Annotated in this window: 97 protein-coding genes and 1 tRNA gene (2 of these 98 running past the window's edge); 82 read left to right on the top strand and 16 right to left on the bottom strand. The window is 52.9% G+C overall.

The window, feature by feature from the left end:
• The 4 genes from obgE to VMF88_07560 all read right to left on the bottom strand — a co-directional run.
• A protein-coding gene (gene obgE, locus VMF88_07575) for a GTPase ObgE (protein HTY10916.1) crosses the window boundary here: on the bottom strand, window positions 1–879 show its 5' portion. Its footprint begins 111 nt before the window's first position; only the first 879 of its 990 coding nucleotides appear in the window; the start codon lies at window positions 877–879; its stop codon lies beyond the left edge, outside the window.
• A 9-nt stretch (window positions 880–888) separates the two neighbouring features.
• Window positions 889–2,043, bottom strand: coding sequence for a hypothetical protein (locus VMF88_07570; GenBank protein ID HTY10915.1), 1,155 nt, complete (start codon window positions 2,041–2,043; stop codon window positions 889–891).
• Between the two features lie 16 nt (window positions 2,044–2,059).
• Complete coding sequence (locus tag VMF88_07565) at window positions 2,060–5,692, bottom strand: tetratricopeptide repeat protein (GenBank protein ID HTY10914.1); 3,633 nt, start codon at window positions 5,690–5,692, stop codon at window positions 2,060–2,062.
• A 204-nt stretch (window positions 5,693–5,896) separates the two neighbouring features.
• Window positions 5,897–6,364: a hypothetical protein gene (locus VMF88_07560; protein HTY10913.1), complete on the bottom strand. Its 468-nt coding sequence runs from the start codon at window positions 6,362–6,364 to the stop codon at window positions 5,897–5,899.
• A 332-nt stretch (window positions 6,365–6,696) separates the two neighbouring features.
• On the opposite strand from VMF88_07560, the gene VMF88_07555 reads away from it, so the two are divergent.
• The 27 genes from VMF88_07555 to VMF88_07425 all read left to right on the top strand — a co-directional run bounded on the left by VMF88_07555 (window position 6,697) and on the right by VMF88_07425 (window position 36,074).
• Complete coding sequence (locus VMF88_07555; protein HTY10912.1) at window positions 6,697–6,984, top strand: HU family DNA-binding protein; 288 nt, start codon at window positions 6,697–6,699, stop codon at window positions 6,982–6,984.
• Between the two features lie 122 nt (window positions 6,985–7,106).
• Window positions 7,107–8,099, top strand: coding sequence for an acyl-ACP desaturase (locus tag VMF88_07550; GenBank protein HTY10911.1), 993 nt, complete (start codon window positions 7,107–7,109; stop codon window positions 8,097–8,099).
• Window positions 8,100–8,198: 99 nt separating this feature from the next.
• Window positions 8,199–8,570, top strand: coding sequence for an FKBP-type peptidyl-prolyl cis-trans isomerase (locus VMF88_07545; GenBank protein ID HTY10910.1), 372 nt, complete (start codon window positions 8,199–8,201; stop codon window positions 8,568–8,570).
• A gap of 25 nt (window positions 8,571–8,595) precedes the next feature.
• Entirely contained in the window at window positions 8,596–8,856 is a 261-nt protein-coding gene (locus VMF88_07540) for a 4Fe-4S binding protein (GenBank protein HTY10909.1), read from the top strand.
• Window positions 8,853–10,022 (top strand): NAD(P)/FAD-dependent oxidoreductase, encoded by a 1,170-nt coding sequence (locus VMF88_07535; GenBank protein HTY10908.1) that lies wholly within the window; start codon window positions 8,853–8,855, stop codon window positions 10,020–10,022. Before VMF88_07540 ends, VMF88_07535 begins: the two co-directional genes overlap by 4 nt.
• Window positions 10,023–10,123: 101 nt before the next feature.
• The gene (gene ddpX, locus VMF88_07530) at window positions 10,124–10,735 is read left to right on the top strand and encodes a D-alanyl-D-alanine dipeptidase (GenBank protein ID HTY10907.1); all 612 of its coding nucleotides are present in this window, start codon (window positions 10,124–10,126) and stop codon (window positions 10,733–10,735) included.
• A 108-nt stretch (window positions 10,736–10,843) separates the two neighbouring features.
• Window positions 10,844–11,881, top strand: a complete 1,038-nt coding sequence (locus VMF88_07525) for a glycosyltransferase family 9 protein (protein HTY10906.1) — start codon at window positions 10,844–10,846, stop codon at window positions 11,879–11,881.
• Window positions 11,868–12,686 carry a DUF3108 domain-containing protein gene (locus VMF88_07520; protein ID HTY10905.1) on the top strand — a complete coding sequence of 273 codons (819 nt, stop codon included), beginning with the start codon at window positions 11,868–11,870 and terminating at the stop codon, window positions 12,684–12,686. The genes VMF88_07525 and VMF88_07520 overlap by 14 nt, the downstream gene beginning before the upstream one ends.
• Window positions 12,687–13,664, top strand: coding sequence for a hypothetical protein (locus VMF88_07515; GenBank protein HTY10904.1), 978 nt, complete (start codon window positions 12,687–12,689; stop codon window positions 13,662–13,664).
• Window positions 13,642–14,610, top strand: a complete 969-nt coding sequence (locus VMF88_07510) for a CPBP family intramembrane glutamic endopeptidase (GenBank protein HTY10903.1) — start codon at window positions 13,642–13,644, stop codon at window positions 14,608–14,610. The genes VMF88_07515 and VMF88_07510 overlap by 23 nt, the downstream gene beginning before the upstream one ends.
• Window positions 14,607–15,059: a B-box zinc finger protein gene (locus tag VMF88_07505; GenBank protein HTY10902.1), complete on the top strand. Its 453-nt coding sequence runs from the start codon at window positions 14,607–14,609 to the stop codon at window positions 15,057–15,059. Before VMF88_07510 ends, VMF88_07505 begins: the two co-directional genes overlap by 4 nt.
• A gap of 10 nt (window positions 15,060–15,069) precedes the next feature.
• Window positions 15,070–16,023, top strand: a complete 954-nt coding sequence (locus VMF88_07500) for a phosphatidate cytidylyltransferase (protein ID HTY10901.1) — start codon at window positions 15,070–15,072, stop codon at window positions 16,021–16,023.
• Window positions 16,020–17,345 carry a 30S ribosomal protein S12 methylthiotransferase RimO gene (rimO, locus tag VMF88_07495; GenBank protein ID HTY10900.1) on the top strand — a complete coding sequence of 442 codons (1,326 nt, stop codon included), beginning with the start codon at window positions 16,020–16,022 and terminating at the stop codon, window positions 17,343–17,345. Before VMF88_07500 ends, rimO begins: the two co-directional genes overlap by 4 nt.
• A 49-nt stretch (window positions 17,346–17,394) precedes the next feature.
• On the top strand, window positions 17,395–18,693 hold the full coding sequence (locus VMF88_07490; GenBank protein ID HTY10899.1) for a GWxTD domain-containing protein: 1,299 nt from the start codon (window positions 17,395–17,397) through the stop codon (window positions 18,691–18,693).
• Window positions 18,694–18,732: 39 nt separating this feature from the next.
• Window positions 18,733–20,511 (top strand): POTRA domain-containing protein, encoded by a 1,779-nt coding sequence (locus VMF88_07485; protein HTY10898.1) that lies wholly within the window; start codon window positions 18,733–18,735, stop codon window positions 20,509–20,511.
• Between the two features lie 11 nt (window positions 20,512–20,522).
• Window positions 20,523–21,350 (top strand): geranylgeranylglycerol-phosphate geranylgeranyltransferase, encoded by an 828-nt coding sequence (locus VMF88_07480; GenBank protein HTY10897.1) that lies wholly within the window; start codon window positions 20,523–20,525, stop codon window positions 21,348–21,350.
• Window positions 21,351–21,381: 31 nt separating this feature from the next.
• Window positions 21,382–22,050, top strand: coding sequence for a ribonuclease HII (locus VMF88_07475; protein ID HTY10896.1), 669 nt, complete (start codon window positions 21,382–21,384; stop codon window positions 22,048–22,050).
• Entirely contained in the window at window positions 22,047–22,742 is a 696-nt protein-coding gene (locus VMF88_07470; protein HTY10895.1) for a hypothetical protein, read from the top strand. Before VMF88_07475 ends, VMF88_07470 begins: the two co-directional genes overlap by 4 nt.
• A 13-nt stretch (window positions 22,743–22,755) precedes the next feature.
• Window positions 22,756–23,112, top strand: coding sequence for a YraN family protein (locus VMF88_07465; protein ID HTY10894.1), 357 nt, complete (start codon window positions 22,756–22,758; stop codon window positions 23,110–23,112).
• 50 nt (window positions 23,113–23,162) lie between these two features.
• On the top strand, window positions 23,163–25,016 hold the full coding sequence (locus VMF88_07460; GenBank protein HTY10893.1) for a carbon starvation protein A: 1,854 nt from the start codon (window positions 23,163–23,165) through the stop codon (window positions 25,014–25,016).
• 155 nt (window positions 25,017–25,171) lie between these two features.
• The gene (carB, locus tag VMF88_07455) at window positions 25,172–28,471 is read left to right on the top strand and encodes a carbamoyl-phosphate synthase large subunit (protein HTY10892.1); all 3,300 of its coding nucleotides are present in this window, start codon (window positions 25,172–25,174) and stop codon (window positions 28,469–28,471) included.
• 234 nt (window positions 28,472–28,705) lie between these two features.
• Window positions 28,706–31,699 (top strand): tetratricopeptide repeat protein, encoded by a 2,994-nt coding sequence (locus tag VMF88_07450; GenBank protein HTY10891.1) that lies wholly within the window; start codon window positions 28,706–28,708, stop codon window positions 31,697–31,699.
• Window positions 31,699–33,384, top strand: a complete 1,686-nt coding sequence (locus tag VMF88_07445) for a hypothetical protein (GenBank protein HTY10890.1) — start codon at window positions 31,699–31,701, stop codon at window positions 33,382–33,384. Before VMF88_07450 ends, VMF88_07445 begins: the two co-directional genes overlap by 1 nt.
• Before the next feature lie 46 nt (window positions 33,385–33,430).
• Window positions 33,431–34,105: an SPOR domain-containing protein gene (locus tag VMF88_07440; protein HTY10889.1), complete on the top strand. Its 675-nt coding sequence runs from the start codon at window positions 33,431–33,433 to the stop codon at window positions 34,103–34,105.
• Window positions 34,106–34,130: 25 nt separating this feature from the next.
• Complete coding sequence (locus tag VMF88_07435; protein HTY10888.1) at window positions 34,131–34,841, top strand: MotA/TolQ/ExbB proton channel family protein; 711 nt, start codon at window positions 34,131–34,133, stop codon at window positions 34,839–34,841.
• Between the two features lie 14 nt (window positions 34,842–34,855).
• The gene (locus VMF88_07430; protein HTY10887.1) at window positions 34,856–35,269 is read left to right on the top strand and encodes a biopolymer transporter ExbD; all 414 of its coding nucleotides are present in this window, start codon (window positions 34,856–34,858) and stop codon (window positions 35,267–35,269) included.
• 10 nt (window positions 35,270–35,279) lie between these two features.
• Window positions 35,280–36,074 carry a TonB family protein gene (locus VMF88_07425; GenBank protein HTY10886.1) on the top strand — a complete coding sequence of 265 codons (795 nt, stop codon included), beginning with the start codon at window positions 35,280–35,282 and terminating at the stop codon, window positions 36,072–36,074.
• Here the strand turns inward: VMF88_07425 and VMF88_07420 are convergent.
• The 3 genes from VMF88_07420 to VMF88_07410 form a co-directional block, all read right to left on the bottom strand.
• Window positions 36,061–36,357, bottom strand: a complete 297-nt coding sequence (locus tag VMF88_07420; protein ID HTY10885.1) for a hypothetical protein — start codon at window positions 36,355–36,357, stop codon at window positions 36,061–36,063. The genes VMF88_07425 and VMF88_07420 overlap by 14 nt on opposite strands.
• A gap of 32 nt (window positions 36,358–36,389) precedes the next feature.
• Entirely contained in the window at window positions 36,390–37,808 is a 1,419-nt protein-coding gene (locus tag VMF88_07415) for an undecaprenyl-phosphate glucose phosphotransferase (GenBank protein HTY10884.1), read from the bottom strand.
• Window positions 37,809–37,931: 123 nt separating this feature from the next.
• Window positions 37,932–38,921 carry an NAD-dependent epimerase/dehydratase family protein gene (locus tag VMF88_07410; GenBank protein HTY10883.1) on the bottom strand — a complete coding sequence of 330 codons (990 nt, stop codon included), beginning with the start codon at window positions 38,919–38,921 and terminating at the stop codon, window positions 37,932–37,934.
• A 141-nt stretch (window positions 38,922–39,062) separates the two neighbouring features.
• Here VMF88_07410 and VMF88_07405 point away from each other — a divergent pair, with 141 nt between their 5' ends.
• The 20 genes from VMF88_07405 (at window position 39,063) to VMF88_07310 (ending at window position 58,897) form a co-directional block, all read left to right on the top strand.
• Window positions 39,063–40,262 carry a pyridoxal phosphate-dependent aminotransferase family protein gene (locus VMF88_07405; GenBank protein HTY10882.1) on the top strand — a complete coding sequence of 400 codons (1,200 nt, stop codon included), beginning with the start codon at window positions 39,063–39,065 and terminating at the stop codon, window positions 40,260–40,262.
• 86 nt (window positions 40,263–40,348) lie between these two features.
• Entirely contained in the window at window positions 40,349–41,467 is a 1,119-nt protein-coding gene (locus VMF88_07400) for a hypothetical protein (protein HTY10881.1), read from the top strand.
• A 74-nt stretch (window positions 41,468–41,541) separates the two neighbouring features.
• Window positions 41,542–42,462, top strand: coding sequence for a branched-chain amino acid transaminase (locus tag VMF88_07395; GenBank protein HTY10880.1), 921 nt, complete (start codon window positions 41,542–41,544; stop codon window positions 42,460–42,462).
• 121 nt (window positions 42,463–42,583) lie between these two features.
• Window positions 42,584–43,141 (top strand): cyclic nucleotide-binding domain-containing protein, encoded by a 558-nt coding sequence (locus tag VMF88_07390; protein HTY10879.1) that lies wholly within the window; start codon window positions 42,584–42,586, stop codon window positions 43,139–43,141.
• Between the two features lie 16 nt (window positions 43,142–43,157).
• Window positions 43,158–43,712, top strand: a complete 555-nt coding sequence (locus VMF88_07385; protein HTY10878.1) for a universal stress protein — start codon at window positions 43,158–43,160, stop codon at window positions 43,710–43,712.
• Window positions 43,713–43,751: 39 nt separating this feature from the next.
• On the top strand, window positions 43,752–44,888 hold the full coding sequence (locus VMF88_07380; protein ID HTY10877.1) for a dipeptide epimerase: 1,137 nt from the start codon (window positions 43,752–43,754) through the stop codon (window positions 44,886–44,888).
• A gap of 297 nt (window positions 44,889–45,185) precedes the next feature.
• Window positions 45,186–45,259: transfer RNA gene (locus tag VMF88_07375), tRNA-Arg, on the top strand.
• A 35-nt stretch (window positions 45,260–45,294) separates the two neighbouring features.
• Window positions 45,295–45,987: a tetratricopeptide repeat protein gene (locus VMF88_07370; GenBank protein ID HTY10876.1), complete on the top strand. Its 693-nt coding sequence runs from the start codon at window positions 45,295–45,297 to the stop codon at window positions 45,985–45,987.
• 92 nt (window positions 45,988–46,079) lie between these two features.
• Window positions 46,080–46,532, top strand: coding sequence for an NADH-quinone oxidoreductase subunit A (locus VMF88_07365; GenBank protein HTY10875.1), 453 nt, complete (start codon window positions 46,080–46,082; stop codon window positions 46,530–46,532).
• 9 nt (window positions 46,533–46,541) lie between these two features.
• Window positions 46,542–47,036 carry an NADH-quinone oxidoreductase subunit NuoB gene (gene nuoB / locus VMF88_07360; GenBank protein HTY10874.1) on the top strand — a complete coding sequence of 165 codons (495 nt, stop codon included), beginning with the start codon at window positions 46,542–46,544 and terminating at the stop codon, window positions 47,034–47,036.
• Between the two features lie 24 nt (window positions 47,037–47,060).
• Window positions 47,061–47,546, top strand: coding sequence for an NADH-quinone oxidoreductase subunit C (locus tag VMF88_07355; protein ID HTY10873.1), 486 nt, complete (start codon window positions 47,061–47,063; stop codon window positions 47,544–47,546).
• An 11-nt stretch (window positions 47,547–47,557) separates the two neighbouring features.
• Window positions 47,558–48,718, top strand: a complete 1,161-nt coding sequence (locus VMF88_07350) for an NADH-quinone oxidoreductase subunit D (protein HTY10872.1) — start codon at window positions 47,558–47,560, stop codon at window positions 48,716–48,718.
• Window positions 48,719–48,798: 80 nt separating this feature from the next.
• On the top strand, window positions 48,799–49,845 hold the full coding sequence (locus VMF88_07345; GenBank protein ID HTY10871.1) for a complex I subunit 1 family protein: 1,047 nt from the start codon (window positions 48,799–48,801) through the stop codon (window positions 49,843–49,845).
• A gap of 15 nt (window positions 49,846–49,860) precedes the next feature.
• Window positions 49,861–50,481 carry an NADH-quinone oxidoreductase subunit I gene (locus VMF88_07340; protein ID HTY10870.1) on the top strand — a complete coding sequence of 207 codons (621 nt, stop codon included), beginning with the start codon at window positions 49,861–49,863 and terminating at the stop codon, window positions 50,479–50,481.
• A 2-nt stretch (window positions 50,482–50,483) separates the two neighbouring features.
• Complete coding sequence (locus VMF88_07335; protein ID HTY10869.1) at window positions 50,484–51,017, top strand: NADH-quinone oxidoreductase subunit J; 534 nt, start codon at window positions 50,484–50,486, stop codon at window positions 51,015–51,017.
• 62 nt (window positions 51,018–51,079) lie between these two features.
• Entirely contained in the window at window positions 51,080–51,394 is a 315-nt protein-coding gene (gene nuoK / locus VMF88_07330; protein HTY10868.1) for an NADH-quinone oxidoreductase subunit NuoK, read from the top strand.
• A 28-nt stretch (window positions 51,395–51,422) separates the two neighbouring features.
• Window positions 51,423–53,495 carry an NADH-quinone oxidoreductase subunit L gene (gene nuoL / locus VMF88_07325; GenBank protein HTY10867.1) on the top strand — a complete coding sequence of 691 codons (2,073 nt, stop codon included), beginning with the start codon at window positions 51,423–51,425 and terminating at the stop codon, window positions 53,493–53,495.
• Window positions 53,496–53,534: 39 nt separating this feature from the next.
• The gene (locus VMF88_07320) at window positions 53,535–55,139 is read left to right on the top strand and encodes an NADH-quinone oxidoreductase subunit M (GenBank protein HTY10866.1); all 1,605 of its coding nucleotides are present in this window, start codon (window positions 53,535–53,537) and stop codon (window positions 55,137–55,139) included.
• Between the two features lie 18 nt (window positions 55,140–55,157).
• A complete protein-coding gene (locus VMF88_07315; protein HTY10865.1) occupies window positions 55,158–56,660 on the top strand; it encodes an NADH-quinone oxidoreductase subunit N in 1,503 nt (500 codons plus the stop codon).
• 326 nt (window positions 56,661–56,986) lie between these two features.
• Window positions 56,987–58,897: a two-component regulator propeller domain-containing protein gene (locus VMF88_07310; protein HTY10864.1), complete on the top strand. Its 1,911-nt coding sequence runs from the start codon at window positions 56,987–56,989 to the stop codon at window positions 58,895–58,897.
• A 57-nt stretch (window positions 58,898–58,954) separates the two neighbouring features.
• Here VMF88_07310 and VMF88_07305 read toward each other — a convergent pair whose 3' ends face one another.
• From VMF88_07305 to VMF88_07295, 3 genes are all read right to left on the bottom strand, one after another.
• The gene (locus VMF88_07305; GenBank protein ID HTY10863.1) at window positions 58,955–59,731 is read right to left on the bottom strand and encodes a type III pantothenate kinase; all 777 of its coding nucleotides are present in this window, start codon (window positions 59,729–59,731) and stop codon (window positions 58,955–58,957) included.
• Window positions 59,732–59,793: 62 nt separating this feature from the next.
• Entirely contained in the window at window positions 59,794–60,570 is a 777-nt protein-coding gene (locus VMF88_07300) for a biotin--[acetyl-CoA-carboxylase] ligase (protein ID HTY10862.1), read from the bottom strand.
• On the bottom strand, window positions 60,567–62,201 hold the full coding sequence (locus VMF88_07295; GenBank protein ID HTY10861.1) for a M28 family peptidase: 1,635 nt from the start codon (window positions 62,199–62,201) through the stop codon (window positions 60,567–60,569). Before VMF88_07295 ends, VMF88_07300 begins: the two co-directional genes overlap by 4 nt.
• Before the next feature lie 309 nt (window positions 62,202–62,510).
• Between VMF88_07295 and dnaK the strand changes: the two genes are divergently transcribed.
• The 26 genes from dnaK (at window position 62,511) to VMF88_07165 (ending at window position 98,928) form a co-directional block, all read left to right on the top strand.
• Complete coding sequence (gene dnaK / locus VMF88_07290) at window positions 62,511–64,448, top strand: molecular chaperone DnaK (GenBank protein ID HTY10860.1); 1,938 nt, start codon at window positions 62,511–62,513, stop codon at window positions 64,446–64,448.
• 137 nt (window positions 64,449–64,585) lie between these two features.
• Window positions 64,586–67,237 carry an ATP-dependent chaperone ClpB gene (gene clpB, locus VMF88_07285; GenBank protein ID HTY10859.1) on the top strand — a complete coding sequence of 884 codons (2,652 nt, stop codon included), beginning with the start codon at window positions 64,586–64,588 and terminating at the stop codon, window positions 67,235–67,237.
• 158 nt (window positions 67,238–67,395) lie between these two features.
• A complete protein-coding gene (locus VMF88_07280; protein HTY10858.1) occupies window positions 67,396–68,865 on the top strand; it encodes a glycosyltransferase family 2 protein in 1,470 nt (489 codons plus the stop codon).
• A gap of 68 nt (window positions 68,866–68,933) precedes the next feature.
• The gene (locus VMF88_07275; protein ID HTY10857.1) at window positions 68,934–69,917 is read left to right on the top strand and encodes a DUF4922 domain-containing protein; all 984 of its coding nucleotides are present in this window, start codon (window positions 68,934–68,936) and stop codon (window positions 69,915–69,917) included.
• A gap of 143 nt (window positions 69,918–70,060) precedes the next feature.
• Window positions 70,061–71,239 carry a SpoIID/LytB domain-containing protein gene (locus tag VMF88_07270; protein HTY10856.1) on the top strand — a complete coding sequence of 393 codons (1,179 nt, stop codon included), beginning with the start codon at window positions 70,061–70,063 and terminating at the stop codon, window positions 71,237–71,239.
• Between the two features lie 8 nt (window positions 71,240–71,247).
• Window positions 71,248–72,600 (top strand): MFS transporter, encoded by a 1,353-nt coding sequence (locus tag VMF88_07265; protein ID HTY10855.1) that lies wholly within the window; start codon window positions 71,248–71,250, stop codon window positions 72,598–72,600.
• 99 nt (window positions 72,601–72,699) lie between these two features.
• A complete protein-coding gene (locus VMF88_07260) occupies window positions 72,700–73,647 on the top strand; it encodes a BadF/BadG/BcrA/BcrD ATPase family protein (GenBank protein ID HTY10854.1) in 948 nt (315 codons plus the stop codon).
• A 50-nt stretch (window positions 73,648–73,697) separates the two neighbouring features.
• Window positions 73,698–75,254: an L-glutamate gamma-semialdehyde dehydrogenase gene (pruA, locus tag VMF88_07255; protein HTY10853.1), complete on the top strand. Its 1,557-nt coding sequence runs from the start codon at window positions 73,698–73,700 to the stop codon at window positions 75,252–75,254.
• A gap of 42 nt (window positions 75,255–75,296) precedes the next feature.
• Window positions 75,297–76,460 carry an ADP-forming succinate--CoA ligase subunit beta gene (sucC, locus tag VMF88_07250; GenBank protein ID HTY10852.1) on the top strand — a complete coding sequence of 388 codons (1,164 nt, stop codon included), beginning with the start codon at window positions 75,297–75,299 and terminating at the stop codon, window positions 76,458–76,460.
• Between the two features lie 23 nt (window positions 76,461–76,483).
• The gene (gatB, locus tag VMF88_07245) at window positions 76,484–77,935 is read left to right on the top strand and encodes an Asp-tRNA(Asn)/Glu-tRNA(Gln) amidotransferase subunit GatB (protein ID HTY10851.1); all 1,452 of its coding nucleotides are present in this window, start codon (window positions 76,484–76,486) and stop codon (window positions 77,933–77,935) included.
• A 57-nt stretch (window positions 77,936–77,992) separates the two neighbouring features.
• Entirely contained in the window at window positions 77,993–78,748 is a 756-nt protein-coding gene (gene tpiA, locus VMF88_07240) for a triose-phosphate isomerase (protein HTY10850.1), read from the top strand.
• Window positions 78,749–78,947: 199 nt separating this feature from the next.
• Window positions 78,948–81,551, top strand: coding sequence for a glycoside hydrolase family 2 TIM barrel-domain containing protein (locus tag VMF88_07235; protein ID HTY10849.1), 2,604 nt, complete (start codon window positions 78,948–78,950; stop codon window positions 81,549–81,551).
• A gap of 16 nt (window positions 81,552–81,567) precedes the next feature.
• Window positions 81,568–85,119, top strand: coding sequence for a chromosome segregation protein SMC (smc, locus tag VMF88_07230; GenBank protein HTY10848.1), 3,552 nt, complete (start codon window positions 81,568–81,570; stop codon window positions 85,117–85,119).
• Window positions 85,119–85,844 (top strand): MtnX-like HAD-IB family phosphatase, encoded by a 726-nt coding sequence (locus VMF88_07225; GenBank protein HTY10847.1) that lies wholly within the window; start codon window positions 85,119–85,121, stop codon window positions 85,842–85,844. Before smc ends, VMF88_07225 begins: the two co-directional genes overlap by 1 nt.
• Window positions 85,845–85,847: 3 nt before the next feature.
• Entirely contained in the window at window positions 85,848–86,432 is a 585-nt protein-coding gene (locus VMF88_07220) for an isoprenylcysteine carboxylmethyltransferase family protein (GenBank protein HTY10846.1), read from the top strand.
• A 2-nt stretch (window positions 86,433–86,434) separates the two neighbouring features.
• Entirely contained in the window at window positions 86,435–87,565 is a 1,131-nt protein-coding gene (gene lpxB, locus VMF88_07215; GenBank protein HTY10845.1) for a lipid-A-disaccharide synthase, read from the top strand.
• A gap of 19 nt (window positions 87,566–87,584) precedes the next feature.
• Window positions 87,585–88,241 (top strand): lysophospholipid acyltransferase family protein, encoded by a 657-nt coding sequence (locus tag VMF88_07210; GenBank protein ID HTY10844.1) that lies wholly within the window; start codon window positions 87,585–87,587, stop codon window positions 88,239–88,241.
• Between the two features lie 21 nt (window positions 88,242–88,262).
• The gene (gene lpxK, locus VMF88_07205; GenBank protein HTY10843.1) at window positions 88,263–89,306 is read left to right on the top strand and encodes a tetraacyldisaccharide 4'-kinase; all 1,044 of its coding nucleotides are present in this window, start codon (window positions 88,263–88,265) and stop codon (window positions 89,304–89,306) included.
• A gap of 321 nt (window positions 89,307–89,627) precedes the next feature.
• Window positions 89,628–90,008 carry a gamma-glutamyl-gamma-aminobutyrate hydrolase family protein gene (locus VMF88_07200; GenBank protein ID HTY10842.1) on the top strand — a complete coding sequence of 127 codons (381 nt, stop codon included), beginning with the start codon at window positions 89,628–89,630 and terminating at the stop codon, window positions 90,006–90,008.
• Between the two features lie 68 nt (window positions 90,009–90,076).
• Entirely contained in the window at window positions 90,077–92,821 is a 2,745-nt protein-coding gene (gene ppdK / locus VMF88_07195; GenBank protein HTY10841.1) for a pyruvate, phosphate dikinase, read from the top strand.
• Between the two features lie 182 nt (window positions 92,822–93,003).
• Window positions 93,004–94,041 (top strand): tRNA preQ1(34) S-adenosylmethionine ribosyltransferase-isomerase QueA, encoded by a 1,038-nt coding sequence (gene queA / locus VMF88_07190; GenBank protein ID HTY10840.1) that lies wholly within the window; start codon window positions 93,004–93,006, stop codon window positions 94,039–94,041.
• A 26-nt stretch (window positions 94,042–94,067) separates the two neighbouring features.
• On the top strand, window positions 94,068–95,927 hold the full coding sequence (locus VMF88_07185) for an APC family permease (protein ID HTY10839.1): 1,860 nt from the start codon (window positions 94,068–94,070) through the stop codon (window positions 95,925–95,927).
• A gap of 6 nt (window positions 95,928–95,933) precedes the next feature.
• Window positions 95,934–96,623, top strand: a complete 690-nt coding sequence (gene ispD, locus VMF88_07180) for a 2-C-methyl-D-erythritol 4-phosphate cytidylyltransferase (protein HTY10838.1) — start codon at window positions 95,934–95,936, stop codon at window positions 96,621–96,623.
• Between the two features lie 13 nt (window positions 96,624–96,636).
• Window positions 96,637–97,137, top strand: coding sequence for a peptide deformylase (locus VMF88_07175; protein HTY10837.1), 501 nt, complete (start codon window positions 96,637–96,639; stop codon window positions 97,135–97,137).
• 69 nt (window positions 97,138–97,206) lie between these two features.
• A complete protein-coding gene (gene plsY / locus VMF88_07170; GenBank protein ID HTY10836.1) occupies window positions 97,207–97,884 on the top strand; it encodes a glycerol-3-phosphate 1-O-acyltransferase PlsY in 678 nt (225 codons plus the stop codon).
• A gap of 42 nt (window positions 97,885–97,926) precedes the next feature.
• Window positions 97,927–98,928 (top strand): NAD(P)H-dependent glycerol-3-phosphate dehydrogenase, encoded by a 1,002-nt coding sequence (locus VMF88_07165; protein HTY10835.1) that lies wholly within the window; start codon window positions 97,927–97,929, stop codon window positions 98,926–98,928.
• A 56-nt stretch (window positions 98,929–98,984) separates the two neighbouring features.
• Here the strand turns inward: VMF88_07165 and VMF88_07160 are convergent, their stop codons facing one another.
• Window positions 98,985–99,707, bottom strand: coding sequence for an energy transducer TonB (locus VMF88_07160; GenBank protein HTY10834.1), 723 nt, complete (start codon window positions 99,705–99,707; stop codon window positions 98,985–98,987).
• 108 nt (window positions 99,708–99,815) lie between these two features.
• Here VMF88_07160 and VMF88_07155 point away from each other — a divergent pair, with 108 nt between their 5' ends.
• The 9 genes from VMF88_07155 (at window position 99,816) to dnaG (ending at window position 110,315) form a co-directional block, all read left to right on the top strand.
• On the top strand, window positions 99,816–100,382 hold the full coding sequence (locus VMF88_07155; protein HTY10833.1) for a sigma-70 family RNA polymerase sigma factor: 567 nt from the start codon (window positions 99,816–99,818) through the stop codon (window positions 100,380–100,382).
• Window positions 100,375–101,310, top strand: a complete 936-nt coding sequence (locus VMF88_07150; GenBank protein ID HTY10832.1) for a hypothetical protein — start codon at window positions 100,375–100,377, stop codon at window positions 101,308–101,310. Before VMF88_07155 ends, VMF88_07150 begins: the two co-directional genes overlap by 8 nt.
• A gap of 69 nt (window positions 101,311–101,379) precedes the next feature.
• On the top strand, window positions 101,380–103,539 hold the full coding sequence (gene recG, locus VMF88_07145) for an ATP-dependent DNA helicase RecG (GenBank protein HTY10831.1): 2,160 nt from the start codon (window positions 101,380–101,382) through the stop codon (window positions 103,537–103,539).
• Window positions 103,540–103,813: 274 nt separating this feature from the next.
• Window positions 103,814–104,890, top strand: coding sequence for a D-alanine--D-alanine ligase (locus VMF88_07140; GenBank protein ID HTY10830.1), 1,077 nt, complete (start codon window positions 103,814–103,816; stop codon window positions 104,888–104,890).
• Window positions 104,891–104,955: 65 nt separating this feature from the next.
• Window positions 104,956–106,038 (top strand): ATP-grasp domain-containing protein, encoded by a 1,083-nt coding sequence (locus VMF88_07135; protein ID HTY10829.1) that lies wholly within the window; start codon window positions 104,956–104,958, stop codon window positions 106,036–106,038.
• A 30-nt stretch (window positions 106,039–106,068) separates the two neighbouring features.
• The gene (locus VMF88_07130) at window positions 106,069–106,542 is read left to right on the top strand and encodes a GNAT family N-acetyltransferase (protein HTY10828.1); all 474 of its coding nucleotides are present in this window, start codon (window positions 106,069–106,071) and stop codon (window positions 106,540–106,542) included.
• A 19-nt stretch (window positions 106,543–106,561) separates the two neighbouring features.
• Complete coding sequence (locus tag VMF88_07125; protein ID HTY10827.1) at window positions 106,562–107,719, top strand: KamA family radical SAM protein; 1,158 nt, start codon at window positions 106,562–106,564, stop codon at window positions 107,717–107,719.
• 76 nt (window positions 107,720–107,795) lie between these two features.
• Entirely contained in the window at window positions 107,796–108,392 is a 597-nt protein-coding gene (locus VMF88_07120; protein ID HTY10826.1) for a hypothetical protein, read from the top strand.
• A gap of 45 nt (window positions 108,393–108,437) precedes the next feature.
• The gene (gene dnaG, locus VMF88_07115; protein ID HTY10825.1) at window positions 108,438–110,315 is read left to right on the top strand and encodes a DNA primase; all 1,878 of its coding nucleotides are present in this window, start codon (window positions 108,438–108,440) and stop codon (window positions 110,313–110,315) included.
• Between the two features lie 78 nt (window positions 110,316–110,393).
• Here dnaG and icd read toward each other — a convergent pair whose 3' ends face one another.
• The 5 genes from icd to VMF88_07090 all read right to left on the bottom strand — a co-directional run.
• The gene (gene icd, locus VMF88_07110) at window positions 110,394–111,647 is read right to left on the bottom strand and encodes an NADP-dependent isocitrate dehydrogenase (GenBank protein ID HTY10824.1); all 1,254 of its coding nucleotides are present in this window, start codon (window positions 111,645–111,647) and stop codon (window positions 110,394–110,396) included.
• A gap of 21 nt (window positions 111,648–111,668) precedes the next feature.
• On the bottom strand, window positions 111,669–112,082 hold the full coding sequence (locus tag VMF88_07105) for an HIT domain-containing protein (GenBank protein HTY10823.1): 414 nt from the start codon (window positions 112,080–112,082) through the stop codon (window positions 111,669–111,671).
• Window positions 112,083–112,252: 170 nt separating this feature from the next.
• Window positions 112,253–112,792: an archaemetzincin family Zn-dependent metalloprotease gene (locus tag VMF88_07100; GenBank protein ID HTY10822.1), complete on the bottom strand. Its 540-nt coding sequence runs from the start codon at window positions 112,790–112,792 to the stop codon at window positions 112,253–112,255.
• Between the two features lie 3 nt (window positions 112,793–112,795).
• Window positions 112,796–114,151 carry a sigma-54 dependent transcriptional regulator gene (locus VMF88_07095; GenBank protein ID HTY10821.1) on the bottom strand — a complete coding sequence of 452 codons (1,356 nt, stop codon included), beginning with the start codon at window positions 114,149–114,151 and terminating at the stop codon, window positions 112,796–112,798.
• Window positions 114,132–115,343: the 3' portion of a HAMP domain-containing sensor histidine kinase gene (locus tag VMF88_07090; protein HTY10820.1), read on the bottom strand. It continues 438 nt past the right edge of the window; the window shows 1,212 of its 1,650 coding nt (coding positions 439–1,650); its start codon lies beyond the right edge, outside the window; the stop codon is at window positions 114,132–114,134. The genes VMF88_07095 and VMF88_07090 overlap by 20 nt, the downstream gene beginning before the upstream one ends.

The following is a 115,343-nucleotide window of genomic DNA, read 5'->3' as shown; positions in this document are numbered from 1 at the left end:
TTTCAGCGATTTCCGAAGGGTAGCATCGGCAATGTCGAGTTTTGTGAAAGCGACAAGCGTCGGTCTCTTTGGGAGGTCTTTATTGAACGATCTCAGCTCATTGGCCAGTACGCTGAAATCCTTCTTTGGGTCCGGGCTGATGCATTCAACCAGATAGATGAGAACTTTTGTCCGCTCGATGTGCCGGAGAAATTGTGTGCCCAGGCCTTTACCTTCGTGCGCCCCTTTGATGAGTCCCGGAATATCAGCAACGACGAAACTCTTTCCTTCCTGATAATAGACCATCCCGAGGTTCGGGACAAGCGTTGTAAACGGGTAATCGGCGATCTTCGGCTTGGCGGCAGAAATTTTGGAGATCAGCGTCGACTTTCCCGCATTTGGAAAACCGACAAGACCCACATCGGCAAGGAGCTTCAGTTCAAGGTCGAGGTTCAATTCTTTTCCGTCTTCCCCCGGGGTGCAGATGCGCGGCGCCTGATTGGTGGATGTTGCAAATTCCGAATTTCCCTTCCCGCCGCGTCCCCCCCGCGCAACGACGATCTCGGAGCCGTGGTCGACCATGTCGCCGATGATCTCGCCGGTCATTCCGTTCTTTACGATCGTCCCGCACGGGACCTTAATAAGCACGGAGGGGGCGGAGCGTCCCTCCATGTTCGACCCTTCGCCGGCGTTCCCATTTTGCGCGATGTACCGCCGCTTATACCTGAAGTCAAGCAGAGTGGTCAGCTGCTTTTCAGCACGGATGATGACATCTCCCCCCTTGCCGCCGTTGCCTCCGTCCGGTCCCCCCTTCGGCACGTACTTTTCCCGCCGCCAGTGGATGACGCCGTTTCCGCCGCTGCCGGAGCGCACAAAAATTTTTGCCGAATCGATAAACATGAATTTCCGTTATTTATTCTTTTCTTGCTCGATAAATCTGCTCTGCACCTTATTGGTAAAGAGGATGGCTTCCTTCGTGAACGCTTCGACGTCGTTCATGAGGAAGAAATGATCGATGGAGAGCGCCGCCTCCTCCCATGTCGTCGCGGCAAGGACTTCCTTGACCGCTGCCTGGAATTGTTCTTCGTTCTGCCGGAAGACATGCTTGATGATCGTCCTCTCCTCTTCGAGCGAGAATAGAGGGGGTGTCGGTCTTGGCGGCTCGATCGGCTTCTGCGGCGGGTCCCCCGCATCCTGAAACGAGAGCGGGAGCGAAGGAAGATCGAATGAAATTTCATCATGCGCCGGCAACGGCTCCGCATTTTCGTCGATGACGTGCGCGTGCTCGTCCCCCGTCTTAACTTTTTCAAGAAGGTTGACAAGCTGGCCGTAGCTCATCTCCTTGACATTGTTCACTTCCCGTTCGCGTGACAGCCGTTCATGCATTGCCCCCATCTTCTTATCCTCAAAAAAATACATCAACGCCCGCGTCGGGACCGTTCTTGCGGTTGCGCTCATGGTGTGGGAGCGCGCATACCCGATAAAATCGTAGAGCGGCTGGGTCATCCTTGCGAGTTCCGCGCTGGAGTGATTTTTCAGCACCTCGGCATCGATTCTCGCCACGAGGTTTCTTCCTTCCTCAAGCGTCATCTCTCCGACCGTGCGCTGCTGAATGTAGCGGCGGAGGATATCGGGGAAGTACGCATAGTCCCGGCAATACCGGAGTTTGATCAGGATCTGTCCTGTCGAAGCCCGCACAGCGTCTTCGAATAAAAAACTGTTGAGCGTCCATTGGGGGCGACAGAGATAGTTCAGCGTGAAATGGACGCATTTGTCGAGCGTCGATTCAAAATCCGTTTTTGAGAAAACAAAATTGTGAACGAGCAGGGTGTTGATCTGCTCTTTCAGCATCGTAATTTCGGGGAGGTCATAGTTGAACTTCGACGAACCCGGCTGGGGCTTCTCGTCGCTATAGAGCATCCACTCAACTTCTGCGCGAAAGAACACTTTCACGTTCGACGGGATATTCGATTCGAAGATCTCCCGTAACCCGATGGCTTTCGAGTCGCCGATGGTCGCCTGGCGGACCGTGGCGATGAGTTGTTCGGTTTCTTTCTCGAACATGGCTGCTCCGCGTACGTTATTCGTTTTCTTTTTTGACCGCGGCTTTCACGCGATTGATCTCTTTCTGAGCTGCGGTCTTGAACGCAGGGTCGATCCCCGGCTTATCGATGATCTGCTGGTACATGTTGAGCGCCTGGTCGAATTTCCCCATTTTTTCATACGACTGGGCGGACATGTAGTAAGAATTCGGAGTCCAATCGATCTTTGTTTTTTTGGTGATGAGATAGGGGACCTTCAGGAACTCAAGGATCGCCTGTTGGTATTCGCCCTTCTCAAAATACGATTCGCCGAGGTAATACCGGATCTCGGATTCAAAATCCTTGTTCGTTGTCTCCAGGAGAGCCTGAAGCTGCACGATCGCCTGGTCATAATATCCCAGCTTTTGATAGAGCACGCCGAGGTCGACCTTTTTGTCGAGGATGGATTCATCGTTCGGATATTTTTCTATGAACGTCCGCGTCAATTCCAATGCGCCGTCGTACAGGGCAAGCTCCTTGTATGTCTCGATGAGATTGCTCATTGCAAAGGGAAGAACATCCGGCGAGAGTTCGGGCTTGTCGACGATGAGGCGGTAGTATTTTGCCGCTTCATCATAATTTTCCTTGAAGAAATAGAGATTGCCGAGCGCAAGATAAACTTTCGGAAGAATGGGGGAACGCGGGAACGTCCTCATGACGCGGTCGTATTGCTTCAGAGCGCTGTCAGGGAGTTCCTTCGTCTCAAGGATCTTCCCGATCCAGAAGCATGCCTGCGGAAGGATCTCCGCAGAATCGTACTTTGCGGGAAATGTTCTTAGTATTGTCAGCGCCCGGTCCGGCTCTTCCTGTCGGTACAGCGCCATTGCTTTTTCGAAATCGAATAGGGCAAGGGAGTTTCTGTCAGAACCGTATGTTCTTAGGAATTCTGCGATCTTCTGGTCGATCTCTTTCCGGTTGTCCGACCGATACAGAGAAATAATGACGTTCAGTTTGGCCGACCTGAGCATCGAAGAATCAGCGCCGGGCAGCCCTTCGAGCGATTCATATTCCTCGATGGCTTTTTTGTAGTTACTGTTGTCAAAATAGAGCGAGGCCAGTTCCGCGGTATTTGCTGCCGTGCGTTTGGCAGCAATGGATTTTTCAAAGAACTGGATCGACGCGTCGGTATTGCCGCTATGCTTCTCAAAGGCAGCCAGCCGGCCAAATGCTTCCGAAGCGTCCGGAGAACGAGCATCCCGGCTGACCAGGTCGAGATATTCCTTCCGCGCGTTCAGGGTATCGTGCGCGGCATCGTACGTTTTTCCGAGCTGGAAGATGATTTCCAAAAGCCCTTTTGAGCTTGTGTGAAGGGGAGACGTCAGCCGGTCCAATTGCTGGTGGTACAATGCTATTGCTTTGTCAAACTGATTCGTCTTCTGATAGCTTTCGGCGAGCGGTTCAATGCAATCGACCGAGCGAGCTGAATAAAAGAACTTTGTTCGGAGCTGCTCGAACGATGTGGAAGCGAGCAGCGGTTTTTCCTCGCGGGTCAGGAGAAGTCCGTCTTCATAGAGAACATCCGCGCTGAACAGTCCTTTCGGAAAAGCGCGGAGGTAATTGCTGAAGACGATCGAAGCCGAATCGCTCTTGCCCAAGTGCGCAAGCTGGATTCCGAGCTGGGCGGTCGCTTCGTTTGCCTCCGGAGCGAGGGGAAATTCGTTGGCGATCCTCGCGTACGTGCCGATCGATTCTTTTAAGAGCCCCTTTTCTCTTTGTGCCGTGGCGATCGTCAACAGCATGTGCGGAGTGAACTCCGACGCGGGACGGTCCTTGAGGAATTGTTCGGCGAGCGCCAATTGTACATCGAGGTTCGCCTTCTTCATCTGGAGGGAAAAACGGTTGAACGCGGCGATGCTGCTGAAGCGTCCGGACGGATAATTGTCAAGAAAAGAGGTCAGAGCATTGAGGCATGCCTGACCGGTCGAAGAATCGGCCTCGGTCTGGCGGAACATTGCCACGGTTCGTTTGTACCCTGCCTCTTCCCGCGTCAGAGAATCCTTCGCGACCGATTCGGCCTTTTCGTACTGGATTGCCGCCTGAGGAAAATCCTGGAGGATGTTAAGATAGATATCTCCCAATCTCATCGCGAGGCCCGATTTTTCCTTATCCAGGATCAAATCCCCGATAAGAAGCGCAAGCTGTTTGACCGTTTGCTCTTTGTCCGGAGACTCATGGTCGCGAATGAAATTCTTTCTTTCGATCGCCCGACCGGTCAACGGGCTTGCCGGGTACATCGCGATGAGATTGTCGTACGCCTTCAGCGCTTCCTGCGTTTCCTGGAGAGCTTCGTACGATAATCCGATGCCGAATGCCGCATCGTCGCATTTTTCGTCATGCGGATATTGAACAAGGAAAGAAGAATAGATGGCGACCGCTTGCTGCGGTTCTTTGAGCCGGAGCCGCGTCAATTCGGCGATGCGGAAAAGAATCTCCGGGGCCTCTTCGTCGTTCGGGAAACGATCGAGGCATTCTTTATAGTATTGCACTGCCGTGTCATCATTGTTCAGCGATACGGCCAGCGTTGCCGCGCGAAGAAGCGCGTAGCGTTTTTCCGGACCGCCGGCAGTTTTGTCCGCCGCCGCGGAGAAATCCAAAAATGATTTTCGATACTCTTTCAGCTCGTCATAAGCTTTTCCGGCTCCGAGGTACGCGGCGACAATCAGTGTTGAATCTGCCGGATGGACCAGCGCGCGCTCGAATGCGTCCGCGGCCTTTTTGAAATCCCGGGATGAAGCATATCCGTTCCCGAGGCCGAGCAATGATTGCTGAAGAATGTCCGGCGGAAGCTTGAGGGAATCGGCGCATAATTTTTGGAAGTAATCGATAGCGTCCGATTGACGTCCCGCTGAGAAATAAAAGCGGGCGAGCTCGAGCCGGGCGCGCGCCAGAGTTTTGACGCCGATATCGGACTTTTTTTCATCGACGATGGAATGATACAGCCGCTCCGCATCTTCCGGGTTTCCGCTGGCCTCGTCGACCGCTGCCAACTGCAGCGAGGCCTCTGCGATCGTCCCTTTGTCGGCGCCGCTTTCCGTCACTTGCTGCAATTCCTGGCGGGCAGCGACAAGATTGTTCTCTTTGACGAAGATTTTTCCCAAATGAAGATGGGCGGGAGTCACAAATTCATCGGTCGGGTAATCGCTGATGAGCGATCGGAGACATCGCTTGGCGTTATCGGCATCGCCGGCCTTTTCAAAATACTCGCTTGCCGTCAACAACGCCTTCGTCGCCAATTTGCTCTTCGGCTGAAAGATCTTGATCCGCTCAAATGCCGACGCGGCGTCCGTGAACTTTTTTGCATCGCTGTACATTTCGCCGACATTCCACCATGCCTCCGGAGCCCTCGGATGGTCCGGATACGTCAAGGCGAAATTCTGGAATGCGGAGCGCGCGTCGTCGTTTTTCTTCAGCGCCCGTTCAGCAAGGGCGATGTAGAACTTCGATTCGATACTTTGCGGGCTGGAGGGGTAGGTGGAAATGAACTGCTTGAATTGCTCTAATGAAAGGTCATACAGTTTATCGTTGAACAAATTGAGGGCAAGCTTAAAATCTGCGTTTTCCTTAGTGTTTTGAGCAGGGCAATATGCACTAACAAAGAGAAGGAGAACTATGCTTGCACGTCGTAATACCATCGGCATTTAGAAATTTGTTGACGAACACCGTAATAACTGCGGTAAGATACTGCTAATTTCGGTTGCAATCAATTTGAAAGAGGGAATATACTCGGGGATCCGATAACACCGATATCTTTGGGGTTGCACGCTGAAATAAAAAGCCTCTTTGCAGACTGCCAAAGAGGCTTTGATACTTTCAGTTGATGATTTCAGCACGAACGCTTAATCCATTTTCATGTCGCCTTGTTTCGTTTCAGCCGGCTTTGTGGTCTTTTTGGCACCATTAGATTTCACCTCTTTCAGCGAGGTTACTTTGAAAATATCTCCGTCGTGTGTTCCGGTGACGGATACCATGATCTCCTTCTCCTTCTCCGTCTTCTTCAACAAAGCAAGGGCGAGTTTATCTCCATTGTCGTCAAATTTGTACCACATCCCGCCTGACATCAATCCAAAGCCGCTCTCCTGGCAGCTTTCTTCGAGTGCGCAGCTTTTTGTATGCTTTGCAGCTTTTGCCATTGCTTCATCGGGAGCTTTTTTCGCCATTCCAACGGCGCACATTTTGTCGACAAGGTACCCTTTCATTGTGTGCGACGTTGACATGTCCATTTTATCCTGCTTGTCCTGCGCCAGCACTGAAGCGCTTGCAAGGAAAAATAAAGAAGCGAACAATCCGACATACAATTTTCTCATTGGAATCATTCCTTATGTTGGTGAGATTATGAGATGAGGAGTTCCGGCGTTATCAATGAAAATACAACACGCCGGTATTTCCGAAAAGTTCCTGATTGCATTTGTTTCTTAGGTTTTTGTAAAATTTCTTTATAAATGGCCAAAACAAGCAAAAAACGGCACTTTACGGTCGACATAAAAAACATTCATTTTTCCTAAATAATGCTTGGTTTTTAAATTCCCATTTCCCTATATTTCGGCTAAGTTTTTGGGCTATGAGTCTTAATCTCTTAGCGACTCTATTTACTATTTCACATAATCAATCATCAATTAACTAATTCAAGGAGCGTCCAATGGCAAAGGCCATGACAAAATCCCAGATTGCCGACCACTTTGCGAAGAAATTTGGTCTGAAGAAAAAACAGGCTACAGCTTTCTTTGAAGAGTTGGCGACACTTGCATATGCCGAGGCAAAAAACCAATTTACGATCCCCGGCGTGGGTAAGCTTGTTCTGGTTGACCGTAAAGCACGGCAAGGACGAAACCCTGCGACCGGTGAGATCATTCAAATTCCGGCGAAGAAAGTCGTTAAATTCCGTGTTGCGAAAGCAGCAAAAGACGCGATCCTTAACCAGAATTAATCGTTCTGTAATTTGGTTATAATCCATGCGATCCCGGCGGCTCTGACGGCTTAGCAGTGAGCGGGGACGCATGGATTTTTTTTCCCTCCCCATTCCAACGTGCCATACATCAAGGGTTCCCTATGATAAATTCTTCATCTTCCGAGGAAAAGAACAAAACGCATTTGCTTGACTCAAAATTTGAAGTTCTCTCGGATATGGAAGCGGTGGTTGAAGATCTCATGAAAAAACATGAGGAAAAAAGGGAACTTTGGTTTCCCTCCGATTTTCTTCCTGCTGATGAAACGACGAATGAGGATCTGTACCTGAAGCAGGTTCGTGAGCGTGCGAAAGGGATTCCATTGAGCGCGCGGGTTGCGCTTGCTCTTAATCTTATTACCGAGGAAGGCCTCCCTCATTTTCATCGGTTGATCGCCGTCCATCTCGGCAACGATTCATTCTGGAAGAACTGGAATTTTTTGTGGACCGCCGAAGAGGACCGCCATGGGAATGTCATCAGAGATTATTGCCGTGATTCGCGCATCATGAATTTTACCGCGGTGGAGAAGGCTCAGTTCCAGTATGTTCGTTCGGGCTTCGATCCTGATTGGGACAAAGATCCGTATCGTGTGTTTGTCTATACCTCCGCGCAGGAGCGGGCCACGCAGATATCGCACGACGGAACGGGGAGGGTGTGCGGAACGTATGAGCCGACCCTTCAGAAGATACTTCATTCAATTGCCATGGATGAAGCGCGCCACTACACGTTCTATAGGTCTGTGTTTGGGGAAGTGCTCAAGCGCGACCCCGACGAAGCGCTGGCATCGGCGGCGGTTATTCTGCCGAGCATTGACATGCCCGGACACAGTCTTCGTAATTTTAATGAATATGCCGACGTCGTGCGCCGATCCGGCATCTACGGTCCGCGGGATTATATTTCGGTCGTGGAAGCGTTGATCAAAGTGTGGGGCTTGGAGGCGCTTTGCCAGCTTAAAGAGAAAGGGAAAAAAGCGCAGGAGAAAATATTGGCCATTCCCGATCGTTTAAGAAAAGTGGCTGAATATATTGAAAGCCGGAGCTCTTCGAAGACCTTCCAGCTTGAATTTGTCTTCAATAAGGTCTTTCAAATGGGATAGCGCTTCGGCAGTTGAAGGTGAAGAATCTTTTCTCTATTTTTGTTGAAGTCAGTATCGGAAGAGATTCAGATGAAAATCATGACACTTGTTTTGTCCGGAATGTTGTTCATCACCGGATGCGCAAAGAAAAATACAGGAGTGACTGACACGGGAATGAAATACGAGATCATCAAAGAAGGGACGGGCCCGTCCCCCAAAAAAGGCGATTCGGTCACTGTTCATTACACCGGCTGGCTGGAAGACGGCACCAAATTCGACAGCTCGGTCGACCGCAAACTACCCTTCACGTTCAAGCTCGGTGTGGGACAAGTGATTCAGGGATGGGATGACGGAGTTGCCACAATGAGGGTCGGCGGCAAATCGAAATTTTTCATTCCACCGGAGCTTGGATACGGTAGCCGGGGAGCAGGGGGAGTCATTCCCCCTAACGCAACGCTCATTTTTGAGGTCGAGCTTCTGTCGATAAAATAATGTTTCCTTCGGAAATTTCCTTCCCATGGCAAAACCTTTTCTCATGATCTATATCCGCCCGGGCAAGTGCGATTACTGCGGCTGCTGTGTCGGCGTGTGCCCGGAAGACGCGATCGAGCTGCAGGAATCGAAGATCGCGGTCATCGAGGAGCGCTGCACCAATTGCCGCAAGTGCGTGTGGGCATGCCCGTGGGAAGTGATCGAATTTCACCGCGAAGGCATCCAGGATCTTCCGAGGGAAATTTCCGCGCTCGATAACCTTCAATTTGCGCATTCGCTGAAATGAAGCAGGATTATGATGTCATCGTCGTCGGTGCGGGTCCGGCCGGATCGACCGCTGCGCGGTACGCGGCGGCTGGAGGGGCGTCGGTGTTGATGCTTGAGAAGGACCGCGATGTCGGGTATCCTGTCCGGTGCGGCGAGGCAGTGAGTCATGAAGGAGTCATCCAATTCATCGAACCCAACCCGAAATGGATCGCCTCGACAGTGACGAAATTCCGGCTCGTGGCGCCGAACGGCAAAAGCGTTGTCCCGCGCCTTGACGGAACCGGCTACGTTCTCGAGCGCCGCATTTTCGATTATGAAGTAGCAAAGCTTGCGGCGAACGAAGGGGCCGAGGTCGTCACAAAAGCCTATGTGTATGATCTGCTGAAGAATGATGATGGCGGCGTTGTCGGAGTTCGCGCTCTGATCAAAGATGTCAAGGTCGATATCAGATGCAAAGTGGTCGTCGCTGCCGACGGCGTTGAATCGCGTGTCGGCAAGTGGGCGGGCATCGACACGACCTGCCATATCCGGGATATGGAGAGCTGCGCTCAGATGACGATTTCCGGCATCGACGTCGAGCCCGATGTACTCGATTTTTATTTCGGCGACGAAGTTTCTCCCGGCGGATATTTGTGGGTCTTTCCAAAAGGGAAGGATACGGCAAATGTCGGGCTCGGGTTGAGCGTCGAAGAAGCGAAGAAGAAGCCGGCGATAAAATTCCTGCATGAGTTCATGGAGAAGAAATTCCCGAGGGCGGCCATTCTTACCCATATCGCCGGAGGGGTGCCCTGTGCAAAAACGTGCGACAAGATCGTTGCCAATAACGTCATCCTTATCGGGGATGCCGCTCATCAGGTAAATCCCGTTTCGGGGGGAGGCATTATCAGCGGAATGATCGGAGGGATGATCGGCGGCGAAGTTGCAGCCGAGGCCGTTGCCAGCGGCGATCTGGCGCACCTCATCGAGTATGAAAAACGGTGGCAAAAGCGCCTCGGCTGGCGGCATGAGGTCTTCTATACTATTAAGGAGGCGATAGCCGGTTTTTCCGACGATACGCTGAATTCTATTTGCGACAGCGCCTTGCAGCTTTCGGAGGGAAACCGGACTCTGGGCGGCATCTTCCGCACCGCGTTGTGGAACAAGCCGTCGATGCTGCTCGAGGTCGCGAAGGTCTTTGTTTCGTGATGACGCTGATGACGCAAATTGATCGCAGATTGCAGATTTGCGCAGATGGGGGGAAAAGGCTTTGGATTTTCGGCTCTCCAAAAATTCATAGCACTACCCCGGTGAGAGTTCTGCTTTTTGCTGCTTACTGTTCACTGCTTCTCGTCTCCCTCGCCCTTTCTCAAAAAAAACAGAACCAGGAACTGGTCGACATTCATTCCGTCAATCCGGCGATTGTCCTCGATTTGCGGTATGCGACCGAAAATAACTTTACCCATCACAAGCTTTATGCCGTCGCAAAATGCCTGCTCCGGCGAGAGCCGGCCGAGAGCCTCAGCGCCGTCCAAAAAGAATTGCAAACGCGCGGACTGGGTTTGAAGATCTTCGACGGATATCGTCCTCTCTCTGTTCAAAAAAAATTGTGGGAGGCGGTGCCCGATGCCCGGTACGTCGCAAACCCGGCCAAAGGCTCCCGTCACAACAGAGGGGCGGCTGTTGATTTGACCCTCGTCGATTCTCTCGGCAACGAGCTTGCAATGCCGACGCCGTTCGATAGTTTCACCGAGAAAGCTCACTGCAATTACAAAAAACTTCCCCGAAAGATCCTAAAGAACCGGGCGCTACTTCAACAGGTCATGGAACGGCACGGCTTCTGGAGAATGGAAACGGAATGGTGGCATTTCGATTTTCACGACTGGGGAAGATTCAAGATTTTGGATCTGCCGCTCGAATAGCCCCCACGCACGCCGATTGGTTGCCTTGCGCCTTACCCGTGTTTGCCGTATATTGAACCTGAAATTTATCGCGGGAGGTGTTTTCCTGTTTGCATCGGCGGCTTTGTAGTGACCAACGACGTTAAAAATATCCTCCTTGTCCGCATCGATAGAATCGGGGATGTTATCCTCTCGCTGCCGATGCTGCCGCTCCTCAAACGCCGCTACCCCAACGCCGCTATCTCTGTTCTCATTCGGCCGTATACACGCGAACTTGTCGAAAGGCATTCATGTGTCGACGAGGTGTTGATGTATGAGCACGAGGACAATCTGCGTTCATTGTGGTCGGTGCTTCGTGAAATCCGCAAGCGGCGCTTTGATGTCGCCATTATTCCGTATCCCCGCTTTCGTCCCGCGCTGATTCTGTTCTTGGCCGGGGTTCACGTTCGCGTTGGATCCGGATACCGATGGTATTCGTTTCTGTTCAATCAAAGAGTGTTTGAGCACCGGAAAGATGCGAAGCGCCATGAAGTGGAGTACAATCTCAATCTGCTCCGTCCGCTGGGAATTGACGGGCGATCCGAACCGGAGTTCGATTTTTCAGCGTCTTCGTCGGCGCAGGCGGCCATCAATGCCCTTATGACGGAGAAATCGATCGCTCCGAAGGAGGATTTCATCATCCTCCATCCGGGGAGCGGCGGTTCGGCGCGCGATTGGAGCGCCGCAAACTTCAGCAGGCTCGGGAGCGAAGTGCAGGAACGGCTGGGTACCAAGGTCATTGTGACGGGGGGGAAGGGGGAAGAAGGATTAGTACAAAAGGTCGTTGCCGGAATGTCGGGAACGCCAGTCGCAGTTGTCGGCGCGCTTTCCCTTCCTGAACTAGGCGAGTTGATCCGGCGGGCAAAAGTTTTCGTCTCAAACTCTACGGGACCGATGCATATTGCCGCGGCTGTCGGAACGCCCGTCGTCGCATTTTTTCCTCCGATCATTCAATGCAGTCCTGTTCGGTGGGGTCCGTATACCCGAAAAAAAAAAGTCTTTGTCGCGGACAACAAAAACTGCCGGTTATGCATGGGCTCGCCCTGCCGCTCCGACGTCTGCATGGATCAAATTCATGCCGATGAAGTGTGCGCGGCCATCAAAGAGTTTTTGAATGAACAGAAGTGACATGACGTTGACAAAAGTGCGGTTTACTGCAGCGCTTGGAATAGTGCTGTTCTGCAGCGCCGGCACCCTTTCAGCGTTCCAGAATGCAATGCCGACCGACAGCGCCTCGCAGCATGCTTTCACTGTCGGCGAGAAATTAGTCTTCGACGTCGGTTATGGATTCATCACGGCGGGGGAAGCGATCATTTCGATTCCGAAGTACGACACGGTGGCCGCTCATCAGTGCTACAAAGTGATGTTTGAGGTCAACTCGACGCCGACGTTTTCGTTTTTCTTCGAAGTGCGGGACCGGTATGAAACGTATCTCGACGCAAACGAGATCTATCCATGGCGGTTTGAACAGCACGTCAAAGAAGGGCATTATCGAAGGGACTTTACGGCGGAGTTTGACCAGGTCAACCACGTCGCGACCGCCTCAGGAAAGCAGTATCCGATCCCCCCCCGAGTCAACGATATTATGTCGGCATTTTTTTACGTCCGGACGCTCGATTTTTCAGCGATGAAGACCGGGGAGAGAATTCATCTTCATAATTTTTACAAAGATTCCACCTACGACCTCGACGTGCAGTTCATGGGGAGGGAGACGATCAAGGTGGAGGCGGGTACCTTCAAATGCATCATCGTCGAGCCGCTCGCGAAAGAAGGGGGATTGTTCAAGAGCGATGGCAGAGTGCTGATCTGGCTTTCGGACGATGAGAGAAAAATTCCTGTGAAGATCACAACGAAGGTTCTCATCGGTTCGATAGGGTCGGAGCTGCGCGAGTACTCAGGGATCAACGGCGAATTGAAAGCGAGGATTAAATAGATGTCAAAATACACTCAGGCTGACCTCTCGAAGATCAAGACCATTTCAATCGCGTCACGCAAGAGCAAAGTCGCTCCGAAGGATTTTGCCGTTCCTTTCGATCCTGTACGGCAGTCCTTCGCCGAGTTCACGCGTTCTCTCCCGAATATTTTGGCCGCCGCTCATCTTAAAACATTGGTCGCCGATATTGTCCGGGCAAGAAAAGCCAAGAAGCCCGTCATCGTCATGATGGGGGCACATGTCGTTAAAGTCGGATTGTCGCCGATCATCATCGATCTGGTACGAAGAAAGATCGTGACCGCAGTGGCAATGAACAGCGCTTCCTCAATTCACGACGTTGAAACGGCGTTGTGGGGGCAAACCTCCGAAGATGTTGCTGAAAATATTCTCGACGGGAAATTCGGTATGTCGAGGGAGACGGGCGAATTTATCAACAATTCGCTTTCTATCGGCTATTCAATGACGACGATGGGATACGGCGAAACTCTCGGGCGCGCGCTTGTTGAGGCGAAAGCAAAAAATAGAAATATGAGCATCCTGGCGACATGCTACGAACTCGGCGTTCCCGTTACTGTTCACGCGGCGATCGGAACGGATATCGTCCACCAGCAGCCGACCATGGACGGTGCGGCGACCGGCGAACTGAGCTTCCGCGATTTTAAGGTCTTCTCGAATGTCGTCAAAGACCTCGTCAGCGGCGGCGTTGTCCTGAATATCGGTTCTGCGGTCATCATGCCCGAGGTTTTTTTGAAAGCGCTGACCGTCGCGCGCAATCTCGGCAGCAAAGCCCAGGGGTTCACTACGGCGAATTTTGACATGCTCCGACATTACCGCCCGATGATGAACGTGGTTCTTCGCCCTACGCAAAAGACCGGCACTGGCTTCGATTTTGCCGGCCACCATGAAATTATGATCCCCTTGCTCGCAGCATTGATCAAACAGCATTTCAAGTCGGATGGACGAAAACGCCGAAAATAATTCCGGTCTTCAAGGAGCCGAACTCCCCGCCGCGTTGCCGCCCTCCGCTGCCGGCGGGACGAGAATGAACCCGCTGGGATTCGTCGCAGTGGCGCTGGCGGTGATCTTTATCCTCTACCAGGTTGTCGGCGGAGGAATCACTCTGCTGATCTTCGGCCAATCGATCACCGCTGAGAATGTGCAGGGAATGCGGCTCGCAACGATGCTTTCCCAGTTGATTTTTTTGCTGATTCCCACAATCGTTCTGATGAGAATTCAGCATGGCGCGGGGCGCGCATCGTTGGCGAGAAGAGTGCCGAAAGCAACGGAATTTGTCCTGGCAGCCGTCGGGGTCTTTTCGCTTCAGCAGGTCATGGAAGGGTATCTGTATTTCCAGGATAAAATCCCCTTGCCCGAATCGATGCGTCCTTTTCTGGAAATGATACGAAAGTTGATCGAAGAGACATACACCATGCTCGTGAAGGCGCATTCCCCATCCGAATTGGCGTTCGTCATCCTTGTTGTTGCCTTGACTCCGGCCATCTGCGAAGAGCTCCTTTTCAGAGGACTCATCCAGAAGAATATGGCGCTTGCAACCAACAAGAAATGGGGGTTTATTTTTACCGGAATTATTTTTGGATTGTACCATGTGAACCCGTTTCTTATTGTTCCGCTCGTGAGTCTCGGAGTCTTGTTCGGATTTTTTATGGCGAGGTCGGAGACGATCATCGTTCCGATGGCGGCACATTTTGTGAATAATCTTGTCTCGGTCCTGGGAGTATACTATGATTCCGATCTCAAGGATTCACCGGCGTTGTCGATGTTCAATTCGTTGGCAGATTATTCGTCATCATTTGTTTTGACAACGATTGCGGGTTTTGGGATCGTTTTTCTTGTATCCATGTACTTCTATTGGCAGGTGACCTCCGGGCTGGAGAGTCCGGCCGGGAGGGAGGTACCTCTGTGAAATGCCCGCGCTGCTTAAACTCGAATGCTGAAGCGTCTTTGTTTTGCCGAGGGTGCGGTTATCTTCTTCTTCCCAACGAAGAAGTCGAATGTGAAAACCACTCCGGCACGGTCGCCGTCGGCGTTTGCGTCATGTGCGGCAAACCGGTCTGCGGCGATTGTTCGGTCACGCGGGAAGGGAAGATGTATTGCGATGATGTCGCTCACTCTCAAATGGCCGCGGACTTCACAAAACTTGCGACCTTAGCCAACGAATTCGAGGCGGATATCATCGTAAAGAATCTTTCGTTGAACGGTGTGACGGCGCGCCAATTCGCGGCAAAACATTACGCGCAATTTTTCTCTTTTGCCAATGCTTCTCCCGTCTCTGTGTTCGTCAACGGGAAATCTACGGAGGAGGCCAAACGGCTGCTCAAAGACATGGACCTTGAAGAGTTCCTTACCTACTGAAACGAACATCATGGCGATCAACTATCCCAACCTTCTTTCCCGTGTGCTTGTCGCTGTTGTCGCCGTTCCGGCGGTTCTGCTCATTTCATACCATGGCGGAATTCTTTTTTTCCTTTTCGTCAGCCTGATTTCTTGCTTCGCTCTGAATGAATTCTACGCGATGGCCGCGCTCAAAGGAGCGTCGGTGCAAAGAGCGCTGGGAATCGTCGCGGTGATCATGCTGAACGCCTCGTTTTTCCTGAAGCAGCTTATTTCAGCGCTGTTCGGGGGGCAAAGCCTGCTGTTGAGTATCGACACTGTGCAGATATTTTTCATCGTTCTTGCCCTTTTTTTTATTTGCGTACTTACCGTAGAGCTCTTCCGAAACAAGGGATCGGTGTTAACCAACGCCGGCGCCACGATCCTTGGCGTGGTTTATATCGGAGCTTTCCTTTCCACCTTGATCGGCATTCGCGAGCTGTTCGGGAGTGAATTTCCGCTTAGGCTGGTTCGTGAATCTCTGAATGGCATCAATGGTCTGGCTGACGACTCTGCCCGGGGTATTGCGTACGACTGGGGAGGGGTGATGGTCATCGCAATTCTTGCTTCGATCTGGATCTGCGACACGGCGGCATATTTTGGAGGACTGGCGACGGGAAAACATAAACTGTTTGTCCGGGTGAGTCCGAACAAAACATGGGAAGGGAGCGCGTGGGGATTTTTCGGCGCTGTGGGGACAATGATTGTCGCGCAGCGGTTTTACCTCCCGTATCTACATCTCCATCAGGCGCTCATTATTGGAGGCGTTGTTGGGGTGTTTGGCCAGATCGGAGATCTTGTAGAGTCGCTGTTTAAGCGCGATGCCGGAGTCAAAGATTCATCCAACATGATACCCGGTCATGGCGGCGTCTTTGACAGATTCGACAGTTTGATATTTGTCTCACCGATTTTGTATCTTTATCTACGCTATTTTGCCTTGTCATGAAAGAGGCGGGACGAAAGATCGAAGCAGAGAAGACGACCAAAAAAGTTGCGATCATCACCCTGGGCTGTGCCAAGAATCAGGTCGATTCGGAGGCGCTGTGGAGCCAGTTGAAGGGGAACGACCTCGAAGTGACATCCTCCGTTTCCGACGCCTCAATCGCCGTGATCAACACGTGCGGGTTCATCGACGAGGCGAAAAGACAATCCGTCGATACCATCCTGGAGACCATCAAGCTGAAGAATGAGGGGAAGCTTGAAAAGGTGATCGTCATGGGATGTTTGTCGGAACGATACCACGACGATCTTGCCAAAGAGATCCCGGAGGTCGACCGTTTTTTCGGGTCGAACGATGTTCCGCTGATCGTGAATGAGCTCGGCGGAAACTATAAATACGAGCTGCTCGGCGAACGGCAGCTTTCGACGCCGAACTACTCGGCCTACCTCAAAATTTCTGAAGGTTGCGACAACCCCTGTTCGTTCTGCGCCATACCGATCATGCGCGGCGTTCACCGCTCCAAGCCGGTTGAGCAGGTCATGGATGAGGTTATGAAGCTGGTGGACAAAGGGGTGAAGGAGCTCATTGTCATCGGTCAGGATACCACGTATTATGGATCGGACCTCTACGGTCAGCGGAAACTTGGGGCGTTGCTCACCTCTCTTGCGGGCGTGAACGGCCTTGAGTGGATTCGATTGATGTATGCCTACCCGGCAAAATTTCCTCACGACATTCTTCGCGTGTTTCAGGAGAACCCGAGAATTTGCCGCTACCTCGATATGCCGATTCAGCACGCGTCCGACAATGTTCTGAGGTCGATGCGGCGCGGAATCACGCGTCGCGCGACAGAATCGCTGATCGAGGAAATCCGGACGGCGATCCCCGATATCGCACTCCGTACGACGTTGATCACGGGTTATCCCAACGAGACCGACCGCGATGTTGAAGAGCTCATCGAGTTCATCAAGGCCGTTCGTTTCGACAGGCTGGGCGTGTTCACGTATTCTCAGGAAGACGGCACCGCGGCCTACGGTCTCGGCGACCCGATCTCTCACGACGAAAAAGAGGCCCGGCGCGCGGCGGTCATGGATGTCCAGCGGGTAATCTCGCGCGAGCGGAATGAGGGGCGCATCGGAAAAACCGTCCGCGCCGTCGTCGAACGGCATGAGGATGAAACCTTCATCGGCCGGACGATGTGGGATGCCCCCGAAATAGACAATGAAATCTTCATTACGCCGGCGAAGGCGAGACACCTTTTACCGGGCGAATTTGTTGATGTACTGGTGACCGACGCTGCGGAGTTTGACCTCTACGGCGAGACGGTATGACCGGAGCGCAGCGCCAGAGCAAAATTTCATCTTTCGGACCGGTACTCCTATGAGAACATTCATTCTCGGTACGTTGCTTCTTTGTGCCTACGTGTCCCCCCTCGGCGCGCAAGTTGACAACCGCTCGGACCGGGCTCCGATCGGCATCCCCGCTTTCTACCTCGATGCCTTGAGCTTTCGGTCGAACGATTCCGCCTCCTCACGGATCGACATTTACACCGAAATTCCGTTCGAAGTCCTGAAGTTTGTGGCGGCCGATTCAGGTTTCGTCGCCCGCTATGAAATTACGGTCGATATTCTCAACGACGACGGGAACGAAGTTGTTGAAAAGACATGGAACAAGGAGATCCGGCTCCGTTCTTTCGACGAGACGCAGTCGAAAAGGGAGTTCAGCACCGTGACCGGATCGATGGCGCTGGCTCCGGGCAAGTACGAGCTGCGCGCAGAACTGCGGGAGCAGGAATCCGGGAAGGCGTACGCCCAAACCAGAAAGATCAACGTTCAAAATTACTTTGAAAGTCCGTTCTCCATCAGCGATATCATGCTGGTCAACCAAGTGACGAATAAAGGGGGCCGCTCGACCATTGTCCCGAATGTTTCAGGGAATATGTACGACCTTCCCCATGGTTTTTCCGTTTTTTTCGAACTCTATAATTCGGTGGGGGCGGATTCAGTATCCCTGACGTATCAGGTGCTCGACAGAAAAGAAAACCGACTGTATGCCCGCACCGAACGCAGACGGCTGGACGGGAAAAGAACCGAGGTGATCGCAGCAGTAGACACCGCACACTTTTCTGCGGGGACGTATATTCTGGAAATTGACGCCCAACCGGTGCCCAGGTCGGCCGACGCAGGAACGTTCACCTCCGAAAAAAGGCGCGGCTTCACGATGAGGTGGGTGAGCGTTCCGACGACGCTTGCTGAGATAGACCTTGCCATCAGGCAGGCCAAATACATCGCGACGAGCAAGGAATACGAAGCAATGGCCGACGCGCCCACGCTGGAAGAGAAGGAGAAGCTGTTCACGGAGTTTTGGAAAAAAAGGAACCCAAGTCCCGGCTTCTCGCGCAACCAGGCCATGGAAGAATATTACAATCGCGTGCAGTACTCGAACGATCATTTTTCCCATTTCATCGACGGATGGCGGACGGACATGGGGATGGTCTTCATTACTCTTGGCGCTCCCGGAAGCGTTGACCGGCATCCTTTTGAGATTGACTCCAAACCATACGAAATTTGGACCTACTACGACTATAACCGGCAGGTCATTTTCGTCGATGAATCAGGGTTTGGTGATTATCGCCTCCAGACGCCGATCTGGGACCTGGTACAGCGCATGTACAAATAACGAGACCGCGCCTTTTGTGAAACCGCAGCATCGCCGATCATGTTTTGCCGACAACTGTATGGTCTTACGCTCGTGACGGTGGTATTCCACTCCGTTCTTTTCCCACAGACCAAAATTACCTCGATCGAGTTTTTCGGAAACCGCTATTTCTCACAGCAGGAGCTGATTCAGTTTCTTCCAGCCGGCCGCGGATCGGAGTATTCAAAGGACCGGGTCGCCGCTTCCGTCCGCGCGGTGCAGGAGCATTACCGGAACGAGGGGTTCTTTTTTGCGCGCGTAGATTCCGTTTTGCCGATCTATTCTTCGGACAGCGCGTCTGTGGCTCTTGATTTTTTCCTCGATGAGGGGAAGCAGTCGCTTGTTGCGCATATCGGAATTTCGGGAGCAACGGTCTTTTCACCGGATGACATGCGGCGCCGTTTCGAAACGGTTCCGGGGGGATTGCTCCATCAGGCGACGCTTGAAAAAGACATCGACGACGTTCTCACACAATACGAAAACAACGGCTATCCGCTGGCGAGGATCCATGTCGACTCTCTTCAACTTGATACGCTTGATGCGTCACGCTTGTCCTTTGTCCTTGCTGTGACCGAAGGGCCGCGCGTGTATCTCGACGAAATCAAAGTTGAGGGAAATACGACGACCCGCCGCAGCGTCATCGCGCGCGAAGCGTACCTCCGGCCGAACGAAGTTTACGATCAGGAAAAAGTGGACGATATCCGGCGCCGGCTCATGCGGCTCGGCATTTTTTCCTCCGTCAGCGAGCCTCAATTGTATCTTTTCCGCGACCCGGGATATTCGGATACCGTTTCGGGAGGAATTTCCCTGATGGTTCAAGAGGGGAACACGAACAATTTTGACGGCATCGTCGGTTATGTTCCCCCCGCCGCGACAGGAACGAGCGGATATTTCACCGGCAACGTGTATATCTCGATGAGAAATTTATTCGGCACGGGACGGAAAGCTCTCGTCCGCTGGCAGCGGGAAAATCAAACGACTCAGGAACTTGAGGCAAGTTATGATGAGCCGTGGGTTGGCGGCTACCCGGTCAATATCGGAGCGGGAATTTTCCAGCGGAAGCAGGATTCATCCTACATCAAAACCACATACAATGTTCGGGCCGATGTCGTTCTTACGACGGACCTTTCTGTCGCAGCGACACTCAGTCAGGAATCTGTTATTCCTTCGGCATCCTTGACGTATTTTACGGTATTTGAAAGCAGTCTCCTCTCGTTCGGGGGTGAATTGCATTTTGACACGCGCAACGACGCCCGTAATCCGACGTCGGGAATCAACTATGCAACCGCGTACAGCCGCGGCACAAAAAAAATCACTGGCCCCGAACAATACCTTGCTCTTGCGCCGGACCAAAGTTATCTTGTCGAGCAGTTCTCAATGGATATGGAATGTTTCCTGCCGCTGTTCCGGAGCCAAGTGTTGATGGCAGGCTTTCATGGCAAGAAGATCACCTCAAGCCAGCTCGAGCAAAGCGACCTGTTTCAGATCGGAGGAACCAATTCCGTCCGGGGCTATTTGGAGAACCAGTTTTTCGGCTCGCAGATCCTTTGGTCAAACGTCGAATACCGATTTTTGACCGGCCGGTTGTCGAACGTCTTTGGCTTTTTCGATGCGGGATATTTTTCGAGGCCTGCCGACCAACTGCGCTCATTGCCGTCGCAGGAGAAATTTTTGTACGGATACGGTGTCGGAACACGTCTCGATACGGCCGTCGGCGTGATGCAGGTCAGTCTTGCGCTTGGTGAAGGGGATACGTTCAGCACGGCAAAGATACACTTCGGAATTTCGAACGATTTTTAACGGGATATTTCTTGAACAACCGGTATATCCATCTTCTTCGGCCGTCGAATTTTTTCATCACTGTCGCTTCGGTGCTGATTTCGTGTCTGCTTGCGGGGGGGAAGGCAGGGCAGACCGTCGCGATGGTGTGTGCAGCACTGGCCGCCGGATGCATCGGCGGCGGCGGCATGGTCGTGAACGATATCTTCGACGTGGAAATCGACCGCATCAACAAGCCGGCCAGGCCGCTGCCAAGCGGAGCCGTCACTCCGCGTGCCGCTTCATTCTTTTATGCGCTCCTCACATCCGTCGGTCTGTTGCTGAATCTTTTTTTACCTTCGGTCGCACAACTGATAGCGGTTGGCGCGGCCGTTCTCATTTTCTTTTACAGTTACCGATTGAAGAGGACGCCTCTTTTGGGAAACCTCACCGTTGGATTGCTGACAGGACTTGCCTTTATTTATGGCGGCGCCGCTGTCGGAAATATTGAAAGGGCAACATTACCCGCCGTGTTCGCATTTCTCATCAATGTTGGCCGCGAGCTTGTCAAGGATATGGAAGACGTGGAAGGAGATGCAATGGACCAGGCCGGAACGTTACCGGTAAAGTACGGGATGAAATCCGGCTTGATCGCCGCATCGGTATTTCTCGGAGCCGTGATCGCGTCAACGATCATTCCTTTTGTCAATCATCAATACGGGGTGCTTTATTTTGTTGTCGTTGTCGCCGGAGTCGACTGCGTGGTCGCGTTCACGATGGTTTCGATGTGGAGGGATACGACACCGAAGAACCTTAATAGGCTCAGCGCTCTGCTGAAATATGACATGCTGATCGGTCTGCTTGCCATCTATCTTGGATAACATGGGCCGTGATTGTAAGGGAGAATACCGAATGGAAGAAACCGTACATCGCGCCAGGCGACGAGAGCAGGAGAAGAAAGATCTTCTCTTTTTTGAACGGCAATATTGGGAGAGAAATATTCTTTCCGTCGCAGGAGTCGATGAAGCGGGGAGGGGACCGCTGGCGGGACCCGTCGTTGCGGCCGCGGTTGTCTTCAAGCCCAACGTGTGCATTCCGTTCGTCGACGACTCGAAAAAACTCTCCGAACAAAGACGCGAGGAACTGTACCATGCGATTTGCCGCGAAGCCGTCGCCGTCGGGGTCGGAACCGTGAGCCACGAGGTGATCGACCGGATCAACATTCTGCAGGCCTCGATGCTTGCAATGCACAAAGCCATTGACCAGCTGAGCGTTCAACCCGCGCAGCTTCTCGTGGATGGAAACTTTTTCCGGCATGAACGGATCCCGGTCGAGAATGTCGTCAAGGGAGACGCGCTCTCGCACTGCATCGCCGCGGCGTCGATCATTGCAAAGGTCACGCGTGACTCGTTGATGAGGGAATACGATGTCGAGTATCCGCACTACGGTTTCGCAAAGCATAAGGGATACGGGACCAGAGAGCATGTCGCAGCAATTCACCGGTACGGTCTTTCCGCGATTCATCGAAAAACGTTTCATGTCCCAAACCTTGACTTCGGCGAGGCCATCGTCATCGCATGAATAATTCATTGAGCTCTCAATCACCATCCGATCGGCGGATATCCGTCCTTCTGGGTCTGCAGCTTCATCCCGCGGAGCCGATACATCAAAACTCAGCCGGAAGCATCGCCGATCTCTCGGCGGCCCGGATTTCGGTGCATGGAGGCACTCTTGTCCAATCCTCGGGCGAACTCCTGCTTGCCGAATTTGAGGACGCCGCCGAGGCGGTCAATTGCGCCATCGACTTGCAGGAACGTTTCGCTCGCCGGGATAATTCCACCCCCGGTGAGCCGACTCTCAAAACAAGCATTGGAATTCATTTCGGTGAATCGTATCTTTCTGATGGAGTTTGTCACGGGCAAGGAGTAGAGGTGCTGAAGGAGCTCTTGGCGTCCATCCCTGCCTCCAGCATTTACATGACGAGGGATGTCTTTGTCAGGGTAAGGCTTCTCCTGCCGCTGAAGTTTGAAAGTATCGGGAAGAGAACGTCCTCGGCTTCAAACGACGAGAAAGAGGTGTTCTCCGTCGGATGGCAATCGGTTACGGAGAATCTGAAAGCTTCACTCAAGCGGCTGGATCAGGATGATCTTCAACGGGCAACGCGGCTTTCGTCGAAACTAGGGATCGATACTTCAAAAAAAGGGTCCCCGATCGTTTTGATTTTGTTTGCTTTGTTCCTCTTTGTCCTGCTGAAAGTCTTGAAATTCTTGTGAAGGAAATCGGGGGATGAAAAAAAATGCGCGGGCTATCGGGGATGCCGGCGAACGTGACGCAGTGTATTACTTGCAACGTCGGGGACTTGCCATCCTTGACCGGAATTTTACTTACCACCACGGTGAAATCGACGTCGTCGCAAAGGACGGCGACGAGCTTGTTTTTGTTGAGGTTAAAACACGCCGCAGCGCCCAGTTCGGCTTGCCGGAAGAATCGGTCACGTACGCAAAACAAGAACTGATCCGCCGGACTGCTGAAGGCTATGTCTTGGAGAGACATTTGGACAACGTCCCGTGCAGGTTCGATGTTGTCGCCATTAGAATAGAAAAGGGTATAAAGAAATTCATCCATTATAAGAACGCATTTTAGCCTTTGGGTTGTCCCCGGGTTCTTTACCATTCAATAATTCTGCCGACGTTATGAATGCTTTTCCGTTTTTGCTTGGCGCGTTGTGTGTCATGGCGATCATGTACCGGTACTACAGCGCGTTCATTGCTGCGAAGGTCATCGCGCTGAACGACAGCCGTGTGACTCCTGCGCACACCTTTACGGACGGAAGCAACTATCTCCCCACGAATAAATGGGTCCTCTTCGGACATCATTTCGCGGCAATTTCCGGCGCCGGCCCTCTGATCGGCCCGGTGCTCGCCGCACAATTCGGGTTCCTTCCCGGATTTTTGTGGCTGCTGATCGGAGTCGTCCTCGGGGGAGCCGTGCACGACTTTCTGATTCTCGGTCTCTCGATCCGCCGGAACGGGAAGTCGCTCGCAGAGATTGCCAGGCATGAAGTGAGCCCGTTGTCGGGAGCGATCGCATCCATTGCAATTCTTTTCATCGTCATCATTGCGCTGGCCGGGCTTGGGCTGGCAGTCGCGAACGCGCTTCACGACAGCTCGTGGGGAACGTTCACGATTGCGATGACGATCCCGCTGGCGTTGTTTGTCGGCCTCTATATGTACAGGATTCGCAAAGGAAGGATCGCGGAAGCGAGCGTCATCGGCGTCATCGGAGTGCTCATTTCTGTTTTTGTGGGAAGCTACATTCCCGGCTCCTGGCTTGAGCCGTACTTTACCTTTTCGCGGGCCGGCATCATCAATTTGATGGCGATCTACGGTTTCTTTGCTTCGATCCTTCCGGTGTGGCTGCTGCTTGCTCCGCGTGATTATCTAAGCTCGTACATGAAAATTGGAACGATCGCCGCGCTCGTCATCGGGGTGTTTATCGTCATGCCGGAACTGAAAATGCCGATGGTGACCGGTTTCATTCACGGCGGCGGGCCGATCATTCCGGGAAAGATCTTTCCGTTCGTGTTCGTGACGATCGCATGCGGAGCGATCTCCGGATTCCACGCGCTCGTCTCATCCGGGACGACGCCGAAGATGCTCGATAAAGAGACCGACGCGCCGATGATCGGGTACGGCGCCATGCTCATGGAAGGATTGGTCGGGATCATCGCCCTAGTGGCCGCGAGTTCGCTCTATCCCGGAGACTATTTCGCCATCAACGTCCCGGTTCAAAAATTCTCAACGCTGGGGATGTCGACCGTCAATCTCTCGGAACTCTCCCGTGAGGTCGGGGAAACAATTGCGGGGCGTCCGGGGGGCGCTGTATCGCTGGCCGTCGGTTTTGCGCAGATCTTCACGGCGCTCCCCGGGATGAAAAGTTTGATGTCATATTGGTACCATTTTGCGATCATGTTCGAGGCGCTGTTCATTCTCACCACGATCGACGCCGGAACACGCATCGGAAGATTCCTCGTCCAGGAATTCGTCGGAAAATTCTACAAGCCTTTTGAAAAAGCCGATTGGCTTCCCGGCACGCTGATCTCGACTGCGTTCATCGTCTGTTCTTGGGCGTATTTTATTCACACGGGGAACATCAGCAGCATCTGGCCGATGTTCGGCGTCGCAAACCAATTGCTGGCGAGCGTTGCCCTCTGCGTTGCCGCCACGGCGATCATTAATTCGGGAAAGCAGAGATATGTGTGGGTGGCGATGGTTCCGCTGGTGTTCGTTTCCGTTACGACATTCTCAGCCGGTTTCCTGAATATCACCGATAATTTTTTGCCGATGACAAGCAACCCGGCAACAATGTTCCAGGGATATCTTAATTCCGCGCTCACCGTCGTTATCATGGCCTGCGCGGCAATTATCCTCTTCGATTCCGGGAGGCGGTGGTACCGAATTCTTGTGAAGAAAGAATTCTTCACCCAGGGGCACGTGGTCTATGCTTCGAACGGAAAGAACGATCCCCCGGAATTCGGCTGTTGCTAGGTCATTCCGTCAACCGGACGGCGCTCTCATTCAAAAAACGCCTTCGACCAAATTGTAATCCTCAAAATTTTTTTGTATAATGATGAAGGAATCAAATGAACCTGACGCGCGCAATGCGGTCAGGTTTTTGTGTACCTAAAACAACTCTTCCGTCAATGCCAAAACGTACAGACATCAAATCGATTCTCATCATCGGCAGCGGTCCGATCGTCATCGGCCAGGCATGCGAGTTCGATTATTCGGGAACACAGGCGTGCAAGGTTCTTCGCGAAGAAGGATACCGCGTTATTCTGATCAACAGCAATCCGGCCACGATCATGACGGATCCGGACCTTGCGGATGCGACCTACGTCGAGCCGATCACCCCGGACTTTGTTGAAATGATCATCGAGAAAGAAAAGCCGGATGCGATCCTTCCGACGATGGGAGGGCAAACCGCTCTCAACACAGCGGTCGCCCTCGCCGAACGGGGGACCCTCGAGAAATACGGCGTCGAGCTGATCGGAGCGAAGCTCGATGCGATCAGGAAGGCGGAGGACCGCCAGCTGTTTCAGAAGACGATGCGCGCCGCCGGACTTCATATGCCCCGCGGCGGTTTTGTTTACAGCTATGAGGAAGCTCTGAAAATTGTCGATGGTATCGGTTTTCCCATCATTATCCGGCCCTCGTTCACTCTTGGCGGAACCGGCGGCGGTATCGCCTACAACATTGAAGAATTCCGCAGCATCGTTGAGCACGGCATCACGAACAGTCCGATCCACGAAGTCCTTATCGAAGAATCGGTCATCGGCTGGAAGGAATATGAACTCGAGGTAATGCGCGACACAAAGGACAATGTCGTCATCATCTGTTCGATCGAGAATCTGGACCCGATGGGGGTGCACACCGGCGATTCGATCACCGTTGCCCCTGCGCAGACGCTGACCGATAAAGAATATCAATTTATGCGCGACGCGGCGATCACGGTGATGCGTGCCATCGGCGTCGACACCGGGGGATCGAACGTTCAGTTCGCGATCAATCCGGCTGACGGCCGCATGTACATCATCGAGATGAACCCGCGCGTCTCGCGAAGCTCGGCGCTCGCTTCAAAGGCGACAGGGTTCCCGATCGCAAAAATAGCCGCCAAGCTTGCGGTCGGCTACACGCTCGACGAAATTCCAAACGACATCACGAAACTCACTCCCGCATCGTTTGAACCGACGATCGACTACACCGTCGTGAAGATCCCCCGGTGGGATTTTGAGAAGTTCAAAGGCGTCGACGAAACGCTCGGCGTGCAGATGAAATCGGTCGGCGAGGCGATGGCGTTCGGGCGTACGTTCAAAGAGGCGCTGCAGAAAGCCCTCCGCTCGCTCGAAACAGGAAGGGCTGGACTCGGAGCGGACGGAAAAGACCTCTTCGACCACCGAAAGCTTTCCGAAAAATCGAAGACCGAATGGGTCCGCAAGGTCAAAGACCAGCTGCGGAGGCCTAAACCGAGCAATATTTTCTTCATCAGGTATGCTTTCCAGCTTGGATTCACGATCGAAGAGATATTTTCGCTTACGAAGATCGACCCCTGGTTCCTGTTCAATATCAAGCAGATCGTCGATGCAGAGGACGAGCTGTGGTCGCTGGTATGGAAGCACGATGAGGATGTCAGATCTCATTCTGCCAGGAATAGATTTTCCTCTGTTACTGCCGAAGTTCTCTTAGAAGCGAAGCGGTACGGATTTTCCGACAAACAGCTCGCTCATCTCTGGAAGACGGACGAGGACGCCGTCAGAGATCTGCGGAAAAAGATGGGCGTGATCCCTGTCTTCAAAACGGTGGACACGTGCGCCGCAGAATTCGAAGCCCACACGCCGTATCACTATTCGACATACGAGAAGGAGAACGAGTCGGTCCGCTCGCCAAAAAAGAAAGTGATCATCCTCGGCGGCGGACCGAATAGAATCGGGCAGGGCATCGAGTTCGATTATTGCTGTGTTCACGGCGTCTATGCCCTTCGCGACGAAGGATATGAGACGATCATGATCAATTGCAACCCGGAGACGGTGTCCACCGATTACGATACGACCGACAAACTTTATTTTGAGCCGCTGACGGTCGAAGATGTGCTGAATATCTGCGAGTATGAGAAGCCGGAAGGGATCATTGTCAGCTTCGGCGGGCAAACACCGCTGAAGATCGCGAAAGAGCTCGAGTCGCATGGAGTGCGCATTCTCGGAACGTCGACGGAAGGCATCGACCTTGCCGAGGACAGGAAACGCTTCGGTGCGCTCCTCCGTCAGCATAAAATTTCCCATCCGAAGTACGGGACCGCATTTTCCATTCGGGACGCCGTCGTCGTTGCCGAAGAGATCGGGTTTCCTGTGCTTGTTCGTCCGTCGTACGTCCTTGGGGGCCGCGCGATGGAGATCTGCTACAACACCTCCTCGCTGAAGGAATACATGAAACGGGCTGTGGACGTTTCTCCCGAGCATCCGATCTTGATCGATAATTTCTTAGAGGACGCTTTTGAGTTCGACGTCGACGCGGTATGCGACGGGGATGACGTTCTGATCGGCGGCGTGATGGAGCATATTGAAGAAGCCGGAATTCACTCCGGCGACAGCGCGTGCGCGCTTCCGCCGTTCATGCTGAGCGCCGAGAAGACCGACGAGATCATTCAGATCACGAAGAAACTTGCTTTTGCCCTCCGCGTCGTCGGCCTGATCAACGTGCAGTTCGCGATGAAGGACAATGTTGTTTACGTGCTGGAAGTCAATCCTCGCGCGTCGCGCACGGTGCCGTTTGTCAGCAAAGCCACCGGGCTTCCGTTGGCGAAGGTTGCCGCAAAAGTGATGGCAGGGAAGAAGTTGAAGGAACTCGGCGTTTTAGGTTTCGATTTCAAAAAGGTCAAGCATATTTCGGTGAAGGAGGCCGTATTCCCCTTCTCCAAATTCCCGAAAGTCACGATGTTTCTCGGTCCCGAAATGCGCTCGACCGGGGAGGTCATGGGAATTTCTTCTTCGTTCGGAGCGTCTGTTGCCAAATCTCAGATCAGCGCAGGGAACGCGCTGCCTGAGCGAGGAACGGTCTTTGTCAGCGTCAACGAAAATGACAAAACTGAAGAGACGCTCGAGATCGTGAAGGATTATATTCAGCTCGGTTTCGATATCGTCTCTACTGAAGGGACTTCAAAATTTCTCACCTCTCACGGGATCGCCAACAAGCAGGTATTTAAGGTTCAGGAAGGGCGGCCGAACATCGTCGACCATATCAAGAACGGTGAAGTGGCGTTGGTCATCAATACCCCGCTCGGCGAAGAATCCCGTTTTGACGAGTACTCTATCGGATGGGCCGCGATCGAACACAAGGTTGCGTTCATCACAACGCTTTCGGCCGCGGCGACCGCGGTACGAGCAATCGAAGAAATCCGGCATGGAAAAATGTCGGTGAAGAGCCTGCAGGAATTCCACCGCGCGTGATTTCTTGGGGGGTGGCATCGCAATCCAAGCCTTCTTTTTCCCGCCAAACCGAAAATTGATGCCTTTTGGATACCCCGGACAACTGATCGCCTGGGTCACACCCCCGTTTCCGTCCCCTTGACACGAACTCTTCTATGTATTAAATTGATTAAGTTAATACATCTATTAAAACCTTTACTTTAAATGGACAATTTCTGGAAGGAAAAGCTTTCAAGGGGAAGGATTGTTCATCTTTTGCTGCTATCTTGTCTGCTCGGCCTCGGGTCGGTGCAGCCTCTCATTTCTCAAATCAATACTACCGGAGTCCAGGAATCCCAGGACTATGCGTTTGCGTTTGGGTTATACCAGGATAAGCTTTACCAACTCGCCTCAGACCAATTCCAAAAATTCATAGATCAGTATCCCGCCAGCACGAAACGTCCCGACGCGATCTTTCTCTATGCCGAATGCCGTTTTGCGATGGGAAACTATGACGAGGCGATCGCCGATTTGCAGGCGTTTATCCGAGAATTCCCGAGGCACAAGCTTCGTCCCGACGCCCTCTTCAGGATAGGCGAAGCCGATTTCAAACTCCATCATTTTGCGGAGGCGATCCCGGTCTATAAAGAGATCGTAGAAAACTACAGCGAGAATGACCTGGCTGGCGAGGCGGCGTATTGGGCAGGAGAGGCATATTTCAAGACTGACGACCTAGCGTCTGCGTCAAAGTACTATACCCTCAGCGCTGAAAAATATCCTTCAAACAGACTCTCGGATTACGCGCTCTACTCGCTTGGATGGACTGCAGAACGACAGAAGGAGTATCAAAAAGCGATAGGCTACTATCAAAAGCTCCTTGTGGAAAAGAAGCAGAGCGAACTTCTTTCCACCACTTCTGTTCGTATCGGTGATTGTTACAGCAAAAGCGGGCAATTCCAGAAGAGCATTGATTTTCTTACCGCGGCAAAACCTTCCATCACCGACTCAAGCGAGAAAGCGGGGGCGGATTATTGCGTTGCAGAGGATTATTATAATTTGCAGAATTATCCGAAAGCGCGGTCGCTGTATGAAGAATTCTGCAGGAATTATCCCTCCAACCAGCTTGTGCGCACTGTAACCTATTCGATCGGTTGGACCTACTTGAAGACGAACGAATTCTCGCAAGCGGCCAGGATTTTCGGCGATCTGGCAGCCGGCTCGGACGACATTGCCTATAATTCTCTTTTCCGCAAGGCCCAGGCCGTCCGTCTTTCGGGGGATACGAAGGGAGCTTTGGAGATCTATGACCGGGTCGTTGCGCAAAGGCCGAATGGCGAATATGCAGACAATGCATTGTATGAATCGGGAATGGTGTATTACGATCAAAAAAATTATGACGCAGCAATTCCGTTCTTCGTGCAAGTGACAAAGAAATATCCGTCGGGTGATGCCGCGGCTGATGCATACCGGATGCTCGGCGAATCCTATATCGCAAAGAAGAATTACGAGGATGCGGCGCAGGCATTCCGGTCGATCAGGTCGCTTTCTCCGGCGAATGATTCGGTAAAGGGAATCGCGTCCTTCCAGGAAGCCTGGTCGCTGTATAAAATGGGGAAATTTCCGGATGCTGCTGCTCAATTCGTTTTTTTCTTGAATGAGTACCCGCAGAACGTCAAGGCGCCCGAAGCCCTCTTTTGGACCGGGGAATCGGAGTTCCAGGCCGGCCAGTATGCGGAAGCGGAAAAGTACTATTCTCAGTATTTGAAGCAAGGATCAAACCAGCCGAAACTCCTTGATGCTCAGTATGGACTCGCCTGGAGCTATTACAAGGAAGGAAAATACAATGAGGCGGCAGAATCATTCCGCAAGGTACTGAACGCCGGGACGTCTTCACAATTTGTCTTTGATGCGCAGCTCCGGCTAGGCGACTCGTACTACTATATGAAAGAATACGTCAAAGCTGCCGAAGCGTACAGAGGAGCGATTCAATCGTTCCCGTCGCAAAGCGGGATCGACTATGCATATTATCAGCTTGCGCAATCTGACTACAAATCCGACAAACTTGACATCGGCGTGAAGGATTTCGAGAATCTGATCGCCCATTTCCCGAATTCCGACCTCGCCGATGATGCGGATTACGGCATCGGATGGATCTATTTTCAAACGAAAAAATACGACAAGGCGATCGCTGTCTTTCAGAACGTCGTCTCCCGATACCCGAAGAGCGAACTTGTTCCCAAGGCTTACTACAGTATCGGCGATTCATACTATAATCTGGAGAAATACGACGAGGCGATCCAGGCATACCAAAATGTTGTAGCAAAATTTCCCGGCTCGGCGTACGCGAGCGATGCGGTCAACGGCATCCAGTATTGCTACGTCCTTCTCGACAAACCGGGGGATGCGGCGCGGACCATCGATGAGTATGTGAAGAATAATCCGAACGCAAGATCTGCGGATGAACTCTTCTATAAGAAAGCGGACATCTATTTCAGCCAGAAGCAGTACGAGGACGCCGTCAAGGCCTACCAGGATTTGCTGCAGCGATTCCCAAAGAGCAAGCTTGCTCCGGACGCATATTATTGGACGGGAAAATGCTACGCCGCGCTGAACAACCGGCAAGAGGCGCTTCAATCATTCCAGTCGGTCGTGGAAAAATATCCGTCCAACAAGCTCGCAAGCGCAGCATTGTTCGAGCAGGGAGGAATATATGCCCAGCTCGGGAAGCCGGCGGATGCGCTGGCATCGTTCCAAAAAATTCTGGACCAGTATCCAAAGTCCGAAGACGCGGCCGAAGCCTCCTATCAGCAGGGCGTGGTGCTGAAATCTACCAATCAGACCGATGACGCCGTCAGAAAATTCCAGGCAACGATCGCGCAATATCCAAAAACGGCCGCAAGCGACAGGAGCAAGGTCGCCCTCGGCTGGATGAACGAATCGGTAGAGAATTATGCTCCGGCGCTTGAGTATTTTAAGTCTGTTGCGACGAACAGGACCGACGAGCTGGGGGCAGAGGCGCAGTATGCGGTGGGGGCCACCCAGCAGGCGTCGAAGAATTATTCCGAAGCCATCCTCTCGTTTCTTCGGGTGAAATATGTTTTTCCTTCGGCCGATGACTGGATCGTCAAATCGTATTTCAACCTCGGCGACTGTTACGAGAAAACAAATCAGAAAGAGAAGGCAAAGGACGCCTACAGTTTTGTCGTTAAACACGGCGGGGACCTTGCGGCCGAAGCCGAACAAAGACTTCGAAAACTGGAACAGCTCTGATGAATCTGCCTAGCCACAACAGCCTACTGGCTGTCGGCGTAATTGTTTTTGCTGTCTCGCTTTCAGCGCAGGAGAAAAAAGAACCCGCGCAGCGCGATGCAACGGTGCCGGATCAGAGCCAGGCGAACCTTCCCAAGATCGACCTTCCCGAATTTCTCATCACCGGACAGGAGACGATCGACCTTCCCGTCTCGTTGAAGTCGATGATCGAGGAAGACAAGGTCTACGTTGCAGGGTCGCCGACGCCCGGTGCGAAGGATGCGGGGATTGGAAGCGGTACGAAAGTGCAGAAGGATCTCGGCGGGGTGGCAAACGAGATGAGCGGAAGAGTGCAGGGGGGCATCGGAAATTACACGTCGCCGTTCCTCGACGGATGGTTTGGGAAAAATTATGACGCAGGGGGGGTTCTCTTTCATGCAAACTACGCTTCGACCAGCGGCCAGGTGACCAACGCGGATTGGCAAAAGACTGGTATAGGAATTCAGGGAGACTACCTCTCACCGAAGACATTCGGAATTTTAGCGGGAAGCAGGTTGAACGGCGGTTTGGATTTTTCCGGCCAAACCTACAGGGCCTACGGCTCTTCGACCCCGTCTCAGCAAAGGACTCTCGACAACGTCAATGTTAATCTGGGGCTTTCTTCGCGGACCACGGATACCGATCTTCTCAGCAATCCGCTCGATTATTCGGCCCGTATCTCGTGGAGCGGGACCTCGCTGGACGACTCGACAGCTTCTTCGCAGAACGATTTTGGCTTACTCGTGTCCGGATCGACAAAAGAAAACGATATCCAGTTCCGCGGGTCGATGGAATATATCGTTTCCGGTGTCTCGATGCAGCTTCCGCCGAATACCGGCACGCACGCGCCGGAGTGGTTCGACCTCCGCCTTTCCGGGGAAAAGTTCTTTCTCCCGGACCTTGAAGCTCTCGTGAGCGTCCAGCAATTCATTTACAGAGGAAATGTTTCGACCTCCAGCGGCAGGTTTTTCCCGGGGGCCGAGCTTCGGTATTTCGCGAGCGATGCAGCCACGGTTTACTTTTCCGTCGCGCCGACCGTCGAAAGAAACACTCTTGGCTCGCTCGTTAATGCCGATAACTATATCCAAAATCGGCTTGAACTCAGGCCGAACGAAATTCCATTTGCGCTTACGCTGGGCACGCAATACGCCTTCAGCGACAGACTCTACTGGAGCGGTTCCTTCTCCTATTATTCCGAGCGGAATTTTCCCTTCTTTGTTGAATTAAATAGTGCAAAAGTCTGGGATGTTATGTATCTTCCGGATGTCTCCGTTGCCCGCTTTGACCTGGAAGGCTCGTATGCTTTCAATCAGTCAAATTCGGCGACGCTCTCGGGATCGCTGAATTCGACGCAGGCCGAGGATTCAGCAAACGCAGTGCCGAACATTCCGTTGCTTACGTTGAGCGGCATCTACCGGCATTCGTTCAGCAACGGCATCGTGGTAGAACTGTTCGCGGAATATTTCTCGCAGCGGTGGAAAGATTTCTCGCACACCCATGCCAACGCGGGGTACGTGAATGTCGGCGGCAAAGCCGAGTATCAACTCTTTGAGAATTTTCGCGCCCTGCTGCAGGTGGACAATCTTTTGGACCGGCAGTACTATACCTGGGATGGATATGTCGAGCGTCCATTGTTTGCTTCTCTGGGGGTGTCATTCGCATGGTGATCAGAAAAATATTCTTATTTATCACATAGGAAGGAGGAAGTAGAACATGCCAAACCTAAATCTTAAAGCTGGTGCTCCCGCTCCGATGCCGGGAGTGAGACCGGCCGGCAAGCCCGGGGATGGATCCGGCGGCGGAAAAATTGCCGGGATGCCGTCAGCAGTGTTCATCATTCTCGTGGTGGTCATCGTTCTCGGGGGCGGGTACTTTGCCCTGAACAAAGCCGGCATCATCGGCAAGAAAAAAGCTGCGCCGGTCGTTGTCACTCCTCCGCCTGCAACGGCTGAAGACACCGCGGCTGCGATCACATCGGCGCCGCCGGAGAATGAAGGGTTGGTAGAGTTCAAAGAGAAACCGGGAACGGCTGGAGAAAAGAAGGAGCCGGCAAAACCGGGCGTGAAGCCGGCGGCAATGAGCGCCCCGTCGACGGCAAATTCTACGGTTTCCTCGAGCATGATGCCGAAAATTTCGATGTCGGCAAGCGGCCGGTACAGCGTTCAAGTCTCTTCATGGTCCAGCGAACAGAAGGCAAGAATTGAAGCGGATGTCATGACGCGGGCCGGGTTCCCTGCCTTTGTGGAAAAGGCAAACATCGGCGGCGGAGAGAAACGGTTCCGTGTCTACGTCGGACGATTCGATACTGATAGAGCGGCCCGCGGTTCCGCCGAAAAAATGGCGCACATGCTTGAAGGCGGCTATTGGGTTGTTCGTTTGAGCAAATAAATCCAGACTGCGTAAAGGAGCATAGATGAATCTACTTGAGCTTTTTTTGAAGGGCGGGATTGTGATGTGGCCGATCTTCTTGTGTTCTCTTCTCGCGGTGGCGATCATCTTCGAACGGTTCTTCGTCCTAAGCCGGGCGAAGTTCGATGCGAAGCCCCTGATGCTGAAGCTGCGCAGCGCCTTGTCTCGGAACGATATCGTCGGCGCCCTCAATGCCTGTTCACAAAGTAATGCGACCGTTCCGACGGTCCTGCGCAAAGGGGTTGCCAGTATCGAGAGCGGCCCCGAAGCGGTACGGTCGACGATCGAATCCGCGGGGAAGGAAGAAGTGAACCGTCTCGAGAATCATCTCGGAATTCTTGCGAACATCGCCGGCATCGGGCCGATGCTCGGGTTCCTTGGGACGGTGGTGGGAATGATCAATGCTTTTCGGACGATCGAGATGCTCGGGGGGAACGTGAACTCCGGAAACCTCGCCGGAGGAATATGGGAAGCGATGCTCTCCAGCGCGTTCGGTCTGGTCGTCGGCATTCCTGCGCTCGGGTTCTATAATTATTTTGTGGGGAGAGTGAGTCAGATCACGTTCTCTCTCGAAGCCGCAACTGATGAATTTCTCGGCTATATGAAGCCGAATGCGCACCCCGCAGCCGAACCGGCTCCCCACGCCGGCGGCAAGGATCAGCGTGCGAAGAGAGTGTTCTCCGAAGAGGACGAGTTCTTCGAGCCGAAAGATTAACGATCGGAGATGCAATGAAATTCCCCGCGCGAAATAAATTTAATCCGGCCTTCAATTATGCATCGTTCGCCGATATGGTGATGCAGTGGCTCATCTTTTTTCTCCTTTCATGGTCTTTCGTCGTCAACCCCGGCATTAAAGTACAACTGCCGAAGATGCAGACGGGGGAAGTACAGTCCGACCGTCAATCGGTCGTGACGTTGACAAGCACGGGAAGGATCTTTTTGGGGAATGAGGAGGTCACAAGAACGACGCTGGCGCAAAAACTTATCCCCATCATCGACCGTGACCGCGACCATGTGATCGTCGTGCGGGCCGACCAGTCAGTATCCCTGCAGAGTGCCGTCGATTTGATCGACATTGCCAAAGGAGTCGGCGCGCAGCGGTTCATGATCGCAACAGAATCGCCGACGCAGGCAGGACAATAAGAAGCCTCCCATGTCACGCGAAACTACACTGGGCTGGACCGGTTCCATTCTCTTCCACATTGCCGCGGGATGTTTGCTGTTTGTTGTCCGACCGGCGCAGCCCGATCAACAACAGCAGGAATTTGTGGAGTTCTCTTTTGGAGGAGGATCTGCCTCTTCCTTTGGACCGATGCCCAAAGGCGACGTGCTTCCCGAAGGAGCCGCTCCTCCTCCGGCTGGACAGACCGGCGTTCCCGCATCGGGGGTCGGCGTGGATCTTCCCACCCAGCAGCATGCCCTTCCGTCCGATGAAGTCGTCAGCGAGCGGCCGACCAAGAAAATAGAAGAGAATGACAATCCGGTAGCGATGCCCGGAGAACGAAAAGGCATGGCGGATGTTCAGAGGGAGGCCCCGTCTGCCTCGACGCCGGGGTTTCCGGGGGGAGAAAAAGATGCGACGGGAAAACCGGGAGTCCCGAACGGATCAGACGTGGCGCCGCCCTTTAATGCCGGAGGAGGCGGTGGCACGATCGGGGATAATATCTCCTATAATGTCCAGTGGGCGGGGGGAAAAGTGCGGAACCTTCTCTCGGGGGACCTGCCGAAATATCCGCAAGGCGTGAACGTCGAAGCGCAAATTCGGCTGCGCGTGGTCGTTCAGCCGCGGGGAACCGTCAAGTCGATTCAACCGCTCCGAAAAGGGGATACGCGATTGGAAGATGCAGCCATCAAAGAGGTCAAGCTGTGGAGATTTCAGGCCCTGCAAAGCTCTCAGCCGGCGCTCGACCAGCAATGCACCATCACCTTCAACTTCAAGATGAAGTAGCGCCTTTCTTTTTCATCCCCCTGAGATACAAATAGTAAAATATCGCCTCACCCGCCGTCAACAGGGCGAGAGAAAGAGCGTCCCGGTTGCAGTACAGCCCGAATCCTCTTTCGCTGATAATAAATTTCAATATGAACGTGCTGATGCTCCATCCGACTGAAAAAATAATTCCCATGAAGGCCACCGCCAGGGCGCCGGCTCCAATGCCTTCCTCCTGGTACTGCTGTGTGAAAGCGTACACTGCCGCAATGGTGTGAACGTAGAACACAAACAACGGGATCATAGTTGTTTACCGCATCGATGGTTCATTGAGCCTCAATAAGCATCCTTCCCGAAGATCACCGCACGGATCGTCTTTAAGATGATTTTCATGTCGAATACGAGAGACCAATTTTCGACGTAATAGATGTCGTACTTGGTCCGCTCTTCGATGGGGGCATCGCCGCGGAGTCCGTTGACCTGCGCCCATCCCGTCATTCCGGTTTTTACACGATGACGTTCAAGATAGCGCGGAATTTTCTCTTTGAACTGTTCAACGAAAAACGGCCGCTCCGGTCTCGGACCCACGATGCTCATGTGTCCGGTGAGCACATTCCATAATTGCGGAAGCTCGTCCAGGCTCGTCCGGCGGAGAATTCTTCCGATCGATGTCGCACGGGCATCTCCCTTCTTGGCACGCACCGGACCGGTCGATTCCTCCGCGTCCGTCCGCATGGTCCTGAACTTAATGACGCTGAAGGGTTTGCCGTCTAGGCTGATTCTTTCCTGGTTGAAAAAGATCGGACCGCGGGAGGTCGCTTTGATGATCACAGCAAGAATGATCGTGACCGGGAGAGTCAGCAGAAGAACGACGGTCGAGAAAACGACGTCGAAGGCGCGCTTGCTGATGCGGTTCCAGGTTGAGAGCGGTATTTCCTTGATCTTGAGAAACGGGATCCCCTCGATATCCTGAATGCGGACGCGGCTGGTCATCATATCGAGCATGTCGGGGACCATCATCAGTTCAACGTTCACCCCTTCAGCATCACGGATCATTTCCAGGAGCTGCGGATGGTCGGAGTACGGCAGCGCGATCAATGCGGCTTGAAGACGGTACGTGGTGACACCTGCGGGAAGTTCTTTGAGCGAGCCGAGATACGTTGCGCGGGAAAGATTCAGAGAAGCGTGAGCCGGAGTTTCGGCATAATAGCCGACCACTTCGTATCCGAGAGAATGATGGGAAGAAAGAAGCGAAAAAATGCCGTCGGCGGTAGTGTTTGAGCCGACAATGGCGACGGTCTTCAATTCTTTCCCTTGCCGGTAGAGAAACTTCTCGAACTCCATGATCAAAAATCGGCCGATGGTGATCGTTGCGATGGAGGTCGCCCACAAGAGAATGAAGACGCCGCGCGAATACGAGAATCCTCGATAGAAGAACGTGGCGCTCATGATGATGAGCAGGCCGATGGTCACCACCCGGACGATCGCAAAGAACTCGTCGCTCAGATGCGAATTGCGGCGCGCGCCGTACAGCTTGCGCGATTGGAAAACAGCCAGCCATATCGGGATGAAGATCAGCGAGCTGCCAACGTACGTCGACAGCGGCGGAATGCCGAGCGTGACTTCGAAGGTTGACGTCAGCGGAGAAAAAAAACGGAGCCAGTACGAGGCCAGAAATGCCGCTTCAATGGCGGCGGCGTCCGAGACAACGGCAAGGAGCGGGATCAGGAAATCGTTACGGCGCTGCTTCGGCATTCGTGCGTGATGTGGCTGATGTTGGTTGGACAAATATATCGAAAATCGGAGAGGGTTTCAATACGGGTTGAAGGGGAAAAATCTAACGACGTGTGAGCGCTGGTTCGGGAAACAGCATCACTTTTACATCCAGCCATTCTTTCTGTACCACTCCACCGTTTCCTGTATGCCATCGACGAGCGTTACGGACGGGTTGTATCCGAGTTCGCGTTTGGCCTTGGACGAATCGAATGTCCAAGAGTCCTGCACCATGTCGCGCCCTTTTTCGAAATTCAGGACGGACGGCTTGTCGCTGAACGAGGACAAGAGGCCGGCGACCGCGGCGACGGCATAGACCAGCGGTTCGGGGAGCCTCACCCTGAAAACATTTCTGCCGATCACTTTCTTCGTCGTCTCTCCGATCTCGCTCCAGGTGTACGGGCGTTCGCTTCCAAGAAAATATGCCTGGCCGGTGGAAAGGCCGGTTTCCCCCGCAAGAATAATTCCGGTCACGAGGTCGGTGGAGTGCACGAGGCTGACAAGCTTATCTTTGAAACCGACAAGCGGCTCAAGCCCTTTGTTCATCGTATTAAAATAATCGAACGTTGCAGGATCGCGCGGACCGTACACGGCCGTCGGACGAACGATCGTTATCGGCAGGGAATCCTTGAACTTCAATACTTCCAGTTCCGCTTCCATCTTGCTTTTGCCGTACGTCGTGATCGGATGGTAGGGGGTCGTCTCGTTCACCATGGATGAGGCGTTCGCCGGACCGACTGCCGCACCGCTGCTGACAAAAACGAATTTTTTCAGCCTCGGGTTGACATGCGCCGTGCATTCGACAACGTTCCTGGTCCCGTCCCTGTTCTGCCTGTAGAAACCTTCTTTGTTCCTCGACCCGACGACCCCGGCGACATGGTAGACGAAATCGGCCCCGGAAATTCCCTTCGCGAGAACTTCCGTTGAAAAAAGGTCGCCGACAAAAAACTCGACCGGGAGCTTTTCGAGATATCCCTTCTTTTTATCGTTGCGGATGAGGCAGCGGACCATGTATCCTTTGGCGAGCAACCGTTCAACAAGATGGCTGCCGATAAAACCTGTGCCGCCGGTAACGAAGGCGATCGGTGAACTCATGACGTTCTTTCGGTTGACTTTTTTTTGACGATAGAGTATATTGAAAACACTTTTAATAATCAACGTAACTTATTAAAGGTAGATTGCGGGGTTGCGTATGAGAGATTTTGCGGTGATGGGAAAATACTTTCACAAGGAGACATCTTGGATCTATTTGATAAATGTTCGAATTTCACTCTTGCTGATGAGGTTAAACAAAAAGGTTACTACCCGTATTTTCGCCCGATACAGGCAAACGAAGGACCAGTCGTTCAGATGGAAGGACGGCAGGTCATTATGGCAGGCTCCAACAATTATCTCGGCCTGACCGCACATCCAAAAGTAAAAGAGGCGGCGGCGAAAGCCGTCGCTAAATACGGTACCGGATGCTCGGGATCGCGTTACCTGACCGGCACTCTTGATCTTCATGTCGAGCTGGAAGGCCGCCTGGCAAAGTTTCTCGGGAGCGAAGAATGCCTTCTCTTCAGCACGGGGTTTCAAACCGCTCAAGGAATCATCCCGACGCTTGTGCAGCGGGGCGAATACGTCGTCTCGGACAAGGACAATCATGCCTGCATCGTTGCCGGCAACTTGATCGCTGCCGGAATGACTTCGGACGTCGTTCGGTACAAGCACAACGACATGAAACACCTGGAGCTGGTCCTTTCCAAGCTTCCTCTGGATGCCGGAAAGCTGATCGTTTCGGACGGTGTGTTCAGCACGTCTGGAGAGATCGTCAACCTTCCCGCGCTCGTTGATGCGGCAAGAAAATACAACGCCCGGATTTTGATCGACGACGCTCACGCGACCGGGGTGATCGGCAAAGGAGGGCGCGGCACGGCGAGCCATTTCAATCTCGAGGCCGAGGTGGACCTGACGATGGGAACCTTCAGCAAGACGTTTGCATCGCTCGGCGGCTTTGTCTGCGGAAAACGTTCGGTCATCAATTACATGAAGCACTTTGCCCCGGCGCTGATCTTCAGCGCAAGCCCGACACCGGCTTCCGTTGCCGCCGCGCTTGCCGCGCTGAATATTCTGGAAGCAGAACCGGAGCGGATCACGAAACTGAACCGCAATGCGTCAAAGATGCGGAATGGATTCAAGTCGATGGGCTTCAGGATTATCGATGGACATGAATCGGCGATCGTTCCCGTCATCATCGGCGAAACCGACAAGACGCTGGTCTTCTGGCGGTACTTATACGATGCGGGAGTCTTTGTGAACGCTTTTGTTCGCCCCGGCGTCCCGCCCGGACTGGAAATGCTGAGAACAAGCTATATGGCAACGCATGAAGATAAGCATCTCGATAAGATCCTGGAAATTTTCGGCACCATCGGGAAAAAGCTCGGCGTGATAAACTAACGATCCTTTTTCACTCTCCACGAAGAAGCCGCGCCGGGTCAAGACCTATGCGTGGCTTTTTATTTTCATAGCACAGGAGTTCCTCAATGGAGAATATTTCAATCGTACCTGTCCGCTCAAAAAAAGATGAGAAGAAATTCATTCGTTTCTTATGGGATATCTATCGGAATGACCCGCAATGGGTTCCGCCGCTGATGATGGACAGGGAAAAGCTGATCGACAGAAAGAAAAATCCATTCTATGCGCATTCGGACATGGAGCTTTTTCTCGCGGAGCGCGGCGGCAAGATCGTCGGGCGAATCGGCGCGATCGTAAATCATCATCACAACAAAGAACATCAAGACAAGGTCGGCTTCTTCGGATTCTTCGAATCGATCAACGACCAGTCCGTCGCCAATGCCCTTTTCGACGCCGCCAAGAACTATTTGCAGTCAAAGGGTATGACGGCAATGCGCGGGCCGGCGAACCCGTCCGTGAATGACGAGTACGGTTTGCTTGTCGACGGCTTTGACCGTCCTCCCGTCGTTCTGATGACGTATAACCCGCCCTACTACGGATCGCTGTTCGAGACGTACGGTCTTAAGAAGCTAAAAAATCTATTTGCATACCTGCTCGATCAGAACACGGTTTACTCGGAACGTTTCGTCCGATTCAACGACCTCGTCAAGCAGCGTGAAGGGCTGACGTTCCGGTCGATCGACATGAAGCATTTTAAGGAAGAAGTCGACCGGATCAAGGTCGTCTACAACAAAGCGTGGTCTAAAAATTGGGGAGCGGTGCCGATGACGGACGCCGAATTCGACGCCCTTGCCGCCGACCTGAAACCGGTCGTCGTTCCGGAATTGATCATCATGGCGGAGGCAAAGGGGGTGCCGATCGGTTTTGCGCTTTCTCTTCCCGACATCAACGTTCCGCTGAAATTCAATAAGAACGGAGGCCTGCTGTCGGGTTTGTACCATTTGTACACCAAAAAGAAACTCATCGACCTCGTGCGTATCATTGTGCTTGGGGTTGTGCCCGAGCACCAGCGAACCGGAGCGGCGGGGGTATTGTTCTATGAGACCGCCGTGCGTGCGAAAAAGCTTGGTTATCGCTATGGCGAGGCGAGCTGGGTCCTCGAAGACAATGTCATGATGAACCGCGCCGCCGAAATGATGAACGGAAAAAAGTACAAGACGTACAGAATTTATGAGATGGAAGTATAGGAACAATTATGAATTATGAATTATGGATTAGGAATTGAAGCAGGAACAAAGAAACTCAACAGAAGGTTACGACTATGGCAGTGAAAAAAGTTGATAAAATATGGATGAACGGAAAGCTCGTCAATTGGGACGACGCTAAAATTCACGTAATGTCTCACGTCGTTCACTACGGCAGCAGCTGGTTTGAAGGGATTCGCTGTTACGAGACAAAAAAAGGTTCGGCGATCTTCCGCCTTGATAAGCACATCGATCGGCTGTTCGATTCCGCCAGAATTTACCGGGCAGAAATTCCCTACTCGAAAAAGGAGATCGAAGTTGCGATCAAGGAAACGATCAAAGCGAACAAATTGAAAGCCTGCTACATTCGTCCGGTCGTGTACCGGGGATACGGCGACGTCGGCGTGAGCCCGGTCGGATGTCCCGTGGATGTCAGCATTGTGGTATGGGAGTGGGGTAAATATCTCGGCGCCGACGCGCTTGAGAAAGGCATCGACGTGCGCGTGGCGTCGTGGGCGCGTCCCGCCCCAAACACGCTTCCGACGATGGCAAAGACCGGGGCGAATTACATGAACTCCCAGCTGATCAAGCTCGAGGCGCTTGCCGACGGCTATGCGGAAGGAATCGCCCTCGACACTCATGGACAGATCAGCGAGGGGAGCGGGGAGAATATTTTTGTCGTCCGGGACGGCAGCATCGTTACTCCTCCGCTCATCGACGCGCTGCTTCCCGGCGTGACGCGTTCTTCAGTGATCGCCCTTGCAAAGGACGCGGGCATTCCGGTGACGGAAGCGCATATTCCGCGTGAGATGCTGTATATCGCCGACGAGATCTTTTTCACGGGAACCGCAGCCGAGATCACCCCGATCAGAACGGTCGACCGGATGAAGGTGGGGGAAGGAAAGCCTGGGCCGGTGACCCGCGAACTCCAAAAGCGTTTCATGAGCGTGGTTGAGGCGGGCAAAGATCCCCATGGATGGTTATACTTCATTAAATAGAAACGTGCTCTCTCTTCATCTCCCGCATCGGACCTGTTGAAGAGAGAGCCTTTTAGCAGTACCATTGTGTACGATCGCTCCCTGACCCTCATCGTCCCGCTCGGACAAAGGAAGGCTTGCCGTGGCAATAGAACGGTTTCGAAGAATCATCCAGAAATCAGAGAATTTAGAATGGAAGAATGTCTTCCGGATCAAACGGAAACCGACCTCCATTGAAGAGATGCTCATGAAGATCCCGACGTTTGAAAACTTGAAGCCGTCGGAGCTTCGCCTTGTTGCGGGCATTGTCCACCGGCGGCAGTACGTTGCCGGCGAATATGTTTGTTTTCAGAACGACCCGGGACTGGGAATGTACGTGGTCGAACAAGGAGAAGTTTCTGTCATTCTTCTCGGAACGAACGGCGCCAAAAAAGAACTTGCCGTGCTGAAGGACGGGGACTTCTTCGGAGAATTGTCGCTCCTCGATGAATCCCCGCGTTCCGCTTCTGTCATTGCGCTGACCGACACAAATTTGATAGGATTTTTCCGCCAGGACTTGTTTGAGATCATGGAAAAGACGCCGGGGACCGGCTTGAAAATTGTCCTGAAAGTTGCAGGGATGATCGGAGAGCGGCTGCGGCACGCCAATCAGGAAATCTCTACGCTGCGTGGAGAACTTGACGCAGTGAAATCCTCATAACGATCCGGAGGCCGACATGAAAAAGAAAATTGCGCGCAAGAAAAATGTTCAGCCGAAAAGAACGCCGGCCCGCACGAAGAAACCGGCATCGCCCCCTTCGCCCATTGAGCTCCGTAAGATCCTCGTTCCGATCGACTTTTCCGATTATTCAAAAAAGGCGCTTCATTATGCCATCCCGTTCGCGCGCCAGTTCAAGGCGACGATCTATCTGTTGTATGTCGTAGAGCCGACGATCTATCCTGCAGATTTCAGTTTCGGCCAGATCGGAATGCCGAACGTCGAGAACGAACTGCGGACAAAAGGGGAGCAAGAACTTCACGAACTGATCACCCATGAGATCAAGGGCGCTGTTCCCGCCGAAGCATTCGTCAAGGTCGGGCTGCCGTTCGTCGAAGTGGTGTCGTTTGCGAAAGACGAAAAGGTCGAGCTCATCATTGTCGCGACGCACGGACACACGGGCGTTGAGCATGTCCTGTTCGGAAGCACGGCGGAAAAAATCGTCCGCAAGGCCCCGTGTCCGGTGCTCGTCGTTCGGTCGGATGAACGCGATTTTGTGGACGAGCGAGTATGACGTTCGCGGGGGGAATTTTTAGAAACGACTGAGGATTTTTTGTCTCCGACCCGCAGAGATTTCATGAAAACGTCGGCGATTGCCGCCGGAACATCGCTCCTCGCCGGCCGCTCTCCCGATGCGCTCGCGGCGGCGTATCTCAGCGGGACCGCATCGGCCCGACTCTCGCTGTCCTTCACGCCGTATACCCTCGAACTGAAGCACGTTTTCACTCTCTCATCCAACTCCCGATCGACAACCCCCATTGTCTTGACGCAAATTCAATTCGGCAACTTCACCGGATACGGAGAAGCGTCGATGCCACCGTACCTCGGGGAATCGCACGCAAGCGCAACTTCCTTTCTCTCGAAGATCGATCTCGGCAAATACGAGAATCCATTTGAGCTCGAAACGATATTGACCGGCGTCGATGCGATCGCTCTCGGAAACCCGGCCGCGAAAGCCTCGGTGGATATTGCGCTCCATGACCTCGTCGGGAAGATCATGAATCAGCCGTGGTACAATATCTGGGGTTTTCCGAAGGAGAAGACGCCGAATACGTCGTTTACGATCGGCATCGATTCGCCGGACGTTGTCCGTCAAAAAGTGAAGGAGGCGGAAGAGTTCAAGATCCTCAAAGTGAAACTCGGACGCGACTCCGACAAAGAAATGATCGAGACGATACGTTCCGTGACCGACAAGCCGCTCTGTGTCGACGTCAACGAAGGATGGAAGGACAAGCAGTTTGCTCTTGATATGGTCCATTGGCTCAACGAAAAGGGAGTGGTGTTTGTCGAGCAACCGATGCCGCGGGACTGGTTTGATGAACACGCGTGGCTGACGGAGCGGAGTCCGCTGCCGATCATGGGGGACGAAGCCGTTCAACGGCTGGAAAATGTACAAAGGGCACACGGCGCGTATTCAGGCATCAACGTCAAATTGATGAAGTCGACGGGGATGCGGGAAGCTCACAAGATGATCCTCCTCGCGCGTTCGCTCGGAATGAAATTGATGATCGGCTGCATGACGGAAACGTCGTGTGCGGTTTCGGCGGCTTCGCATCTTTCACCGATGGCCGACTGGGCAGACTTGGATGGAGCGCTCCTCATCCGAAACGATGTATTCGACGGAATGAAAGTTGTGAACGGAAAAGTGACCCTTAACGACAGGCCCGGGATCGGGGTCACGAAGATTTAAGCGATTATCCAAAGATCGTAGAGGAGTCGGCCGGCGATCTTTGTATTTTTCGCAGGCAAAGTTCATAAATCTCCTTGCAATTCCAGCGATTCTTTGCTACATTTTACCTGTTAAGTTCGTCCATGCACTTGGGATGGCGTTGGTCGCAGCTCAATTCCACCGTTCACGAAGTGAGACATTCGGATCAAGACGCGGGAATTCGCGTGATCAAGACAGAAGCTTGGCAGCGGGGCTCCTCGCCCCACCCCGCAATGAAGCTGCGGGATTTCGCTGGGAGCAGAGTATAGAAACTGAAACGCGCTCGTAGCTCAACTGGATAGAGCGTCAGCCTCCGAAGCTGAAGGTTTCGGGTTCGACTCCCGACGAGCGTACTAGCAACTCAATCACTACAACCTACGTTAAGCATATGCTCCGCGCTCAGAAGAAAATTTCCAAGAAAGTCATCAAGGAAGATACGCTCGTCACGACGTATTTCAAGGCACAGGTCTGGTACGACGAAAACCGCAGAAGGGTCTCGACGGTGGCCGGCGTTGTCGCCGTGATCGCGGTCGCGCTCTGGTTCTATTCGAATAATGTTCGCGCAAACAACGACCGGGCGACCACCGACCTTGCCAAAGTGTATTCGTTCTACGACAACGGACAGTACCAGATCGCCATCAACGGAATACCGGAGCGAAACATCAACGGGCTGCAGTCGATCGTGGATAATTATGGGAGCACGAAATCCGGGAATCTCGCAAAATTCTATCTCGCCAACGCGTACTACAATACGCAGAACTATGATAAAGCCCTCGACTACTTCAGCGATTTCAGCGGAAGCGGAAACTCCCTCGTCGATAATTCGGCCATAGCCGGCATCGGTGCATGTTACGAAGCGAAGGGGAATTTCAAAAAGGCGGCGGAAAATTACGAAAAAGCTGCTTTGAAGAACACCGACGACCCCAATGCCGCGGATAACCTGGTGAACGCTGCGCGTAATTTTGGAAGGTCGGGCGATAAAGACCGTGCAGTCGAACTGTTAAAGAAGGTCAAGAAGGATTACCCGACATCAACGGCGGCGCGGGAAGTCGAACGGTATATCGCTGAGATAAGTGCGTGACACTGTACGCGGAACTTGATACAATGAGAATAGGTTTTTATATTCGGGCTGCCCGTTGACGTTGTTCAACTTGACTATACCTCCGAGAGTGGTTGCCTCTTATGTTGACTGACTTTGGAAGAATCCTGATCTTTCTCCTTATCGGAGCCGTTTTTACTGCAGGCGGTTTCGTCGGGGCGTGGCTTCTTCGCCCCCGCCGCCCGTATCCGGGAAAACTTTCGACGTATGAATGCGGGGAAGAGCCGATCGGCAACTCATGGGTGAAATTCAACATCCGCTTTTATGTCGTCGCGCTTATCTTTCTTGTCTTCGATGTCGAGGTTGTTTTCCTTTTTCCGTGGGCGCTCGTCTTTAAGAGCTTCGGCATGTTTGCTTTCATCGAGATGGTCGTTTTTCTTGCCATCCTCATCGTCGGATATGCGTACGTGTGGGTGAAGGGGGATCTCGATTGGGACAAGCCGGAGCCGAAAGTTTCGAGGTACGTCAAAGGAGTCGGCGTCGTCTCTGATGACGCTCCCGAAATGAACGAACATGCAGCAGCGTAGGATACCGTGATGGGACTTCTCGATAAACAATTCGACAACAGCAACATCGTCATCACTTCGCTCGACAATCTGTTGAACTGGGCCCGGTTGTCGTCGCTCTGGCAAATGCAATTCGGTCTTGCGTGCTGCGCCATCGAGATGATGGCTGCCTCCGCTTCGAATTTTGATATGATGCGCTTCGGCGTCATCCCGCGCGCGACGCCCCGTCAGTGCGACGTGATGATCGTTTCGGGAACGGTTACGTTGAAGATGGCGTCGAGGATCAAGAGATTATACGACCAGATGTCGGAGCCGCGGTACGTGATCTCGATGGGGAGCTGCTCGAACTGCGGCGGACCCTACTGGGAGCATGGATACCACGTGCTGAAAGGCGTTGACCGCGTTATCCCGGTGGACGTCTACGTGCCGGGGTGCCCGCCGCGTCCCGAGGCGCTGATCGAAGGATTGATGAAGCTCCAGGAAAAAGTACGAAACGAAAGCCTTGCGAAGAAAAAAATTGCTTGACGTGAAGGATGATTGTTTAGGCGTATGACTCCCCAGGAAATCGCAGAAAGACTCTCAGCAAAATTTTCCGGATTACCGGATGCAGGCATCGAAGCAAAGCTCGACAACCCCGTTGACCCCGCCATAAGAGTTTCTCCCGATCACATACTTGAAATAGCCAAGTTTCTCCGCGACGACGAGGAGTGCTTGTTCGACTTCCTCTCATGCCTTTCCGGCGTCGATCTTAAGGGAAAACTTTCCGTGGTCTATCAACTATTCTCGATGGCGAAACGGCATAAGATCACTCTCAAAGTCGAGGTCGCCGTCGATGCGCCGAATGTTCAATCGGTTGAATCGATCTGGAAAACTGCGAATTGGCATGAACGCGAAGCGTTCGACCTGTACGGCATCAATTTTACCGGCCACCCGGATTTGCGGCGTATCCTTCTACCGTACGACTGGGAGGGGCATCCGCTGCGGAAGGATTATCAGGTGCCCGAATACTATAATGGGATGAAGGTCCCGTATTAACCGTCGTGAGCATGGCAGAAATTATTACAGCTTCTCCAAGGACATCAAGCGGAAAACCTCTTCGCACTGAAGAGATGATCATCAACATGGGTCCCCAGCATCCGTCGACGCACGGCGTGCTGCGGCTCGAGCTTGTTGTTGACGGCGAGATCGTTGTCGATGTTATCCCTCACATTGGTTACTTGCACCGTTGCTTCGAGAAGCACTGCGAGCACATGACGAATTACCAGCAGGTCATTCCGTACGTCGACCGAATGGATTATGTCTGCTCGATGAACAACGAATTTGCATTCGTCGTCGCTGCAGAGCGTTTGCTCAAGATCCAGGTGCCTGAACGCGTTGAATATATCCGCGTGATCATGGCCGAGCTGCAGCGGATCGCGAGCCACTTGATCGCGGTGGGTACCTACGGCATCGACATCGGCGCTTTTACTCCCTTCCTGTACTGCTTCCGTGACCGGGAAAAGATCCTCGACCTTTTTGAGATGACGTGCGGCGCACGGCTCCTCTATAACTACATGTGGATCGGCGGACTTTCACACGACATTCCGGCTGACTTTGTCGCGAAGGCAAAAGAGTTTTGCGAGTATTTTAAGCCCCAGATCCGCGATTTCAACAACCTCCTGACGTATAACGAGATCTTCGTCAAGCGGACCGCGAACACCGGCGTGCTGCCGGCGGACGTTGCGATCAATTATGCGTGCAGCGGGCCGATGCTCCGGGGTTCGGGTGTTGAGTGGGACCTCCGCCGCGACGACCCGTACTCGATCTATCATAAGTTCGAGTGGGATGTTGCCGTCGGCAAAGGAGAGATGGGTCCGGTCGGAAGCTGCTGGGACCGGCACATCGTGCGGATGAAAGAAATGGAGCAGAGCGTGCGCATCATCGAGCAGGCGCTCGCGCAAATTCCCGACGGCGACGTCCAGTCGGCAATTCCGAAACGCATCCGTCCGAATCCTGGCGAAGTCTATGCACGAACAGAATCGCCGCGCGGCGAGTTGGGATTTTATATTGTAAGCGATGGTTCGGGGACGCCGTACCGCATCAAAGCGCGTTCTCCGGGATTTGTCAACCTGAGCGTGATCAATGAAATTGCGCGCGGAGGCATGATCGCCGACCTCGTTGCGATCATCGGCAGTATTGATATCGTTCTCGGCGAGGTGGACCGTTGACAATGAACAATCAACAATTAACAATGAACAGGAAGAAAGGAATGAATCCTGACTTCTGTCTCCCGACCTCTAGCCACTAAATGGAACAGTTTCTTACATCGTTGATCGGGGAGCCGCTTCTCGTGCATGTGATCATGGCGGCGATTCCGCTCTTGTTCATTCTGCCGTACGCGCTGGTTGTCATTTACCTGGAAATGAAGATCGCGGCGCACATGCAGGACCGCGTTGCCTACATGCGCACCGGCTGGCACGGCACGCTCCAGCCGATCGCTGATATGCTCAAGCTTCTCCAGAAGGAGGATACGGTTCCCGCGGCGGCGGATAAATTTCTTTTCATTCTCGCTCCGTATATCGTTTTTATCGGAACGTATGCCGCGTTCGCCGCGTTGCCGTTCAGCTCTGCCTTCATCGGCAGCAACATCAACATAGGGATCTTCTACATCGTTGCGATCTCGTCGCTCGTCGTCGTCGGATTGCTGATGGCGGGATGGGCTTCCAACAACAAGTGGTCTCTGTTCGGCGCCCTCCGTTCTGCAGCGCAGATCGTCAGCTACGAGATCCCTTCGGCGTTCGCGATCCTCGGTGTGGTGATGCTGGCCGGAACGATGAGCCTGCAGGAGTTAAGCTCGCTCCAGACGGGAGGGATCACCCACTGGATGATCTTGGGAGGCACACTTCCGTTGATGAAAAAGCTTATCGTTGTTCCGCTGATGCTGATTCTCTTTCTGGTCTATTACATTTCATCGATGGCGGAAGTGAACCGGACGCCGTTCGATATACCCGAAGCCGAGTCTGAGCTTGTGCAGGGATACAACACCGAATACAGCGGAATGAAGTTCGCGATCTTTTATCTGGCAGAATATGCGAACCTTTTCGCGGTGTCAGCCGTTGCGACGGTCCTCTTTTTCGGCGGATGGGCGAGTCCGTTCGCATCTCTGATGACCGGTCCGTTCTGGAGCGCCTTCTGGTTTATTACGAAAGGGATGTTGTTCGTCTGCCTGAATATCTGGCTTCGCTGGACGCTTCCGCGTCTTCGCGTTGACCAATTGATGTATATGTCCTGGAAAGTATTGACGCCGTTCGCTTTTGCCTGTGTGCTGGCGCTCGGCCTTGTGCTGGTGTGGTAAAATGCAGAGGAAGGCATGAACCCTGTTGTAGAATATTTTGACGATATTTATAGAGGCCTCAAAACCGCCACCGTCGGGATGCGGATCACGTTCAAGCATCTCTTCACCAAAGCCGTGACGATCCAGTACCCGACCGTGAAGATGAAACTGCCGGAAAGGGCTCGCAACAGACTGTACGTCAACATGGATGACTGCATCGGTTGCGACCAGTGTTCGATGGCATGCCCCGTCGATTGCATTTCCATCGAAACGATAAAGTCCACCCCGGAAGACAACCTCGGTACGACATCCACCGGTCAGAAGAAACGTCTGCATGTTCCTGTCTTCGACATCGACATTGCAAAGTGCTGTTACTGCGGTCTGTGCGTTTATCCCTGTCCCACCGAATGCATTAAGATGACCGACGTGTATGAATTTTCGGAATTCGACCGGCATAATTTGATCTACAGCTTCAGCACCATGACACCCGCTGAAGTTGAAACTGCGAGAGCAAAAGCGAAAAAAATGGAAGAGGAAGCTGCGGCGAAGAAGGCCGCCGCTGCTGCCGCTGCGAAAGCCGCGGCCGATGCGAAGGCAGCCGCGCAAACTTCTGCTCCCGCTCCGCAGCCTGAAGGTTCACAGCCAAAACCAGAATAAGCATGGATCAGCTCTCGTCGCTCACGCTTTTTGATATTGTCTTTTACTTCTTTGCCCTTATCACGATTGTCTCCGCCGCAATTGTTGCATTCTCAAAGAATATTGTCCACTCCGCGTTTTCGTTGATGTTTACCTTTTTCGGCGTTGCCGGGCTCTACGTGATGCTGAACGCCGACTTCATCGCCGTAACGCAGGTGCTCGTGTACGTCGGCGGCATCCTCGTCCTGATCCTCTTCGGCGTCATGTTGACGACCAAAGTCATCGGGGTGGAGATGAAAACGGGAACGCTCCGGGTGTTGCCGGCTTCGATCCTCGCGGCGGTGCTTGTCGGAACGCTGTGCGGAATTTTTTGGATTACCGATTGGCCGGTTCAATCCGCGGCGAGCGCCGACGTGCCTCCGACAACCTCCGTCGGGATCGGAAAAGCGCTGATGACATCGTATCTGCTACCGTTCGAGGTCGCTTCGGTTGTCTTGCTCGTGGCCATGCTCGGCGCTGCGATGATCGCCCGCCGCGAACGAAAGAAGCAAAGCTGAACTGCCGAGACATGTTAGCGGATGTCCGAATACTGATCACTGTTTACTGACAACTGAACACCATGCCCATTCACGTTTCGCTTATCCATTTCCTCTTCATCAGCGCCGTCCTGTTCTCGCTTGGCGTCTATGCCGTCATCACGCGCCGCAACGCGATTATGGTGTTGATGGGAATCGAATTGATCCTGAACTCGGCCAATATCAATTTCATCGCGTTCGGACGTTACGGTACGGTCAACCTGGACGGACAGATGGCGTCGATCTTCGTGATCATCCTCGCGGCGTGCGAAGCGGCCGTTGCGCTGGCGATCGTCCTGAACATTTATCAGCAGTTCAACACGGTGAATGTGGACGAAGTCGATACCATGAGAGAATGACGCTTTTGTAATTTTTACTATCGTGATTATGACACAAGAATTACTTCTTCAGCTTGCAACCGCGATCCTCCTCTTGCCGTTGCTCAGCTTTTTGATCCTGATCTTCTTCGGAAAGAAGCTTCCGCGGCAGGGCGATGTGATAGCGACGTCCATTCTCGGACTTGCTCTGCTCACATCGCTCGGAATTCTTCTTGCAAAGCTGATCTTGTTCCACGATGAACTGCTGAACTTCACTTTTACCTGGGTCGATTTCAGAACGGTCGCCGGCCTCGGGGAGCTCAAGCTCGACCTTGGCATCATGATCGACAACGTCACGGCGGTCATGCTGGTCGTGGTCACGCTCATCAGCTTTTTGGTCCACCTTTTCTCGACCGAATATATGACCGGCGATATCCGCTACTCGCGGTATTTCGCCTATCTCGGATTTTTCTCCTTCTCGATGCTCGGCATCGTCATCACGAACAACTTTTTCATGATGTACGTGTTCTGGGAGCTTGTCGGCATCAGTTCGTATCTCTTGATCGGTCATTGGTACGAAAAGAAGTCTGCCTCGGACGCTTCGATGAAAGCGTTTATCGTCAACCGCGTGGGCGACGTTGGCATGTTTATCGGCATCAACATTTTATGGGCGAATTTCCACACCCTGACCTTCGAGGGGATCTTCTCTGCGATCGCGAACGGGCATATCCCGTTCGACAGCAATCCGTGGCTCACTGCCGCCGGCATCCTTATCTTCTGCGGAGCTGTGGGCAAATCGGCGCAATTTCCTCTGCACGTGTGGCTTCCCGATGCGATGGAAGGTCCCACGCCCGTCAGCGCGTTGATCCATGCGGCCACGATGGTTGCGGCCGGCGTCTATCTGATCGCCCGCGCATTTCCGATGATGACCGCGGATGCGCTTGTTTTCATCGCATACATCGGCGCGATCACCGCGTTCATCGCGGCGACGATCGCGATCGCACAAAACGACATCAAAAAAGTGCTCGCCTATTCGACCGTGAGCCAGCTAGGGTATATGGTGATGGGTTTGGGAGTGGGAGCATATACCGCCGGATTTTTCCATCTGGTCACTCACGCCGCATTCAAAGCCGGATTATTCTTAGGTTCGGGCTCGGTGATCCATGCGATGCACAATGCGCTTCACCATCAACACGACCATGAAACGGACGCCCAGGATATTCGGAACATGGGGGGATTGAAAAGGAAGATGCCGGTGACATTCTGGGCATTCGTGATGTTCACGCTGGCGATCTCCGGCGTGCCGCTGACGTCCGGCTTTTTGAGCAAGGACGAGATCCTGGCAGGGTCCCTTGCCTTTGGAACGTTGACCGGCCGGATGCTTATTCCGATTATAGGATTTTTGGTTGCAGGACTGACCGCGTTTTATATGTTCCGTCTGGTCATCCTCACCTTCCTGGGTGAGCACAAAGATCCGGCGCGGTTCGAACATCTCCAGGAATCGCCGAAACCGATGACGATTCCTCTCATTGTTCTCGCGTGCCTGTCCTTCTTTGCTTTCTATAGCTTCAATCCGTTCGGAGCGTCGAGCGGGTGGTTCTTCCACGCCGTCGAACGCCCGATGAGCGTCGTCCCGAATGCCGTTGCGGCCGCGTCGTCGCAAATGTTCGAGGAAGCGCTCCACGAAATACACCTGACAGCGATGTACTTGTCCCTGACGATGGCCGGACTTGGAATTCTTCTTGCCTTCGCCACGTATTATTGGAAAAAGATCAACGCGGACGCAATCGCAAAAGCGTTCGCGCCGGTGCACGTCTTCCTCGTCAACAAATGGTACTTTGACGAGCTCTACCAGGCCACTGCCGTCGCCGGCACGATCGGATTATCGCGCGTACTGGCGTGGTTTGACAGCAGAGTGATCGACGGCGTTGTGAACGGAGCCGCGACCGTAACACGGTGGGCATCGTTCGCAAGCGGCAGGTTCGACAGCATTGCCGTCGACGGCATCGTAAATTTTATCGCGTACCTGATGGGGTTGTTTGGATTAATGCTCCGGAAAATTCAAACGGGAAGAGTGCAGACGTATATTGTGTTCGTGCTGGTCGGAGTCATGGTTTTCTTCTTTATTTATCGCGCAGTGTAACGGAAGCGGCGCAAAAATAAACAATAGGAATTTATCGCTATGTCATTTTCGATCCTTCATATCGGCATTCTTACGTGGATAACGTTTCTTCCCATCGTCGGCATGGCCGTCGTTCTCATGTTGCCGAAAGGGAGCAGCGCTGTGACGCGCTGGACCTCGCTTGCGGTGACAATGCTTCAAGTGGTCCTCGCCGCAGTCATCTACCTGAATTTCAACCGAGGGCTGGCGGGCATCAACAACGCCGATACAATGCAGTTCAAAGAGCTCTTTACCTGGATCGACATCAAAAGCGTTGCATGGTTCGGCCGCATTCATATCGATTATTTTCTGGGCATCGACGGCATCAGCGCTCCGATGGTGCTGCTCACGGCGCTGATCTCGTTTGTCGCCGTCATCTCTTCGTGGAAAACTGAAAAGTCGGTCAAAGGATATTTTGCCCTCCTGCTGCTTCTCGACACCGGCATGATGGGCGTCTTTGTCGCCCTTGACTTCTTCCTTTTTTATGTGTTCTGGGAAATCATGCTGCTGCCGATGTATTTCCTCATCGGTATCTGGGGAGGCCCGCGGCGCGAATATGCCGCCATCAAGTTCTTCATCTACACATTATTCGGCTCGGTGTTGATGCTGCTCGCGCTCCTTGCGCTGTATTTCAGCGTCAGCGTGCCGGACCCGGCAACGGGTGAAAAGATCCACACCTTCAACATGCTCGCGATGATGAATCCCGCCAACTTTGATTCGGGATCGATTCTTGCCGGCATCAATACCTATTGGCGGTACATGGCGTACGTGGCGCTCTTCATCGGCTTTGCGATCAAAGTTCCCCTCTTTCCGTTCCATACGTGGCTTCCCGATGCCCACGTCGAAGCTCCGACGGCGATCAGCGTGATCCTTGCCGGCGTACTCCTGAAAATGGGGACGTACGGGCTGATGCGCATTGCATTTCCGATCTTCCCCGACGCCGCAATGCATTATTTGTATCCATTAGCCTTCATTGGATTCATCAACATCGTGTACGGCGCATTATGCGCCATGGCTCAGAAAGATTTTAAGAAGCTGATCGCCTATTCCTCCATCAGCCACATGGGCGTAGTGATCCTCGGAATGACGGCGATGAATACGCAGGGGATGATGGGGGCGGTCTTTCAGATGTTCAACCACGGCACCATCACCGCGATGCTCTTCTTGATCGTGGGCGTTATTTACGACCGTGCGCACACGCGCGGGCTCGACGACTTCGGCGGATTGATGAACCAGATGCCGAAATATTCCGCCGTCATGGTCATCGCGTTCTTTGCAGCGCTCGGGTTGCCGGGACTCAGCGGATTCGTCTCCGAGGCATTTTCGTTCCTCGGCGCCTTCCAGAATTTCCGGTGGCTCACGGTAGCGTCGACGCTCGGCATCGTCCTCACGGCGGCCTACATGCTCTGGACGCTTCAACGCGTGTTTCTAGGAACGCTTCCTGACAAATGGAAGGCCTTGCCCGATATCAACGGCAGAGAACTGGTAGCGCTCATTCCTCTTGCCATCATCGTAATTTTCCTCGGCATCTATCCGGCCCCGATGCTTGACCTGATGAACGCGTCGGCGAATTATCTGGTGGATTTCGTGCGGGAAGGCGCAAACGCCGGATTGCTCGGCAGGTAATTTCAACGTGAAAGAACAATGAACCAGATGCTCGATATCATATTGCGAAGCTTGGGCTACGTTCGCCCGGAGTTCGCCCTCGTCTTCACCTTCCTCAGCGCGATCGTTGCCGACCTTATATTCAAGCGGAAAGCGGTCGTCGCGGGGATCGTCCTCGGCGGGTTTGCGGCAACGGCCTACTACGTCGTCGACGAGGTCGGGATCAACGTCATGACGTTCAACAATATGCTTGCCGTCGACCCCTTTGCGGTTTTCTTCAAGGCCGTCATTGTCGTCAGCGCCCTGCTTATCGTGATGTTCTCACTCGCATCCGAAGAGATCAATTCTTCGTTCCGCAGGATCGGCGAGTACTATGCGCTTCTGGTCGCGATGACGACCGGGATGTTTTTCATGGTCGGCTCCACGAACCTGCTGATGATGTATCTGTCGCTCGAACTGACCAGCATCAGTTCGTATATCCTTGCCGGCTTCACGAAAGACGCCCCCGACTCCGCGGAAGCATCGCTGAAATATGTTATCTACGGCGCCCTTTCTTCCGGTTTCATGCTGTACGGGATCTCTATTATTTACGGATTGTCCGGCTCCCTGGATATTTATGCGATCAACCAAGTGTTGTCGCAGGGGGGGGCGGGAACCTTGGCTCTGCTCATCGCCGGCGTGCTTGCCCTTGCCGGATTCGGATACAAAATCTCCGCGGTGCCGTTCCATTTTTGGACCCCCGATGTGTATGAGGGGGCGCCCATCACGATCACCGCGTTCCTCTCCGTCGGTTCGAAGGCAGCCGGCTTTGCAATGCTGATGAGATTTCTGAAAGTTACTTTCAGCAACGGCGCGATCCTCAATGTTCCTCTCGGAATGTGGGAAATGATCAAAGGGTTTGAATTAACGAACGTCATCATCATCATCGCCGTTTTGACAATGACGCTCGGCAATCTCGTCGCCATCTGGCAGGATAACGTGAAGCGTCTCCTTGCATATTCGAGCATCGCGCAGGCCGGATACATGCTCCTCGGTCTTGTCGTTCTTGGCAACGATGGCTTTGCTGCGACGATGATCTATTTCGTCGTCTACCTCTTCATGAACCTCGGCGCTTTTTATGTCGTGATGCTCGTCGCAAACAAAACCGGGAGCGAACAGATCCGCGATTACAAGGGACTTGGCTCACGGGCGCCGTTCCTTGCCGTTGCGATGGCGATCTTCCTCGTTTCGTTGACGGGCCTGCCTCCGACCGCAGGATTTATCGGGAAGCTGTATCTGTTCGCCGCGCTGATCAGGGCAAAGCTGATTTGGCTGGCGATCGTAGGGGCGTTGAACAGCGTCATCTCCCTCTACTACTATGTCAGAATTTTCCGCAACATGTTTCTGCGCGAATCCGAGGGTTCGAACGAGCCGCTTGTTTTCGAGGCATCGAATACCGTCCTGCTCCTGATCCTCCTCGTTCCGACGCTTGCGCTCGGGATTTATTTCGGACCGCTCGTCGAGTTCGCGCAGTATTCCGTCGCGATGTTTGGGGTGAAATAAGGGGACCCGCCCCATCGCAGCTTCTCCTCGGCTTTTTTTGGAAGGGAAGAGACGCCATGAAAAGCCTGCAATGCTTCCGTAATATCCGCCGTTCTATTCTTCTGTCTTCTTTTGAAAAGTTGCAATCAGCCGGACGCTTGGTGATGAGAGATCGCCGAATCCCACTTATGCTTTTTTTCCTTCTTACTCTCATAATAGAAAGGGGAGTATCACAGTCGTCCGGGCAATGGGTCCGAATTCCTTCACCCGGAGATGTTCAGCGGGTGTACGTTGCATCCGATTCCACTTTGTTTGTGTGCACGAATACCGGTTTGTACGAAGAGAATTTGCGTACAGGTGCGTGGGGATTTTATTCGAGCGCGAACAGCCCTCTCGGGAATAATGTCTATGATGTTGCACAAGGCGCTGATGCAACTTTCTATTTTGCATCGTTCCCCGTTACGACCCTTAAGAATGGAACGTTTTCGTCGATCCCTTTTGACTCGATACCGTACGCATATGACATCCTAGTAGATAGAATGGGCCGGCTTTGGGGCAGTACATCGTCTGCGGTGTACCAGGACGCGCCAAACGGTTGGACACAGTTCATTTATGGAATCGGAGAGGGCAACCATCTCGTCGTTGCGGAAGACAGTGCGGCGAACATCTGGTGCGGAGCAGATGGCAGTTTGAGCTATTACGATACGCTCGGTTGGCATATGGTCGAATTCTATCAACTGCTAGGTCCTGGAGGAAACGTAACCTCCATAACTGCCGCTGAGGACAGTTCCATCTGGTTTGGCACCAGCACTTGGTGTCTCGGGCATCAGCCGCATGGTGGACAGCTCATCGGCTGGACAAACCTCGTCGCAGCGCCGCCGACAGGGATCGCCGTCCGTCACGACACGGTATGGGTTGCGGCGAACGGCCTATTCCGCGGAATTGGCAACTCATGGACTCAACTTGCAACGTCCGACGGACTCGCCGATAGCATTGCCGTCAGCGCGGCATTCGACCGATGGGGACAACTTTGGATCGGCCACAGAAGCGGACGCCTTTCGATTCAGGAAAAAGGGGGTTGGAAGACGAAATCATTGCATAGTTCCCTTCCAGACTACCACTGTTCGAGCGTTGCCGCAGCGCCTGACGGGCTCTTGGCAATCGCGACTGAAAATAACGGAATATCGATCTTTGACGGCAGTTCATGGCAGACGATTCGGTCCGGATTACCGTCTGATACGATCACAGTTCTTCGATACGACCATGAAGGAAATCTTTGGGCGGGAACGCCATCGGGCATCGGAATGTATGACGGTAAAGCGTGGAAGATCTATACAACGTCCGACGGCCTTCTTTCAAACGAGATCGTTGCTTTGGCCATCTCGAAGGATGACACCGTATGGTGTGTCGCCGGAACATCCCTTGCGCACTTCGATGGCGCCTCGTGGAAATCGAAGCTCATTCCGGCAAACACCGGTGTCCAACGCTTGAGAGATCTCGCGATCGATTCTTCCGGCAGGGTCTGGGCAGCCGCCGATTCAGGAATACTCCGGTTCGACGGCGTTGCTTTTCAACATTATTTTCCGCTAACGAAACACAGCGGGATGAATTCGATAGCGATCGGGTTCAATGATGTCAAATGGTGTGGCAGCGATAGCGCGGGCGGCTGGCAATTCAACGATACTTCATGGACTCCGCTTGACTGGATGAATGCCGGCCCGGCGCCGGTTACATCCATCCGGGTCGGCCGGGACGGTTCGGTATGGATCGGTTCGTCATCCAGTGAAGGAAATATCTATCGATTTAACGGAAATGCATGGAGTCATTTTTCTGAAACGGACGGCCTGTCTGGCGGGCCCATTAATGATTTCGCATTCGATGCGAGAGGGAATGTCTGGATAGCCGCTGAAATGGGGACGACGGTATACAACGCCAACGGCGTGGCGATCTCCAGCATCCCGCCGAGACAACAGCAAATTCCTATCGTCGCCGATTTAAGACAAAACTATCCAAATCCATTCAATCCGGCGACGAGAATTGAATTCACTCTTGCAGAACAAAGCTACGTTGTGATCGATGTGTACAACATCCTTGGACAATTGGTCAGAACTATCGTCCGCCAGTGGTTGGTCCCGGGGAAGTATGCGATGGAATTTGACGGAGTCGGGTTGCCGAGCGGCGTTTATCTCTATCGCATGTCGGCTTCAGGAAACGCCGCTCGGTATGTTCAAAGCAAGAAAATGATTCTCATCCGCTGATCGGAAAATAGCGTCCCCCTCTCTGCAGAAGAATCAAGCGCTTATTGTACCCCGACGCTATTTCTTCTTCCCTGTCAATTTTTCCACGATGATCCGAATTCCTTCGAGCACGAGCGTCGGTTCATGCTTGTTGATGACCTTTGAATGTTTCATCATCAGCTCCGAAAATCCTCCGGTGGCAATGATGGTCGGATAATCGTCTATTTCCTTTGAGATGCGGCGCACCATTGTCTCCATGGAGTCGAGCGCCCCGTAGAGAATGCCGGACTGCATACTGCTCACCGTGTTTTTGCCCACGATGGTCTTGGGGAAATGGATGTCGATCTTCGGCAGCCTCGCAGCGCGGCGGTGCAGTTCCGCGGCGGATGTTTCAATGCCCGGCGCAATGACGCCGCCGAGGTATTCCCCTTTTTTCGAGACGACGTCGAATGTCGTCGCCGTCCCGAAGTCGATAATGACAAGCGGACCTTTATATTTCGCATAACCGGCTACGGCGTTGCACAGCCGGTCGGCGCCGACGGAAGGAGGGTCCTCGACAAGGATCGTGATCCCCAGCGGAAGGGCGGAGGAGACCACGACCGGCTCGATCTTGAAATATTTTTTCGACATCCGCTGCATCACGTCGGTCAAATTCGGCACAACTGATGAAATGCCGAATTCGGAGATCTTCTTTGCCGGAATCCCGACGTCTGCGCAGAATGTTTTGACCAGGCTGCCGAATTCATCCTCGGTCCGGGAGACGAAACTCGTCACCCGCCAGTCGCCGAGCAGTTTTTTCTTGTCATAAATTCCGAAGACCGTGTGTGTGTTTCCGATGTCGACTGCTAGTATCATGCTCATTCGATGGTTTTATGATGAAGTTTGTTGGCTAATTGTCGCGTATTGCGCGCTGGTCCTTATTGAAGGATCGAAACATCGCCGGCAAACACCTCCCGGCGCCTTCCGTTCAATTCTTCAATGATCAGCGCGCCGCTGGGGGCCACATCTTTCGCCCTCACCCGGATCGATGATTGATGCTCGACCAGCGTTATTTCGGCCCCCAACATCGTGGTGCGGCGTTTCCATTCGTCAAGAACGATCTGCGGCGAAAAATGCCGAAGTTGCTCGAACCGATGTTCCAGTTCTTCCAGTATGGCGCACAACAATTGAACACGGTCAATTTCTTGACGTGAGTGTAGTTTCAGCGAAGTAGCCTTCGTTTTAATATCGTCGGCAAACTCTGTTTGATTGACATTGACGCCGATGCCGAGGATCACGTTCATGGCGTCGTCTTGGGTCGTGGTTTCGATCAACATCCCCGCGACCTTTCCGCCATCGATCAACACATCGTTGGGCCATTTGCAATCAACTTTGATCTTTGTTTTTTGTTCGATCGCGTCCGCTACGGCTAACGACGCACCGAAAGGGAGCACCCTGATTTTCTCCTGAACAAAAAGGGGACGGGTGATGACGGAAAATAGCAAATTCATTCCTTTTTGAGAACTCCACCGTCGTCCTTGACGTCCCTTACCCGCTGTTTGTTCGTCGGCGACGATCAGCGTTCCATCGGGACGGTCATTTTCCTTTAACGACCGGGCAAAGGTATTCGTCGAATCGATCGAGTCGAACGTGTAGATCGTACCGCCGAAAAACTTAGTGTGCAGGGATCTTCGTATGTCGTGTTCCGAGATCATCTTTTACCGGAAGGGGACGGAGTGAAATCGCCTTTATCGACCCGGGGACGATTTGGACTGATGGCAAGCTTCCATCCCGTATAGAACACCAACTGTGACCGTTTCGTCAGAATGGTAAAGTTAATCTTCTCAACCCTGTCCGTGGGCTGATGATAATCCGCATGTTCTCCGTCGAAGTAGAAGATGATCGGAATATTCTTGCGGGCAAAATTATAGTGGTCGCTTCGCCGGTAATACTGATGCGGTTCGGTTTCGTCGTCGTAGGTGTAGTCGAGGTGGAGCTGGACGCTTTCGTCGTTGGCTTTCTTGCCTATGGAATCCAGCTCGCTGCTCAGTTTGTCGGAGCCGATAAGGTATACATAGTTTGTGTCGCCGGTCTGTTCGTGTTCCGGGTCGTACCTGCCGATCATGTCGATGTTCAGGTCTGTAACCGTTTTTTCAAGCGGCACCGTAGAATGTTCGGTGTAATACAGCGAGCCGAGGAGCCCCTTCTCTTCCCCGGCGACTGAAAGGAAAAGAAGACTTCGCGGAGGGGGAGGTTCCATTGACGCGAACGCATGGGCGATCTCAAGGAGGGCGCAAGTCCCGGAGCCGTCGTCATCAGCGCCGTTATAGATTTCGCCTGTCGCGCTGTTTTTGCCGAGGTGATCATGGTGAGCAGAGAAAACCACATATTCGTTTTTCAGCAAAGAATCGGAACCGGGGAGAACCCCGATGACATTTTCTGATGACACGTTTTCGTGACGGATCATCAGCGAAAGAGTCGCGCGGGATCCGATGACAGAAAAGGATCTGGGCTTTTGCGCTGAATCGATCTCGTGCTGCAGATCATTGATCGTCCTGCCCGATGAACGGAGTAATTCATCAGCGATCCGTTTGCTGATGGAAAATGTCGGCATCGAACCCCTCACCCGCTGGGGGATCGTGATTGACCCGCGCATGAATTCATCGCGACGCTCGTCGAAGGCCTCTTTCATGGTTCTTCCGTTGATATCTTCGACGATCATAACGGCGGAGGCCCCATTCCGCTGCGCGTAAATTCTTTTCGCCATAGGCGAGGCTTCGGATCTATTACGGGCAAAAATGCCGGTTGAATCTTCTTCACGGGGCATTCCCCGAAGAATGAGAACTATTTTCCCCGCATAATTTTTTGCCGCATCGTAGTCACTGTAGCTCAGAATTCTGGAATCGATGCCGTAGCCTGCGAATTCGACATCTCCGGAAATCGTCGTATCGCGCCCTGAAGAATGCGGAAAAAAATCTCGTCCGAACGATTTCCATTCTTTCATCCCCGACGTAGTCGACGTTCTTAGATAACTGTTTGTGTCGATTTTGATATGAACAACTGGAAAATGTTGAAAAAACGTTCCGCTGTCTCCGGCCGGCCGCAAACCCATCTGCTCGAATTGAGATGCAATATAGAGGGCCGCGAGTTTTTGTCCCCGGTAGGATGTCTCGCGCCCTTCAAATTCGTCCGAAGCAATCAGCGTAAGTTGCGCACGGAGCCGTTCGGGCGTGATCGCTTTCATTCCATTAAGGCCGGCGGAGTTCGGATCTTTAGCAGAAAGGATATTCGGAATGAAGAGCAATTCAGCGAAGCAGAGGATAACAATCGCGCGAGATTTCTTCATGAAATGACACATTAATTTGCGTTGAAAAATTTTGCCTCAAGGTAACGAATTCTTGAATGGAAAGTCAAGGATCATTTATTTTCATCTCTTCCGACAAGATGGCAAATTACATTGATTTTGGCAGATTATTTAATACACTTTCTGCCATTCTGGCAAAACCTCGATTTGTCCTCATGAAGAACCGTTGAAATCAGGCGGAAAATGAGGGATTGACCCTGGCACGAAGCTTGTAAATTATTAATCAAAAATAAAGCCTAAAGTTGGGATGTAATATCAAGTTTTTAATCGATTTTCAAAAGGAGATTTCTTATGGCAGGAAAAATTATCGGCATTGACCTTGGAACGACAAATTCAGTTGTCGCGGTCATGGAAGGCAACGACCCGGTGGTGATCGCAAACTCGGAAGGAATGCGTACGACTCCGTCTGTCGTCGCCTTTGCGAAGAATGGCGAACGGCTGGTCGGCCAGCCTGCGAAACGCCAGGCGGTGACCAATTCGCAGAATACAGTTTTCTCGATCAAACGGTTCATGGGAAGGTTCATGAACGAAGTGAGCGAGGAGATGAAGCTCGTTCCTTATAAAGTCGTTACGGGAGACAATAACACCGCGCGCGTGCAGATCGGCGACCGCGTCTATTCGCCCCCTGAAATTTCCGCGATGATCCTTCAGAAGATGAAACAGACCGCAGAAGATTATTTGGGGCAGAAAGTCACTGAAGCGGTCATTACCGTTCCGGCGTATTTCAACGATGCACAGCGCCAGGCAACGAAAGAGGCAGGTGAGATTGCGGGGCTTACGGTCAGGCGGATTATCAACGAACCGACCGCGGCAGCCCTAGCGTACGGATTAGACAAGAAACATAAGGATTCTAAGGTTGCAGTATTCGACCTTGGCGGCGGAACCTTCGACATTTCCGTGCTCGAACTCGGCGAAGGTGTTTTCGAGGTGAAGTCGACCAATGGCGATACGCACCTTGGCGGAGACAACTTCGACCAACGGCTTGTGGATTATGTCGCCGAAGAATTCAAAAAGAGCGACGGCATTGATCTTCGGAAAGATCCGATGGCGCTGCAGCGTTTGCGTGAAGCGTCAGAAAAAGCGAAGATGGAGCTTTCACAGCTGAACCAGACCGAGATCAACCTTCCATTCATCACCGCAACGGCTGAAGGTCCGAAGCACTTGAATCTGAATCTTACACGGGCAAAGTTCGAGCAGCTCGTTGACGACTTGATCAAGAAATGTATTCCGCCGGTTGAACGGGCGCTGAAAGATGCAAACCTGCAGCCGGGCCAGATCGATGAGGTGATCCTTGTCGGCGGCATGACGCGTGTCCCGCGGGTTCAGCAGCTGGTGAAAGAGATCTTTGGTAAAGAAGGGCACAAAGGAGTGAACCCGGATGAAGTGGTCGCAGTCGGTGCAGCTATTCAAGGGGGTGTTCTCGCAGGCGACGTGACCGATGTATTGCTGCTCGATATTACCCCGCTGTCGCTCGGTATTGAAACGCTCGGCGGAGTGATGACCAAGTTGATCGACGCCAACACCACTATTCCGACGCGCAAGAGCGAAGTGTTCAGTACGGCATCGGACAGCCAGACGTCCGTTGAGATTCACGTCCTGCAGGGCGAACGTCCGATGGCGAACGACAACCGCACGCTGGGAAAATTTCATCTCGACGGAATCCCGCCGGCACCGCGCGGCGTTCCTCAGATCGAAGTGACGTTCGACATCGACGCAAACGGAATGCTGCATGTTCTCGCAAAAGACAAAGCGACAAATAAGGAACAGAGCATCCGCATTACATCTTCGTCGGGATTAAGCAAGGAAGAAGTGGAGAAGATGAAAAAGGACGCGCAAGCCCATTCTGCGGAAGACGTGAAACGGAAGGAAGAGATCGATCTGAAGAACCAAGCCGACAATCTTGTCTTCTCAACCAGGAAGCAGGTGAAAGACCTCGGAGAGAAGATGGACGGCGAGACGAAGTCGAAACTCGAATCCGCGGCGACGGCTCTCGAAGATGCGATCAAAGCCAACAACGGTGCGGACATCAAGGCGAAGATGGATGCCTTGAACGCGGTGTGGAACGAAGCGTCCACGAAGATGTACGAAGCGGCGAAACAAGCCGGACCTCAACCGGGAGCCCAGGCAGGGCCGCAACAAGGGCCGGGGTCGGGCCAGCAATCTTCCTCTGAGAAAAAGGACGACAAGAAGGTGGAAAATGCAGACTTCGAAGTTGTCGATGATAAATAATTGATTGCTCATATTGCGCTGATCTCACGCAGATGACAGATTGCGCAGACATAAGGCAAGGCGAGGCAACCAACCTCGCCTTTTGTCTTCATGCCATGACGGTATGAGGCACATGAGGTCAGAAAGAAGGAATCAGGATGAACTTTAACAAATTTACGATCAAGTCGCAGGAAGCGGTTCAGAACGCTCAGGAAATCGCGTCTAGCTATGGCAATCAGTCGATCGATCCCGAACACCTGCTCGCCGCCCTCGTGCAGGATTCGCAGGGGATTGTGATCCCCATTCTTCAAAAACTCGGGACGAACATCAATTACGTGAAGATCAAGGTCGCAGAGGCGATCGAAAGACTGCCGAAGGTACAGGGATCCAGCCAGCAGCATGTTTCCGGGGAACTGCAGAAAGTTTTCGAGGAGGCGCAGAAGGAAGCGGAGAATCTAAAGGACGAATTCGTCAGCACAGAGCATCTTCTTCTTGCGCTGCTCAACCAGAAACACAATGGGGCGACAAAGCTCCTCGTTGACCAGGGGGTGACAAAAGAAAATGTCCTGAAGGCGTTGAAGGAAGTGCGGGGCACGCAGCGCGTGACCGACCAGAATCCGGAGGATAAATTTCAGCCGCTTGAGAAGTTCGGCCGGGACCTCAATGAGCTTGCACGAAAGGGAAAGCTCGACCCGGTCATCGGACGGGAAGACGAAATTCGCAGGGTGCTTCAGGTGCTCTCGAGAAGGACCAAAAATAATCCGGTTCTCATCGGAGAACCGGGCGTCGGAAAAACCGCGATCGCCGAAGGGCTTGCTCATCGGATGATCCAGGGAGATGTCCCGGAAAATCTCAAATCGAAGCGGATTGTCGCGCTTGATATGGCTGCGATGATTGCCGGGGCGAGCTTCCGCGGGCAATTTGAAGAGCGAATGAAAGCGGTCCTCAAAGAAGTCGAAGAATCCAACGGTAACATCATTCTTTTTATCGACGAACTGCACACGCTTGTCGGAGCCGGCGCGGCGCAGGGGGCCGTCGACGCTTCGAACATGCTCAAGCCAGCGTTAGCGCGCGGCGATTTGCGTGCTATCGGTGCAACGACGCTCGATGAGTACCGGAAATATATCGAAAAAGATCCTGCCCTGGAACGCCGGTTCCAGCCGATCTTGATCGATGAGCCGAATGTAGAAGACACGATCTCCATTCTTCGAGGACTGAGCGACCGGTACGAAGTCCATCACGGTGTTCGAATCACCGATGCGGCGATCGTTGCGGCCGCTCAACTCAGCCACCGGTATATCTCGGACAGATTCTTGCCCGACAAGGCGATCGACCTGATCGACGAGGCGGCGGCAAAGCTGCGGATAGAGATCGATTCGATGCCGGAAGAACTTGACGTCGTCGAACGAAAGATAAAACAGCTCGAAATCGAGATGGAAGCCGTCAAACGGGAACTGACCGCAGAGTATGCGGACGAATCGGACAGAGCTTCGATCGCGGGCCATCTCCAGTCGATCAAGCGCGACCTTGCCGAGTTGAACCAAAAACGGAATGAGTTGAAAGCTCATTGGCAGGTCGAGAAAGAGCAGATCCAGTCGATCCGTTCGATGAAAGCGGAGATCGAACGCGTCCGCATCGAAGCCGATGCAAAGGAACGCGAGGGAGACCTGGGAAAGGTTGCAGAACTGCGCTACGGGGTCCTTGCAAACCTCGACAAAAAGATAAAAACCGCCACCGCAAAACTCGCTGATGTCCAAAAAGACCAGAAGATGCTGAAAGAAGAGGTCGATGCCGAGGACATTGCGGAAATTGTTTCCAAGTGGACCGGCATTCCGGTGACGCGAATGCTGGAAAGCGAGCGGGCAAAACTGCTCCATCTTGAGGAGAGAATTCACGAGCGAATGGTGAACCAGGAAGAAGCGGTGGGAGCGGTGGCCGATGCTATCCGAAGAAGCCGAGCAGGGCTTCAGGATGAAAAGAGGCCGATCGGTTCGTTCATCTTCCTCGGGACGACCGGTGTCGGAAAGACCGAGCTTGCGCGTTCCCTCGCCGAGGTCTTGTTTAACGACGAGGAAGCTATCGTCCGGATAGACATGAGCGAATACATGGAGAAATTCTCTGTGTCTCGGCTGATCGGCGCTCCTCCGGGTTATGTCGGTTATGAAGAAGGGGGACAGCTTACGGAAGCCGTGCGGCGGAGACCGTATTCGGTGATCTTGCTGGATGAAATTGAAAAGGCCCATCCCGAAGTGTTCAACGTCCTCCTGCAGCTTCTCGACGACGGAAGGTTGACCGACTCGAAAGGGCGGACGGTCAATTTCAAGAACACCGTGGTGATCATGACGTCGAACCTCGGTTCACAGCTTATCCAGCAAAAAATTTCCGGGAGTGAGACTGATGAAGACTGGGCAAATATTCACGGGGAGCTCCGTGCCGAGCTCTTTGAAATGCTTCGCCAGTCGATTCGCCCGGAATTCTTGAATCGGGTTGACGAGATCATCCTCTTCAAGCCGCTCTCGCGAAACGACATTAAGAAGGTTGTCGATTTGCAGCTCCACCGGGTTGCCGGGCTTCTCGCAAAGAAGGAGATGAAGCTTTCGGTCTCCGAGGAAGCCAAAGAATGGCTTGCCAAACTTGGTTACGACCCAAGTTACGGAGCGCGCCCTCTTAAACGCGTCATTCAGAAACACATTGTCAATGTGCTCTCGGAACGAATCTTGGCCGGAGATTTTTCCGACAGAGACAACGTCGAAATCGTTCTCGATAGGGAGGGTGTCATAGGCTTCCGAAAGCTCAAAGAATCCGCTTAGAATACAGGGCGGGAATATTCCCGCCCCGTTCTTCCCCGTTCTATTGATTTCCCTCCCGAAACTTTCTACATTTGTTGAATCGAATCGGAGAGAATGTTCGTCGTTGGCCGCAGCATGGATGTCTTTCTCTCCTCATTATTGATCGTCAGAGAGCACGAATGAGTTCTATCTCAGCCGTTGTCCCGTTTTCCCTTCAACCGCACTTCAATAAAACGCTGCAGCAATTCACCGAATCCCCGCTCATCGAAAAAGTCTATGTCATCCACACCGGCGGTTACACATCGTCTTCGCCGAAATGTGATGGGATCGGCCCCGGCTCGTTGAATTCCGGTTCAGTGCTGGACCCTCTTCTCAAGCGAATAAGGGGAGAATACTTGCTGCTGGTGAGTGAACCAGTTGGGATAGATCTCGGCCAATTCGCTCTCAGCCGATTTTGTTCCGTTGCCGAGGAGACGAATGCGGGAATTATTTATTCGGATTTTTATGAGGTTGGGAGCGGGGTGAGGCATCAACACCCCGTTAACGATTACCAGGTCGGGAGTATCAGGGATAATTTTGAATTTGGCCCTCTACTGTTCATTTCGGTTTCGGCTCTCCGCGCATCCCTAAAGAAATATGGTCCTCCTTCAAAAACAAGCTCGGCCGGGTTGTATGACCTGCGATTAAAAGTCTCGGTCGATCATGCGGTATTTCATATCAAGGAATATCTGTACACAAAAGCTGTCGACAGTGTTCAAGCAAAAGGGGAAAAACAGTTCGATTACGTTGATGCCCGCAATGCTGCGGTTCAGCAAGAATTAGAAAATGTAGCGACCAGACACTTGAAAAACATCGGCGCATACTTGAAGCCGAAATTTAAGCGGATTCCCTCGTCGAATGTCAAGTATCCAGTCGAGGCCAGTGTTATTATTCCCGTGAGAAATAGGGTCAAGACGATCGCTGAAGCCGTGGACAGCGCGCTCGGCCAGCAGGCCGATTTTCCCTTCAATGTCCTTGTCGTGGACAATCATTCGTCTGATGGAACGACGGAGGCGTTGAGAAGAGTGTCACAAAAGAACTCTTCTGTGAAGCATATCATCCCGAACCGAATGGATTTAGGCATTGGAGGGTGCTGGAATGAAGCGGTGTCCTCAGAACACTGTGGGAGATATGCCGTGCAGCTTGATTCTGACGACATCTATTCCGATGAAAAAGCTCTGCAGCGGATTGTGCGTCTCTTTCGGAATGGCGATTTTGCGATGGTCGTAGGTTCGTACAAGCTTGTCGATATGCAACTTCAAGAAATTCCGCCCGGCGTGATCGACCATAGAGAGTGGACGCCCAACAACGGCCGCAACAACGCACTCCGGATCAACGGGCTCGGAGCGCCAAGGGCATTCCGGACAGATCTCCTTCGCCTGATTCCCTTGCCGAATGTCAGCTACGGGGAGGATTATCGCATTGCTCTTCGGCTGTCACGTGAATTCCAGATCGGCAGAATTTATGAGCCGGTCTATCTGTGCCGGAGATGGGAAGGAAACACCGATGCCGCATTATCGATCGAACAAACAAATCGGAATAATGCGTACAAGGACATGATTCGCTCGATCGAAATTTATGCCCGTCAAAAGATGAACCGGAAAAGATGAGATGTCCCAGAACATAGGGATTAACGCAGTATTCCTCGTCTTGAACTCAATTTTTCAATAGAACGTCGTTGGTTCCGAATCGACTTTTTGCATCCTTCTCTCAAAACTCGCCGGGCAATTCACTCGCCGAGTTGGCGATTTCCCTTCTCGAAAAACAAAAAACAAGCTGGCCGCTTCTTTCCGACGCATATTCATCGTTCGATGGAATGAAGGTCCGCGAAATTCATTGCAAGGGTTTTACAGTGTCTTTGCAGTTCAACCCCAAGCGGCTCGCCAGCACAGGGGCAAAGGTTGATGATAAATCGGTACGCGAACGAAAATGCTTTCTGTGTACAGACAATCTTCCAAAAGAGCAAGAAGGAATTCTCTACAAAGACTCTTTCCTTATTCTTTGTAATCCGGCGCCGATCTTCCGACAACACTTTACGGTCTCGCACATTGACCACGCTCCCCAGGTGATCGAAAGGTCTTTTGGAACATTCCTTGCGCTCGCGGAAGATATTGCCCCAGAGTTTACCGTTCTCTATAACGGTGCTCGATGCGGCGCTTCTGCGCCGGACCATATGCACTTCCAGGCAATCCCGCAAGGGCGTCTTCCCGCCGAACAAAATGCCGATGACAAAAGAAGAACAGTCCCGAAGAAAAAAATCGGCAACGTTTCATTTCTTGTCTTGCCGAATTACGGAAGGCGGGTGCTCATCATGGAGTCTGACGATAAGGAAGAATTAGGAACTCTTTTTGCGAGGTTTCTCGGATCCATGAAGAGGGAGACGCGGTCTGAGCTAGAGCCGATGATCAATCTTCTCTGTTCGTACGCAAAAGGTACATGGCGTGTCATTGTATTCCCACGCGGCAAGCATCGACCCGATGTGTATTATAAAGAAGGGGACGAACGCATTCTTGTGAGCCCGGCTGCCGTCGACATGGGCGGTTTAGTGATCACGCCGGTTGAAAAGGACTTTGAAAGAACCGATGAAAGACTCATTGAAAGTATTTTTGAAGAGGTCTCGATGGGTCACGATGTACTTGAAAGGATAATCGCCGGGATATGATTTCAAAGGAACCATCCATCGCCGTCGGAATTCTTGACCATTGCCGCGAAGTTGCAGGTATTTTTAACGGCATATTCGAGTCTCCCGGAGGTGGTCGATTGCAAGGGAAATTCAGCATTCGAAGCGAGAATGGTAGGGTTACGTTGACAGCAGATAGTGGAAATTTTACGGCTGGTAAAGAAGCATTATTTAGGAATGTTTCTGGCGGGACGTTTATCCTGCACGATGTCGTGATTGGTGCTCAGTTTCATTGGGAACAAAAGCAAGAAGAGACATTCAGCGGAGACTTGATCATCGCCGTCCGCGAGGACGGGACTCTCGCTGTTGTCAATGCCATCCTGCTTGAGGATTATCTTGCGAGCGTCGTCTCCTCGGAAATGAACCCCGAAGCCCCCGAGGAATTTTTGAAAGCACACGCCATTATTTCGCGCTCGTGGCTTGGAGCCATGCTCGAACGAAAAGCGCGCGGCGGTACCCGTATGCTTCCGCAATCTCTTTCGCGTGAAGGCGAGGTGATCCGTTGGTATAGCCGCGAAGATCACGATATGTTCGACGTCTGCGCCGACGACCACTGCCAGCGGTATCAAGGAATCACAAAAATCTATTCGCAACGGCCCCTGAAGGCGGTTGAAGCCACTCGGGGGGTTTTTCTTCTTCACGGCGAAGAAATTTGCGATGCGAGGTTTTCCAAATCGTGCGGCGGGCTGACGGAAGAGTTTGAGAATACGTGGGAAGAGAAGCACGTTTCGTACCTCGAAAGCGTGCCCGATTCATCGGTCCAGCATCCCAAACTTGAGAGCGAGATGGCCGCGGAGGACTGGATCCTTTCCAACCCTGATGCCTATTGCAACACCACCGACGATGCTCTTTTAGCGCAGATTCTTCCGCCGTCCGATGTTGCGACGAAAAATTTTTTCCGCTGGGCGGTTGATTACGATCGGCGGGAGCTTGAAGAGATCGTCATCTCCAAATCAGGGATTGACTTCGGAACCCTTCTCGACCTTGTCCCCGTTCAGCGCGGGCCTTCGGGAAGAATCTTCAAATTGAAGATCGTCGGTTCGAATGCGACTGTCATTGTCGGAAAGGAGCTCGAGATTCGCCGCTGGTTATCGACAACACACCTCTACAGCTCGGCGTTTGTTGTCATGACGGAACGGGAGGACGACGGGACGCCGAAGCACTTTCTTTTCTACGGAGCAGGGTGGGGGCACGGTGTCGGGCTTTGTCAAATCGGCGCTGCGGTGATGGCAACAAAGAAGTTTTCCGCGGAAGATATCCTTCAACATTATTTTCAGAACACACAATTACAAAAACTGTACTGACGCCGTCAATGCAAGAAAAGACGTTCGAAGCTCCTTCGGGTGAAAAGAAGCGTAGTCCGGCATTGTGGGTCTCGGTGATTTACTTCGCCGAAGGGTTTCCGTACACGATCGTCAATTTGATGTCGGTGATATTTCTCAAAGACCTCGGGGCCGGCAATGAATTGATCGGGCTGACGAGTTTCTTGTACATCCCCTGGGTGTTGAAGGGGCTTTGGGGACCGGTTGTCGATCTCTATGCGACAAAACGGAAGTGGATTCTGGTCACCGAACTCTTATGCACTGTTCTATTCGTCCTCCTCGCTTTTGCCACATTAAGCACTCAGGCAATCGCGGTTTCGATCGGAGTCTTTGCGTTGATCGCATTCGTCTCGGCGACTCACGACATCGCCGTTGACGGATTCTATCTGGATGCGCTGGACAGGGACCGACAGGCTCTTTTTGTCGGAGTTCGTTCAACGACCTACAAAATCGCCTGGCTTGCCGGTAACGGAGGGCTGGTGTTTCTTGCCGGGTATCTCGCCAACGAACGGCTCATTAACACCAATCCCGACGGGACGAGAATTTTCGAGGATATTCATTTCTCAATCTTTGGGAACACATTTTTGTTCCAGCCGCCTGCGTTCGGCTGGGCGATTTCGTTTGCAACGGCGGCATTTGTCTTTCTTCTGGTCTATTTGTTTCAACTCTGGTACCTTCCGCATCCGGCACCGTTCGCCCCCGACCGGAAAGGGACTGGGGTAGACGCGAACTTTGCCGACGCCTTTAAGTCGTACTTTACTCAGCGAAGAATCGGGTGGATCGTGTTATATGTTCTGCTCTTCCGGCTTGGCGATGCGTTCATGCTGAAGATGGCGCCGCCATTTCTCATGGACAACGGCGCCAAAGGAGGGCTGACGCTTTCGGCTGCGGAGATGGGAATTTTGTACGGCACGGTCGGCGTCATTTTCCTCCTTGCCGGGGGAGTCCTGGGCGGAATCATCATTGCAAAAGAAGGGTTGAAAAAATGGATGTGGCCGACCGCACTTCTTCAAAATTCTGCGATTGCGCTCTACTGGCTCCTGGCAAAATATAGACCAGGTATCGAGTGGGTGTATGTCGTCAATTCGTTCGAGCAATTTTCCTACGGGCTCGGAGTTTCCGCCTACACGGTTTTTCTGATGCGAACCGTCCGCCCGGAATTCAAAGCATCGCATTATGCAATTACGACGGCGTTGATGGCAGCAGGCATGATGCTTCCGGGCATCGCCAGCGGTTATCTCCAGGTCCGGATGGGATACGAAGAATATTTTTTGATGAGTTTTCTATCAGCGATTCCGGGGTTGGCGGCGATCTATTTTTTGCCGCTGGAGGAGAAACAATGATCTGTTCCGTTCGCATTTTCACACCTGCCTCAAGGTTGATTCTCTAGCCGTATCTTCGTAATTTACATCGTTAACCGATTTGTCATTGCTCATTATGCCATGAAGTCAGCGCAATTCGTCGTCGGAATCGACGGCGGAGGAACAAAAACGGCGGCGGTTATCGCTGACGTTCAGGGAAGGACACTGGCGCGTCACACCGCCGGACCTGCAAACTTCCATATTAGAGGGGTTGAAAGTACATCGCGCACACTAGTTGCATTAATAGAAGATTGCTGCGCTTCGGCCGGATGTACTCCCCAAAGCCTCCGTGCAACGGTGATCGGACTTGCGGGAGCCGGAAGGCCGGAAGACAAGAAAAAGATTGCAAACGGGGTCCATAAATTTGCTTCTTCAAAAGGAGTCAAGCTAAAGAACCTCAGCATCGAAAGCGACGCCCGGGTCGCACTTGAGGGGGCATTTAAGGGAGGTCCGGGAATTGTGATCATCGCAGGGACCGGCTCGATCGTCTTTGGAAAAGATGTCAATGGGAACATTCATCGTGCCGGAGGTTGGGGAAGAACATTGGGGGATGAGGGGAGCGGTTATGCAATTGGAAGGGAAGGATTGAGGGCCGTTTGTCGCGAATACGATCAACGATCCGATGCGGGCATCATGTCCAAGATGGTCGCAAAAAGGCTCAAGCTGAGAACTTCTTCCGAGATCATTACGGCGGTCCACAAAAGCGATTTTGAAATTGCATCGGTTGCTCCGATTGTTTTTGCCGCAGCGGACAAAGGAGATTCCGCAGCGTTGCGCATTGTCCAACAGGCTGCAAACGAATTGTCGGAGCTTCTTCGCACGTTGCTAACAAGGTACGATCAGGGAGAGGACAGATCTCCGGGTCAAAAGATTCTTTTGTCGTTTCTCGGCGGAGTTCTTGGTAACGAAACGCCGCTTGCTCACTCACTTTGGCGGCAAATTACAAAATCGTTTGCTGCAATCGAAATCATCAGGCCGCTTTGTCCTCCCGAGGATGGGGCGGTCTTGATGGCGCTTGCGGGATCGTAATACGATTACTGGCATTTTCTAAACACATCTTTGCGAATTCGAGGTCTCTTATGTCGGTAACAATATTCAAGAATGAACCGTTGACGGATTATTCCAAACCGGTGAACAGAAAAGCAATGGAAAATGCTCTGGCAAAGGTCCGGTCGGAGTTTTTGAAGGAATATCCGATCGTGATCGGCGGCGAAGAATTCCGTACGGCTGAAAAATTGAACTCCTACAATCCATCTGCGCCGGGCGAAGTCGTCGGTGTTTTTCAAAAAGCGAACGCGGAGCTGGCGAATAAGGCCATCGAGCGTGCGGCAGCAACATTCGAAACATGGAAGCTTGTCCCCTCCAAAAAACGGGCCGAATATCTTTTCAAGGCCGCAAAGATCATGCGGAAGAGAAAGCATGAATTCAGCGCCGCAATGATCTTCGAGGTCGGCAAGACCTGGCCCGAAGCAGATGCCGACACCGCCGAAGCGATCGACTTTCTCGAATTCTATGGGCGCGAAATGCTCCGCTATGCCGGGCCGCATCCCGTCACGAAAATTCCGACGGAAAAAAGTGAGTTGCAGTATATTCCTCTCGGTGTGGGCGTGGTCGTGCCGCCGTGGAATTTTGCACTTGCAATTCTCACAGGCATGACATCAGCTGCTGTCGTGACCGGCAACACTGTCGTATTAAAGCCGTCGAGCGATTCGCCTCTGACCGGGTGGAAATATTTCTCATTGATGCGCGAGGTCGGTTTGCCGGACGGCGTTATCAATTTTGTTACCGGAGCAGGAGGAACTGTTGGAGACACCTTGGTAGCTCACCCCAAGACTCGCTTTGTTTCCTTCACCGGATCGAAAGAGGTAGGAATTCACATCAATGAACTTGCGGCGAAAGTACAGCCGGGGCAAAAGTGGCTGAAGCGCGTTGTTGCCGAAATGGGGGGAAAGGATTCTATCGTTATCGACGATGCGACGGACCTGAATGCCGCGGCGCAGGCGGCGGTGGTGTCAGCGTTCGGATTTCAGGGGCAAAAATGTTCCGCCGCATCCCGGGTGATCGTCGTTGAAAAAGTCTACGATAAAGTTGTCGGCCTCATAAAGGAAAAAACGGAGAAGTTGTCCGTCGGCCCCGGCGATAATCCGGGAAACGCCATGGGGCCGGTGATCAACCGCGGCGCGCAAGAGAAGATACTTGAGTATATCGGGAAGGGGGTGCAGGAGGGGGGAAGACTTGTCGCCGGCGGCAAGAAAGCCGGCGGGGATGGGTACTTCATTCAACCCACGGTGATCGCCGACGTCGCCCCCGATGCGACGATCGCACAAGAGGAAATTTTTGGGCCCGTCTTGGCGGTGATCAAAGCGAAGGATTTCAACCACGCTCTCGAAATTGCAAACAATACAGAGTTCGGTCTGACAGGCGGAATATGGACGAAGGACCGGAAAAAGATCGAAAAAGCAAAGAAGATCTTTCACGTGGGAAATTTTTATGTGAACAGGAAGATCACGGGCGCTCTCGTCGGTGTCCATCCGTTCGGCGGGTTCAACATGTCCGGCACAGATTCCAAGGCAGGCGGTCGCGACTATCTGCTCCTTTTTTTGCAGGCCAAGTCGATCTCGGAAAAAATCAAATAGATCATCTCTTCGTGGAGATGGTTTCCATTCAAAAGGATTGCTATGAAAATTCATGAGTATCAGGGGAAAGAGATTCTCCGTCAATACAACGTCGCGATGCCGCAAGGCGCCGTTGCTTTTTCTGCGGATGAGGCTGTTGCTGTCGCGCAGCGTTTAGGCGGAAATGTCTGGGTCGTAAAGGCCCAAATACACGCTGGCGGCAGAGGCAAAGGGGGCGGTGTCAAAGTGGCAAAAAGTCTCGATGAGGTGAGAACGCTGGCATCGCAAATTCTTGGCATGAGGCTTGTCACTCATCAAACGGGACCGGAGGGGAAAATTGTGAAACGACTCCTCATCGAACAAGGCATTGACATTGCAAAAGAGATGTACGCCGGCATCACCCTCGACCGGATGTCCGGAATGAACGTCCTGATGGTCTCAACCGAAGGGGGAGTTGAAATCGAAAAAGTGGCCGCTGAATCTCCTGAAAAAATCGTGAAGGAACCCGTCAATCCCGCGGTGGGGCTCCAGCAATTCCAGGCCCGGAAACTCGCTTTCGCGCTCGGGTTGAGCGGTGACGCGTTCAAGAACGGCGTAAAATTTCTCCAGGCTCTCTACAAAGCGTACGATGCGACGGACGCCTCTCTCGCTGAGATCAATCCTTTGGTCATTACAAGAGGAGGGGATGTTCTGGCTCTCGATGCAAAGATCAATTTTGACGACAACGCCCTTTACCGGCACCCGGAATTTGCGGAACTTCGCGACCTCGACGAGGAAGAGGCGCTCGAAATCGAGGCCTCGAAATCGAATTTGAATTACATCAAGCTCGACGGCAACGTAGGGTGCATGGTCAACGGAGCCGGGCTCGCAATGGCGACAATGGATATTATCAAGCTGGCCGGGGGGCAGCCGGCAAATTTCCTCGATGTCGGCGGTGGAGCGAACGCGCAAACGGTCGAAAATGGCTTCAAGATCATTCTTGCCGATAAAAATGTGAGGGCAATTCTTATCAACATTTTCGGCGGCATTGTGCGGTGCGACCGGGTCGCGACCGGCGTGGTCGAGGCGGCGAAGAAAGTGGAAGTGAAGATACCCGTTGTTATTCGCCTTGCCGGAACGAATGCCGACCTGGCGGCGGAAATTTTGAAGAAGTCGGGAATGAGCTTTCTCGTCGCGGAAAACTTAAAAGATGCTGCTGAAAAAGTAACGAACGCTCTTGCAGCATAAGCGTTCATCCTGATCGTAATGCAATGAACGACAGATACGAAGCTGTGATCGGACTTGAAGTGCATGCCCAGCTGCTGACACATTCAAAGGCCTTTTGCGCATGCACCACCAAGTTCGGAAATACTCCGAACGCGAACTCGTGTCCGGTATGTCTCGGCATGCCCGGCGTGCTCCCTGTTCTCAACAAAGAGGTGGTCGAATTCATTCTGAAGATGGGGATTGCAACTGATTGTTCCATTGCGCCGAGATCCATTTTCGCCAGGAAAAATTATTTCTATCCTGATCTGCCGAAGGGGTATCAGATCTCACAATATGAAGAGCCGATTTGCGCGAACGGCCATGTGGACGTGGAGTTGAAGGATGGTTCGACGAAGCGCATCGGCATCACCCGTATTCACATGGAGGAGGACGCCGGAAAGTCGATCCATGATGTGGATGTCGATACGCTCGTCGATGTGAACCGCTGCGGCGTCCCGCTGATCGAGATTGTCAGCGAGCCCGACATCCGCAATTCGCACGAAGCATACGAGTATCTTTCGATGATCAAGCAGATCGTGACGTACCTCGGAATATGCGACGGCAACATGGAAGAAGGAAGCCTCCGCTGCGACGCGAACGTTTCGGTCCGGTTGAAAGGGGAAAAGAAATTCGGGACGAAGACCGAAGTGAAGAACATGAATTCATTCCGCAATGTCGAACGGGCCCTTGACTATGAAATCAACCGCCAGATCGTGTTGATCGAGGACGGCGGCGCGGTTGTGCAGGAAACGCTGCTTTGGGACGCCGACAAGAATGTGGCCGTCTCCATGAGGAGCAAGGAAGAAGCGCACGACTACCGGTATTTCCCGGATCCGGACCTGGTGCCGGTGCTGGTCGATGAACCGTGGATCCAACGAGTGAGATCTTCCCTGCCAGAGCTTCCCAAAGAGCGGCGCGATCGGTTCGTCGGTGAGTATGCACTGCCGAAATATGATGCTGGCATTCTGACGCTAGAAAAGCCGCTGGCGGATTATTACGAAAACGCCGTTTCAAAAATTTCACGGAAGAATCCGGACGGGTATAAAGCGATCAGCAATTGGGTGATGACCGATGTTCTTCGGGTCATGAACGACGAGCATATCGCGCTGCAGGATTTTCCGATCTCGCCGGAGAATCTGGCCGCGATGGTCAACCTGATCGCCGACGGCGTCATCAGCGGAAAAATCGCGAAGGAAGTGTTCGAAGAGATGGTCAAGACGAAAGAGAGCCCGAAGACGATCGTCGAGCGTCTAGGGCTTGTCCAGCTCTCGGACGCTTCGGCGATAGATAAAATTGTCGATGAGATCCTCTCGAAGAATCCGTCGCAGAGGGAACAATACCGGAACGGGAAGACGCAGCTGTTCGGATTTTTCGTCGGCGAAACGATGAAAGCAACAAAAGGCAAAGCCAATCCGAAAATCGTCAACGACATTCTGAAAACCAAATTGAACCAATAATAAATCGGTGCCCATTACATTTAATCCTCAACCTCACAAGCGAAAGAAGAAATACCTATGAGAAATAAAGTTATTGCCGGAAATTGGAAAATGAATAAAGATGTCTTTGAAACTGCCGAGCTTATCAACAGCCTTAAGAGCCTGGTCGGGAGCGGGAAAGCTGAGGTCATCATTTGTCCACCGTATACTTCCCTGGTGGTCGCACAGCAGCTCGTGAAGGGGAGTTCGATAAAACTGGGGGCTCAGGACGTGTCCGTTCATGACGACGGGGCGTATACCGGCGAAGTGTCGATCAAGATGCTGAAGTCGGTCGGCTGCGAATATGTCATCGTCGGCCATTCGGAGCGGCGTCAATATTTCCACGAGTCGAATGATCTCATCAATCAAAAAGCCAAGAAGGTCCTCGCTGCAGGATTGAGATCGATCATCTGCGTCGGGGAGACGCTGGAAGAACGGGAGAAGGGGATCACTGATAAAGTCATCACGGCTCAGGTGAAGGGCGTCCTTGCCGGCCTGACAGAGGCCGACCTCGCTCGCGTGATCGTTGCTTACGAGCCGGTGTGGGCGATCGGCACCGGTAAAACGGCGACGACTCAGCAGGCAGAAGAAGTTCATCAGTTGATTCGAAAGCTTGTTGCACAATTGTATTCATGGCCTGTTGCAGAAAAGCTAATTATTCAATACGGCGGGAGCGTGAAACCCGAGAATGCAAAGGAACTTTTAGGTCAGCAAGATATTGACGGCGCTCTTGTGGGGGGAGCTTGCCTCAAGGCGGATTCGTTTTCAGCAATTGTAGCCGGGGCTAGAAACTAGCAATAACGGCTATAATCTGCCTCCTGCTCTCGACGTATACATTCCTAAGATGCTCTAAGCTTATGTAAATTATAGACTTAGAGCATTTTTTTTTGATTGCTTTTCGGCCTCAGATGTATTATATTATCCCGAATAAAGGGTTCGTGTTCCCTAAATCCTCGAAAACACACGTTTTTCTCCAAATATTTTGAGTCCATTATTGCAAATCTCATCCCGTCGCTATCTCCTGGCACTGGTTTTTCTTCTCGCGGCACCAACTCTCGCTCCCTCAAAGACCTTTATTTTCGAAAACGGGAGAAAATCCCGGCCCGATATCCTTAATTATTCGTCCCCCTCCAGGTCTGTTGTAGACCTGTCCGGGAGATGGAATTGTTCGACGGATGAAGGGGCAACGTGGAAAGAAGTTCTCGTTCCATCCGCGTTCGATATTGAGGGGAAAGTGATCTTCACCAGGAAATTCGACCTCCCGCCGGCACTGCTCGCTTCCCACAGCTTCAAATTTGTGGCCTATGGGATCAATTACCAGGCGGAGATTTATCTCAACGAAGTTTTTGTCGGAAAGCACGAAGGCGGATACACCTCCTTTTCTTTTCTCGTGCCGGAAAATACCATTCAGTTCGGGAGTGAGAATGTCATTCGCATCGTTGTCGACAATACCCTGAACTCCAGAAGCACTCTTCCGCTTCGTCAGCAGATCGGCGGATGGAAAAACTATGGAGGTATTTTTCGCGACGTTTTTTTGGTTGCGACACCGCTCGTATGGATCGATGACCTCGTTTCCGAAACAGAGAGCATCGACCCGAAAATGGTCAAGCTGAATGTCCATGCTGTAATTTCCGGACGCGACTTTTCTAAACTTTTCAGCGGCGATCATGGCGGGCCAGCTGTTCTGAATTTTACGGTTGAATGTTCCGATAAAGCGACCGGTCTCCCGGCTGGCAAAAGCATTCCGATCTCCTTGTCGCCCGGGATCAACAAAGACGTATCGGTGCAAACGACGGTGACGATCCCGGGGGCAAAAATGTGGAGCCCGGATCAGCCGAATCTTTATACCCTGCATGCCGTCCTCGCGGCGGGGGAGGGGAAAAACAGCGTCGTGGTTGATGAATGCACCATCCATACCGGGATCCGGACAATTGGAAAACAGAAGCAGAGCGTCATGCTGAACGGCGCTGCCGTGACGCTGCGGGGGATGATCTGGGGAGAAGACACGCCCGATCACGGAAGCGCGATGACGTACGAGCAGATGGAGAAGGACGTTGCGTTGATCAAGAACCTCGGGGCTAACGCTGTCCGGTTTTCATTCCATCCGCCCCACCCCTACTTGCTCGACCTGTGCGATCAGTACGGTCTTCTGGCATTTGAGGAAATTCCGTTGTATGAAACTCCCGCGGATATTTTCTCGACGGAAAACTACCGAGCGCTTGCCGATAATTACCTGAAAGAGATGATCCGTCGGGATAGAAGTCATCCGTCGCTCGTCGCCTGGGGATTCGGCGACGGCTTTGAATCGATCGACCCGCGCGCCAAGCTTCTGCTCGACCAGCTGCAAGGAACGGCGCGGTCGATGGATAGCCGCTTGACCTACTATATTTCACTCTCCCTCGATGATGTTCAAAATTCAAGCCTCGTCGACCTCGCCGGAGTTCGGCTTGTGAATGCCGACCTGAAGGGATTCACGTCCTCGCTTCAGCGATGGAAGGCCTCTCATCCCGAGCAACCGTTGATCGTGGGACAGTATGGCAAAGCCGTGGAAACGGGCAACCGGAACGGGTACAGCGATCCGATGTCTCAGGAAGCGCAGGCGAGATATCTTTTTCAGCGTTACGACGCGATCAAAGGGTCCAACATTGCCGCCAGTTTCGTCTGGAGCTTTAGCGATTGGCGCGGAGACCGGCCGATGCTGTCCGTGCAATCGAACACACCGGACCTGTACACGCAGGGCATCGTCGAATTCAATCGGGAGAAAAAAGTCAGTTATGACGTCGTTCGCTCGATGTTTCTTGGAGAAAAGATCGCGGCGCTCCCGGTCGGCACTCACTCAACCTCGTCGCCGGTGTCGTACGTTCTCCTCGGCCTGGTTCTCCTGATCCTCTTCTTCTGGCTTCTGAATTCCGACCGCCGCTTCCGCGAAGGGGTATTCCGGGCGCTGCGCCGTCCGTACAATTTTTACGCGGATATTCGCGACCAGAGGATATTGTCGAATCTCCACACTGCGATCCTGTCGGCGATCGTCGCCGTGACGTTTGCCATCGTCGTGTCGAGCGTGCTGTATCATTTCCGCACCAGCATGGTGCTCGATTATATCTTGACGATGTTCATCACTTCGGATTCCCTTAAAGCGATCATCATCGAACTCATCTGGCATCCGATTCAGTGCATCGCTTATTGCGGACTCGTCTGTTTTGCCTGGATGTTTATTGTCATGGTCCTCGTTCAGTTCCTTTCTTTTTTTGTCCGGACCAAAGTCTACCTCTTCCATTCATACTCTGTGGCGGTATGGTCGACGCTTCCGATGGTGATCTTCATCCCGCTGGGAATGATCTTATACAGGGTGATGGAGAGCGAGGTCTATGTTGTTCCTGTTCTGGTGATTTTCGGGGCCGTTATGGTGTGGATTCTTTTCAGAACGCTGAAGGGGATCTCGATTATTTACGACAGCTCTTCGGTCAAGATCTACGCGATAGCCATTGTGGTCTTCGCGGTGCTTGGACTTTTGTGGTATGGCTACTTCGATTATGCCCATGCGACGATGGCGTACATTCATTTTATGATGAGTACGGTGGTACCGGCGGCGAACTGATCGGAGTGAGAGGACTATGTATCTATCGAAGTTAGAGGTCGTTGGATTCAAGTCGTTTGCGAACAAAGTGAACCTGAAATTTGATTCGGGCATCACTGCGATCGTGGGACCGAACGGCTGCGGCAAAACCAACGTCGTCGATGCCATTCGATGGGCCTTGGGGGAACAGCGGCCGAGCACGCTGCGCAGCGATAAAATGGAGGACGTGATCTTCAACGGGACAAAAAACCGCAAGCCGATCGGCATGGCGGATGTTTCGTTGACGATCGAAAACACGAAAGGAATCCTTCCGACCGAATATTCGGAAGTGACCGTTACCCGCCGCGTGTACCGTTCCGGGGAGAGCGAGTACTACCTCAACAAAACACTCTGCAGGCTGAAAGACATCAAAGACCTGTTCATGGACACCGGCATGGGGTCGGACGCCTACTCGGTGATCGAACTGAAGATGGTCGAAACTATCCTCAGCGACCGGACGGACGAGCGCCGCCGCTTGTTCGAAGAAGCCGCGGGAGTGACTAAATATAAACACCGGAGAAAAGAAGCGTTCCGACGGCTTGAAACAGTGCAGCAGGATCTCGTCCGCGTGAACGACGTTGTGAAGGAAGTGCAGAAGGCCGTCAATTCTCTCGAACGGCAGGCCCAGAAGGCAGAAAAATACAATGGGCTTTCCAAGGAACTTCGGGCGCTGGAAGTTGACCTGCTGGAACGCGACTATTCCGCCATCGCGGACAAAGTGGGACCGCTGAAACACGAGCTCGAAGGAGCGCGCAGCGAGAAGGAACGGATCGATTCGGAGCTTTCCAAAAAGGAGACTCTCCTCGATCTTCTCCGTAAGGAATTGGAAGATCTCGAGGCGAAGCTTACCGACGCGCAAACCGATGTGGCCGATCAGCAGCAACGGATCAACACCGTCCAGCAGATGCGGATTTCATCGAGTGAACGGAAGAAATCTCTCGCGGCATCGATCGAACGCTTTGAAAAGGAAAAGGTCGAACTTCGTCGTCAACAGGACGAGCTGCAGGAGCGATCAAAGATCCTTCGGGCGTCGATCGAAGAAATGCACGTGAAGGTCGACAATGCCGAGCGCCACTATGCAGGAAAAAAAGAAGAACTTGATGCGTTTACCGTCCAGCTCGATGCCAAGAAAGCCGAGGTAAAAAAGCTTCAGGACCTTATTCTGTCGCTGCTGCAGGAGATCTCCCTGCAACGGCAGGAGCATGAGCGGACGAAGGCGAGAATAGAGAATATCCGCGGCCGCATCGATTTTTCCAATGAAGAGAACGGAATCTATAAGAGCGAAGTCGAGACGAATTCGGAGCTTGTCAATCAGCTGAGCAGCGAAGACCGCGAACTCCGCAAGCAATACGCTGAAGCAGAAGTCCGCGTCCATCAGGGAGAATCCCAGAAATCGGAGCTGGAACGGGAGATCGAAGCTCTCCGGAACAAGGAGTTTGAGATTCGGGGCGTCCTCGACCGCCGCCGTGCCCGCTTGGAATTTCTCAAAGGGTTGATCGAAAGCTACGACGGATTCTCCGAAGGCGCAAAGTTTCTCATCACGAACGATGAGTGGAAAGCAAACGTCCAGACGACCGTTGCTGACGCCGTGTCGACAGAGCCGCGCTACCGCGTTGCGGTAGAATCCGCCCTCGGCGAAACGGCAAGTTTCATCGTCGTGAAGAACATCGAAGAAGCGTACAGAGGCATCGATGTGCTGAAAAAGAATCAAAAGGGAAAGGCAACGTTTATTTGCCTTGACCGGCTGCCTGCGTTGAAAAGTCCGAACACAAAGATCGCGGGGGAAGGGATTATCGGATGGGCCCGTGACTTCATCACGTGCGATCCGGCATTCAGCACTTTGTGCGATTATATTTTCGACAACATGCTTCTTGTCAGCGATGTGAGCGCTGCTTCCGCAGCGATCGGAGCCGGCACACTGCTGAAGTGCGTCACTCTTGAAGGGGAAGTCGTTACCGGTCAGGGGGTTCTCAAAGGCGGGAGCCTTCGCACTGACGACGGGGGCATGATCGGCAAAAAAAGTCAGATTACAGAGCTTGAAGGCGAGACGGCGGGGCTCTCCGAATCGCTGGCGTCCCTCCGCAAGGAGATCACAGCAAAGGAAACCCTTCTGGCATCGATAGAGATCAAGACCCTTGCCGCCGCTGCGAAGCGCGTCGAACAGCAAATGACGGGCGTCGAGATGCGCATTGCGCAAATCGAGTTCGAGAAAAAACGCATCAACGAAAATATGGAACGGAACACGGCGGAGAATGTGAAGCTTGCCGCAGAGGCCGAGGAACTGCAGAAAGAGCTCGACGTCCTTCTTCCCGAAATCGACCAGCTCGAGAAGAAGAGGTCGTCCGCCGAACAGAGCTCCGGCGCAGCAACGAGCGAAATGGAAACGATGGAGGTTCTGTGGACAGAATATTCCGAGGCCACCAACAAAGCCCACGTTGCGTTTCTCAACCTCCAAAACGAGGAAAAGAAAATTGCCCGCGAACTTGAGTACATCCGCGAGACCGTAGAAAATATCACGGTGACCCTTACGCAGCGCGACCGGGATATTGCCGAGGCGAACGGTGAGATCGAGCGGCTGGTCAAAGAACTGTCGGATACCGAAGCGGAGCTCCATCGGTTGAACTCGGAACTCCACGTGATCGTCGAACGGGGAAAAAGCGTAGACACAGAATACAACGCGAAGAGGAACCAGATGCATGAAGTTGAGCTCAAGATCAAGGACGAGCGGAGACTGCACGACGATTCTCTCGGCGTGACCCATGAGCTTGAGATCAGACTCTCGGAACTCACGATGAAATCCGAAAACCTTATCACGCGGGCACGGGAAGAATATGGATTCCTTCTCGAATTGAAAGCATACGCCGATAAGGAACAGTTCGACATCGAAGCGGCACGGGAACAGGGACGAACGCTGAAGGATAAGATAGCGGCGCTGGGACCCGTTAATTTTGCCGCCTTCGATGAGTTCAAAAGCGAGAGCGAACGGCTTGATTTCATAACCACGCAACGCCGGGACCTGGTGGAGGCAGAAGAGACCCTTCTCTCTACGATCGAAGAAATCAACACGACGGCGCAACGGACGTTCGGCGAGACGTTCAGCAAGATCAGGGACAATTTCATCGCGACATTCAAAAGTTTGTTCGACGAGGGGGATGAATGCGATCTGCGTCTCGAAGAAGGAGTCGACCCTCTTGAAGCCCGGATCGAGATCATCGCAAAACCGCGGGGCAAGCGTCCGACGTCGATCGACTTGCTCTCGGGAGGAGAGAAGACGCTGACCGCTATCGCGCTTCTCTTCGCGATCTATCTTGTGAAGCCGAGCCCTTTCTGTATCCTCGACGAGGTCGATGCGCCGCTTGACGATTCCAATATCGACCGCTTTTCGCGCATCCTTCGAAAATTCAGCGACAATACGCAGTTCATTGTTGTGACGCACAATAAGCGCACGATGGAAGCGGCGAATGCGATGTACGGCGTGACGATGGAAGAAGAAGGGGTTTCAAAACTCGTTTCAGTGCGGTTCAACGAAAACGCAGTGGCCAGAAATTAATGAACGACCGGCTCTCCTATATTGTCTTCACGGATTTTGACGGGACGATCACGCCCACCGACATCGGCGATTCGATGTTCAAAGTGTTCGGCAGTCCGGAAGAATGCTCCCGCACATTCCTCGAAGCCCGCGACGGGAAGATCGGAATGATGGAGAGCTGGCGGCGGTCGTGTGCAACGGTCGGATCGCTTTCGGCATCGACTTTTGGCACTTTTGTGGACGGTCAGAAAATTGATGCCGGGTTCCGCCGGTTTGAGCAGTATTGCCGGAGCAAGTCTATTCCCGTCCATATTCTCAGCGATGGTTTCGATCTTTATATCCGGCATGTGCTGGAAAAGGAGCGCCTGAGCCATGTTCCTTTTTATTCCAATCAAATGGTCATCGAAGACGGCGGCGTCCTGGCCCCCCGGTTTCCGTATACGGATGCCGAATGCATTCGGTGTGCAAACTGCAAGCGCAACCATCTCTTGACGAAATCCGGCGATGACAATGTGATCGTCTATATTGGCAACGGCTATTCCGACCAATGCCCCGCGAGGTTTGCCGATGTCGTGTTTGCGAAAGAGGCGCTGCTGACGTATTGCGAGCGGGAGAACATCACCTATCATCGCTTCGAGACGTTCGACGATGTGCTCTCCCGTTTCAAACCGCTCGTTGAAGAACGGCATCCCCGTAAGCGCCGCACCGCAGAGCTTGCACGAAAAGAAATTTTCATGAGAGGATAGCGTTTGGATATCCGCGGGAAAATATTTGAGATGCGCAGCTACACGCCGATTCCCTTCATTCTTTTGATGCTGGTGTACGCCCGGCCAACGGCGCTCTCTCTCGCCGCCGGATTTTGCGTTGCCCTGTGCGGCGAGTTCGTCCGCCTTTGGGGAGTCTCCGTTGCGGGAACAGAAACGAGAACGACAGGACGTGTCGGCGGCACGCATCTATTCATTGACGGACCCTTCGGCTATGTCCGCAACCCGCTCTACGTCGGCAACATGATGATGTATGTCGGCGTCGGGATCATGGCCAATGCGTTGATGCCGTACCTGGTGATCATTGCGTTCGGCTTCTTCCTGCTCCAGTATACGTTGATCGTGACCAAAGAAGAAGAGTACCTGCACACGACCTTCGGCGACGAATACGAACGCTACGTGCAGGCCGTTCCCCGCTTTATGCCGCGTCTCACACGGTATTCTGCCGAGCATGTCTTCCGCCGCGGCGCAGAATTGTCCCGCGGACTGCAGTCGGAACGGCGGACGCTGCAGGCATTCGGCGTGATCACAGCCGCGATCCTCATTCTCTATTTCGTAAAGCAGGGCTGACGATGGTCCACAGGGTCATGATGATCGCGGGAGAGGTTTCGGGCGACATTCACGGCGCCGGCGTCGTGAGAGAATTGAAGAGGCGCGACCCGTCGATCGAGATCTATGGCATCGGCGGAGAGAGGATGAAGAGCGAAGGGATGGCGTTGACGTACCACGTGAACGAATTGTCGTTCATGGGATTTATGGAGGTGCTGCGGCATCTGCCGCTGATCAGATCGGTCGAGCGAACCCTGGAGCAGCTCCTCGTCTTGAAAAAACCCGACGTGGTAGTGCTGATCGACTACCCCGGATTCAATCTGCGCTTTGCCCGAAAGGCAAAAAAGCACGGCGTGAAGGTCGTCTATTACATCAGCCCGCAGGTCTGGGCATGGAAAAAAGGACGCGTCAAGAAAATGCGGGGGATGATCGACACAATGCTTGTCGTCTTTCCCTTCGAGACGGAGATCTATGAAAAAGAGGGGATCGATGTCCGATTTGTCGGTCATCCCTTGCTTGAAGAGTTGAATGTCGGATTCTCCCGAGCGCAATTCTGCAAGCGATTCGGGATTGACCAGTCGAAGAAAATACTGGCGTTGATCCCGGGAAGCAGGGAACAGGAAGTGGAGAATCTGTTCTCAGTGATGGCACGGTCCGCTGCCGTTCTTCAGCGTGAAGAGGGATGCGAGATCGTCGTCGGCATAGCTCCGAACCTCAAAGAGCAGGTGTTTGAACGGTACCTTCCGCCGAATATTTCGCTGCATTTTGTCGAGAATGCAACGCATGAGACGATGAAATACGCGGAGCTTGCGATCGTCACGTCCGGCACTGCCACGTTAGAGACCGCATGCTTTGAAACGCCGATGATCGTGGTCTATAGGACATCGTGGCTGACCTATCTCATTGCCCGTCTGCTGGTGCGGGTGAAGAATATCGGCCTCGTGAATATTGTCGCCGGAAAGACCATCGTTCCCGAGTTGATCCAGCACAACGTGACCGTCCACAGGCTGGTCGCGCTGGCCTCCGGACTGATCAAGAATGATGAAACGCGGGGTGCGATGAAAAAGGATCTCTCCGTCGTTAAAGGGCTGCTCGGATCGAAAGGGGCGTCGGCGAATGTTGCGGAGACGATTTTGGCAGTTGGTCCTGCATAAGCGATAATTGTTGTCGCCGATGATGAAAAAAATCGTCAATGGGTTAGCGAAAAAGATGTTGTGGCTGGCGGCATTGATTTTATGCAGTACGCTCCGGATCAGGAAAAGTAATTCAGCGTTCTTTGAAGAACATCGGAAGGGGCATAAAAGGTCTGTCATTGCATTCTGGCACGGCTCCATGCTCGTCGGATGGTTTCTGCACCGCCCTCAAAAAGGGGCGCCGGCTGCGGCTCTCGTCAGTCAAAGCGAGGACGGCGAAATATTGTCGGCTGTTCTTGCGCGATGGGGCTACGATCTGATCCGGGGTTCGAGCCATATCGGCGGGAAAGAGGCTATGCAGTTGATGACCGGAGCCATTGATGATGGGAAGTCGCTGTGCATTACCCCCGACGGTCCGACAGGCCCAAGGCATCGGATGAAAATGGGTGCGGTCCGCGCAGCACAGCGCGCACATGTTCCGCTCTTTCTTGTCGGCATCGCCGCAAGACGAAAGAAAACATTAAAGAGCTGGGATCAATTTGAGATCCCGATGCCGTTTTCGAGGATCGACGTTCAGTACAGTGATCCCCTCTCGGTTCCTGATCACTTGCAGAATGAATCGCTCGATCTTTTTTTAGCAGAGGCTCAAGATCAACTCGCCGCCTTGAGCACAAAAGCGGAGCAGGCGGTGCGGTGACGCTTCGAAAATAAACAGCAGATGAAACCAGTTCCGGCGTTGTTTCCTTTATCATGGCTGTATGGAGGCGGGGTTGCTCTTCGGAATTTGTTGTATGATTGGAAGGTTCTCCCGGCGGAAAAAATCAACGCCCCGGTTATTTCCATCGGCAACATTACAGCGGGCGGAACGGGCAAAACGCCCGTCGTCAGCCTCCTTGTGAACCGGCTGGTAGGAAAAAATGTCCGGTGTGCGATCGTCAGCCGCGGCTATAAACGGAAGACCAGGGGACTGGTCGAGGTTTCGGACGGTCTGTCGGTAAAAACGAATGCAGCAAATGCGGGAGATGAAGCTTTCCAGCTTGCGACCCGGATGCCGAAAGCGGTCATCGTCGTTGACGAAAACCGGGTGAACGGCGCGCGATATGCTGTTGACCGACTGCATGCCCAAGCCGTCGTCCTCGATGACGGCTTCCAGCATCGTTCATTGGATCGCGACCTGGATGTAGTGCTGATCGACGCCGGTCATCCCCCCTTTTCAATGGCGATGCTGCCGGCAGGATACAGGCGGGATGTATTGAGCTCCTTGAAAAGGGCGGATGCGGTCCTTCTTACAAAGATAAGGCCCGGAATGGATATCGAAGGATTGAAGAAGGAGGTTCGTCGTTACTCGGACGCAAAAATTTTTTCGAGTTCGTTGACAACTACCTCCTTTAAGAGAGCGAAGACCGGGTTCAGCGTCGATCTGAATAGCATTAAAGGTAAACACGCCGTGGCTTTTTGCGGAATCGGTCAACCGGAAAGTTTCCGGGAAAGTCTTGAGGAACTGGGAATCATCGTTCGCTCAATGAGAACGTTTGAAGATCATCACCCGTATTCTCAGTTGGATCTGCAGCACGTTGCGGCGGAACAGGAAAAGATCAACGCCGAGTATGTCGTTACCACGGAAAAGGATCTTGCCCGGTTGTCTTCGATCGAAATATCCGAGCATGTTCCTCTTTTCTATCTGGAAGTCGAAATGGCGGTCCATGAAGAGCAGGAATGGAACGCCCTGATAGATTCGGTGCTCAGCACAAGACATGAATGATGAAAATCGGCATCACGAAAAATACGTCGGAGAAAGGAATATTCAGCGCTTATCAAGGATGGCTTTTACGGTTCAATCCAGTGATCGAATTTCACGAATTGTCTTTTCAAAGGAATCAGCCGGACGAAATTGAACAATGCGACGGTCTGCTGCTTACAGGAGGAGGTGATATTGACCCGAAGGTGTACGGTAGAGGCGATGGCGCAGCGCACACGGAAGGCGTCGATGGCAAACGGGACGGATTTGAATTCAAGGTAATAGAAAAGGCCCTGGCAAAAAGGATGCCCATGCTTGGGATCTGCAGGGGAATGCAATCGGTGAATGTTTATTGCGGAGGGTCGCTTCACATCGATCTGGCATCGAGCGGTTTTTCGCGGCACGATGATGCTGAGGGAAAAGGCCGGCGGCATACCGTGCTCGTTGAGCCGCATTCAATGCTCGCATCGATCTGCGGCCATGAGCGGGGCGAGGTCAATAACTCATCATCAAGGGGTCGATCGTGTCGGCAAAGGGCTGGCGGTCAATGCAAGGTCGGAAGATGGAGTTGTTGAAGGGCTGGAATGGGACGACAGGAGCACGGCGGCATTCCTCATCCTGGTACAGTGGCATCCCGAACGGATGAAAGATCTCTCGAACCCTTTCACCGATAAAATCGGGAGGGCGTTTTTGGAGGATGTCAGCAAATGTAAGCAATACTCTTAATTCACTTGGTCAATCAACCATTAACACGACACACAACAACAACACAATAAGAAGGAAAAATTACAACGATGGCTAAATATGTGTATTTCTTCGGCAATGGAAAGGCCGAAGGCAAGGCTGAAATGAAAAACCTTCTCGGCGGCAAAGGTGCGAACCTGGCAGAGATGACGAACATCAATTTGCCTGTGCCGGCAGGGTTCACAATTTCAACGGAGGTATGTACCTATTTTTATGCGAACAAGAGGACGTATCCGAAATCACTGCAGGCCGATGTAAAAAAATCGATCGGCAAAGTGGAGAAGGCAATGGGAGCGAAATTCGGCGACCTGAAGAATCCGCTGCTCGTTTCGGTCCGCTCCGGCGCCCGTGCTTCAATGCCGGGTATGATGGATACGATCCTCAACCTCGGTCTCAACGACAAAGTCGCCGAGGGTCTGGTGAAGAAGACGAACAATCCGCGTTTTGTCTACGATTCGTACCGCCGGTTTGTCCAGATGTACGGCGATGTTGTCCTCGGTTTGAAGCCGGTCCACAAGGATGAAATCGACCCGTTCGAAGCGATCATCGAGGAGAAGAAGAAATCGCGCGGAGTGCATCTTGACACCGAATTGAACGCCGACGACCTGAAAGACCTCGTCACGCTGTTCAAGAAGGCGATCAAAGAAAAAACGGGAAACGATTTTCCGCAGGAACCGATGGAACAGCTGTGGGGCGCGGTCGGCGCCGTGTTCGGTTCGTGGAACAATGACAGGGCGATCGCATACCGCAAGATGTACGACATTCCCGAGTCATGGGGAACGGCGGTCAACGTCCAATCGATGGTCTTCGGCAATATGGGGGACGATTCCGGGACCGGCGTGGCGTTTACGCGCGATGCGGCGACGGGCGAGAACGTGTTCTACGGCGAATATCTCATGAATGCCCAGGGGGAGGACGTTGTGGCCGGAACCCGGACACCGCTTCCGATTTCCCAGCTCGCAAAGGACAACCCGAAGATCTACAACCAGCTCGACAAGATCCGCAAGACCCTCGAGAAGCACTACCGCGACATGAACGACATCGAGTTCACGATCCAGCAAGGCAGGCTGTACATGCTCCAATGCCGCGTCGGAAAACGGACCGCGTTCGCCGCAATCAAAATTGCCGTTGATATGGTCGAAGAAAAATTGATTTCCGACAAGGAAGCGCTGAAGCGGATCGAACCCGATCAGCTCAACCAGCTTCTTCGTCCGGTATTCGACCTGAAGGAAAAAGAATCGGCAGTGAAGAGCGGACGGCTCCTCGCAAAAGGACTGAATGCGGGGCCGGGTGCGGCGACCGGACGCGTTGTGTTCAACGCTCCGGATGCCGAGGCTTGGAAGAAAAAGGGAGAGCACGTGATCCTCACGCGCATCGAAACTTCCCCCGAAGACATCAAAGGGATGGACGCGGCCGAAGGAATTCTCACCGCCCGCGGTGGAATGACCTCGCATGCAGCGCTTGTTGCCCGTCAGATGGGCAAGGTCTGCGTCGCAGGCTGTTCCGCGCTCGACATCGATTACTCGACGCACACCATGAAAGTGAAGGGAAAAACCATCAAGGAAGGGGATTGGATTTCTCTCGACGGAACGACGGGCGAAGTGATCGAAGGAAAAGTCGCTACGAAGCCGTCGGAGGTGCTCCAGGTGCTCATCGGAAAAACGCTGGCGCCGAAAGAAGCCCCTGTCTATCAGCAGTATGCGAAGATCATGTCGTGGGCCGATAAGTATCGGAGACTCAAGATCCGGACGAACGCAGACCAGCCCGACCAGGCGCTCAATGCGGTCGCTTTCGGGGCCGAGGGTATCGGACTCTGCCGGACGGAACATATGTTCTTCGGCGAAGGGAAGATCGGTCCGATGCGCGAAATGATTCTTGCGGACACGGTCGAAGAACGCCGTGCGGCGCTCGCAAAACTGCTGCCGCTGCAGAGGACCGACTTCGAAGGAATCTTCGAAGCGATGAACGGCCGCCCGGTGACGATAAGGACGATCGATCCCCCGCTGCATGAGTTCGTTCCGCACGATGAGGCCGCACAGCGCCAGCTCGCCTCTGAGATCGGCATCAGCTACGAGAAGGTGCATCACAGCGTCGAAAGCCTGCATGAATTCAACCCGATGCTCGGTTTTCGCGGATGCCGTCTGGGCATCATCTTCCCCGAGATCACCGAAATGCAGTCCCGCGCGATTTTTGAAGCGGCGGCGAACATTCAGGCGAAGGGGATAAAGGTCGAACCCGAGGTCATGATCCCGCTTGTCGGCAACGTGAAGGAGCTCGAGCACCAGGAGAAGCTTGTTCGCCGCGTTGCTGCCGAAGTGATGCAGGAAAAAGGGATAAAGTTCAAGTACCTCGTCGGGACGATGATCGAGATTCCCCGCGGCGCGATCACGGCGGACGAGATCGCTACCGTGGCCGAATTCTTCAGCTTCGGGACGAACGACCTGACGCAAACGACGCTCGGCGTCAGCCGCGACGATGCAGCCCGGTTCCTCATTCCGTACGTGGAGAAGGAAATTTACGCCAAGGATCCGTTCGAGGTCCTGGACCGCGGCGGCGTCGGCGCGTTGATGAAAATTGCCGTCGAAAAAGGGCGCTCAGTCCGTTCCGACCTTAAGGTCGGGATATGCGGCGAACATGGCGGTGAACCGTCGAGCGTTGAATTCTGTCATGAGATCAACCAGAATTACGTCAGCTGCTCGCCGTTCCGAGTTCCGATCGCACGCCTTGCCGCTGCCCGCGCCGCGTTGAAGGATGCGCCGGCGTCAAAAGCAAAGAAAGCGTCGAAAAAGAAGTAAGCGGTACGCAGTGAACAGTTAACAGTAAGCAGTAGTCAGTATGGAGTGTATGGTTGAGGGTGTTTCATACTGATTACTGTTTACTGAATACTGATTACTGCTTACTGAAATAATCCACCCGCTCCCGTAAGAGCGTTTGTTCAACTAAAGGGAATGTTTCCCCAGAAAGAAACATCAGCGCGATGAAACTATCGGATTTCAAATATCCTCTTCCGCGAAACCTTATAGCGAAGCATCCGGTTTCGCCCCGTGACCGTTCGAAGCTCATGGTGTTGAACCGGAACGATGAAAACATCAGCGAAGAACATTTTCGCGATATCGTCGATTTCTTTAAGAAGGGGGATTGCCTTGTCGTGAACGAGACGAAGGTGTTCCAAGCCCGCCTCTATGGAAGAAAGGAAAAAACAAACGCCAAGATCGAAGTGTTTCTCCTCCGCCAATTGAATGCCGCGGATAATATCTGGGACGTTATCGTCGACCCGGCGCGTAAAGTGCGCATCGGCAACAAGATCTATTTCGACAACGGCAACCTGGCGTGCGAGGTGATCGACAATACCACATCGCGCGGCCGGACGGTACGGTTCAATTATGAAGGAGATTTCTTCAAGCTGATCGAAAAGATCGGTAAAACCCCGCTGCCGGCATACATCAAACGGGACCCGACGGAAAAAGACAAGGATTCCTATCAAACGGTCTACGCAAAAACGATCGGCGCGGTAGCAGCGCCGACTGCCGGTCTCCATTTCACCAAGCCCCTTCTCAGAAAAATTGAGAGAAAAGGTGTGAAGGTCGTCTCCGTCCTGCTTCATATCGGATTGGGAACGTTCCGGACCGTCGAGGTGGAAGACCTGACGAAACATAAGATGGACTCGGAGTATTTTGAAGTAAGCGAGCAGACGGCCAACGTCGTCAACCGCGTTATCGACAACAGAGGAAACGTGTTTGTGTGCGGCACCAGCACGTGCAGGGCGCTCGAGTCCAGCGTCACCACCGACGGCCATTTGAAGGCGAGCCGCGGCTGGACGGACAAATTTATTTTCCCCCCGTATGATTTTAAGATTGCCGACAAACTGATCACCAATTTCCATATGCCGGAATCGACGCTGCTCATGCTGGTCGCCGCGTTTGCCGACCATGATTTCGTGATGCGGGCCTACAAGCTTGCCATCAAGAAAGGGTATCGGTTCTACAGCTACGGCGATGCCATGTTGATTCTTTGAGACGTTCCTAACCTTCTCATCGTCGTATGTTCTCCGAACGGTTTCTCATTTCGGCGCTCGTCAACATTGCCCTCGTCGCAGGGTTCGCCTATCTTTTTACGAGAAAAAACCTCCTCGCTTATTTCTCGAGCGGGCGGTGGTGGCTGACCTGGCTTTCGATCGCGATCATTACGCTGATGGACGAGTTGACGTCCATTTTTTATGCGCCGAGCGAGGCCTTCCGCGTCATCGCCTACCATGCGATCGTCTACCTCGCAGTGACATCCATCCTGATGCGAATTCTCTCGACACGGATGGTGGAAATCGCCGAGATTCTCGAGCTGCACGGAATACGCGGAGGGGGGGTCTATTCGTTTTCATATCTCGTTCTCGGCCCCACCGTTTCGTTTGTCGCCGTCGCCTCGATTCTTGTCGACTACGTTCTCACTGCCAGCATCTCGACCGTCAGCGCCATCGAAAACGGGATGGCATTCTTTCCGATGTCCGCAACGGGAAAATTTATCCTTGAACTCGGAGTCATCTGGTTCGTCGCCGGACTTAATATTATCGGCATCAAGGAGAACGCAAAATTCACCTTCGGCATTTTTGTCGTCGCCGCGATTATCCTCATCAACCTTCTCTCCGCCGGCGTGCTTCATGCCGATGCGCACAGCGTGCATCGCGTCGGAGAGACCTTCGTGAGCGCCGCCCAGAAATTCGATGAAGGGAGCTGGTTCAACACGTACTTTCTGATCATCGTCAGCATATCGAGCTGTATCCTGGCGTACTCCGGCATCGAATCGGTCGTGCAGACGGCCGGGCTCGTCAAGTCGTGGCACGACATCAGGAAAGCGTATATTTTTCTCGGCGTGACGATCGGTATCTTTACGCCCGTGCTTTCGATGATCGTTCTCTCTTCAAGGATCGACGTCTCGGCGCACGAGACCGATCTGATAACCCAGTTTGCGAAAATGGTCGGCGGAATTCCCTTCGGGTACATCGTCGGGATCCTTGCCAGCGTTCTGCTGATGATGGCGGTGAACACGGCGTACGTCGCCTCGAGCGAGTTGATGGAGCGGGTCGCCCATCGGTACGGGTTTGGATGGATCATTAAGACAAACAGGCGACAGTCGCTCTACCGGATCCATCTCTGCAGCGCATTATTCTTCACCTTCATCGTTTTTGTCACCAACGGCAGCCAGCAGACGTTGGCTGAAATGTACGCCGTCGGGCTGCTTGCAAGTTTTACCATCAATATGGGAAGCCTGTTGATTTACCGTTACTCTCAGGGTACAAAAGATGTCCGCGGCTATAATACCTCCAGGGTCGGCACGTTTGTGCTCTTCATCGTCCTGTTAAGCTGTTTCCTCTACCTTGCGTACGAAAAACCGTACGGCACGCTGACCTGGGGGACCGTCACTGCAGTGTTTCTGTTCATCGGATTGCGTGTCGCAAAACAGCGCGCGCCCGAGATCAAGCAAATCAAGCAAACCGACGTCCCGATGAAAATGATCTTCAGCATCGCGGAAAACGACGCTGAACATATTCATGTCTATTTTCGGCGGCCGCAGGAAGAAGGTGTGGAGGACAAAAAATCGACATCGGTCTACGTCAGCTTTTATTCGCCGAGGCAGGGCATCCCGGAAAAGCTTGCGCCGAATCATTTCCGCTTCGCCAATCGCGGTCAAACGCTGTACGACAGCATGGTCGAGATCCTGTTCGCGCTCGATTATGAGCTGCCGGACAAGAAATTCACCATCCATTTTGGCTGGCCGCTGTCATCATGGATTGACCGCCTTGCGATCGGCGTCATGGTCTTCAGCATTATGCGTCTGCCGAAGAACTTTCCCCGGTTCAATTTCGTGATCGAATATTTCGGGAAATCGGTCGTACCAGCAACCAAGTGAGGTCCAATGTTTACCAGCGTTATCATCCCGGCGGCCGGCGCCGGAGAACGAATGGGAGCCACGGTCAGCAAGCAGTTCCTCGCACTCCGCGGAAAGCCTATCATCATCCACACGCTAGAACGTTTTCAAATGTGCGGTGCCGTTGATGAAATCGTCATCGCCGTGCAGCCCTCAAGCCGCCAGCAGGTTGAATACCTTCTCAAAGAATTTCATATTTCCAAAGCTTCAAAAATTGCCGAGGGGGGAAAACGGCGTCAAGACTCCGTTGCCAACTCGTTACGTCTCCTTCATCCTCGATCGGACATCGTGATTGTTCACGACGCCGTTCGGCCGTTCATTCAGCAGCGGGTCATCCTTGACTCTCTTGAAAAGGCCAAATTGCATTCTGCCGCCGTGGTTGCAGTTCGGGTCAAAGACACCGTGAAAATCGGAAACGACAAAGGATTTGTAGAACGAACGCTTGACCGCTCTCTTCTGTGGTCGGCTCAGACTCCGCAAACGTTCAGGCGCCAGGTTCTTCTCGATGCCTATGCAAACGCCGCCCGTGAAAATATCGAGGCCACGGATGACGCTTCCCTTGTTGAGCGGATCGGCATCAATCCGGCGATCGTCGAAGGAAGCTTTGAGAACATCAAGATAACGACTCCGGGCGACCTCGATTTTGCCGAAGTGTTAGCGGGCCGGTTCAAAGATTAAAAAGAGAGGTTCCATGGCGGTCAAGAAAATATTGCTGCTCGGCAATCCCGTTCTGCGGACACGATGCAAGAGGGTTGAGAATGTCGCTTCATCGGCGGCTCGTTCGACAATCCGAAACCTGAGGGATACGCTCAACGATTTTCGTTCACGCCGGGGGTTTGGCAGAGGAATTGCAGCGCCGCAGATCGGTGTGCAGCTTAGGATCATTTTCATCAATCCGAACGGTCTCGGCCCTCTTCTGAATCCGGTCATTACCAAACGGAGCGGCAAGAAATTCAGTGTGTGGGATGACTGTTTTTCTTTTCCGGAAATGTTAGTGAAGGTGCGGCGTCACGAATGGGTAGAAGTGTCGTATCGGGATGAATCCGGAACGAGGAAAAAGATGAGAGCAAAGGGGGCTCTTTCAGAGCTGCTCCAGCACGAAATTGACCATTTGAACGGCATATTGGCCGTTGACCGGGCCGTCAGTTCCAGGCATATCATACTCCGCAGCCAAAAGCGCCTCCTCGCTTGATTTTCATTAGGTGATTTTCTATTATTAATTCGAAGAAGCCATGATCCCCACTCACGACTTGGATGAACAATGGTTAATCTCGCCATCGTTATTGTTTTGAGTTACCTCGTCGGTTCTATTCCGACAAGCATCATTGCCTCCAAACTTCTGCACGGCATGGACATCCGCCAGCACGGGAGCGGTAATGCAGGGGGAACCAACGTTCTTCGCGTTTTGGGATGGAAGATAGGTTTGGCCGTCATCCTTGTCGACCTGTTCAAGGGGGTCGTAGCGACGATCTTTGTGGCCCGTCTGTTCTGGGATCCTTCGCTGCCGTTCCAAAACAGAACGCCGTTTGAAGACTTCACCGTTGTTCAGATCATCTGCGGTGTCGCGGCGATCCTCGGCCACATCTGGACGCTGTTTGCCGGATTCAAAGGAGGCAAGGGAGTTGCAACCGGGGCGGGGATGCTGCTGGCGCTCGCACCGGTGGAGTTTGCAGTTGCGGTCGTTATTTTTGCCGCTGTTTTTTCGAGTTCCCGCTACGTTTCGCTCGGATCGATCGCCGGGGCAGTTGCCTTTCCATTGACGATGTTCTTCCGCGAGAATATTTTTAAGGTCGAGATCCAGGGATATCACACACTTATCTTTTTTGCCATCGGCACATCGCTTCTCCTCATCTATACCCATCGAGAGAATATCAGGCGGCTCATCCGAGGGACAGAGAATAAATTGACAAATTTCCGCGGTTCGTCCCCACGCAGTTGATCTCCTCTCTCATTGCTTCATTCTTCATAACGCAGGTCTGCCATGCGCGTCGCTGTTCTGGGAGCCGGAAGTTGGGGAACGACTCTCGCTATACTACTTTCTGAAAATAGTCACGATGTGTCGTTGTGGACGTACCGTCCCGAACAGGCGAAGCTCATCCTTGAAACGCGGGAGAATCCGGCTTTTCTTCCGGGAATAAAAATCCCCCGGGAAGTTTCAATCCTGACCGATATCCAGGAAGCGGCGCACAAAAAGGACATTATCGTCTCCGCCGTTCCGTCGCAATTCCTTCGCTCTGTTATCCAGCAAATCGCTCACCACGAGTTATCTCAGACGATCATCGTGAACGTGGCCAAAGGGATCGAGAACCACTCGCTGATGACCATGTCCGAAGTGATGCTCGACGTTCTTGAGCATGAGAAGAGGGGAAACCTCGCGATTCTTTCCGGTCCGAGCCATGCCGAGGAGGTCAGCTTACGGATGCCGACAGCGGTCGTTTCGGCGTCGTTCAACATGAGGACGGCAAAGCTTGTCGCGTCAGCGTTCAGCACGCCGTACTTTCGCGTCTACATCAACGACGATATTCGGGGAGTGGAACTCGGAGGCGCGTTGAAGAACGTCATTGCTGTCGGAGCCGGCGTGGTGGAAGGGGCCGGGTTCGGCGACAACACAAAGGCCGCGATTATGACCCGCGGCATTGCGGAGATGACACGGCTCGGGGTGAAAATGGGAGCCCTCCCCCGCACATTTGCCGGGTTGACGGGCGTAGGCGATTTGATCGTTACATGCATGAGCAAACACAGCCGCAACCGTTACGTCGGGGAGCAGGTCGGGAAGGGGAGAAAATTGGACGACGTCTTGAAAGAAATGGTCATGGTCGCCGAAGGAGTCGCCACGTGCAGATCGTCGGTCGACCTGGCAAAAAAGCATTCCATCGAAATGGCGATCTTCTCGGAGGTCCACAAAATTCTTTTTGAGGGAAAGAACCCGCATCTCGCCACGGAAGACCTGATGACGCGCGAAGTGAAAGGCGAAACGTCCTAACTACCGATCATTTGACCTCTGTTTTCTGCCTCCACCGCCTGGATATTTCGCTTCCCCTAACGATTATTCTTCAACGCGAACCTGAACGGAATTGTCACCCACACTGCGACCGGGCCGTTGTTCATGACTGCGGGGGTAAAGACCCATTGCATCGCAGCGTCGGTCGCCGCTTGATCGAATAACTCCGAGTCGGTCTTTACCACTTCCGCCTTTTTCGCTTTCCCCTCTTTTGTCACCCATATTTTTACCCACACGATGCCTTCAATTCCGGCGCGAAGAGGAATAAGAGGATATTCAGGGGCCGGATTGACGACCGCGACCGGAGGTTTTTCGATCGGCTGGAATGGGGGCGGCTCCGCTTCGCTGTCGCCGCCAGGCGGCGCGTCGATGACGACATTCCCACTCTCTCCGATTCTTTGATCGATGTCGGAGGTCGTCTTGTTAAGGTCGTCTTGAGTAGCGATCGTAGTCTCCGGAGAGACGTTCGCATCCGGCACCATCACCGGAGCTGCATTTGCCGGATGCGCTGCCGGCGTTGAGACGTTCACCGCTGGCGCTGCTAGCGTATTTGTGATCGATGGAGGCGGCCCAAGTCTTGTCATATCCACGTGAATGACCGGCGGAGTTGCTTCTTCCTGAGCGAACAAGCCGGCACAGTAATAGCTTGCGACAATGACGAGGTGAAGGACGGCCGCAAAGAAAAGTCCGCGTAAAGCGAATGTCGGATATAACGACCGGAGTTCGATCGCGCCGTATCGAGCCTGAATTTGATTTGTCATCGTCGTCTCCTCCGAAGATGTGGCGTTTATATTGAATCCTGAGGCACTTATTTGTAATTTCTTTCATTCACCTGCTGATTGTTAATGTCATTAACTGATGAAAGGTAAATGAAATCATCTCTCTTCTATCTCCATAACGACGCGAAAATTCTTGACCTCATCAGAAAGGGAGATGACGAAGAATCGTTGGCGACATTATATAAAGCGAACAGGCGGCCGGTTGTCTCGTATGTGATGAAAAACAACGGTACGGCGGATGATGCTGAAGATATCTTGCAGGAAGCAGTTGTCGTATTGTGGGAAAAGGTCCGTTCGGGACAGTTTCATTATGAATCGCAGTTGAGCACGTTTATTATGGGGATTGCAAAGAATATCTGGCTTCGCCGGTTGGCTCGTCGCCGGAAGGAGATCCCTGAGGGAGCAAACATTGACGAAGCGATAAGCCTTGATCCGTCGCCGCTTGAAGAACTGATCGACAGCGATCGGTCGAGACTTGTCAGCGATTCGTTGAACAAACTCGGCGATCCATGCAAAAAATTGCTCCTTCTCTTTTATTGGGAAGAACTTCCGCTCGAACAAATCGCTTCAGTCATGGGTTTCGCAAACGCTGAAACGGCGAAATCGAAAAAGTATCAATGCAAAAAGGCATTAGAGAGAATACTGAAAAATGAGTAATAGCTCTCACTGGACGGACGACGCTGACGTACTCGACCGGTATGTTCTCGGTCGGCTTGAGGAGTCGGAACGGACGCTTCTCGATCGGCATCTGAGCGGATGCGAACAATGTTCGAAGCAAGTTGAGGCCGAGCGCGAATTCGCGGCCGGGATTAAGCTGGCGGGAAGAGAAAAATTAAGAGAGGCGCTCCGGCAATCTCTCAAGACCGACGAAGCGAATAGTTTCCAGCGGTACCAACTGATAGGTCTTGCGGCTGCCGTTCTTGTCGTATTGGTTGGCCTGGGCATCTTCCGGTTTTATTCCGGCGGAATTGAATGGCCGGTAAAGTTTTCGTCGAAGAACTATATCATAAAACAGGGTCCGGCCGATTCGTCGGCTGCGGCACAAGGGAGCGCGATCCGACAATCACCTCAGAATGAAAACCTTGGGACCGAAAGCGCCAATGGAAATCAAGCGCCGCATGCTGAAGAATCGGCGCTTCCCGAAGGCCAAAGCGCCGGCTCATTTTGGCTCCTTGGCACTGTCGTTATGATCCCGGAATCCGGCGCTCACACACCGGCGTCAGCAGAAAGAAGCCTTCCGGCAAAATTCTCGAAGCAAGGGGAGGTCTTCATCATACATCAGGACGGAGTTTCACAGACGATCACGCTCGCCCAGCGGACGCTTCATCTTCTCCCCCATGGACAAGTAAACCAAAGCAGCGCATACAAAACGGTTCAGACGCTTGTCGAAAGAACTGCGAACGGATTGAGCCTGACTTTATACCAGGAAAAATTATTCCGGGAGTCTCAGATCCGGCGGGCAACCATTGAACCGGTGACGGAAGACTCGCTGATCGTCGATGTGGAACATGAACATATCGCCTACCATATTCCCGGGGGATGGGGAGCGCAACCGTCAACAAAAACTAATTTTGAACACCGGTAATCGGTGAACCCTTGCCGGCAGGCCGTCATCATTCATACTATTCCTTTGGGCTTCCATACTAGCGACACATTGCAATACGTCAAGGGCATCGGTCCGAAGAGGGCCGCTGCATTGAAAGGAATCGGCATCGACTCGGTTTCCAAACTTCTCTATTACATTCCCCGCGACTACCTCGACCGCTCCCGAATCACGAAGATCAAGGACCTTCCCAAATTGGTCAATGCCGGGTCGGAAGTGACGGTGATCGGAGCAGTGTTCCGGCAGCAATCAAAAAGAACCCGGCGCGGCAAGCAGATGTTCTTCCTCACTCTGAAGGATGAGACCGGATACCTTACCTGCATTTTTTTTGCCGGCGTGCAATGGTACCAAAAGGCCTTTGAGGTCGGAGAAGTGCTGGCGGTTTCCTCAGTACCGGAGCTGGATAAGCTGAATCGGCCGCAGTTTATTCATCCGGAATTTGACAGGCTGAAAACCAACGATGAGGATGATTCAACGGATTGGAATTCGCTGCTCCACACCGGCGCGATCATACCTGTTTACCGGTCGAGTGAAGAGCTGCGACAGGTTGGGCTTGATAACCGGGGTTTTCGAAGGATCATCCGGAGCGCGCTGCAAAACAACCTGGACGCTCTGAGGGACCATCTTCCTCAAGACATTCTGCAGCGCCGGCAGCTTTCGGCCATCCATTCAACGCTCAAAACGATCCATTTTCCAAAAACGTATCCTGAAAGAGACCTGGCCCTTGTCCGCCTTAAATTCGACGAGCTATTTTTCTTCGAATTGCTAATGGCGTACCGGCGACGCGAGATCAAGGGAGAACTGAAGGGGATTTCGTACACGATCAAAAGCGAATTGGCCCGGCAGCTCCTTTCTCGTCTCCCCTTCGATCTCACCGATGCTCAGCGGCGGGTCATAAAAGAGATAACCGGCGATATGAGCCTGCCGACGCCGATGAACCGCCTGCTTCAAGGTGATGTCGGCAGCGGAAAGACCATCGTCGCGCTGTTTGCAATGCTCGTAGCGGTTGAAAACGGAATGCAATGCGCCCTGATGGCGCCGACCGAGATCCTGGCCGAACAGCATTTCTTCACGCTGAAGAATTTTTTGGGAGATCTGCCGGTCAATGTTCGGCTGCTCATCGGGGGACAAAAGAAGAAACTCCGGGAAGACATTCTCGAAGATATCCGTAGCGGCTCGGCGAATATCGTCGTTGGTACTCACGCACTTCTCGAGGAGCACGTCGCATTCGCCAGCCTCGGTTTTGTCGTGGTGGATGAACAACACCGTTTCGGCGTCGCACAGCGGGCTCTTCTTCGTGAAAAAGGGAAAGGAAATCCGGACGTTCTGGTGATGACGGCAACACCAATTCCCCGTACGCTGTCGTTGACCCTGTACGGCGATCTTGACGTCTCCGTGATCGATGAACTTCCGAAAAACCGGCGGCCGGTGAGAACGGCGGTCCGGACGGAGAAAGAAAAGAAGAATGTTTTCAAGTTTGTGAAGGATGAAATCCACGAAGGGCGCCAGGCATATATTGTCTATCCCCTTATCGAGGAATCGGAAAAAATCGACCTCAAAGCAGCCATGGTCGAGTTCGAAAAATTAAAGAGAGAATTTCCTGAGCTCAGGCTTGGCTTGTTGCATGGGCGATTGCCATCCGATGAAAAAGATGATCTGATGGCCGATTTCAAAGCGAAAAAGATCGACATCCTCGTTGCGACAACGGTCATCGAGGTCGGCATCGACGTCCCGAATGCCACCATCATGATCGTGGAGAACGCAGAACGGTTCGGCCTTTCACAATTGCATCAGTTGCGGGGAAGGGTTGGGAGGGGAGCGGATCAATCATATTGTGTCCTTCTGACCGATGACCTTGCGATGAAACGAAAGGCACAATTTGCATCAAACCGGGCAGAGGCCAATAAACAGAACTCCGACATCTCGCGGCGGCTTGAAACGATGGTGCAGACAAACGACGGATTCACAATTGCGGAGGTCGATCTTGAACTGCGCGGTGCCGGGGATTATTTCGGCACACGCCAGAGCGGGCTTCCTTCGTTCTTTGTCGCTGATATTGTCCATGACAAGGAAATACTTTTGCAGGCACGTGAAGAAGCATTCAACCTTGTCGCGCGCGACCCTCACTTGCGATTGCCGCAGCATACCCTCATTCGTACACAATTCGAATCGGTGTACAAAGATCTACTTTCGTACGTTCGAATCGGCTGATCCTTTCCTAAAAAATTGTCTCAAAACTTTTTCCGAAAACATTTCCTGTCTCTACTTCGCATGGAGAGACGAAGAAATTTTTTTTCCAAAATCTTCCCTATCAAAGAGTCTGCCACTCTGACAACTTTGGCCTCGTTTCCTAAGAAAAGTGCTACTTTTTTCTTGACAACGTGTCTAAAAACATTATATTTGTAACTAGAGTTGGGCAAGAAAGAGTCATCGTATCGGCAACCAGTATGAAAGGTATCGAAAAGTTCTTTTGGTACTCCCCTGAATGGACGTAGCGCTAGTCTACAACATGAAGAAGGAAGAATCCGATGCCGCCGAAAACGGCGTCGAGCCTTCTAGTCAGAACATCACTGATGTCAGTACGCAAATAGCAGAGAAGTCAACGAGCGCTGATACGTACGCGGAGTGGGACACGATTGAAACTGTGACTGCTGTCCGCGACGCGCTTGCTCTCCGCCACTCCGTGACGATGATCGAAGCCGATGAAGATGCGTTTGAAAAACTTCGCGGCCGCCGTCCGGAGATCGTCTTCAACATCGCCGAGGGACAATTCGGTGTTTCACGCGAAGCACAAATTCCTGCGATGCTGGAGATGCTCAACATCCCCTATTCCGGGTCCGATGCGCTTACCCTTGCGGTCTGCCTCGACAAGTCCCGGGCAAAAGAGATCCTTTCCTACTATAAAATTCCCACAGCAAAATTTTCGGTTCTGTATTCTCTCGCGGACCTTTCGGCTTTGCGCACAAATTTCCCGTGCATGGTGAAGCCGTTGAATGAGGGGTCGAGCAAGGGAATTTTCGATGCTTCGCTTGTGCGGAATCAAAAGGAACTGCAGGCGCAGGTCGAAAACGTCCTTGTGACCTATAACGAGCCCGTGATTGTTGAAGAATTTTTGCCGGGGCGTGAGTTTACGGTTGCTATGCTTGGCAACGGGGATGATGCTCGAGCCCTGCCGATCGTCGAGATAAAGTTTGATTCGCTCCCGAAGGGCGTCAACCCGATCTATTCGTTTGAAGCGAAGTGGATCTGGGATCAGGCGTCGAATCCGCTCGATATCTTCGAATGCCCCGCCCGATTGACGCCGGCGCTCAATGATTCCATTGTAAAGCCTTGCAAGGACGCATACAAGGTGTTGAGATGCCGCGATTGGTCGCGCATCGATGTGCGGCTGGACAAGAACGGAGTCCCGAATATCATTGAAATCAACCCTCTTCCCGGCATTCTTCCGAAGCCGGAAGACAATTCGTGTTATCCAAAAGCAGCGCGGGCTGCGGGCATGTCATATGACGAAATGCTCAATCGTGTACTCGATGAGGCCCGCAAGCGCTGTAAGTTGCTGTAGCGCCCCTAACTAGTTGAAAAAGAACGAGATACAGACAGGCTTATTTCACAAATACGGAGTATGGTATGAGAAAAAAGCTACATGTTTCGGTTATTTTCAACCAGCCGACGATTCAGACGTCGGAGGGACGGAAATTCATCTCGGAGTCCGGGATGATTCAGGAAGGGGCGCTTGCGACCGCCCGGGCTAACGGCCTGATCGACATGTCTGAAGTAGGAGTGGTCGAAGAGCGTGAGCAAATTCAGACCGCGCTGAGTGAACTTGGGTATCAGACGTCGATCTTCAACATGTCCAACGATGTCGAAAAACTGCTGGAGTTTCTGAAGTCCGAGAAGCCCGACCTTATTTTCAACCTTGTTGAATCGCTCGGCGATCAGGCGATTCATGAGATGCACGTCGCCGGCATTTACGAGATCATGGAGATCCCTTACACCGGTTCGCCGACAGTCACCCTTGGCACGTGCCTGAACAAAGCGCGTACGAAGGAGATCCTTTCGTTCCACGGTATTCCGACCGCGAAATTTATTGTCTGCAAGCATCTGAATGAAATAGTGGTCGACGATTTCGACCTGTCGTTTCCTCTTATCGTGAAGCCTGCCAAAGAGGATGCCAGCGTTGGCATTGACAACGATTCGATCGTCGAGTCGTTGACGGCGTTGAAAAAACGCATCCGCTACATCTTCCAGCAGTATGACCAGCCGGCCATTGTCGAAGAATACATCGAAGGCCGCGAGTTGAACGTCGCTATTCTCGGTAACGGCAAGCCCACCGTTCTTCCGATCTCGGAGATCGATTTTTCCGGGCTCCCGTCCGGCTATCCGAGGATTGTGACGTACGATGCGAAGTGGGTGACGGGTTCCGTCGAGTTCGAGGGAACAAAAGGAGTGTGTCCGGCCGATCTGCCGCCGACGATCGAGGCGCGCGTGAAGGATCTCGCGTTGCAGGCGTTCAATATCATGGGATGCAGGGATTACGCGCGCGTGGATTTCCGGCTGACGAAAAACAACAAACCATACGTTCTGGAAGTGAACCCCAACCCCGACATTTCCGACGATGCGGGGTTTATCCGGTCGACGAGGACGTACGGATACACCTTTAATGAGACGATCGGAAAGATCGTCGAGTGTGCGTTGAAAAGAAATCCCTAGACGCATCGCGCTTTATTCATTACGACAGCAATGAACATCCGCCCGCTTCAAAGCGAGGACAAAGAACCGATCGAGAAGCTTTTGAGAGCGACGGACGTTTTCAGCAATGAAGAAATCGATGTCGCGATCGAACTGATCGAGATTTGTTTGAACGACAAGCAGCAGGGCGATTATGAAATATTCTCTTACGTCGATAGCGCCCAGCAGGTTGCCGGGTATGTGTGCATCGGGCCGACGCCGTCGACGCAGGGAACATACGATCTGTACTGGATCGCCGTCACTCCCTCCGTTCATGGCAAAGGAATCGGCTCGGAACTTCTTCGGTTTGTTGAGGAGCGCATAAAGGAAAAGGGAGGGCGTCTCATCATCGCTGAAACATCGTCGACGCCGAAGTACGAAAAGACGAGAGCGTTCTACGAGAGAAAAGGATTTCAGCGGCGGGCATGCATTACCGATTACTACAAGCCCGGAGATGATCTGATCATCTACGGCAAATATCTCTAACTATCTCAGGTATTTTTTTATGGAACTCTGGCAGGAAATGTTGCGGGCAAGTGTGGACAGCGGCAAGGATCTGGTCGAGCGTTTCAATTTCGACAAGGACCTTGCGGACAAGCTCAACTCCCTTTTTCATATCCGCATCAACCCCTACTATCTCAGCCTCATCCGGTATCCCGGCGACCCCATATGGCTCCAGTGCATTCCCGACGCCCAGGAATTGGTCCCCGACGATTTCCCGCTCGACCCGCTGAACGAAGAGGGGGACAGCCCGGTTCCGAGCATCACACACCGGTACCCGGACCGTGTGCTTTTTCTGACGACAAGCCAGTGTTCGATGTACTGCCGTTTCTGCACCCGAAAAAGAAAAGTCGGCGACTCGGGGAAGATCAGCATGAAGTTCATCCAGTCCGGTCTTGACTATATTGCCGCCCATCCTGAGGTGCGCGACATCATTCTTTCTGGGGGCGACCCGCTCATGCTGACGGACGTCATGCTCGAGAAGATCATTTCCGGGCTCCGCGCGATCCCGCACGTCGAGATCATCCGCCTCGGCACAAAAATGCCGTGCGTTCTTCCGCAGCGCATCACGCCGAAACTCTGCAAGATGCTCAAAAAATATCATCCGATCTATGTGAACACCCACTTCAATCACCCGTGGGAATGCACGACAGAGGCCAAACGCGCCTGCGAAATGCTTGCCGACGCCGGCATTCCGGTCGGCAATCAGGCCGTGCTGATGAAAGGGGTCAACGACGACCCAGACGTCATGCTGGAGTTGATGCGCAAGCTGCTGACCATGAGGGTGCGCCCGTATTATCTCTACCAGGCGGACATCACCAAGGGGGCAAATCATTTCCGCACTCCGGTCAGCGTTGGGTTGGACATCATGGACAAGCTGCGCGGCCACACCTCCGGGCTTGCCATCCCGCATTTCGTGATCGACGCTCCCGGCGGCGGCGGGAAAATTCCTTTGCTCCCGCAATATGTGCTCGGCAGGAGCGGCAATAACATCATTCTCCGAAATTACAAGTACGACATCTACCAGTACCCCGATGTCGAGGAGGAAGAAAAGAAGCCGGAAGCGCAGCTTGAGAAACGCTATATGCGCAAACGGCCGAAACCCGCGCGGAAGAAGGTCTACGAAACCAAGCCGACGCGCGCCGATGCCATGGCGGAATAACGACAACAGTCCCGTTCTTTGAGCGGGACTTGTTGTTTCAGGCGAGACATTCCGCTGATTCTCTTGAGATGAAACAATGATGCCGAGACAGATCTTTATTCTGCGCCTTTTCGGTTACGCCATTCTCCTCTACATCTGGTGCCTTCTTCCGTTCAATTTTTATGAGCCCACGCCGGCATTTCACCTCCCTACTATTCTATGGCTTATCCATCTTTTTATTCTCTACATCCATGAGGCGGGACACTTCTTCTTCAGAATGTTCGGGGAGTCGCTGTATATTCTTGGGGGATCGATCATGCAAGTGCTGGCCCCCTTCGTGTGGTTTTTGGTCGCATGGAGGGAAGAATCTGCGAACGCGCCAGTTGCGGTTTTCTTTACCGGCGTGAGCCTTGTTGATGTCAGCATTTATGTCCGGGACGCTGAAACAAGGATCCTCCCGCTGCTGGGCGGCCACCATGTGAAGCACGATTGGGCAACGTTCCTCGGCGACCATGATATGCTCGACTGGGGGGTGCCGCTCGGGAATTTGTTCTTCTTCACCGGACTTCTCGCCGCTCTCGGCGCGGTCGTATGGGGAGTGAGACTCTCCTTGATGCTGTATCAACAAGAGCGGCTTGAAGCATCAAACCTATCGATTCCGGACGGCCCGGATTCATCATCGCCTGCACCCTGATCTCCCTTCCTTGTTTCTCATCCCGCTTTTGGCTAAATTTTTTGCGTGAGAATCCCAGACGATAAGATCCAGGAAATCCGTGCCGCGACCGATATTGTCGAGTATATCGGAACCTTCGTGCGCCTGAAAAAACGGGGCAAAAACTACATCGGCCTTTGTCCGTTTCATTCCGAAAAAACTCCGTCATTTAACGTGAGTCCCGATAAAGGGATGTACTATTGCTTTGGCTGCAGCCGTGGGGGGGACGTGATCAAGTTCGTGATGGAATGGGAGAAGGCGACGTATGTTGAGGCGATCGAGATCCTTGCTGAACGCGCCGGCATCACGATCGTCAGGACCGAAGAATCGTTGCAATCTGCAAGCGAGACCGAAAAACTTTATTCGGCTTGCTCATTTGCCGCGAAGACGTTCTATAGGAATTTAATGAAGACCGATGAGGGAAATTTCGCCCTCAAGTATTTTCAATCCCGCGGATTCTCCGATAAGACAATTACGGGGTTCGGCCTCGGCTATTCGCTGCGCGGATGGGACGCTCTGGTAAAGCAAGCGGGGGATGAGGGGATCAAGCCGGAATATTTGGAGAAGGTCGGACTGGCGCGCAAACGGGACGACGGCGGCCATTATGACGCATTCCGCGGCCGGGCGATGTTCCCGATCTTTTCGACGACCGGCAGAGTGATCGCTTTCGGCGCAAGAAAATTATACGACGATGATACGCTCGGCAAGTACATCAACTCGTCGGAAACCCCCATCTACCATAAGAGCAAGATCCTGTACGGACTGCATCAGGCAAAGGAAGCGATTCGGGAAAAGGACTCGGCGATCCTTGTCGAAGGCTATGCGGATTTAATTTCGGTTTTCCAATCGGGCATTCACAACGTCGTGGCATCGAGCGGCACCGCGCTCACGGTTGAACAGATCCAATTGATCGCGCGATACACCAAAAACGTGATCTTCGTGTATGACGGCGACTCCGCCGGAGTCTCCGCGATGACGCGCGGCGTCGACCTCATTCTCGAGAACAATCTGGATGTCCGTGTCGCGGAGCTCCCCCAGGGGGATGACCCGGATTCTTATGTGAGAAAGAAAGGAGCGGACGGTTTTCAGGAAGTTCTCTCGAAAGCCGTCACGTTTGTCGATTTTAAGGCGAACGCACTGCGCCGGGAGGGGAAGCTTGATTCGCCGGAAGGGAAGGCGGAAGCGGTGCGGACTCTTGTTCAGACGATCGCGAAGATCAAGGATCCGCTGCGGCAAACGTTCTTTATCAAGGACGTGGCGGAGAAATACAAACTCTACGAATCAGCGCTTCTTTCCGAGCTGGAGAAATTTACGCGCAAAGTGCCCGATCGTTTCCTTGCCGTTCCGCGAGTCAACTCAAACGAAGCAGCCGGCGTTGACAATGCAAAGAACAAGGGGGCCAAGGAGGCGACGGAAATACCGGTAGAAGAAAAAGAGCTGCTTCTTGTTGCGTTTGAAGAACCGATGCAAATGATCCCGTTTATTTTTTCATACGTGCATACGGACGAGTTCTCTCATCCGCAGACAAAGGAAGTCGCGCAGATATTGGTCGATGAATTCGACAGCAGCGGCAAGGTCGATATTCATCAAATCCTGCAGAGTGCATCATCGGACGCGTTGAGGAAGCTCATCGCTGAGCTTTCGTTTACCCCGTACCAGCTCGGTTCCCGATGGGAGAAAGTCGGTGCACGGTTGAGCGATACCAGAACGCTGGAGCGGGCGGAGGGGGCGATCAAGCGGTTGAAAAAGAAGGTTCTTGAACGTGAGCTTGCTGAGAACCAGCAAAGGATGAAAGATGCTTCATTGAACGGGGAAGACACGGTCAAGTTTTTAAAACGCCACCAGGAGATCTTTACGTCGCTGAAAGAGATCGAGAACGCCAAGCTAAAGAGACCGGTAGAATAGCGTTCAATTCACTCCGGCAGACATTTCAGGCCGAGTTTATCGTGCTCCAATTTTGATTGACAGGGTTCTCGGATCCCCTTACATGTTTTTGATGATTGCCTCTCCGAATTCCGAACACTTCACCTCTTTCGCCCCCTCCATGAGCCGCGCAAAATCGTACGTCACGGTCTTGGACTGAATGGCTTTATTCAGGCCCTTCAAGATCAAATCCGCGGCTTCTGTCCATCCCAGATACCGAAGCATCATCTCGCCGCTGAGAATTAGCGAGCCGGGATTTACCTTGTCCAAGCCGGCATATTTAGGGGCCGTGCCGTGCGTGGCTTCGAAGACCGCATAACCGTTCTGATAATTGATGTTTGCACCGGGGGCGATCCCGATACCTCCTACCTGCGCAGCAAGTGCATCCGAAATATAGTCGCCGTTCAAATTGAGTGTAGCGATCACTTCATATTCGGCCGGACGTGTCAGGATCTGCTGCAGGAATGCGTCCGCGATGACATCCTTGATCAAAATTTTCCCCTCGGGAGGATTGCCGCCGCACTCTTCCCACGAAACGACTTCCTTTGAAAATTCCCGCTTGGCCAGCTCGTAGCCCCAGTCGCGGAATCCCCCCTCGGTAAATTTCATGATGTTCCCCTTGTGAACAAGCGTCACTGATTTCCGCTTGTTGACGATCGCGTACGTGATCGCCGCGCGGACAAGCCGCTCAGTCCCTTCCTGCGATACCGGCTTGATCCCGATGCTTGAGGTCTTCGGGAAGCGGATCTTTTTGACCCCCATTTCTTTTTCAAGCCAGCCGATGATTTTTTGGGCCTCGGGGGTCCCGGCTTTCCATTCGATTCCGGCATAAATGTCCTCTGTATTTTCGCGGAAGATCACCATATCCACGAGTTCCGGATGTTTCACGGGGGAAGGGACGCCGGCAAAATACTGGACGGGGCGGAGGCAGACATACAGATCGAGCATCTGCCGTAGGGTCACGTTAATGGATCGGATCCCTTTGCCGACCGGAGTCGTGAGGGGTCCTTTGATTGCGATGGTGTATTCCTTGATCGCTTCGAGCGTATCGTCATGAAGCCATGTGTTCTCGCCGTAGACGGTGTTGGCTTTTTCCCCCGCAAAGACTTCAAACCAGCTGATCTTTTTCCTTCCGCTGTACGCCTTCGCGATCGCCGCATCGAACACTTTGTTCGAGGCGCGCCAGATGTCCGGTCCCGTGCCGTCTCCTTCAATAAAACAAATGATCGGATTATCCGGAACGTTGAGTTTTCCGCCGGTGACGGTGATCCTACTTCCTGATGACGGCGGTACAAGTTTTACGTACTTCGGCATAGCAGATTCCTTTTGAGAGGTTTATTCGTGAATCGCAGCGCGGATTCTTGAGGCAACTTCGTTCATATCCGAACCTTGATAACGTTTCAGCTGGAGCACAAAACGGATATTGTCGCCTTCGTAGCGCGGTGTGATGTGGATATGGAAATGAAAAACTGATTGTCCGGCAACGGGGCCGTTGTTCGAGAAAAAGTTGAACCCTTTGAGATCGAAGCTCTTGACCAACGCGTGGGAAACCACGTGAACAGCATGCATGATGCCTGCCAGCTCGTTCTCAGGGACATCGAGGAAATCTCTATGATGGTTTTTGGGAATAACAAGAGCGTGGCCGTAATGGATCGGATTGACATCAAGAATTGAAATTGCGCAGTCGTTCTCGAAGAGAATTTCAGCCGGGGTTTCTTTGGCAATGATCTTGCAAAAAATACATCCCATGATCATTCCTTCTCCTCAGAACGGCGGATTCTCGGTAGTAAAATGTCGGCTTTGACTTTTCCCATAACTCTCTTATGACCCGGAAATCGGCAAACTGCATCGGGCGTGCTGAAAAAAATATCGAAAAAACGTCCGAAAGTCAACGAAACAGGGAGAATATTTGCCCTAGTTTATGAGCGTTCGCGGTCCTGAAGCAGCGCGGCACAGGACGGACAAAAATTTTCGGACTTCACGTCAATGTCTTCAGCCGCCGTTGAACTATGCATCACGCATTGATAATCGTGACAATGGACAAGCCCGAAGGTGTGCCCGAGTTCGTGAACGGCTTCCTTGATGAGCCGCTCATGAAGGAGCGCCGGGTTCGCCGGAAGGCCGTACAGCCTGTCGTCGAGGCGGTGCGTGGAAACGACCGCCATTTGCCCATCGAGCTGCGCCTCGCCGAACACATAGGTCAGGACGGGAACGAAGAGATCCACTGAGGTCACGCCGATGATCTTTCCCGGCAGGCCGTTAAACCGCTGCGTGAACGCGGAAATGAGGGAAGTGGAGTTGAATTGATTGCGGTAAGCGTCGAAAGCAAACGAAGGGTCGATCGATTTGGCCGTGTCGATCGATGCAGGGAACCTGAAAATGGATTCTAATGGAACGATCAGAGCCCGAAGGGCATCGTCATCGTACGGCTGAACCGGAACAACGAGGATCGGAGGCATGGGTCACGGCTTAATAAGGCCATACTTGGCGATTTTATTGTAGAGCGTTACCCGGTCAATGCACAGAATTTCGGCCGATCGCGTGATGTTCCACCCCGTCTTGGCGAGGATCGCCTCGATGTGCGCCTTCTCGACCGAGGCGATGGAATCATCCGTCGGAACATGATGATTCACTCCGAGCTGAAACGGCAGGTCGTCCGGCCGAATGGCGGGGGGTTTTGCCAGCACCATTGCCCGCTCGATCACATTCTCCAATTCCCTGACGTTGCCCGGCCAATCATACCGCACAAGCAGGTCCATGGTATCGGGGGTCACTTCGATGACCTGCTTGTTCATTGCGGTGGAATATTTTTTGAGGAAATGGTGGACGAGGAGCGGGATGTCCGTTCTGCGTTCACGGATCGGGGGTATAAAAACGGCGAAGACATTGAGCCGGTAGTAGAGGTCTTCGCGGAACGTCCCTTCCTTCACTGCCGCTTCGAGGTCGCGGTTCGTGGCGCAAATAATTCTGAAATCGCTGTGAATGACCTCATTCCCTCCGACGCGGGTAAATTGTTTCGATTCGATCACGCGAAGGAGCTGCACCTGCATTTTTTGCGAGATCGTACCGATCTCGTCGAGGAAAATCGTCCCGCCGTCGGCCATTTCGAATTTTCCTTTGCGGCGGTATTGCGCTCCGGTAAACGCCCCTTTTTCATGCCCGAACAATTCGCTTTCGAGAAGCGTCTCCGGCACGGCGCCGCAGTTCACGGCGATGATCGGGAAAAAGCGACGCGGGCTGTTCACATGAATGGCGCGTGCGATCAACTCCTTTCCCGAACCGCTTTCCCCCCGGATCATCACTGTCGTATCGGTTTGGGCAACGGTCTTCGCGAGCTCGATGACTTTTTTCATTTGCGGACTGGTGCCGACGATTTCCGATTCCTGCCCCATTGACGAAAGATGTTCGCGTAGCTGCGCATTTTCATCGGCAAGTTTTTTTTGCCGAAGGGCGTTGGTGACCAGGTGGGAAAGATGGTCCGGGTCGACCGGCTTCGTGACATAATCGAAGGCCCCTTCTTTTAAAGCCTGCACCGCGCTTTCGACGGAGGCGAATGCCGTGATCATGATCGTTGTGATCGACGGGTCGATCTCTCTCAACCGCTTCTGCAGTTCAAGCCCGCTCATCCCCGGCATCTTGATGTCGAGGAGGATGATATTCCATGGGCCGTCGGTCATTTTTTTAATTGCATGATTTGCGTCCTCCGCGGTATCGACACGGTAGCCGTCCTGCCTGAACCATTTCGAAAGCGAATCGCGGACGACGAGTTCGTCATCGACAATGAGAAGGCTGTTCTGTTTAGCTGATTTGTCGTTCATGGCCGTTGTCAAGGGTAAGTGAAGAGGATGAACCGGTGTTCACATTGCGTGATGCCGTACGGGGAAGATGCAAGACAAAAGTTGTACCGCCGTGAAGTTTCGATTGAACGTCGATGGTGCCGCCGTGCCGTTCGATGATGCCGTAGACGACGGCGAGGCCTAATCCCGTTCCTTTTCCGTTTTCTTTTGTCGTGAAGAATGGCTCAAAAATATGGGGGAGGGCATTGTCGGATATCCCTATCCCGGTATCAGTGACGGTGATATCAATGGCGTCTGCGGAATGGCGTGCTTCGATCTTGAGCGCTCCCCCTTCGGGCATCGCTTCGATCGCATTGATCTCCACGGCGAGCACCGCCTGTTCGATCTGCTGCGGATCGCAGACCAGCATCAGCGGCTCCCGTTGGAAATCCGTTTCGAGCGCGATGTTGTGTATTTTCAAATGATGGTCGATAAGGCTGACCGTCCGCTCGATCGTTCCGCGGATATCCGTTTCAACAAAATCGCCGACCTTCTGCCTCGAAAAGAGGAGCAGATTTTTTACGATGTTTCCGCACCGGGCCGTCTCATCGGCAATGATCGTGAGGTCGCTTTGGATTTCCGCGGCCTCTTCGCCGGAGATCATGCCTTCCTTTACCATTTTTTTGAGCAGCTTGGCGTAGGTGAGCACACCTTCGAGCGGATTGTTGAGCTCATGCGCAACAGTGGAGGCCAGTTTGCCGAGCGAGACCATTTTTTCCATCTGGATCATATTGGCCTGCGCACGTTTCAATTCTTCTGTTTTTTGGGCAACGCGTCCTTCCAGGGTTTGGGCCCACTCCGTTAACTCGTTTCTCGCTCGTTTTAACTCATCGGCCATCTGGTTGAACGAAGTTGCAAGCCTCCCGATCTCATCGGCCGACCGGACGGAAATGCGGTAGTCGAGATTCCCTTTCGTGATTTCATGCGTGCCAAGCGTCAGCTTGTGCACGGGGATGTTGACCACCAGCCAAATAAAAACCCCGACGAAGGAGGTCATGACAAAAAACATAAAAAGCGCATTCCAGTACTGAGAGCGGTTCAAGCCGGCAAGATGTTCGTCGATCTCCTTTAGCGGCATCATGACGTCAAGAACGCCGAGGATCGTTTGCGACGGCGCATGGGCATGACAGTCGGCCGTTGAACAGGTGGAATCGTTCTTGATAGGGACGATCAT

The organism is Bacteroidota bacterium (assembly GCA_035506275.1).
Classification (GTDB): domain Bacteria; phylum Bacteroidota; class Ignavibacteria; order UBA10030; family UBA8401; genus JAGVPT01.
The sequence above is the reverse complement of the archived record's forward strand: the minus strand, read 5'-3'. Positions and strand labels throughout refer to the sequence as shown.

What these genes read in the sequence shown, in the direction of transcription:
- VMF88_07515 (HTY10904.1), top strand. Translation starts at nt 12,687, where the DNA reads ATGTCAAAATACACTCAGGCTGACCTCTCGAAGATCAAGACCATTTCA.
- VMF88_07345 (HTY10871.1), top strand. Translation starts at nt 48,799, where the DNA reads ATGGAACAGTTTCTTACATCGTTGATCGGGGAGCCGCTTCTCGTGCAT.
- VMF88_07320 (HTY10866.1), top strand. Translation starts at nt 53,535, where the DNA reads ATGTCATTTTCGATCCTTCATATCGGCATTCTTACGTGGATAACGTTT.
- VMF88_07535 (HTY10908.1), top strand. Translation starts at nt 8,853, where the DNA reads ATGAAGCAGGATTATGATGTCATCGTCGTCGGTGCGGGTCCGGCCGGA.
- lpxK (HTY10843.1), top strand. Translation starts at nt 88,263, where the DNA reads ATGAAACCAGTTCCGGCGTTGTTTCCTTTATCATGGCTGTATGGAGGC.
- tpiA (HTY10850.1), top strand. Translation starts at nt 77,993, where the DNA reads ATGAGAAATAAAGTTATTGCCGGAAATTGGAAAATGAATAAAGATGTC.
- gatB (HTY10851.1), top strand. Translation starts at nt 76,484, where the DNA reads ATGAACGACAGATACGAAGCTGTGATCGGACTTGAAGTGCATGCCCAG.
- VMF88_07435 (HTY10888.1), top strand. Translation starts at nt 34,131, where the DNA reads ATGAATCTACTTGAGCTTTTTTTGAAGGGCGGGATTGTGATGTGGCCG.
- VMF88_07350 (HTY10872.1), top strand. Translation starts at nt 47,558, where the DNA reads ATGGCAGAAATTATTACAGCTTCTCCAAGGACATCAAGCGGAAAACCT.
- VMF88_07430 (HTY10887.1), top strand. Translation starts at nt 34,856, where the DNA reads ATGAAATTCCCCGCGCGAAATAAATTTAATCCGGCCTTCAATTATGCA.
- VMF88_07130 (HTY10828.1), top strand. Translation starts at nt 106,069, where the DNA reads ATGAACATCCGCCCGCTTCAAAGCGAGGACAAAGAACCGATCGAGAAG.
- VMF88_07300 (HTY10862.1), bottom strand. Translation starts at nt 60,570, where the DNA reads ATGATCTCGGAACACGACATACGAAGATCCCTGCACACTAAGTTTTTC.
- smc (HTY10848.1), top strand. Translation starts at nt 81,568, where the DNA reads ATGTATCTATCGAAGTTAGAGGTCGTTGGATTCAAGTCGTTTGCGAAC.
- rimO (HTY10900.1), top strand. Translation starts at nt 16,020, where the DNA reads ATGAAAGAGGCGGGACGAAAGATCGAAGCAGAGAAGACGACCAAAAAA.
- nuoB (HTY10874.1), top strand. Translation starts at nt 46,542, where the DNA reads ATGGGACTTCTCGATAAACAATTCGACAACAGCAACATCGTCATCACT.
- VMF88_07545 (HTY10910.1), top strand. Translation starts at nt 8,199, where the DNA reads ATGTTGTTCATCACCGGATGCGCAAAGAAAAATACAGGAGTGACTGAC.
- VMF88_07410 (HTY10883.1), bottom strand. Translation starts at nt 38,921, where the DNA reads ATGAGTTCACCGATCGCCTTCGTTACCGGCGGCACAGGTTTTATCGGC.
- VMF88_07460 (HTY10893.1), top strand. Translation starts at nt 23,163, where the DNA reads ATGAATGCTTTTCCGTTTTTGCTTGGCGCGTTGTGTGTCATGGCGATC.
- VMF88_07315 (HTY10865.1), top strand. Translation starts at nt 55,158, where the DNA reads ATGAACCAGATGCTCGATATCATATTGCGAAGCTTGGGCTACGTTCGC.
- VMF88_07295 (HTY10861.1), bottom strand. Translation starts at nt 62,201, where the DNA reads ATGAAGAAATCTCGCGCGATTGTTATCCTCTGCTTCGCTGAATTGCTC.
- dnaK (HTY10860.1), top strand. Translation starts at nt 62,511, where the DNA reads ATGGCAGGAAAAATTATCGGCATTGACCTTGGAACGACAAATTCAGTT.
- VMF88_07305 (HTY10863.1), bottom strand. Translation starts at nt 59,731, where the DNA reads ATGATACTAGCAGTCGACATCGGAAACACACACACGGTCTTCGGAATT.
- icd (HTY10824.1), bottom strand. Translation starts at nt 111,647, where the DNA reads ATGCCGAAGTACGTAAAACTTGTACCGCCGTCATCAGGAAGTAGGATC.
- VMF88_07510 (HTY10903.1), top strand. Translation starts at nt 13,642, where the DNA reads ATGGACGAAAACGCCGAAAATAATTCCGGTCTTCAAGGAGCCGAACTC.
- VMF88_07415 (HTY10884.1), bottom strand. Translation starts at nt 37,808, where the DNA reads ATGCCGAAGCAGCGCCGTAACGATTTCCTGATCCCGCTCCTTGCCGTT.
- VMF88_07355 (HTY10873.1), top strand. Translation starts at nt 47,061, where the DNA reads ATGACTCCCCAGGAAATCGCAGAAAGACTCTCAGCAAAATTTTCCGGA.
- VMF88_07565 (HTY10914.1), bottom strand. Translation starts at nt 5,692, where the DNA reads ATGGTATTACGACGTGCAAGCATAGTTCTCCTTCTCTTTGTTAGTGCA.
- VMF88_07140 (HTY10830.1), top strand. Translation starts at nt 103,814, where the DNA reads ATGGACGTAGCGCTAGTCTACAACATGAAGAAGGAAGAATCCGATGCC.
- VMF88_07490 (HTY10899.1), top strand. Translation starts at nt 17,395, where the DNA reads ATGAGAACATTCATTCTCGGTACGTTGCTTCTTTGTGCCTACGTGTCC.
- VMF88_07095 (HTY10821.1), bottom strand. Translation starts at nt 114,151, where the DNA reads ATGAACGACAAATCAGCTAAACAGAACAGCCTTCTCATTGTCGATGAC.
- VMF88_07555 (HTY10912.1), top strand. Translation starts at nt 6,697, where the DNA reads ATGGCAAAGGCCATGACAAAATCCCAGATTGCCGACCACTTTGCGAAG.
- VMF88_07425 (HTY10886.1), top strand. Translation starts at nt 35,280, where the DNA reads ATGTCACGCGAAACTACACTGGGCTGGACCGGTTCCATTCTCTTCCAC.
- VMF88_07340 (HTY10870.1), top strand. Translation starts at nt 49,861, where the DNA reads ATGAACCCTGTTGTAGAATATTTTGACGATATTTATAGAGGCCTCAAA.
- carB (HTY10892.1), top strand. Translation starts at nt 25,172, where the DNA reads ATGCCAAAACGTACAGACATCAAATCGATTCTCATCATCGGCAGCGGT.
- VMF88_07445 (HTY10890.1), top strand. Translation starts at nt 31,699, where the DNA reads ATGAATCTGCCTAGCCACAACAGCCTACTGGCTGTCGGCGTAATTGTT.
- VMF88_07120 (HTY10826.1), top strand. Translation starts at nt 107,796, where the DNA reads ATGATGCCGAGACAGATCTTTATTCTGCGCCTTTTCGGTTACGCCATT.
- queA (HTY10840.1), top strand. Translation starts at nt 93,004, where the DNA reads ATGAAACTATCGGATTTCAAATATCCTCTTCCGCGAAACCTTATAGCG.
- VMF88_07385 (HTY10878.1), top strand. Translation starts at nt 43,158, where the DNA reads ATGAAAAAGAAAATTGCGCGCAAGAAAAATGTTCAGCCGAAAAGAACG.
- VMF88_07185 (HTY10839.1), top strand. Translation starts at nt 94,068, where the DNA reads ATGTTCTCCGAACGGTTTCTCATTTCGGCGCTCGTCAACATTGCCCTC.
- nuoL (HTY10867.1), top strand. Translation starts at nt 51,423, where the DNA reads ATGACACAAGAATTACTTCTTCAGCTTGCAACCGCGATCCTCCTCTTG.
- nuoK (HTY10868.1), top strand. Translation starts at nt 51,080, where the DNA reads ATGCCCATTCACGTTTCGCTTATCCATTTCCTCTTCATCAGCGCCGTC.
- VMF88_07520 (HTY10905.1), top strand. Translation starts at nt 11,868, where the DNA reads ATGAACAGAAGTGACATGACGTTGACAAAAGTGCGGTTTACTGCAGCG.
- lpxB (HTY10845.1), top strand. Translation starts at nt 86,435, where the DNA reads ATGGTCCACAGGGTCATGATGATCGCGGGAGAGGTTTCGGGCGACATT.
- VMF88_07370 (HTY10876.1), top strand. Translation starts at nt 45,295, where the DNA reads ATGCTCCGCGCTCAGAAGAAAATTTCCAAGAAAGTCATCAAGGAAGAT.
- sucC (HTY10852.1), top strand. Translation starts at nt 75,297, where the DNA reads ATGAAAATTCATGAGTATCAGGGGAAAGAGATTCTCCGTCAATACAAC.
- VMF88_07280 (HTY10858.1), top strand. Translation starts at nt 67,396, where the DNA reads ATGAGTTCTATCTCAGCCGTTGTCCCGTTTTCCCTTCAACCGCACTTC.
- VMF88_07265 (HTY10855.1), top strand. Translation starts at nt 71,248, where the DNA reads ATGCAAGAAAAGACGTTCGAAGCTCCTTCGGGTGAAAAGAAGCGTAGT.
- VMF88_07165 (HTY10835.1), top strand. Translation starts at nt 97,927, where the DNA reads ATGCGCGTCGCTGTTCTGGGAGCCGGAAGTTGGGGAACGACTCTCGCT.
- VMF88_07155 (HTY10833.1), top strand. Translation starts at nt 99,816, where the DNA reads ATGAAATCATCTCTCTTCTATCTCCATAACGACGCGAAAATTCTTGAC.
- VMF88_07225 (HTY10847.1), top strand. Translation starts at nt 85,119, where the DNA reads ATGAACGACCGGCTCTCCTATATTGTCTTCACGGATTTTGACGGGACG.
- VMF88_07150 (HTY10832.1), top strand. Translation starts at nt 100,375, where the DNA reads ATGAGTAATAGCTCTCACTGGACGGACGACGCTGACGTACTCGACCGG.
- plsY (HTY10836.1), top strand. Translation starts at nt 97,207, where the DNA reads ATGGTTAATCTCGCCATCGTTATTGTTTTGAGTTACCTCGTCGGTTCT.
- ppdK (HTY10841.1), top strand. Translation starts at nt 90,077, where the DNA reads ATGGCTAAATATGTGTATTTCTTCGGCAATGGAAAGGCCGAAGGCAAG.
- VMF88_07105 (HTY10823.1), bottom strand. Translation starts at nt 112,082, where the DNA reads ATGGGATGTATTTTTTGCAAGATCATTGCCAAAGAAACCCCGGCTGAA.
- VMF88_07560 (HTY10913.1), bottom strand. Translation starts at nt 6,364, where the DNA reads ATGAGAAAATTGTATGTCGGATTGTTCGCTTCTTTATTTTTCCTTGCA.
- VMF88_07395 (HTY10880.1), top strand. Translation starts at nt 41,542, where the DNA reads ATGGCAGTGAAAAAAGTTGATAAAATATGGATGAACGGAAAGCTCGTC.
- VMF88_07400 (HTY10881.1), top strand. Translation starts at nt 40,349, where the DNA reads ATGGAGAATATTTCAATCGTACCTGTCCGCTCAAAAAAAGATGAGAAG.
- VMF88_07125 (HTY10827.1), top strand. Translation starts at nt 106,562, where the DNA reads ATGGAACTCTGGCAGGAAATGTTGCGGGCAAGTGTGGACAGCGGCAAG.
- VMF88_07440 (HTY10889.1), top strand. Translation starts at nt 33,431, where the DNA reads ATGCCAAACCTAAATCTTAAAGCTGGTGCTCCCGCTCCGATGCCGGGA.
- VMF88_07135 (HTY10829.1), top strand. Translation starts at nt 104,956, where the DNA reads ATGAGAAAAAAGCTACATGTTTCGGTTATTTTCAACCAGCCGACGATT.
- VMF88_07500 (HTY10901.1), top strand. Translation starts at nt 15,070, where the DNA reads ATGGCGATCAACTATCCCAACCTTCTTTCCCGTGTGCTTGTCGCTGTT.
- VMF88_07160 (HTY10834.1), bottom strand. Translation starts at nt 99,707, where the DNA reads ATGACAAATCAAATTCAGGCTCGATACGGCGCGATCGAACTCCGGTCG.
- ispD (HTY10838.1), top strand. Translation starts at nt 95,934, where the DNA reads ATGTTTACCAGCGTTATCATCCCGGCGGCCGGCGCCGGAGAACGAATG.
- VMF88_07570 (HTY10915.1), bottom strand. Translation starts at nt 2,043, where the DNA reads ATGTTCGAGAAAGAAACCGAACAACTCATCGCCACGGTCCGCCAGGCG.
- VMF88_07420 (HTY10885.1), bottom strand. Translation starts at nt 36,357, where the DNA reads ATGATCCCGTTGTTTGTGTTCTACGTTCACACCATTGCGGCAGTGTAC.
- clpB (HTY10859.1), top strand. Translation starts at nt 64,586, where the DNA reads ATGAACTTTAACAAATTTACGATCAAGTCGCAGGAAGCGGTTCAGAAC.
- VMF88_07475 (HTY10896.1), top strand. Translation starts at nt 21,382, where the DNA reads ATGGAAGAAACCGTACATCGCGCCAGGCGACGAGAGCAGGAGAAGAAA.
- pruA (HTY10853.1), top strand. Translation starts at nt 73,698, where the DNA reads ATGTCGGTAACAATATTCAAGAATGAACCGTTGACGGATTATTCCAAA.
- VMF88_07200 (HTY10842.1), top strand. Translation starts at nt 89,628, where the DNA reads ATGTTTATTGCGGAGGGTCGCTTCACATCGATCTGGCATCGAGCGGTT.
- VMF88_07485 (HTY10898.1), top strand. Translation starts at nt 18,733, where the DNA reads ATGTTTTGCCGACAACTGTATGGTCTTACGCTCGTGACGGTGGTATTC.
- VMF88_07465 (HTY10894.1), top strand. Translation starts at nt 22,756, where the DNA reads ATGAAAAAAAATGCGCGGGCTATCGGGGATGCCGGCGAACGTGACGCA.
- VMF88_07335 (HTY10869.1), top strand. Translation starts at nt 50,484, where the DNA reads ATGGATCAGCTCTCGTCGCTCACGCTTTTTGATATTGTCTTTTACTTC.
- VMF88_07470 (HTY10895.1), top strand. Translation starts at nt 22,047, where the DNA reads ATGAATAATTCATTGAGCTCTCAATCACCATCCGATCGGCGGATATCC.
- VMF88_07100 (HTY10822.1), bottom strand. Translation starts at nt 112,792, where the DNA reads ATGCCTCCGATCCTCGTTGTTCCGGTTCAGCCGTACGATGACGATGCC.
- VMF88_07540 (HTY10909.1), top strand. Translation starts at nt 8,596, where the DNA reads ATGGCAAAACCTTTTCTCATGATCTATATCCGCCCGGGCAAGTGCGAT.
- VMF88_07210 (HTY10844.1), top strand. Translation starts at nt 87,585, where the DNA reads ATGATGAAAAAAATCGTCAATGGGTTAGCGAAAAAGATGTTGTGGCTG.
- VMF88_07175 (HTY10837.1), top strand. Translation starts at nt 96,637, where the DNA reads ATGGCGGTCAAGAAAATATTGCTGCTCGGCAATCCCGTTCTGCGGACA.
- VMF88_07260 (HTY10854.1), top strand. Translation starts at nt 72,700, where the DNA reads ATGAAGTCAGCGCAATTCGTCGTCGGAATCGACGGCGGAGGAACAAAA.
- VMF88_07550 (HTY10911.1), top strand. Translation starts at nt 7,107, where the DNA reads ATGATAAATTCTTCATCTTCCGAGGAAAAGAACAAAACGCATTTGCTT.